This is a genomic window from Pseudomonas sp. fls2-241-R2A-110, from assembly GCF_030209165.1.
In the GTDB taxonomy this organism is placed as follows: Bacteria; Pseudomonadota; Gammaproteobacteria; order Pseudomonadales; family Pseudomonadaceae; genus Aquipseudomonas.
Map to the genome: position 1 here is coordinate 1 of NZ_JARVSN010000005.1, position 112,459 is coordinate 112,459.

Annotated in this window: 120 protein-coding genes, 1 tRNA gene, 1 pseudogene and 1 riboswitch (1 of these 123 cut by a window edge); of the genes and pseudogenes, 60 read left to right on the forward strand and 62 right to left on the reverse strand. The window is 57.7% G+C overall.

Features of this window, described 5'->3' with window-relative positions; all coding sequences use genetic code 11:
* Positions 1–46 precede the first annotated feature (46 nt).
* A pseudogene (locus QRN31_RS02370) lies at positions 47–211 on the forward strand (DUF2892 domain-containing protein); the annotation flags it as partial.
* A 94-nt stretch (positions 212–305) separates the two neighbouring features.
* Here the strand turns inward: QRN31_RS02370 and QRN31_RS02375 are convergent.
* The gene (locus QRN31_RS02375) at positions 306–1,535 is read right to left on the reverse strand and encodes a hypothetical protein (protein WP_285429970.1); all 1,230 of its coding nucleotides are present in this window, start codon (positions 1,533–1,535) and stop codon (positions 306–308) included.
* A gap of 36 nt (positions 1,536–1,571) precedes the next feature.
* Positions 1,572–2,021, reverse strand: coding sequence for a YcgN family cysteine cluster protein (locus tag QRN31_RS02380; RefSeq protein ID WP_007898698.1), 450 nt, complete (start codon positions 2,019–2,021; stop codon positions 1,572–1,574).
* Positions 2,022–2,298: 277 nt separating this feature from the next.
* On the opposite strand from QRN31_RS02380, the gene QRN31_RS02385 reads away from it, so the two are divergent.
* The gene (locus tag QRN31_RS02385; RefSeq protein ID WP_285429973.1) at positions 2,299–2,892 is read left to right on the forward strand and encodes a nitroreductase family protein; all 594 of its coding nucleotides are present in this window, start codon (positions 2,299–2,301) and stop codon (positions 2,890–2,892) included.
* 141 nt (positions 2,893–3,033) lie between these two features.
* Here QRN31_RS02385 and QRN31_RS02390 read toward each other — a convergent pair whose 3' ends face one another.
* The 6 genes from QRN31_RS02390 to QRN31_RS02415 all read right to left on the reverse strand — a co-directional run bounded on the left by QRN31_RS02390 (position 3,034) and on the right by QRN31_RS02415 (position 9,577).
* Complete coding sequence (locus QRN31_RS02390) at positions 3,034–3,966, reverse strand: D-2-hydroxyacid dehydrogenase (protein ID WP_285429975.1); 933 nt, start codon at positions 3,964–3,966, stop codon at positions 3,034–3,036.
* Between the two features lie 121 nt (positions 3,967–4,087).
* Positions 4,088–4,381, reverse strand: a complete 294-nt coding sequence (locus QRN31_RS02395) for a YcgL domain-containing protein (protein WP_007898694.1) — start codon at positions 4,379–4,381, stop codon at positions 4,088–4,090.
* Positions 4,378–5,511, reverse strand: coding sequence for a ribonuclease D (gene rnd, locus QRN31_RS02400; protein WP_222590190.1), 1,134 nt, complete (start codon positions 5,509–5,511; stop codon positions 4,378–4,380). The genes QRN31_RS02395 and rnd overlap by 4 nt, the downstream gene beginning before the upstream one ends.
* Before the next feature lie 123 nt (positions 5,512–5,634).
* Positions 5,635–6,297 (reverse strand): class I SAM-dependent methyltransferase, encoded by a 663-nt coding sequence (locus tag QRN31_RS02405; protein WP_285429978.1) that lies wholly within the window; start codon positions 6,295–6,297, stop codon positions 5,635–5,637.
* A 71-nt stretch (positions 6,298–6,368) separates the two neighbouring features.
* Entirely contained in the window at positions 6,369–8,015 is a 1,647-nt protein-coding gene (locus QRN31_RS02410; RefSeq protein ID WP_285429980.1) for a phosphoethanolamine transferase, read from the reverse strand.
* Positions 8,016–8,194: 179 nt separating this feature from the next.
* A complete protein-coding gene (locus tag QRN31_RS02415) occupies positions 8,195–9,577 on the reverse strand; it encodes a glutamine synthetase family protein (RefSeq protein ID WP_285429981.1) in 1,383 nt (460 codons plus the stop codon).
* 515 nt (positions 9,578–10,092) lie between these two features.
* Between QRN31_RS02415 and QRN31_RS02420 the strand changes: the two genes are divergently transcribed.
* Both QRN31_RS02420 and QRN31_RS02425 read left to right on the forward strand, forming a co-directional pair.
* Positions 10,093–11,277 carry a cyanate transporter gene (locus QRN31_RS02420; protein WP_285429983.1) on the forward strand — a complete coding sequence of 395 codons (1,185 nt, stop codon included), beginning with the start codon at positions 10,093–10,095 and terminating at the stop codon, positions 11,275–11,277.
* A gap of 178 nt (positions 11,278–11,455) precedes the next feature.
* Positions 11,456–12,391 (forward strand): LysR family transcriptional regulator, encoded by a 936-nt coding sequence (locus tag QRN31_RS02425; RefSeq protein ID WP_285429985.1) that lies wholly within the window; start codon positions 11,456–11,458, stop codon positions 12,389–12,391.
* A gap of 3 nt (positions 12,392–12,394) precedes the next feature.
* Here the strand turns inward: QRN31_RS02425 and QRN31_RS02430 are convergent, their stop codons facing one another.
* Complete coding sequence (locus QRN31_RS02430; RefSeq protein WP_285429987.1) at positions 12,395–12,760, reverse strand: 5-carboxymethyl-2-hydroxymuconate Delta-isomerase; 366 nt, start codon at positions 12,758–12,760, stop codon at positions 12,395–12,397.
* Between the two features lie 214 nt (positions 12,761–12,974).
* Between QRN31_RS02430 and QRN31_RS02435 the strand changes: the two genes are divergently transcribed.
* A complete protein-coding gene (locus tag QRN31_RS02435) occupies positions 12,975–13,679 on the forward strand; it encodes a ribonuclease T2 family protein (RefSeq protein ID WP_285429988.1) in 705 nt (234 codons plus the stop codon).
* A gap of 48 nt (positions 13,680–13,727) precedes the next feature.
* Here QRN31_RS02435 and QRN31_RS02440 read toward each other — a convergent pair whose 3' ends face one another.
* The 5 genes from QRN31_RS02440 to QRN31_RS02460 all read right to left on the reverse strand — a co-directional run bounded on the left by QRN31_RS02440 (position 13,728) and on the right by QRN31_RS02460 (position 18,906).
* Positions 13,728–14,648, reverse strand: a complete 921-nt coding sequence (locus QRN31_RS02440; protein ID WP_285429989.1) for a LysR substrate-binding domain-containing protein — start codon at positions 14,646–14,648, stop codon at positions 13,728–13,730.
* A gap of 72 nt (positions 14,649–14,720) precedes the next feature.
* A complete protein-coding gene (locus tag QRN31_RS02445; RefSeq protein ID WP_285429990.1) occupies positions 14,721–16,844 on the reverse strand; it encodes a DUF6311 domain-containing protein in 2,124 nt (707 codons plus the stop codon).
* Positions 16,841–17,227, reverse strand: a complete 387-nt coding sequence (locus QRN31_RS02450) for a GtrA family protein (protein ID WP_285429991.1) — start codon at positions 17,225–17,227, stop codon at positions 16,841–16,843. Before QRN31_RS02450 ends, QRN31_RS02445 begins: the two co-directional genes overlap by 4 nt.
* The gene (locus QRN31_RS02455; protein ID WP_285429992.1) at positions 17,224–17,934 is read right to left on the reverse strand and encodes a class I SAM-dependent methyltransferase; all 711 of its coding nucleotides are present in this window, start codon (positions 17,932–17,934) and stop codon (positions 17,224–17,226) included. The genes QRN31_RS02450 and QRN31_RS02455 overlap by 4 nt, the downstream gene beginning before the upstream one ends.
* A 3-nt stretch (positions 17,935–17,937) precedes the next feature.
* Positions 17,938–18,906 carry a glycosyltransferase family 2 protein gene (locus QRN31_RS02460; protein WP_285429993.1) on the reverse strand — a complete coding sequence of 323 codons (969 nt, stop codon included), beginning with the start codon at positions 18,904–18,906 and terminating at the stop codon, positions 17,938–17,940.
* Positions 18,907–19,182: 276 nt separating this feature from the next.
* On the opposite strand from QRN31_RS02460, the gene QRN31_RS02465 reads away from it, so the two are divergent.
* Entirely contained in the window at positions 19,183–19,374 is a 192-nt protein-coding gene (locus tag QRN31_RS02465; RefSeq protein WP_090181275.1) for a YegP family protein, read from the forward strand.
* Between the two features lie 154 nt (positions 19,375–19,528).
* Here the strand turns inward: QRN31_RS02465 and QRN31_RS02470 are convergent, their stop codons facing one another.
* The 15 genes from QRN31_RS02470 to QRN31_RS02540 form a co-directional block, all read right to left on the reverse strand.
* The gene (locus QRN31_RS02470) at positions 19,529–20,233 is read right to left on the reverse strand and encodes an NAD(P)H-dependent oxidoreductase (RefSeq protein ID WP_285429995.1); all 705 of its coding nucleotides are present in this window, start codon (positions 20,231–20,233) and stop codon (positions 19,529–19,531) included.
* Positions 20,234–20,242: 9 nt separating this feature from the next.
* Positions 20,243–20,473, reverse strand: coding sequence for a hypothetical protein (locus QRN31_RS02475; RefSeq protein WP_285430391.1), 231 nt, complete (start codon positions 20,471–20,473; stop codon positions 20,243–20,245).
* The gene (locus tag QRN31_RS02480) at positions 20,470–21,885 is read right to left on the reverse strand and encodes an aldehyde dehydrogenase family protein (RefSeq protein ID WP_285429997.1); all 1,416 of its coding nucleotides are present in this window, start codon (positions 21,883–21,885) and stop codon (positions 20,470–20,472) included. Before QRN31_RS02480 ends, QRN31_RS02475 begins: the two co-directional genes overlap by 4 nt.
* On the reverse strand, positions 21,878–23,068 hold the full coding sequence (locus QRN31_RS02485) for a pyridoxal phosphate-dependent aminotransferase (protein WP_285429999.1): 1,191 nt from the start codon (positions 23,066–23,068) through the stop codon (positions 21,878–21,880). The genes QRN31_RS02480 and QRN31_RS02485 overlap by 8 nt, the downstream gene beginning before the upstream one ends.
* Before the next feature lie 27 nt (positions 23,069–23,095).
* Complete coding sequence (locus tag QRN31_RS02490) at positions 23,096–24,703, reverse strand: 5-guanidino-2-oxopentanoate decarboxylase (RefSeq protein WP_285430000.1); 1,608 nt, start codon at positions 24,701–24,703, stop codon at positions 23,096–23,098.
* A gap of 10 nt (positions 24,704–24,713) precedes the next feature.
* Entirely contained in the window at positions 24,714–26,804 is a 2,091-nt protein-coding gene (locus QRN31_RS02495) for an acetate--CoA ligase family protein (protein ID WP_285430380.1), read from the reverse strand.
* A gap of 27 nt (positions 26,805–26,831) precedes the next feature.
* The gene (locus QRN31_RS02500; RefSeq protein WP_285430001.1) at positions 26,832–27,992 is read right to left on the reverse strand and encodes an acyl-CoA dehydrogenase family protein; all 1,161 of its coding nucleotides are present in this window, start codon (positions 27,990–27,992) and stop codon (positions 26,832–26,834) included.
* Positions 27,993–28,034: 42 nt separating this feature from the next.
* Positions 28,035–28,826, reverse strand: a complete 792-nt coding sequence (locus tag QRN31_RS02505) for an enoyl-CoA hydratase/isomerase family protein (RefSeq protein ID WP_285430002.1) — start codon at positions 28,824–28,826, stop codon at positions 28,035–28,037.
* Positions 28,827–29,233: 407 nt separating this feature from the next.
* On the reverse strand, positions 29,234–30,640 hold the full coding sequence (locus QRN31_RS02510; RefSeq protein WP_285430004.1) for an amino acid permease: 1,407 nt from the start codon (positions 30,638–30,640) through the stop codon (positions 29,234–29,236).
* A gap of 186 nt (positions 30,641–30,826) precedes the next feature.
* Positions 30,827–33,091, reverse strand: a complete 2,265-nt coding sequence (locus QRN31_RS02515) for an ATP-binding protein (RefSeq protein ID WP_285430005.1) — start codon at positions 33,089–33,091, stop codon at positions 30,827–30,829.
* Positions 33,088–33,861 carry a substrate-binding periplasmic protein gene (locus tag QRN31_RS02520; RefSeq protein ID WP_285430007.1) on the reverse strand — a complete coding sequence of 258 codons (774 nt, stop codon included), beginning with the start codon at positions 33,859–33,861 and terminating at the stop codon, positions 33,088–33,090. The genes QRN31_RS02515 and QRN31_RS02520 overlap by 4 nt, the downstream gene beginning before the upstream one ends.
* A 5-nt stretch (positions 33,862–33,866) precedes the next feature.
* Positions 33,867–34,583 carry a response regulator gene (locus QRN31_RS02525; protein ID WP_285430008.1) on the reverse strand — a complete coding sequence of 239 codons (717 nt, stop codon included), beginning with the start codon at positions 34,581–34,583 and terminating at the stop codon, positions 33,867–33,869.
* Positions 34,584–34,675: 92 nt separating this feature from the next.
* On the reverse strand, positions 34,676–35,323 hold the full coding sequence (locus QRN31_RS02530; protein WP_090181253.1) for a TetR family transcriptional regulator C-terminal domain-containing protein: 648 nt from the start codon (positions 35,321–35,323) through the stop codon (positions 34,676–34,678).
* A gap of 247 nt (positions 35,324–35,570) precedes the next feature.
* Complete coding sequence (locus QRN31_RS02535; RefSeq protein ID WP_285430010.1) at positions 35,571–36,350, reverse strand: class II aldolase/adducin family protein; 780 nt, start codon at positions 36,348–36,350, stop codon at positions 35,571–35,573.
* 75 nt (positions 36,351–36,425) lie between these two features.
* Entirely contained in the window at positions 36,426–37,469 is a 1,044-nt protein-coding gene (locus QRN31_RS02540) for an ABC transporter substrate-binding protein (RefSeq protein WP_285430011.1), read from the reverse strand.
* 216 nt (positions 37,470–37,685) lie between these two features.
* On the opposite strand from QRN31_RS02540, the gene QRN31_RS02545 reads away from it, so the two are divergent.
* Positions 37,686–39,647, forward strand: a complete 1,962-nt coding sequence (locus QRN31_RS02545; protein WP_285430012.1) for an oxidoreductase — start codon at positions 37,686–37,688, stop codon at positions 39,645–39,647.
* A gap of 67 nt (positions 39,648–39,714) precedes the next feature.
* Positions 39,715–40,314, forward strand: coding sequence for a cupin domain-containing protein (locus QRN31_RS02550; protein WP_285430381.1), 600 nt, complete (start codon positions 39,715–39,717; stop codon positions 40,312–40,314).
* A gap of 90 nt (positions 40,315–40,404) precedes the next feature.
* Here the strand turns inward: QRN31_RS02550 and QRN31_RS02555 are convergent, their stop codons facing one another.
* From QRN31_RS02555 to QRN31_RS02565, 3 genes are all read right to left on the reverse strand, one after another.
* Positions 40,405–40,782 carry a hypothetical protein gene (locus tag QRN31_RS02555; protein ID WP_285430014.1) on the reverse strand — a complete coding sequence of 126 codons (378 nt, stop codon included), beginning with the start codon at positions 40,780–40,782 and terminating at the stop codon, positions 40,405–40,407.
* Positions 40,775–41,074 carry a hypothetical protein gene (locus tag QRN31_RS02560; protein WP_090181246.1) on the reverse strand — a complete coding sequence of 100 codons (300 nt, stop codon included), beginning with the start codon at positions 41,072–41,074 and terminating at the stop codon, positions 40,775–40,777. The genes QRN31_RS02555 and QRN31_RS02560 overlap by 8 nt, the downstream gene beginning before the upstream one ends.
* Before the next feature lie 314 nt (positions 41,075–41,388).
* The gene (locus tag QRN31_RS02565; RefSeq protein ID WP_285430016.1) at positions 41,389–41,721 is read right to left on the reverse strand and encodes a hypothetical protein; all 333 of its coding nucleotides are present in this window, start codon (positions 41,719–41,721) and stop codon (positions 41,389–41,391) included.
* A gap of 1,087 nt (positions 41,722–42,808) precedes the next feature.
* Here QRN31_RS02565 and QRN31_RS02570 point away from each other — a divergent pair.
* From QRN31_RS02570 to QRN31_RS02580, 3 genes are read left to right on the forward strand one after another with little or no spacing between them, the layout of a single operon-like run.
* The gene (locus QRN31_RS02570; protein ID WP_285430018.1) at positions 42,809–43,678 is read left to right on the forward strand and encodes an endonuclease/exonuclease/phosphatase family protein; all 870 of its coding nucleotides are present in this window, start codon (positions 42,809–42,811) and stop codon (positions 43,676–43,678) included.
* The gene (locus QRN31_RS02575) at positions 43,675–44,127 is read left to right on the forward strand and encodes a hypothetical protein (RefSeq protein ID WP_285430020.1); all 453 of its coding nucleotides are present in this window, start codon (positions 43,675–43,677) and stop codon (positions 44,125–44,127) included. Before QRN31_RS02570 ends, QRN31_RS02575 begins: the two co-directional genes overlap by 4 nt.
* The gene (locus QRN31_RS02580) at positions 44,124–45,089 is read left to right on the forward strand and encodes a DUF2971 domain-containing protein (RefSeq protein WP_285430021.1); all 966 of its coding nucleotides are present in this window, start codon (positions 44,124–44,126) and stop codon (positions 45,087–45,089) included. The genes QRN31_RS02575 and QRN31_RS02580 overlap by 4 nt, the downstream gene beginning before the upstream one ends.
* A 538-nt stretch (positions 45,090–45,627) precedes the next feature.
* Here the strand turns inward: QRN31_RS02580 and QRN31_RS02585 are convergent.
* The gene (locus QRN31_RS02585; protein ID WP_285430022.1) at positions 45,628–46,170 is read right to left on the reverse strand and encodes a hypothetical protein; all 543 of its coding nucleotides are present in this window, start codon (positions 46,168–46,170) and stop codon (positions 45,628–45,630) included.
* 432 nt (positions 46,171–46,602) lie between these two features.
* On the opposite strand from QRN31_RS02585, the gene QRN31_RS02590 reads away from it, so the two are divergent.
* Both QRN31_RS02590 and QRN31_RS02595 read left to right on the forward strand, forming a co-directional pair.
* Positions 46,603–47,973, forward strand: coding sequence for an AAA family ATPase (locus QRN31_RS02590; protein ID WP_285430023.1), 1,371 nt, complete (start codon positions 46,603–46,605; stop codon positions 47,971–47,973).
* Positions 47,974–48,036: 63 nt separating this feature from the next.
* Positions 48,037–48,882, forward strand: a complete 846-nt coding sequence (locus QRN31_RS02595) for an abortive infection family protein (protein WP_285430024.1) — start codon at positions 48,037–48,039, stop codon at positions 48,880–48,882.
* Between the two features lie 80 nt (positions 48,883–48,962).
* On the opposite strand, the gene QRN31_RS02600 is transcribed toward QRN31_RS02595, so the two are convergent.
* Both QRN31_RS02600 and QRN31_RS02605 read right to left on the reverse strand, forming a co-directional pair.
* Positions 48,963–50,003, reverse strand: a complete 1,041-nt coding sequence (locus tag QRN31_RS02600) for a phage portal protein (RefSeq protein ID WP_285430025.1) — start codon at positions 50,001–50,003, stop codon at positions 48,963–48,965.
* Positions 50,003–51,760 carry a terminase ATPase subunit family protein gene (locus QRN31_RS02605; RefSeq protein ID WP_285430382.1) on the reverse strand — a complete coding sequence of 586 codons (1,758 nt, stop codon included), beginning with the start codon at positions 51,758–51,760 and terminating at the stop codon, positions 50,003–50,005. Before QRN31_RS02605 ends, QRN31_RS02600 begins: the two co-directional genes overlap by 1 nt.
* A 139-nt stretch (positions 51,761–51,899) precedes the next feature.
* On the opposite strand from QRN31_RS02605, the gene QRN31_RS02610 reads away from it, so the two are divergent.
* The 9 genes from QRN31_RS02610 to QRN31_RS02650 all read left to right on the forward strand — a co-directional run bounded on the left by QRN31_RS02610 (position 51,900) and on the right by QRN31_RS02650 (position 57,440).
* Complete coding sequence (locus QRN31_RS02610) at positions 51,900–52,730, forward strand: GPO family capsid scaffolding protein (protein WP_285430026.1); 831 nt, start codon at positions 51,900–51,902, stop codon at positions 52,728–52,730.
* Positions 52,731–52,760: 30 nt separating this feature from the next.
* Entirely contained in the window at positions 52,761–53,771 is a 1,011-nt protein-coding gene (locus tag QRN31_RS02615) for a phage major capsid protein, P2 family (RefSeq protein ID WP_285430028.1), read from the forward strand.
* Between the two features lie 10 nt (positions 53,772–53,781).
* A complete protein-coding gene (locus QRN31_RS02620) occupies positions 53,782–54,480 on the forward strand; it encodes a phage terminase small subunit (protein ID WP_285430029.1) in 699 nt (232 codons plus the stop codon).
* Positions 54,481–54,582: 102 nt separating this feature from the next.
* Positions 54,583–55,044: a head completion/stabilization protein gene (locus QRN31_RS02625; protein WP_285430030.1), complete on the forward strand. Its 462-nt coding sequence runs from the start codon at positions 54,583–54,585 to the stop codon at positions 55,042–55,044.
* Positions 55,044–55,256: a tail protein X gene (locus QRN31_RS02630; protein ID WP_285430031.1), complete on the forward strand. Its 213-nt coding sequence runs from the start codon at positions 55,044–55,046 to the stop codon at positions 55,254–55,256. The genes QRN31_RS02625 and QRN31_RS02630 overlap by 1 nt, the downstream gene beginning before the upstream one ends.
* 50 nt (positions 55,257–55,306) lie before the next feature.
* Positions 55,307–55,621, forward strand: coding sequence for a phage holin, lambda family (locus QRN31_RS02635; protein WP_285430032.1), 315 nt, complete (start codon positions 55,307–55,309; stop codon positions 55,619–55,621).
* Positions 55,618–56,460 (forward strand): N-acetylmuramidase domain-containing protein, encoded by an 843-nt coding sequence (locus tag QRN31_RS02640; protein ID WP_285430034.1) that lies wholly within the window; start codon positions 55,618–55,620, stop codon positions 56,458–56,460. Before QRN31_RS02635 ends, QRN31_RS02640 begins: the two co-directional genes overlap by 4 nt.
* 45 nt (positions 56,461–56,505) lie before the next feature.
* Positions 56,506–56,982, forward strand: coding sequence for a phage tail protein (locus tag QRN31_RS02645; protein ID WP_285430035.1), 477 nt, complete (start codon positions 56,506–56,508; stop codon positions 56,980–56,982).
* The gene (locus QRN31_RS02650) at positions 56,979–57,440 is read left to right on the forward strand and encodes a phage virion morphogenesis protein (protein WP_285430037.1); all 462 of its coding nucleotides are present in this window, start codon (positions 56,979–56,981) and stop codon (positions 57,438–57,440) included. The genes QRN31_RS02645 and QRN31_RS02650 overlap by 4 nt, the downstream gene beginning before the upstream one ends.
* Positions 57,441–57,531: 91 nt before the next feature.
* On the opposite strand, the gene QRN31_RS02655 is transcribed toward QRN31_RS02650, so the two are convergent.
* Positions 57,532–58,896 carry a hypothetical protein gene (locus QRN31_RS02655; RefSeq protein WP_285430039.1) on the reverse strand — a complete coding sequence of 455 codons (1,365 nt, stop codon included), beginning with the start codon at positions 58,894–58,896 and terminating at the stop codon, positions 57,532–57,534.
* A gap of 302 nt (positions 58,897–59,198) precedes the next feature.
* Between QRN31_RS02655 and QRN31_RS02660 the strand changes: the two genes are divergently transcribed.
* The 16 genes from QRN31_RS02660 to QRN31_RS02735 all read left to right on the forward strand — a co-directional run bounded on the left by QRN31_RS02660 (position 59,199) and on the right by QRN31_RS02735 (position 73,123).
* Positions 59,199–59,771, forward strand: a complete 573-nt coding sequence (locus QRN31_RS02660; protein ID WP_285430383.1) for a phage baseplate assembly protein V — start codon at positions 59,199–59,201, stop codon at positions 59,769–59,771.
* On the forward strand, positions 59,768–60,112 hold the full coding sequence (locus QRN31_RS02665) for a GPW/gp25 family protein (RefSeq protein ID WP_285430040.1): 345 nt from the start codon (positions 59,768–59,770) through the stop codon (positions 60,110–60,112). The genes QRN31_RS02660 and QRN31_RS02665 overlap by 4 nt, the downstream gene beginning before the upstream one ends.
* Positions 60,109–61,026 carry a baseplate assembly protein gene (locus tag QRN31_RS02670; RefSeq protein ID WP_285430042.1) on the forward strand — a complete coding sequence of 306 codons (918 nt, stop codon included), beginning with the start codon at positions 60,109–60,111 and terminating at the stop codon, positions 61,024–61,026. Before QRN31_RS02665 ends, QRN31_RS02670 begins: the two co-directional genes overlap by 4 nt.
* Positions 61,019–61,642, forward strand: coding sequence for a phage tail protein I (locus QRN31_RS02675; RefSeq protein ID WP_285430044.1), 624 nt, complete (start codon positions 61,019–61,021; stop codon positions 61,640–61,642). Before QRN31_RS02670 ends, QRN31_RS02675 begins: the two co-directional genes overlap by 8 nt.
* Positions 61,635–63,134, forward strand: coding sequence for a phage tail protein (locus QRN31_RS02680; RefSeq protein WP_285430046.1), 1,500 nt, complete (start codon positions 61,635–61,637; stop codon positions 63,132–63,134). Before QRN31_RS02675 ends, QRN31_RS02680 begins: the two co-directional genes overlap by 8 nt.
* Positions 63,135–63,141: 7 nt before the next feature.
* Positions 63,142–63,705 (forward strand): tail fiber assembly protein, encoded by a 564-nt coding sequence (locus tag QRN31_RS02685; protein ID WP_285430047.1) that lies wholly within the window; start codon positions 63,142–63,144, stop codon positions 63,703–63,705.
* A 105-nt stretch (positions 63,706–63,810) separates the two neighbouring features.
* The gene (locus QRN31_RS02690) at positions 63,811–64,980 is read left to right on the forward strand and encodes a phage tail sheath protein (protein ID WP_285430048.1); all 1,170 of its coding nucleotides are present in this window, start codon (positions 63,811–63,813) and stop codon (positions 64,978–64,980) included.
* A 15-nt stretch (positions 64,981–64,995) separates the two neighbouring features.
* A complete protein-coding gene (locus tag QRN31_RS02695; protein WP_285430049.1) occupies positions 64,996–65,511 on the forward strand; it encodes a phage major tail tube protein in 516 nt (171 codons plus the stop codon).
* 15 nt (positions 65,512–65,526) lie between these two features.
* Complete coding sequence (locus QRN31_RS02700) at positions 65,527–65,847, forward strand: phage tail assembly protein (RefSeq protein WP_285430050.1); 321 nt, start codon at positions 65,527–65,529, stop codon at positions 65,845–65,847.
* An 8-nt stretch (positions 65,848–65,855) separates the two neighbouring features.
* A complete protein-coding gene (locus tag QRN31_RS02705) occupies positions 65,856–65,975 on the forward strand; it encodes a GpE family phage tail protein (RefSeq protein WP_285430051.1) in 120 nt (39 codons plus the stop codon).
* The gene (locus QRN31_RS02710) at positions 65,965–68,523 is read left to right on the forward strand and encodes a phage tail tape measure protein (protein WP_285430052.1); all 2,559 of its coding nucleotides are present in this window, start codon (positions 65,965–65,967) and stop codon (positions 68,521–68,523) included. Before QRN31_RS02705 ends, QRN31_RS02710 begins: the two co-directional genes overlap by 11 nt.
* 5 nt (positions 68,524–68,528) lie before the next feature.
* The gene (locus QRN31_RS02715; RefSeq protein WP_285430053.1) at positions 68,529–68,969 is read left to right on the forward strand and encodes a phage tail protein; all 441 of its coding nucleotides are present in this window, start codon (positions 68,529–68,531) and stop codon (positions 68,967–68,969) included.
* Complete coding sequence (locus tag QRN31_RS02720; protein WP_285430054.1) at positions 68,966–70,234, forward strand: phage late control D family protein; 1,269 nt, start codon at positions 68,966–68,968, stop codon at positions 70,232–70,234. Before QRN31_RS02715 ends, QRN31_RS02720 begins: the two co-directional genes overlap by 4 nt.
* A gap of 14 nt (positions 70,235–70,248) precedes the next feature.
* Positions 70,249–70,410: a Com family DNA-binding transcriptional regulator gene (locus QRN31_RS02725; RefSeq protein ID WP_285430384.1), complete on the forward strand. Its 162-nt coding sequence runs from the start codon at positions 70,249–70,251 to the stop codon at positions 70,408–70,410.
* Positions 70,411–71,262: a DNA cytosine methyltransferase gene (locus QRN31_RS02730; protein WP_285430055.1), complete on the forward strand. Its 852-nt coding sequence runs from the start codon at positions 70,411–70,413 to the stop codon at positions 71,260–71,262.
* A gap of 880 nt (positions 71,263–72,142) precedes the next feature.
* The gene (locus QRN31_RS02735; RefSeq protein ID WP_285430056.1) at positions 72,143–73,123 is read left to right on the forward strand and encodes an HNH endonuclease signature motif containing protein; all 981 of its coding nucleotides are present in this window, start codon (positions 72,143–72,145) and stop codon (positions 73,121–73,123) included.
* Between the two features lie 36 nt (positions 73,124–73,159).
* On the opposite strand, the gene QRN31_RS02740 is transcribed toward QRN31_RS02735, so the two are convergent.
* From QRN31_RS02740 to QRN31_RS02755, 4 genes are all read right to left on the reverse strand, one after another.
* Entirely contained in the window at positions 73,160–73,456 is a 297-nt protein-coding gene (locus tag QRN31_RS02740; protein ID WP_285430057.1) for a hypothetical protein, read from the reverse strand.
* Positions 73,457–73,465: 9 nt separating this feature from the next.
* Complete coding sequence (locus QRN31_RS02745; RefSeq protein WP_285430059.1) at positions 73,466–73,717, reverse strand: hypothetical protein; 252 nt, start codon at positions 73,715–73,717, stop codon at positions 73,466–73,468.
* A 1,317-nt stretch (positions 73,718–75,034) separates the two neighbouring features.
* Positions 75,035–75,367, reverse strand: a complete 333-nt coding sequence (locus tag QRN31_RS02750) for a type II toxin-antitoxin system HicB family antitoxin (RefSeq protein ID WP_285430061.1) — start codon at positions 75,365–75,367, stop codon at positions 75,035–75,037.
* Positions 75,364–75,618, reverse strand: a complete 255-nt coding sequence (locus QRN31_RS02755) for a type II toxin-antitoxin system HicA family toxin (protein WP_285430062.1) — start codon at positions 75,616–75,618, stop codon at positions 75,364–75,366. The genes QRN31_RS02750 and QRN31_RS02755 overlap by 4 nt, the downstream gene beginning before the upstream one ends.
* Positions 75,619–76,293: 675 nt before the next feature.
* On the opposite strand from QRN31_RS02755, the gene QRN31_RS02760 reads away from it, so the two are divergent.
* Complete coding sequence (locus QRN31_RS02760; RefSeq protein WP_285430064.1) at positions 76,294–76,587, forward strand: DUF3077 domain-containing protein; 294 nt, start codon at positions 76,294–76,296, stop codon at positions 76,585–76,587.
* A gap of 105 nt (positions 76,588–76,692) precedes the next feature.
* Here QRN31_RS02760 and QRN31_RS02765 read toward each other — a convergent pair whose 3' ends face one another.
* A complete protein-coding gene (locus QRN31_RS02765) occupies positions 76,693–76,854 on the reverse strand; it encodes a hypothetical protein (protein ID WP_285430065.1) in 162 nt (53 codons plus the stop codon).
* A 98-nt stretch (positions 76,855–76,952) separates the two neighbouring features.
* Positions 76,953–77,288: a helix-turn-helix domain-containing protein gene (locus QRN31_RS02770; RefSeq protein WP_285430066.1), complete on the reverse strand. Its 336-nt coding sequence runs from the start codon at positions 77,286–77,288 to the stop codon at positions 76,953–76,955.
* A 115-nt stretch (positions 77,289–77,403) separates the two neighbouring features.
* Here QRN31_RS02770 and QRN31_RS02775 point away from each other — a divergent pair, with 115 nt between their 5' ends.
* From QRN31_RS02775 to QRN31_RS02805, 7 genes are all read left to right on the forward strand, one after another.
* The gene (locus tag QRN31_RS02775; protein WP_285430385.1) at positions 77,404–77,601 is read left to right on the forward strand and encodes a DNA-binding protein; all 198 of its coding nucleotides are present in this window, start codon (positions 77,404–77,406) and stop codon (positions 77,599–77,601) included.
* Positions 77,602–77,650: 49 nt separating this feature from the next.
* Positions 77,651–77,941, forward strand: a complete 291-nt coding sequence (locus QRN31_RS02780; protein WP_285430068.1) for an Ogr/Delta-like zinc finger protein — start codon at positions 77,651–77,653, stop codon at positions 77,939–77,941.
* Positions 77,938–78,180: a hypothetical protein gene (locus tag QRN31_RS02785; protein ID WP_285430069.1), complete on the forward strand. Its 243-nt coding sequence runs from the start codon at positions 77,938–77,940 to the stop codon at positions 78,178–78,180. Before QRN31_RS02780 ends, QRN31_RS02785 begins: the two co-directional genes overlap by 4 nt.
* A 73-nt stretch (positions 78,181–78,253) precedes the next feature.
* Positions 78,254–78,487: a hypothetical protein gene (locus QRN31_RS02790; RefSeq protein WP_285430071.1), complete on the forward strand. Its 234-nt coding sequence runs from the start codon at positions 78,254–78,256 to the stop codon at positions 78,485–78,487.
* 5 nt (positions 78,488–78,492) lie between these two features.
* Positions 78,493–81,204, forward strand: a complete 2,712-nt coding sequence (locus QRN31_RS02795; protein WP_285430073.1) for a bifunctional DNA primase/helicase — start codon at positions 78,493–78,495, stop codon at positions 81,202–81,204.
* 24 nt (positions 81,205–81,228) lie between these two features.
* Positions 81,229–81,492, forward strand: coding sequence for an excisionase family protein (gene xisR / locus QRN31_RS02800; protein WP_285430075.1), 264 nt, complete (start codon positions 81,229–81,231; stop codon positions 81,490–81,492).
* Complete coding sequence (locus QRN31_RS02805; protein ID WP_285430077.1) at positions 81,489–82,712, forward strand: Arm DNA-binding domain-containing protein; 1,224 nt, start codon at positions 81,489–81,491, stop codon at positions 82,710–82,712. Before xisR ends, QRN31_RS02805 begins: the two co-directional genes overlap by 4 nt.
* 62 nt (positions 82,713–82,774) lie before the next feature.
* Here QRN31_RS02805 and QRN31_RS02810 read toward each other — a convergent pair whose 3' ends face one another.
* From QRN31_RS02810 to dapA, 6 genes are all read right to left on the reverse strand, one after another.
* Positions 82,775–83,623 carry a DUF4062 domain-containing protein gene (locus QRN31_RS02810; RefSeq protein ID WP_285430078.1) on the reverse strand — a complete coding sequence of 283 codons (849 nt, stop codon included), beginning with the start codon at positions 83,621–83,623 and terminating at the stop codon, positions 82,775–82,777.
* Between the two features lie 192 nt (positions 83,624–83,815).
* Positions 83,816–83,905: transfer RNA gene (locus tag QRN31_RS02815), tRNA-Ser, on the reverse strand.
* An 83-nt stretch (positions 83,906–83,988) separates the two neighbouring features.
* A complete protein-coding gene (gene purC, locus QRN31_RS02820; protein WP_008034929.1) occupies positions 83,989–84,702 on the reverse strand; it encodes a phosphoribosylaminoimidazolesuccinocarboxamide synthase in 714 nt (237 codons plus the stop codon).
* A gap of 28 nt (positions 84,703–84,730) precedes the next feature.
* On the reverse strand, positions 84,731–85,489 hold the full coding sequence (locus QRN31_RS02825; protein WP_222590155.1) for an MBL fold metallo-hydrolase: 759 nt from the start codon (positions 85,487–85,489) through the stop codon (positions 84,731–84,733).
* A gap of 4 nt (positions 85,490–85,493) precedes the next feature.
* Positions 85,494–86,609, reverse strand: coding sequence for an NlpB/DapX family lipoprotein (gene bamC / locus QRN31_RS02830; protein WP_285430081.1), 1,116 nt, complete (start codon positions 86,607–86,609; stop codon positions 85,494–85,496).
* Positions 86,610–86,626: 17 nt separating this feature from the next.
* Positions 86,627–87,505 carry a 4-hydroxy-tetrahydrodipicolinate synthase gene (gene dapA / locus QRN31_RS02835; RefSeq protein WP_090181221.1) on the reverse strand — a complete coding sequence of 293 codons (879 nt, stop codon included), beginning with the start codon at positions 87,503–87,505 and terminating at the stop codon, positions 86,627–86,629.
* Between the two features lie 328 nt (positions 87,506–87,833).
* Here dapA and QRN31_RS02840 point away from each other — a divergent pair, with 328 nt between their 5' ends.
* Complete coding sequence (locus tag QRN31_RS02840; RefSeq protein WP_019692529.1) at positions 87,834–88,394, forward strand: glycine cleavage system transcriptional repressor; 561 nt, start codon at positions 87,834–87,836, stop codon at positions 88,392–88,394.
* Between the two features lie 10 nt (positions 88,395–88,404).
* A complete protein-coding gene (locus QRN31_RS02845) occupies positions 88,405–88,878 on the forward strand; it encodes a peroxiredoxin (protein WP_285430084.1) in 474 nt (157 codons plus the stop codon).
* Positions 88,879–88,960: 82 nt separating this feature from the next.
* Here the strand turns inward: QRN31_RS02845 and QRN31_RS02850 are convergent, their stop codons facing one another.
* Positions 88,961–90,031, reverse strand: a complete 1,071-nt coding sequence (locus QRN31_RS02850; RefSeq protein ID WP_285430085.1) for an AI-2E family transporter — start codon at positions 90,029–90,031, stop codon at positions 88,961–88,963.
* A gap of 30 nt (positions 90,032–90,061) precedes the next feature.
* Positions 90,062–90,301, reverse strand: coding sequence for a sulfurtransferase TusA family protein (locus QRN31_RS02855; protein ID WP_090181214.1), 240 nt, complete (start codon positions 90,299–90,301; stop codon positions 90,062–90,064).
* 98 nt (positions 90,302–90,399) lie between these two features.
* Between QRN31_RS02855 and QRN31_RS02860 the strand changes: the two genes are divergently transcribed.
* Positions 90,400–91,833 carry a M48 family metalloprotease gene (locus QRN31_RS02860; protein ID WP_222590149.1) on the forward strand — a complete coding sequence of 478 codons (1,434 nt, stop codon included), beginning with the start codon at positions 90,400–90,402 and terminating at the stop codon, positions 91,831–91,833.
* A 78-nt stretch (positions 91,834–91,911) separates the two neighbouring features.
* Here QRN31_RS02860 and QRN31_RS02865 read toward each other — a convergent pair whose 3' ends face one another.
* From QRN31_RS02865 to rpoE, 4 genes are all read right to left on the reverse strand, one after another.
* Positions 91,912–93,333, reverse strand: a complete 1,422-nt coding sequence (locus QRN31_RS02865) for a DegQ family serine endoprotease (RefSeq protein ID WP_285430087.1) — start codon at positions 93,331–93,333, stop codon at positions 91,912–91,914.
* A gap of 182 nt (positions 93,334–93,515) precedes the next feature.
* On the reverse strand, positions 93,516–94,469 hold the full coding sequence (locus QRN31_RS02870; RefSeq protein WP_285430089.1) for a MucB/RseB C-terminal domain-containing protein: 954 nt from the start codon (positions 94,467–94,469) through the stop codon (positions 93,516–93,518).
* Positions 94,470–94,477: 8 nt separating this feature from the next.
* Positions 94,478–95,065 (reverse strand): sigma-E factor negative regulatory protein, encoded by a 588-nt coding sequence (locus tag QRN31_RS02875; protein WP_285430090.1) that lies wholly within the window; start codon positions 95,063–95,065, stop codon positions 94,478–94,480.
* Between the two features lie 30 nt (positions 95,066–95,095).
* Complete coding sequence (rpoE, locus tag QRN31_RS02880) at positions 95,096–95,677, reverse strand: RNA polymerase sigma factor RpoE/AlgU (protein WP_007944079.1); 582 nt, start codon at positions 95,675–95,677, stop codon at positions 95,096–95,098.
* A 557-nt stretch (positions 95,678–96,234) separates the two neighbouring features.
* Here rpoE and nadB point away from each other — a divergent pair.
* Positions 96,235–97,851, forward strand: coding sequence for an L-aspartate oxidase (gene nadB, locus QRN31_RS02885; RefSeq protein WP_285430093.1), 1,617 nt, complete (start codon positions 96,235–96,237; stop codon positions 97,849–97,851).
* Here nadB and QRN31_RS02890 read toward each other — a convergent pair.
* Together QRN31_RS02890 and QRN31_RS02895 are read right to left on the reverse strand one after the other, a co-directional pair.
* Positions 97,820–98,272 (reverse strand): protein YgfX, encoded by a 453-nt coding sequence (locus tag QRN31_RS02890; protein ID WP_285430095.1) that lies wholly within the window; start codon positions 98,270–98,272, stop codon positions 97,820–97,822. The genes nadB and QRN31_RS02890 overlap by 32 nt on opposite strands.
* A complete protein-coding gene (locus tag QRN31_RS02895; RefSeq protein WP_007944081.1) occupies positions 98,256–98,510 on the reverse strand; it encodes an FAD assembly factor SdhE in 255 nt (84 codons plus the stop codon). The genes QRN31_RS02890 and QRN31_RS02895 overlap by 17 nt, the downstream gene beginning before the upstream one ends.
* 149 nt (positions 98,511–98,659) lie before the next feature.
* On the opposite strand from QRN31_RS02895, the gene ygfZ reads away from it, so the two are divergent.
* Entirely contained in the window at positions 98,660–99,601 is a 942-nt protein-coding gene (gene ygfZ / locus QRN31_RS02900) for a CAF17-like 4Fe-4S cluster assembly/insertion protein YgfZ (protein WP_285430096.1), read from the forward strand.
* Between the two features lie 35 nt (positions 99,602–99,636).
* Positions 99,637–100,458 carry an HDOD domain-containing protein gene (locus QRN31_RS02905; RefSeq protein WP_285430097.1) on the forward strand — a complete coding sequence of 274 codons (822 nt, stop codon included), beginning with the start codon at positions 99,637–99,639 and terminating at the stop codon, positions 100,456–100,458.
* 113 nt (positions 100,459–100,571) lie between these two features.
* Here QRN31_RS02905 and tctE read toward each other — a convergent pair whose 3' ends face one another.
* From tctE to QRN31_RS02920, 3 genes are all read right to left on the reverse strand, one after another.
* Positions 100,572–101,960 carry a two-component system sensor histidine kinase TctE gene (gene tctE / locus QRN31_RS02910; RefSeq protein WP_222590141.1) on the reverse strand — a complete coding sequence of 463 codons (1,389 nt, stop codon included), beginning with the start codon at positions 101,958–101,960 and terminating at the stop codon, positions 100,572–100,574.
* Complete coding sequence (gene tctD, locus QRN31_RS02915; protein ID WP_090181166.1) at positions 101,953–102,624, reverse strand: two-component system response regulator TctD; 672 nt, start codon at positions 102,622–102,624, stop codon at positions 101,953–101,955. The genes tctE and tctD overlap by 8 nt, the downstream gene beginning before the upstream one ends.
* A gap of 130 nt (positions 102,625–102,754) precedes the next feature.
* Entirely contained in the window at positions 102,755–103,042 is a 288-nt protein-coding gene (locus QRN31_RS02920) for a hypothetical protein (protein ID WP_285430098.1), read from the reverse strand.
* Here QRN31_RS02920 and QRN31_RS02925 point away from each other — a divergent pair.
* From QRN31_RS02925 to QRN31_RS02940, 4 genes are read left to right on the forward strand one after another with little or no spacing between them, the layout of a single operon-like run.
* Positions 103,030–104,007, forward strand: coding sequence for a Bug family tripartite tricarboxylate transporter substrate binding protein (locus QRN31_RS02925; RefSeq protein WP_208671691.1), 978 nt, complete (start codon positions 103,030–103,032; stop codon positions 104,005–104,007). The two genes, QRN31_RS02920 and QRN31_RS02925, sit on opposite strands and share 13 nt — an antisense overlap.
* Positions 104,008–104,066: 59 nt before the next feature.
* Positions 104,067–104,525, forward strand: a complete 459-nt coding sequence (locus QRN31_RS02930) for a tripartite tricarboxylate transporter TctB family protein (protein WP_010462287.1) — start codon at positions 104,067–104,069, stop codon at positions 104,523–104,525.
* A 1-nt stretch (position 104,526) separates the two neighbouring features.
* On the forward strand, positions 104,527–106,041 hold the full coding sequence (locus QRN31_RS02935) for a tripartite tricarboxylate transporter permease (RefSeq protein WP_090181158.1): 1,515 nt from the start codon (positions 104,527–104,529) through the stop codon (positions 106,039–106,041).
* A complete protein-coding gene (locus QRN31_RS02940) occupies positions 106,034–107,074 on the forward strand; it encodes an AbrB family transcriptional regulator (protein WP_285430099.1) in 1,041 nt (346 codons plus the stop codon). The genes QRN31_RS02935 and QRN31_RS02940 overlap by 8 nt, the downstream gene beginning before the upstream one ends.
* Positions 107,075–107,160: 86 nt before the next feature.
* Here QRN31_RS02940 and ung read toward each other — a convergent pair whose 3' ends face one another.
* Positions 107,161–107,853, reverse strand: coding sequence for a uracil-DNA glycosylase (ung, locus tag QRN31_RS02945; protein ID WP_285430100.1), 693 nt, complete (start codon positions 107,851–107,853; stop codon positions 107,161–107,163).
* 132 nt (positions 107,854–107,985) lie between these two features.
* Between ung and dspII the strand changes: the two genes are divergently transcribed.
* The gene (dspII, locus tag QRN31_RS02950; protein WP_285430101.1) at positions 107,986–109,095 is read left to right on the forward strand and encodes an enoyl-CoA hydratase/isomerase DspII; all 1,110 of its coding nucleotides are present in this window, start codon (positions 107,986–107,988) and stop codon (positions 109,093–109,095) included.
* Positions 109,096–109,157: 62 nt separating this feature from the next.
* On the opposite strand, the gene QRN31_RS02955 is transcribed toward dspII, so the two are convergent.
* Together QRN31_RS02955 and QRN31_RS02960 are read right to left on the reverse strand one after the other, a co-directional pair.
* Positions 109,158–109,604, reverse strand: a complete 447-nt coding sequence (locus tag QRN31_RS02955) for a hypothetical protein (protein WP_285430102.1) — start codon at positions 109,602–109,604, stop codon at positions 109,158–109,160.
* A gap of 167 nt (positions 109,605–109,771) precedes the next feature.
* Positions 109,772–110,062 (reverse strand): hypothetical protein, encoded by a 291-nt coding sequence (locus QRN31_RS02960; RefSeq protein WP_285430103.1) that lies wholly within the window; start codon positions 110,060–110,062, stop codon positions 109,772–109,774.
* Positions 110,063–110,338: 276 nt separating this feature from the next.
* Positions 110,339–110,439, forward strand: a riboswitch (guanidine-I (ykkC/yxkD leader).
* Positions 110,440–110,501: 62 nt separating this feature from the next.
* On the opposite strand from QRN31_RS02960, the gene QRN31_RS02965 reads away from it, so the two are divergent.
* The 3 genes in view from QRN31_RS02965 to QRN31_RS02975 are tightly spaced (at most 15 nt apart) and all read left to right on the forward strand, a layout consistent with a single transcriptional unit that may run on beyond the window.
* Positions 110,502–111,569 (forward strand): putative urea ABC transporter substrate-binding protein, encoded by a 1,068-nt coding sequence (locus QRN31_RS02965; protein ID WP_285430104.1) that lies wholly within the window; start codon positions 110,502–110,504, stop codon positions 111,567–111,569.
* Between the two features lie 15 nt (positions 111,570–111,584).
* Positions 111,585–112,400, forward strand: coding sequence for an ABC transporter permease (locus QRN31_RS02970; RefSeq protein ID WP_285430105.1), 816 nt, complete (start codon positions 111,585–111,587; stop codon positions 112,398–112,400).
* A protein-coding gene (locus QRN31_RS02975; protein WP_285430106.1) for an ABC transporter ATP-binding protein crosses the window boundary here: on the forward strand, positions 112,397–112,459 show its beginning. 726 nt of this gene lie beyond the right edge of the window; only the first 63 of its 789 coding nucleotides appear in the window; it begins with the start codon at positions 112,397–112,399; its stop codon lies beyond the right edge, outside the window. Before QRN31_RS02970 ends, QRN31_RS02975 begins: the two co-directional genes overlap by 4 nt.

The following is a 112,459-nucleotide window of genomic DNA, read 5'->3' on the forward strand; positions in this document are numbered from 1 at the left end:
CACCCCCCTGATCAGAAGCCAGAAGGTGTAAACCTTATTCAGGACGAGACACCTGCTGGAAAAAAGCCGTCAGGACATGAACAACGTGCGGGCAAAGATCCAGCGGGCCGGGGAAGAACTGAACCAGTTGAAGGCCAATGCCGAAGCGGCGACCAAAACCGCTACCGTGACCGCGAACGATTCGTTGAAATCGCCTAAATCCGGGGTTTGATCTGGAAGTTGTACTGAGGCTCAGGGCCCCATCGCGAGCAGACTCGCTCCCACATTGGTCTTATGTAGGAGCGAGCCTGCTCGCGATGGCGGTGTTACTGAAGTAACTCGGTATCAAGGACTTTGGAGGACTCGCCGATCACACTGTCGGCAAGCTGGACGAATGCCTTGGTGTCCACACGTCCCAGGTGCATCGCCCCGCGCAATACATCATCCAGCGAGCGCTTGTTGCGGGTTTTCAAGCGAATCTCGCGATCCAGTTCCTGCAGCAACAGCACCGCTTTCGACACCTGCGCCGGGTTAATCTGCTCGCCACGTAATGTCGTGACGTTCTGGCCGTCCCTGGCCAGTTTCTTCTGCAAACCCTCATACCGCTCATCACTCATGCCGCCGGCGCGACGCACCAGTTCGATGGCGTAATACTCGGCAAACCCTTCACTGATCCAGTCGCTGCGCTGCTGATCGTTGATCCGCCCGAACACCTGCGCCAACTCCCGCACCACAGCACTGGTGCCACTTTCGCTCACCAACGGCAGGCGTGAGTTCAGGTAGATCGATTCGTGTGCGCCCAGACTGCCGCGCCACATCGGGTCGTTGGCGCCGACGATCAGCAGCTTGGTCGGGTGGCGGGGATACACAGCCTGCACTTGCGGCCAGACAAACGTCAGCAAGGTCAGCACGTCCATGCGGCGCATACCCTGCCCCCTGGGCGAGGCCACGGTGACTTCGGTTTCCCCAAGCCGGGTGCGACGGCTGCCCAAGTGGCCGGCAAGCATCCAGCCCGTGGGCCGGTCGAACAGTCGAGAGACGTTATCCACGCGGAATTTGTTCTTGCCGACTCGCGGCCACGCGGTCTCGACGCTTTTCCAGCCGTTGGGCAATTCGAATTCAAGGCGTGAAACCAGCTCGATGCCGTCCTGCTGATCGAGTTTGGCGGGCGGCACCAGGTCGTCGCCTCGCATCAGCGCCCAGGTCGGGGTCATGCGGGTGTCGAAGCTGCCGTTCTTGCGCCCGTGGCTGATGCGCACGCGATAGCTCAGGCTGGCCTTGTCCGCGGTGGGACGCCAGACACCGCGCGTCTGTTTGCCCGGGGTGAGTTGCCATTGGCCATCGGCCTTGAAGTCGCTGTAAAGACTGCCATCGCCCAGGTCAAAATCCAGGCTGCGCACCGCGGAGCCCCGAGCCAAGGTGAGACGCACCTCAGCCTGATCGCTTTGCGGCAACAGGCGCACGTGGTAGTCCAGATCGACCTTCTTCGCCGCCCACACCGACGAACTCAGGAGCAACAGCCCAACGGTCAACGCCCGGCGCAATCCCACAGCCATACACACTCCTTCGTGACACGTTAAAACCGACAGCGCTTAACCCGCCCGGAAGATCAGATGATCTTCCCAGTCATCTTCGGCCACACTGCCTTCGGCAAGCATGCGCCCGGACTGGGAAATACGTTCGTGGTGCACCGCATCGCGATCACCGCACACCAGGTGATGCCAAAGCGGCAGGTCCTTGCCTTCGCTGACCAGGCGATAGCCGCAGGTCGGCGGCAGCCATTTGAACTCGTCAGCCTTGCCCGGCGTGAGCTGGATGCAATCAGGCACAAAGTCGCGCCGGTTTGGGTAATCGGTGCACTGACAGGTTTTCAGGTCCAGCAATTTGCAGGCGATACGTGTGTAATAGACGGAGTTATCGTCTTCATCTTCGAGCTTTTGCAGGCAGCACAGGCCACAGCCATCGCACAGCGATTCCCATTCCTCTTGATCGAGTTGATCGAGGGTTTTGCGTATCCAGAACGGTTCGACTTTGGCGGCCATGGCTCAAGCATCAATATCAGGTGGTGAAAAGGCCGCCAGTCTAGTGCCAAGGCCCCTGCGGGCCAAGCATTGGCGACTGCCGGTAGAACGGGCTTGTCAGTTTTTGCGCCGCCACGTAGCTTTGCCAGTCGCAAGGAGCCATGCCCGGATGCCATTAACGCTCAACCGCGTTGCATTCAGGTGAACTGCCGGCTCTCGACAAACCTTAACGCCCAGCTCAACTGCGCCCGCAGGTTTCAGACGACCCTCACTTTCAAACGTTGCAAGGAATCTCTTGATGAGTGCAAATCCACGCGTTGCCGACTATGCGATCCATCCTCAGTTCACCGATCGCTGGTCGCCCCGCGCCTTCACCGGCGAAACCATTCCCGAAGAAACCCTGCTGAGCTTTTTCGAAGCGGCACGCTGGGCGCCTTCGGCCTACAACTCGCAACCTTGGCGATTCCTGTACGCGCGCCGCGACACGCCAAACTGGGAGCGTTATCTGGGTCTGCTGAACGAATTCAACCGTTCCTGGGCACAACACGCCTCGGCGCTGGTGATCGTGATCTCGAAAACCACCTTCACGGCCCCGGGTGCCACCGAAGAAACCCCGGCCCTGTGGCACACCTTCGACACTGGGTCGGCATGGGGCCATCTGGCGCTGCAAGCAAGCATCAGCGGCTGGCACACCCACGGCATGGCCGGTTTCGATCAGGAACTGACCCGCAAGGAGCTGAACATCCCTGAAGGTTATGCGCTGCACGCAGCGGTTGCGGTGGGCAAACTGGGCGACAAGGCGACGCTCGCCGATTACCTGCAAGCCCGTGAAGAGCCAAGCCCGCGCCGTCCGCTGAGCGAGCTGGCGGCAGAAGGCGATTTCACCCTCTAAGTCGCCACTGCAAAACCAATGTGGGAGCGAGCTTGCTCGCGATGAGGCCGTCATGCTCAACATCAATGTTGACTGACACACCGCCATCGCGAGCAAGCTCGCTCCCACAGGGTTTGCACACTATTTGAGTGAGCGGTGGTTTCAATACCCGCGATTGAAATCCACTTCCCCGCGCAGCGCTTCACCCGCCTGATACGCCCGCAAGTTTTCCAGGAACAGATTGACCATCATCGGCGGCGACGTCGGCGCGGAACTGTGCCCGGTGAGCAACAAGCCCCAGGCGGTCCAGAATGGATGGCGCTGTGGCAGCGGCTCCTGACGGCAGACGTCGATCACCGCGCCCGCCAGGTGCCCTTCTTTCAAGGCCTCCACCAGGTCCGCATCGACCACCGCCACACCGCGCCCGACGTTGATGAACACGCCGGTCGGCTTGAACTGCTTGAACAGTGCCGCATCGTACAAGTCATGGGTATTGGGGGTGTTCGGCAGCAGGTTGATCACGTAATCGACTTCACCGACCAGACGCGGCAAATCCGCCAGCGCGCCGACTTCGACAAACGGCGCCTGCTCGCGGGCTTCGCTGGCGATGCCGTACAACTCGACGCCAAACGGCAGCAAGAACTGCGCGACGGTGCGGCCGATGTCGCCGGTGCCGACGATCAACACTTTGCGTCCCGCCAGGCTTTGCCCGTGACGGCTGTCCCACTTGCGCTCGACCTGGCTGACCAGACGCGGCAGCACTTCGCGCTCGTGGCCGAGCATGTAGGTCAGCACGTATTCGGCCATGACCTGGCCGAAAATCCCCACGGCACGCGTCAGGCGATAGTGGCGCGGCAAGCCATCGGCCAGCAACGGCGTGATGCCCGCCCAGGTCGATTGCAGCCATTGCGGCTGATGGCCCTGACGCAGCAGAGTGGCCAGCAGGTCCGGCTGGCCGAGCCAGATCGGGCAGTCGGCGGCCTGGCGGGCCAGTTCGGCGGAGTCACCGCTGGTCAGCACTTCCAGCTCAGGCGCGGCCTGACGCAGCAATTGGGCATAAACAGGGTGATCGTGTTCAGCAATCAGAACGCGCATGGTTCAAACCTTTCAAAAACAGTGCACACGGCCACCGACGGAGAATTCCCCCATCGTCCTGGCCATTGCCAAAAATTATTCCAGTTTTTCACACAGACGCTGAACAGCGCCTGTCTGCGGCTCACATCGGGTCGTTGCGTCGCAGCAACTCTTCCGGCAAGTGTTCGATGTATTCGTCTTCCGCCGGCGGCATTTGCAGGTGGTAACCCTGCTTCTCGAGGTTTTCCAGGACCACGGTGATGTCCTCGCGCGACAGTTTGCGCTCGGGGGTCAATACCAGGTCGAAAGCATGATGGGGTTTGCCGAAAGCGGCCATCAGACTTTCCGGGACGCGCTCCAGTGCATCGCTTTTGAGCACATAGAGGTACATCTCGTTTTTCTTCAGGCTTCGGTAGATGGAGCAAATACGTTTCAAGGCTGTTCTCCGGCGGTGGCCAGGCTGTCGAGCAGCGCCTGGCCCATCAATTCGCGGCGCCAGCCACGCAGCGAATCAGGCAATTGGTAGGGACCGTTGGGATAGCCGCTCTTGAGCAGCGCTTCCAGGGTTTTCTTGCGCAGCATCAGCTCCGGCGCAATGTTCAGGCGCTCTGCTTCAGCCTGGCCGATCGCTCGCAGCTGTTTGACCAGCGCGGCAGCGTCCACCGGCAACGGCTCCGGCACCGCAGGCGGCCATTGATCAGGCGACACACTGCCAGAGCGCTTGATCAGATCAAGCAGAAATTCGCCGTCCTGACGCACGGTACGCGGGTGCATGTCTTCGATTTTCGCCAACGCTGCGAGGTTGTCCGGCTGAGTGCGCGCCAACGGCCACAGCGAATGCTCACGCACGATGCGATTGCGCGGCAAATCACGGGCGCGAGCCTCACGCTCACGCCAGGCGCAGAGTTCACGCAATACGGCCAGTTGGGCGCGGGACAGCTTCCAGGCCAGCTTGGCTTCGCGATAGACCTCGTAAGGGTCGACCTCGCGGCGCAGGTTGGCGACCAGCTCAGCGCCGTCTTCCAGGACCCAGGCGTATTTGTCGTCAGAAAGCTTCGGACGAAGCTGTACGAAAACTTCCGCCAGGTGTAAGGCATCTTCGGCGGCGTAGCTGATTTGAGTGTCGGAAAGCGGACGTTGCAGCCAATCGGAACGGGTCTCGCCCTTGGGCAGGTCGATGCCGAGCACCTCTTGTACCAACCGTGAGTACCCCATGGAGAAACCGAGGTTCAAGTAAGCGGCGGCCAGTTGGGTATCGAACAGCGGCGTCGGCAGACTGCCGGTCAGGCGCAACAAGACTTCGAGGTCTTCACTGCACGCATGGACGACTTTGACCACCGCCGGGTTTTCCAGCAATGCGGCCAGAGGCTGCCAGTTGTCGATGGTCAGCGGGTCGATCAGGTAAGCGCGTACGCCATCGCCAATCTGCAGCAGGCCTGCGATCGGGTAAAAGGTGTCGACCCGCATGAATTCGGTGTCGAGGGCAACGAACGGCAGTTGCTGCCACTCGGCGCAAAACTGACCGAGGCTTTCGTTGTCGCGAATCCAGTGAATATCGATGGCCACACGGCTCTCCCTTGAAGAATGGCGCGCAGTATATATCGCCCCCGGCGATTTCCGCGCATCCACTGAACAAGAGCTTTAGCGAAAAGGCCTGCCAGACGGCAAGAAATGTCTGACAAATGGAGGCTAACCTGCCTTACGCAAAACATAGACGCGCGTCCGTGCGCAGCCCGGCAGGAAATCCTGATGGCTGAGCAAGCAGAATCCCGCACGCTTGAACTCGGCTTCGACTTCGGCCTTGCTGGCCAGATACTGGGGCTGAGCACCCGCCGCGCCTGAACGCTGGAGCTTGAAATGCGCATCGACCCGTACCGCCACAATCACCGTGTCGCGGCTGACCCGATGGAATTCCTTGAGCATGGCCAACCGATGTTCGGAGCTATCGATGTCTTGAAACAGATGCATGCAAAAAATGCAGTCGACCGCATTCTCTGGCAAGCCAATGTCGAAGGCCGAGCTTTGAAAAGTCTTGATCCGTTTGAGCAGACTCTGCGGATGGTGGGTCTGGGCGTGATTGAGCATGTCCTGCGACGGATCGGAGGCGAGGATCACGCGGTTCGCGTGCTCGGCCAACACTGGCCAGAAACGTCCGGCACCGCAAGCCACATCCAGAATCAAGCCTGGCTCGCCGGCGACCTTGAGCGCGCTGCGCACCAACTGCTCATCGCGCCAGAACGCCCAGCGACCCGCCAAGCCACGTGGTCGCGGCTGAAGACAGACGCGAGTGTGTTCCTGGTCGTAGCGCCGGGCGAACTCAAGCTCAATGGCTGATGGAGGTTGCGCAGACATGTGCAATGACTCTTGTTGGAGGAACTACAGGCCGCTGGTTAGCGGCCGGTGCGTAAAAAAGGTCGATACACTCACTTTTTAGCCAACACGCCGTCGGCCACCCCACGGCAACCCGCGAACATATCCAGCCCCTTGTCGTAGACCTTGCTGTTGACTGCCAGCAAGCCCAGCATCGAATGGAACAGGTTGTCCTGGCTCAACGGTTTGTCACGACTCTGTTGCAGGCACTGGGTGTCGACCGAGAACGACTTTTGATAGTTGTCGGAGAACCACGCCAGCATGGCTACGTGCTTCTGTTGTTCCGGCGCCAGCATGTACGGCGTGCCATGCAGGTACAGGTTGTATTCGCCAAGCGACTCGCCATGATCCGACAGGTAAAGCATTGCGGTGTCCACTTTGCCCTGGTTTTTGCGCAGTAGATCAATCAGGGTCGACAGTACGTGGTCGGTGTAGACCAGCGTGTTGTCATAGCCGTTGACGATACTGTCGCGACTGCAATTGTTCAGCGCATTACTTTCACAGACCGGCGTGAAGCGTTCGAACTCCTTCGGATAGCGCTTGAAGTATTCAGGACCGTGGCTGCCCATCTGGTGCAAGACCAGAACCGTGTCTTTATTCAGGTTATCGATGAACTGCTGCATACCTTGCAGGAGTATTTCGTCGCGGCATTCGCTGTCGGCGCACAACACCGGGTCCTTCAGATTGCTGACGTCATCAAGGGTGACCCTGTCGCACGTGCCTTTGCAGCCTGACTGATTGTCACGCCAGATCACGTCCAGACCGGCACGTTTGAGCACGTCCAACAGGCCCTCTTCATTCTTCGCCTTGCTGGCGTCGTAGTCCTTGCGGTTCATGTCCGAGAACATGCACGGCACCGAGACGGCCGTTTCCGTGCCGCAGGAGTGCACGTCGGTATAGGCAATCAGGCCGGCTTCTTTATTCAGTTTGGGTGTGGTGTCGCGGGAATAACCGAGGATGCCGAAGTTCTCGGCCCGGGCACTTTCGCCAACGACCAATACCGTCAGGGATTTACGGCCATGGGCCTGCCATGAAGCATCGCGTTGGGCATCTTCACCGATTTTCAAGAAGGGCTGTCGCGCGGAGACAACTTGCTCACGCAAATAACCGAACGAGGCACCGATGTAGTTGCTGGGCACCACCATCAGTCGCAGTTCATGGTGATTGCGAAACAGCGAGGACAAGCCTTGATAGTTGACCAGCGCGACACCTCCGATCACCGCAACCGAGGCGACAGTCACCAGCGCCTTACTCAACAGTTCACGGTGCCAGCGACGATAATTGACCGGCGTTTTCCACAATAACCATGAAGGTAAAACACCGAGCAACACAATATAGGCCAGCAACTTCAACGACAGTAAGTCACGCACTTCGGTCGCGTTGGTTTGTGCAAAGTTACGTAGCATGCCGGTGTCAATCAGCACGCCATATTGGCTCATGAAATACGCAACCCCGGCGCTGATCATGAACATCAATATCAACACCGGCTTCATCACGCGCCGGAACGCCAGCAACGTCAGCACAATGTTGAAGGCAGCCAGAACCATCGCGCCGAACGCGACGCGCATGACAAGACCCTTGCCATCGGATTCGGTGATTTCAAACAGGTGCTGCCAAAGGACTAAATTAAAGCCGGCTAGCAAGAAGGCACTGGCAATCAGTGTCACCCACTCGGGGCGCACGGGTTTGATTTTCAACATAATGATCGGCGGGTCCTGAAGAGAAGCGCCTTCGGCCAATGTGAAAAATTCATTGACCGAGGCGTCACTAACTGTAACCAGTCAACCATCAATTTTTTGTGAAAATCAAGCAATCGAATAGTTGGCTCAAGAATTCAACCCATTACTGCCTGTTTATTTGCGAAGGGTTCAGCCTTCGTTCAGGCCTGATGCAGATACCAGCGCCAGTCCTGCTCCCCTACCTCGCCCATGAACTGCCGGTATTCTGCGCGTTTCACCGCCAGGTACACGCCAAGGAATTCGTCGCCGAACGCCTCACGCGCCCAGGTCGACCCTTCCAGCGCGCGCAATGTGGTCAGCCAATCGGTCGGCAACAATTTCGTGGCCTGGGCGTATCCATTGCCCTGAACCGGTGCGCCAGGGTCGAGTTGCTCGCGAATACCGCGATGAATGCCGGCCAGGATCGCCGCGGCCGCCAGATACGGGTTGGCGTCGGCGCCACAGATGCGGTGTTCGATGTGCCGGGAGAATGCCGGCCCACCAGGCACGCGCAAACTCACGGTGCGGTTGTCCACGCCCCACGTGGCCGCGAGCGGCGCGTAACTGTTGGTCTGGAATCGACGGTAGGAATTGGCGTTCGGGCAGAACAGCAATAATGAATCGAGCAATGTGCCAAGCATGCCGCCCACCGCGTGTCTGAGCAGCGGCGTGCCGTCAGGGGCGTCGCTGGCGAACAGGTTGTTGCCCTCTTTGTCCGCGAGACTGACGTGCATGTGCATGCCGGTGCCCGCCAGATCATCGAACGGTTTGGCCATGAAGCAGGCCGTCATGCCGTGTTTGTGCGCCACGCCCTTGACCAGCCGTTTGTAGCGCACTGCTTCGTCCATCGCCTGCAGGGCGTCGGTGCGGTGTTCGAGAGTGATTTCCACCTGCCCCGGCGCGTATTCGGAAATCGCCGTGCGCGCCGGAATGCCCTGCAGTTTGCAGGCGCTGTAGAGGTCAGCCAGGAACGGCTCGATCTGCTCCAGCTCACGTAATCCGTAGACTTGAGTGCCGCGCGGCCGGCCGCCGTCGACATCCCGTGCCGGCTGCGGCCGACCGTTGCTGTCGCGCTGCTGATCCAGCAAATAAAACTCCAGCTCCGCCGCCATGACTGGGTAATAGCCGTCGGCCTGCAAGCCTTCGATCACTTTCGCCAGCAAATGTCGGGGGTCGGCAATCGTCGCGGGCAGGCCTTCCTTCGGGTGCATGCTGACCTGAACCGCCGCCGTAGGCATCAACCGCCAGGGCATGCGTGTCAGGCTGCCGCTGATCGGGTACGCCCGGCAATCGATATCGCCGACGTCCCAGACCAGGCCGGAGTTCTCGACGTCATCGCCATTGATGGTCAAGCCCAGGATGGTGCTCGGCAATGGCCGCCCGCTTTGGTAGACCGCCAACAGTTCATCCCGGTGCAACAACTTGCCCCGGGGCACGCCGTTGTTGTCGAGGATGAATAGCTCGAACATCTCGATATCCGGGTTCTGTTCGAGAAAGCTCAGGGCTTCTTGCTGGGGAGCGAAGGAATTCGTGGCACAACTCATGGGGATTCTCTTTTTCCGCGTCAGGCGAACGCGCAGGCGTCGCCGGTAAGATCCCGGCGCACAGCGCGGGACCCGTAGGAACAATCAACGGGAAAGGCAGGAATCCGGTGGACGCGCGTGACGACAGTGCCACAGCGCCCAGAAGGCTAATTCGGAGGGAAGTGCGACGGGACAACCGTCCATAGAGAGAACCGAAGAAAACAGATGAGTCGCAGCCTCACACGGCAGCTCAGGTCGTTAAATCGGGATTTGAAGAACTTTGGGTGCAGCTTGGCTAAACATTCAATTCCCAAATCACCCCAAATCCCCTGTGGGAGCGAGCCTGCTCGCGATTGCGGACTGACATTCAACATTAATGGCGACTGATACACCGTAATCGCGAGCAGGCTCGCTCCCACAGGGGAGTTGTGGCACGGCCTGGTTATTTAATTTTTAAATACATCCAAGGATTTTCTGATTTGCCGCCTTCAGGCCTCGCGCGCTTAATCGGCACCTGATTATCCAAGGTCCGATTGATGGAAAACGTTCGCGCCACTGCCCGCCCTGCCCTCTGGCTGATGGTCAGCATCATTCTCGTCGCCCTGAACCTGCGCCCCTCGATGGCTGCTGTCGGGCCGTTGCTGTCGTCCATTCGCGCAGACATCCCGTTGAGTTTCAGCCTGGCCTCGCTGCTGACGATGCTGCCGGTCATGGCGATGGGGCTGGCAATGTTCTTCGGCCTGAGGGTCAGTCAACAGCTCGGGGAACAGCGCACCGTGGTGATCTCGCTGGTGATCATTGGCCTGGCCACGGTGTCGCGACTGTTCGTCGACTCAGCTGTCGAACTGATCCTCAGCGCCATGCTCGCCGGCATTGGCATTGCACTGATCCAGGCACTGATGCCGGCGCTGATCAAATCCCGTTTCAGCGACAACGTCGCCGTGTGCATGGGGCTCTACGTGACGTCGATCATGGGTGGCGCGGCGATGGCGGCATCGTTTGCCCCGCTGGCGATGACCCGCACCGGCAGTTGGCGTGTGGGGCTGGCCATCTGGGCGGCACTGGCGGTGGTCGCGTTGCTGTTCTGGGCGGCGGGACGATCGGGAACGCCGACACGCAATGCGCCAGCGCCACGCAAGGAATCTTTCTTCGCCAATTCCCGCGCCTGGTTGCTCGCGATCTTCTTCGGCTTGGGCACTGCGTCCTACACCTGTGTGTTGGCCTGGCTGGCACCGTACTACGTTGAAAAAGGCTGGAGCGAACAAGACGCCGGTTTGTTGCTGGGCTTTTTGACGGCCATGGAAGTGGTGTCCGGGCTGATCACTCCGGCCATCGCCAACCGCAGCCGCGACCGGCGCCGGGTGCTGGTGGTGTTACTGGCGCTGATCATCGCCGGTTTCTGCGGGCTGATTCTCGGCCCGCTGCACTTGAGCTTGCTGTGGCCGTGCCTGTTGGGACTGGGCATTGGCGGACTGTTCCCGATGAGCCTGATTGTGTCGCTGGACCATCTCGACAACCCGCAACGCGCCGGCGGACTCACAGCCTTCGTACAAGGCATCGGCTACCTGATCGCCGGCCTCTCGCCCCTGATGGCCGGGATGGTCCGCGATCGACTGGGCAGCTTCGAATGGGCCTGGTGGTGCCTGACCGGCGTCATGGCGCTGATGATCCTGATAGTGTTGCGCTTCAATCCGCGACATTACGCCCGGCACATCCACTGACGCGGAATACACTATGGGACCTTCGGTAACATCGCGTAAGTCGTGTTCGGAACATTTTCTGTCCCACAACTGACTGTGAAACTTCCTACGGGGCATTCTCCTGGCACCATCGTTCCGTTAGGATCTTTCGCACAAGTTTGCGCACTGTCAGCGCAAGGAGCACAGCGAGACAGAACGGATGCTGAACAGTAACTTGCTAAGAAAGCTCGACATGCAGGACCTCATGGTGTTTGTCGCCGTGTATGAGCAAAGCAGCGTCACCAGTGTGTCAGAGGCGCTTTGCGTCAGTCAGTCCACCGTCAGTTACTGCCTGAAAAAACTGCGGACCAGTTTTGAAGACGAGTTGTTCATCAACACCCGCACGGGCATGCGCCCCACCTACAAAGCCGGCACCATGTACGCACATGTGCTGAAAATCCTCGAAAGCATCAACTTGTGCCATGCCGGCGCCCAGACGTTTGACCCGACCTTGCAACCGGTGACGTTCAACCTCTGCGCACCGGAATATTTCGAGCAGTTGATCCTGCCACGGCTGTTGAAAAGCTTTGATTTCGCCGACCTGCCGGTGATGGTCAACATGCACAAGTTCGAAACCGACATCCCGGCTGAAGAATTGCGCGAGGGTAGCCTCGACCTGGTGATTTGCTTCGGTCCCCACTTTCATCGAAGCCACAGTGACTTCAAATCCCGACAACTGCTGGAAGATGATCTGGTCTGCGTCTTCGACAAACGCGCTACGCCACTGCAGCCGCGTTTAAGCTTGCAAGCTTTTGTCGAGCGTCGGCATGTGTTCCCCACCCCGTGGACCTCCACAACCAACATGGTCGACGGCTGGCTGGCACAACAGGCGCACAAACGGCAGATTGTCGCGCGCGCCAACAGCTACAGCGCGGCACTGAAGATGATCACCGGCACCGACTTCATCCTGACCCTGCCCCGCCGTGTCCAGCAATTGCTGGCCAACGAGGCGATTTTCAATCACTGCGAAGCGCCCAACGGCTTGCCGGGATTCACCCTGGACATGCTGTGGAGCCAAGGCGCCGATCAGGACAGCGCCAATACATGGCTGCGCGAGCAAGTGATCAAGGCCTGTGCCGAGCAGGAAATGGCCTGAAACTCAGTGGCCGATGGCCGTCTTGGTGTAGGACTCTCGATCGATGTCGAGGATCTCCACGCACACCTGGACTTCAACATCGGTCGGCCATTCACACAGGTCCTGGACCACGGCCAGCAGACTTTCGGACAACTGCTTTTTGATCTGCGGCGAGCGACCGCTCAACAACGCCAGCTTCACATGCACGAATGCCCGCTCGGCCAATGCGGTCCCGACCTTGAACGTCTCGACCTTCACGGCGCGACTCTTGATGTCGAACTCCGCAGCAAACTGACCGGAACCCACCAACGTATTGTTGAGCCGGATCAACGCCAGGTCGGCATTCAGTCCGGGCAGGTTGGCGGTGTATTCCATGTGCAGGTGGGGCATGGTTTGGCTCCTGATTGAATTGCAGTACTCCAAAAGGACGACGATAACCGTACATCCAATTGGAATTCCCAAAGACCCGTAATGTACTAGGGTTTCTGGATCAGGTCTGAAATTTAGAAGTGCGCAGTTAATTGATCATGACGCTGAACCTGCAAGCGTCCTCTCAAGCAGTGAGGAGGTAACCCGAAACCTACGACATCAAGGATCGAACACGATGAAACGTCTTTACGCCTCAATGGCCCTCTCTGTTATCTCTCTCTGTGCACACGCTCTGGACCAAGGTGAAGAAAGCCTGGAGGGAGCACCTAGCGCTCAATTTGACTACCGCGCATATGCTGTCACTTGGCAACCAACGTTCTGCCTATTGAATCCAACCACTGCAGGTTGCGACAAACCAAAAAACGTCTTTAACACCCACGGTATCTGGCCCTATTACAAGAGCACCGACCAATCGGCGAATCGTCACCCTTCTTTCTGCACCAAGTCAGTCGGGTGTGATCAGGCCGGGGCCGTTTGCGAGCTCACCGACAAGGACCAGAAGCAGGCACAGGCCTACCCCGATTTTTCTGAAATGGTCACCGAGTCACCCGAAAGCCTGATGAAACATGAATGGAAAAAACATGGCACTTGCTATGGCACCAGCCAGATTCAATATTTCGAGGACTTTGTGAATTTGCGCAGCGTGGTCAAATACAATCAGGCGTTCAACCAATATCAGGGTAAATCCCTGGGTCTGGACAATTTGAAATCACTGTTTCCAGCCAATACCTCTTTTCGTTGCGCCAACCACAAGGGCAAACAATATTTATTCGAAGTGTTCTTTCTGATTGATCGTCAGGGCCAGCCTTACACCGAGGACCGAAACCTGCAAATCGGCGAAAAGTGTCAGTCAAAGGAAATCCACATTCCGATGGTTTGATCACACGCCTCTCCGTCCGAATGAATCATCGCCCTTACTTGACGAGTTTCAGAGAGGCGACTCATGGCGCTCACTCATGAACGCCTCCAGCCTCGAACGCAACCAGCGTTCGGCCGGGTCGGTATCGACGTGGCTGAGCCAGACCATCGACAGGTCCAGCGTCGGGGTCTTGAACGGAAAGGGTTCTTTGAACAACTGACCGGACGCGGCCATCGCCTCGGCGGCGTAATCCGGCAGGCTGGCGATCAGGTCGGTGCCGGCAAGCAAAGCCGGCAGCGAGCTGTATTGCGGCACCGAAAGCACGACCTGACGCGTGCGGCCAATCTCCGCCAGCCATTCATCGGCGTAGCCACTGATATTGGCCGTGTGTGACACCAATACGTGTGGCCGTGCGCAATATTCATCGAGGGTCAGCGGCGTGTCGGACGCATCGGCGCGCAAAATGTACGGCTGGATGTGCCGCAACAGCTTGCGCTTGGCATTGGCCGGCAAGCCGCGGGTCTGGCTGATACCGACGGTGATGTCGCCGGACGCCAGCAAGTCGGGAATACGCCAGTAATCGACATGCTGAACCACGAACACCACCTTGGGCGCCTCCTGGCGCAAGGCCCGTAGCAGCGGTGGCAGCAGGCCGAACTCGACGTCGTCCGACAAACCGATGCGAAAGGTCATGGTGCTGCTGGCCGGGTCGAAGTCATGGGTCAGGCTCAACGCCACCGACAATGAATCCAGCGCCGGCGACAAGTGCAGGATGATTTCCTCAGCCCGCGCCGTCGGTTCCATGCGATGACCGACCCGAATGAACAGCGGATCGTTGAACATCGTGCGCAAACGGTTGAGTGCCGCACTGATGGTCGGCTGGCCAAGAAACAGCTTCTCTGCCACCCGCGTCACATTGCGTTCTAGCATCAACGTTTCAAACACCACCATCAGGTTGATGTCAGCCTTGCGCAGTTCATTGCGATTCATTCGTTGTCCCCGGTCCCTGATACTTGGGGCAGTGTAGAAAGGCCCGAGGAAGGCGTCTACGTGCAGCCCCCCTTAATTGACCGTCAACGTCTTCAAGCCGAGCGCCAGTTGCCGAACGTCCGGACCGAGCCCGAACTGTTTTGGGCTGACGGCATCAGCGAACTGCATTTGCAGCCTCAAGACGCCCTGACTCGATACTCGCTCTTGCATCTCGGCCGTGAGGGGAATCTCGATGAGGTTGCCATCGGCCTGCTCAAGTTGGGCGGTGATGGCCGGCATGTCATTGATGCTAATGAAGACACGCTGACGCTCGTGGCCAGGGGGTAGAAACGCCGTGGCTTCCAGACGCAGCGAATGCACGGGCGCCAGAACCCGGAACATCACTTCGGCGTCCGGACTTTTCGACCAGGTGCCCCAGGGTTCGGTCTCGGACCAGCCCTTGGCCAGCAGCGCGCCACCCGGGCTGGCGTCATTGAACAGCGTTTTTTGTCCGGGCTCGATAGCGGGAACCAGCTCCAGCGGATCGATCTGCGAGGCCGCCTGCAAGCACGTGCCACACTGTTTCCACCCCGGAGCCAGCACTGTGAAGCCGTCAATCCTGGCGAAGAGGTCCTTTTGGGTATCGACGTTTCTCACCGACTGGATCAGCGCACGCTCGTCGAGCAGGTACAACGAGTCGGCGTCATACTTGCCCGACGCCATGGCCCGAGCCGTTTCCTGCTCGGATTCAATCCAGCTGGCGGTGTCCATCCGGCCAAGGTAAACGGCATTCGTCGCCAGGCCATGGGCACCGGCAAAATCGGCCACCGCCATCCACTTCGGGGACAGGTTCTGCGGAACAATCCAGCGAATCTTGCGGTAATGGGCCGCAGCGCTTTCCCAGAACGGATCGACCATGGGCGATGCCCATTTCGACGCCGGCGCCACCATCAATTGCTTGCGAACCCCTACCCAGCCGGCATGGGTGTCCAGCACTTGGATCAGCAGCGCCAGTGACAGCAGACTCAAGGCTGTGCGCGGCGTGTTGGCGCGAATCACCAGGAAAATGATGGCGATGATGATTGCGTAGTACACCGGCCAGAACATTCGTCCTGAAGCCCTGAAAATATTGGCCACCGAGATCACCCACGCTGGCAGTGGATAGGTCCATTCGAGTGAGCCGAGCGCCACATTATTCGAGATCGAGAACAGGCTCAGCCCCACCAGCGTCGCGAGCAAAATGGGTCGATGCCCCAGTCGCCGAGCAAAACCGGTGTTGCCTTGAAGCAGACCCACCAGCGCACAAATCCCCAGGGTGATCAGCCCGAGCCCCAGAAAGAGAAACCCCTCACCGTCACCGTAGCCTTGAACACCGGGTATATCTTTCAGGATGTAGGACCACTGACCAGACCAATTGCCCGGATCGAACAGTGACAGCAGGTTCATGGCGTACATGCCAAAACCATCCGAAACCGCGCCGCCGCCTACTGAAAAATAGCCCGCCTGCCAGCAACAGAAACTGACCAGTGAAAACAGCCCGATCAATTCGATGGCCGCAGACTGTAACGTCAGTTTTTTCCTGAAGTAGCCGGCTGCGAGGTCTGCGATCCAGATCGCGGCAACCATTGCCAGAAAGTACGCATGGACCAACGCAGCCACCGCCAGCAATGAGCCCCAAGCCAATCGTCGACGGCGCAATTGCGGATGCAGGCCCAGGTACAACGAGGCCAGCACCAGAAAATGCCCGCCCAGGGACAAATGGAACGGCAGGCGCATGAGCATCGGCGGAGCAAAGAGAAACAACGCGGTACTCACGGCGCGCACAGCCACATGAGAGGTCATCAGCCCCACCACTTTCCACGCGAACCAAGCCTGCAAAACGAAGCACGCCAGGAACCACAGGCCGAAATACTGGAAAGGCGTCGGTAAAATCGAGGCGAACGGTTTAAACACAAAGGCCAGCAGCGGATTGGAATCAGAAAAGATGATGCCGTTGCCCAACTCCAGTCCGTAGGAAGGGTTAAGTCCTATCGGAAAAGTCCACGGCGACTGCCGGAAAAAAACCCACCCCAGGTAATGCGTCGCCGGGTCTCCGTTGCCCAGCCACGCAATGTTCTGCGGATTGAGCGGCCGAGGTCCGATGACAATGAAAAAGGCCATGACACCGATCAACAATGGCAACAGGTTGATCGCCAGGCGTTTGACTGAGTCGGTCATCGGTACGTCCAGAAGTTATGCAATACAAAGGTGAAGGCCGGAATGGTCAGCGCCACCGCGCAAATACCCAGCAAATAATGCAAACCAGCCATTTGCGCGGCCCAGGCCACCAGCATCGCCAGGAGAAAACCGGCGCCCGATACCATCATGAAACGCAGCAACGTTCGGCCGTGCAGCCGCGCGGAAAAGCTCCAGGTGGTATTGATCAGGTAGGACACCACGGTCGCCACGGCAAATGCGACGCCATTGGCAATGGGCGGTAATGGCGCTACATAGTTGATGAACAACACGGCCACCAGCGCATGCAAAGCCGTGACGAACAACCCGGTCACGGCAAAACGCAGCCCGCGCTGGATCAAGGCGGATCTTTCGGCTGACGTCACGGCTTTTGCGCCAGGACAAACACCGTCAACCCGGCCAGGCGATTCGCGCCCATGAACGGCAGCTCGACGCTGCACAGCGTCTTCAACATCGTATTCACCAGTGGATGGTGCTGCTTGAGTTGCGAGCGCGGTGGCGACGGTTGTGCACCTTTGGGCAACAAGCGCAGGGCAGCCGCGATCGGGAACACCAGGCCGAAGTAGTAGGTGCCCTGCTTCACGGTCAAACCGGTATTGCGCACAACCGCTTCCAGTTGCGCAAGGGTATAGCGACGCTTGTGTTCGAGAAAGTCGTCGTGCCCGCTCCAGAGAAACTGAAACGCCGGCACTGTTATCAGGAAACGGCTGCCGGACGGCACCTTATCTACATAGGCCTTGAGGAGTCCGACGTCGTTATCGACATGCTCCAGCACGTCCATCAGTAACACCAGATCGGCGTCCACTGCGTCGATACTGCGACGGTAATGCACCGGTTTACCGCCGGTTGTGGCGTCGGAATCGGCGTCATAGCTGATGTCCACGCACCACGCCTCACTCGCCGATGAATGAGTCAGCAGATGCCGGGAAAAGAACCCCGAACCGGCGCCCACGTCGAGAATTCGTTTGTACGGCGTAGTGCCCAGCAACCGCATGGTCGCTGCGGCCTTGGAGGCGTAATACCAATGCTGATCGATGCTTGAACCGAGGATGTCGGTTTCCTTGAGATCCATGGTTCAGTCCTTGGGATCATAGACACGCCGTACCAGATATACCGGCCGACGTTTTGACTCGATGTAGGTTCGCCCCAGGTATTCACCCAGCACCCCGATGCCGATCAATTGCAGGCCGCCCAGAAAAGTGACGGCAACCATCAGCGAGGCATAACCCGGCAGATCAACCCCGGAGATCAGGGTGCGCAGCACAATAAAGATGGCGAACGAAAAAGAGATCAGTGAAACGAACAGCCCCAGATACGTCCAGATGCGCAGTGGCTCCGTGCTGAAACTGGTGATGCCCTCCAGGGCGAAATTCCACAAGCGCCAACCGTTGAACTTGGTCGTCCCAGCCACACGTTCTGGTCGCTCATAGTCCACGCAAGTGCTGCGAAACCCGACCCAGGCGAACAGGCCTTTCATGAATCGCCGCGACTCCGGTAACGTTTGCAAGGCATCGACCACGCAACGGTCCATCAGCCGGAAATCACCGACGTTTTCCGGCAGGTGTTGTTCGGCAATTCTGTTGTGCAGACGGTAAAACCAGTTGGCCGAGGTTTGCTTGGCCCAGGAGTCGGTCTTGCGACTCACACGGTGGCCCAGCACCACTTCATAGCCTTCGCGCCAACGGGCGATCATTTCGAGGATGACTTCGGGTGGATCTTGCAAATCGGCATCGATCGGCACCACGGCCTGGCCAGTCGCCGTCTGCAAACCGGCGGTCAAGGCCGCTTCCTTGCCGAAATTGCGACTCAGGTCGACGATACGAATGCGCGAGTCGCTCTTCTGTCGCTCCAGCAGCACCTCCAGCGTTGCATCAGTGCTGCCGTCATTGACGAACACGATCTCCAGCGCGATCAGCGCCTGATCCTTGAAGACGTCAGTGATCCGCGCGATGAATACATCAAGCGTCGCGGCTTCATTGAAGACCGGGATGACGAGCGAAAGCGCCAAAGGCCCGGTCAGTTGCGGTCCGTGCTGATGAGTCAATTGATTGCTCTTTTTTATAGTGATTTTTCTACAATCCGGGGTCGACGGCAGATGTTCGACACCGAGAGCCGAATCGTATTAAGCAGGACCGGGAGTGGTGATGCAAGGGCGAAACTGCGGGGGTTCTGGCCATTCATTCATGGCCGGTTACGCCGTAGGAAAAGCCTTCAAACTATTGGAAACACATGCCTGTTGGCCAAAAAATCCTGCTCCGCTAGGCTTGCTTCGATGCGCCACACAGGTTGTCGCAATAACCCATCGCATGGAGCGAGCAGTATGTATTTCGAGATTTACAGACAATCCAAAGGCACCCCTAGCACCGGAAAAGGCCAATGGCGCTGGCGCCTGAGGGCCGGGAATCACGAGACGATCGCCAGTGGCGAATCGTATGTGAACAAGGCCGATTGCCTGCACGTCATCGGGTTGATCAAGGGGGTTGAGTGTGAAACGCCGGTGAAAGAAATCTAAGGTTGAATTCACTGGCCCCATCGCGGGCAAGCCCGCTCCCACAGGGATCTACTGGGGCCACACAATCGTGTGTTCATTCAAGATTCCTGTGGGAGCGGGCTTGCCCGCGATAGGGCCCGAAAAAACACCATCAAACTATGGCCAAAAGCCTCCTTCAACGGGGCAACGGATACAACGCATCATCAAACTGCGCCAACCGCGGAAACTGCATCGGCTGGTCATCACTCAAGTGCTCAAGACGCTCCTGATACCCCACCAGGAAATCCTTGCGCGCTGCGTCGCTGATGTACGGCACATGCCACGCCACGAACGGTTCCAGCACATCAAAACCGACATACGCCAGCGTGCCGCGCAGAATCGGGCGCAGCATGTCTTCCAGCGGACCATGAATCGCGCCGTCACCGAACATATGCTCGCGTCCGCCCAGGGTCACCGACACCAGCGCCTTCTTGCCGCTCAATCCGCCCTGATCGTAAAAACGTTTACCGCCGTAGCAGACACCGGATACCAGCACCCGATCAATCCAGCCCTTGAGCATGGCCGGTGCAGAGAACCAGAAAATCGGAAAATTGAGGATCAACAGGTCCGCCCACAACAGTTTATCGAGCTCCTGCTGGATGTCCGGCGCCAGTGACTGGCTTTTCACCCCCAGACGTTGCTCCAGCGCGTACACCAGGTACTCCGGGTTTTCCCGCGACGAAAAATCATCGGCGCTGGCCACCGGGTTCCAGTTCATCGCATACAGGTCGCTGACCTGTACCTCATGCCCCTGGGCTTCCAGGGTCGTGACAGCCTGGTCACGCAAGGCGGCAGTAAAGGATTTCGGCTCCGGGTGGGCGTGGACAATCAGTACTTTCATGACAATTCCTTAAACGTTTACAAGTGTGGAGTTTGAAGAAGGTAACGCGCGCGATGCCAGTAACCGGTCGAGCCAGTCCGGGTCCATTTGCGGTTCGGATGAAAACAACAGCCCGGTGTAATCCTGATGCGGCGGCGTGAAAATGGCGTTGCGCGGTGAGTAATGAATGACCGGTTTAAAACCACGTAAAACACCGGGCCAAGGCCCGGTGCGCAGATCGTTTGAATCGTTTACGGTCACACCTGGATCGCCTTCACTTCAACAAACTCGTTGAGCCCTTCTTCGCCCCATTCACGGCCATTGCCCGATTGCTTGTAGCCACCGAACGGCGCCTGATAATTGAACGCCGCACCATTGAGGAAACACTGCCCGGCGCGCAGCCGGCGCCCCAACTGCAAGGCACGCTCAGGGCTGCCGGCCCACACGCCGCTGGACAAACCGAACGGTGAATCGTTGGCGATCTGGATTGCCTGCGCTTCATCGGCATAAGGAATCAGGCACAGCACCGGGCCGAAGATTTCTTCCTGAGCGATGCGCATACGGTTGTCGACGTCGGCGAACAACGTCGGGCTGACGTAGTAACCGCGTTCGTATTCGTCAGCGGTGTCGCCGCCACACACCAGGCGTGCGCCTTCCTGTTGACCGACCTGAATGTAGTCACGCACGGTGCGCCGTTGCGCTGCCGAACACATCGGCCCGAGAAAACTTTGCGGGTCCAGCGGATCGCCCATACGCAGACTGCGGGTTTCGGTGATGGCCAGTTCCACGGCCTCGACGTAACGACTGGCGGGCAACAACATGCGGGTCAGCGCGGTGCAGGTTTGGCCTGAGTTGATCATCACGTCCTGCACGCCGTAGCGCACGGCGGCGGCCAGGTCGGCGTCCTCGGCGATCAACAAAGGTGACTTGCCCCCCAGCTCCAGGCACACGCGCTTGACCGAAGGCGCCGCCGCTTGCGCCACGCGAACCCCGGCACCGGTGGAGCCGGTAAACGACACCATGTCCACGTCCGGGTGTTTGGCCAGCGCTTCGCCGACCTTCGAACCAGGCCCACTGACCAGATTGAAAACGCCGGACGGCAAGCCGATGGCCTCGATCATCCGTGCCAGCAAAAAGGCGTGCAGCGGGGTTTCCTGGCTCGGCTTGACCACCACGGTGCAGCCGGCAGCCAGCGCCGGGGCGAGCTTGCCGATCAGTTGATGCAGCGGGTAGTTCCACGGATTGATGAACGCGCAAACGCCGACCGCTTCGCGAATGATCAGCGAGTTGCCGACTTCGCGCACTTCGTCCATCAAGCCTGCCAGTTCGACGTATTGTTCAAGCCCGAGGATCGGCCCGTCGACTTGCACCGAACGGCACCATTGCACCGGCATTCCCAGTTCCGATGTGATCACCGCAGCCATCTCGTCGGCCCGCACGCGCAACTGCTCGGCAAGTGCGCGGATATAGCCGGCACGCACACTTGATGGCGTGCTCGACCAAGGACCGAAAGCACGGCGTGCGGCGGCCACCGCGTTGTCGACATCGCGCTCATCGCCCAAGGGCACCGAACCGGTCACTTCTTCAGTGGCCGGGTTGATCACCTCGGCGATGCCCTGCCCCGACGGGGTTTGCCAGCGGCCTTCGATAAACAATGTTTTGTGGTTATGCATAGACCTGAGCCTCCAGCAATTCAGTGGCGCAACGGGTGATGCGCTGGCAAGCGTCACGCAACGGCTCCTCGCCCAAGACCAGGCCCAGACGGATATGCCCGGCGGCGCTCGGACCGAACGCTTCACCGGCCAGCACGGACACGCCGTGACGGTCGAGTAAGCGGTCGGCGAACGCCTGGGCGCTGAGCCCGGTGTCGCGAATATCGACCATCACGAACATCCCGCCATCGGGTTTCAAGGCGCGCACGCCAGGGCAATCGGCCAGGCATTCACAGACCAGATCACGGCGCTGGCGATAGGCTTCGCGCATCGCCTCGAGCTCCGGCAGGTGGCTTTCGAGCGCGACCACAGCGGCGTCCTGAACAAAGTCCGGCAAACCGTAAAGCATGCACAGCGCGAGATTTTCCAGGTGCGCGGCCAAGGATGGCGGCGCAATCGACCAGCCGATCCGCCAACCGGTCATGGCGTGGGATTTCGACAGGCTGTTAAGCGTCGCGGTGCGCTCGGCCATGCCCGGCAAACTCGCCGGGCTGACGTGTTCGCCGTCGAACAGCAACTCGCTGTAGACCTCATCGGAAATCAACCAGAGGTCGTGGGCGATGCACAACTTCGACAACGCGAGCCAGGTGTCGCGCGACAAACTGGCGCCCGAAGGATTGTGTGGACTGTTCAGCGCCAGCGCCCGAGTGCGCGACGTGATGCGCGCGGCGACGTCTTCGGGCAGCACCCGGAAGCCGTTCTCGGAGCGTACCGGCACCGGAACCACCACCGCGCCGCACGCACCGAACACCGCTTCATAGGTCACGTACATCGGCTCGGCGACGAGCACTTCATCGCCTGGATTGAGCACGCACTGAGCGACGCAGAACAACGCACATTGCGCGCCAGCCAGCACCGTGACCTGATCCGCCGAGACCTGCTGGCCGCTGCGTTGGCCGTAATGCCGGGCGATGCTTTCACGCAACGCACGCTTGCCACGCACGTCGGCGTAGTGAGTGTTGCCCGCCAACAAGCTGTCGATGGCGGCCTGCACAATCGGCACTGGCGTGTCGAAATCCGGGTCGCCGACCGACAACAGCAAAATGTCTTCACCCTGTTCCTGCAGCGCCAGGGCGCGGTAATGGATGTCCCACGCGGCGGCGCCGTCACCGGCGATACGTTGAGTCAGATCGGAAAAGCGCATGGCGATACCTCAGCCGGAAATTGAAAGTCAGTGCGCGCACGCATGCTTGAGTTCGATCAGGGTCACGCCGTTGCGCTTGAAGCCGTGGCGCAAGTCGGTTTGCAACTCGGCCAGGCTTTGCGGCTGGCTCACGGTGCAACCGAAGGCGCGACCGAGGGCAGCGAAATCCGGGTTGCGCGGCAGCACGCCAATCGGCTCGATATCGAGCCCGAGCATGTCGTCGCGGATCTGCCCGAGCGCGTCGTTGTTCCACAGCAACACCACCAGCGGGCTGTCCAGCTCTTCGACGGCGGTGGCCAGTTCCTGCGCGGTGTAAAGGAAACCGCCATCGCCCACCAGCACCAGCCCCGGCCGTTGCGGCGCGCCGAACTTGGCGCCGATGCCGGCCGGCAAGCCATAACCCAACGTGCCGTAGCCGGTCGGGTGCAACCAGCTGCGCGGCGCCAGGCTGTTGAAGGCGTAGTTGCCGGTGTAGGCCAATTGAGTCATGTCGGTGCTGATGAACGCGTTGTCCGGCAGTTCGGCGGCAATTCGTTCGAGAATCGCCTGGTGGATCGACTGCAACGGGCCGTGACTGTTTTTCACCGCTTCACGCAGTTTGGCGACGGATGCGGTCGCAGCGCTGGCGTCACGAGCTGAGAAAGACAACCGCTCCAGCAGACCGGCGAGGGTTTGTTGTGCATCGCCGTGCAATGCCACTGCACAGGGATAGAAGTCGTTGAACTTGCGCGGATCGATGTCGACGCGCAGCAGCTGCGCAGTCAGCGGCAGGCGCTCACGCCAGAAATCGGTGTCGGCCATTTCAGTGCCCACGGCCAGCACCACATCGGCCTCGGCGATCAATTGCCAGCCGGGTTCCACGCACAAGGTCGAACCGGCGTTCAGCGGTGCGTCAGGCGCCAACAAGCCTTTGCCGGCAACGCTGGTGAACAGCGGCGCGGCGAGTCGGGTGCTGATTTCTTGCAAGGCGTGTTGCGCATTCAGCGCACCGCCACCGGCAATGATCATCGGCCGTTTAGCGTTTTGCAGTATTGCTGCGGCTTCATCCAGCGCGACGCTTGAAGCGGCGCCACGGCTTGGGCGATGCACCACGTCATTGCTCCAGTCGCGACTGACTTTCGCCGACAGCACGTCGAGCGGCACCGAGATGTGCACCGGGCGCGGACGCTCGCTGTCGAACACCGCGTAGGCGCGGGCGATCAATTCAGGCAAGTCGTCTGTGCTCAACGCGACCGCCGAGAACGCCGTGATCGGCGCGGTCATGGCGCGCTGATCCTGGGTTTCGTGCAGGCACCCCCAGCCCTTGCCGAGGCTGGCCGTGTGGTTGACGCTGGAAATCACCAGCATCGGAATCGAGTCGGCATACGCCTGGCCGATACCGGTCGCGGCATTGGTCACGCCGGGGCCGGTGATGATGAAGCACACGCCCGGTTTGCCACTGACGCGCGCATAGCCGTCGGCCATGAAACTCGCGCCTTGCTCGTGACGGGTCAGCACGTGGCGGATGCCGCTGCCGGGCAGGCCGCGATACAGTTCCAGCGTGTGCACGCCGGGAATACCGAACACGGTGTCGACGCCATAGTTGGCCAATAGACGCACCAGGGCCTGGCCGCCGGTCAATGTTGTGGTTTGCATGTTCACTTCCTCACTCGTGGCCGAGGCGAATCAACGCATCGACCGCAGTCGTGCCGTGGGCACCGACCAACAATGGGTTCACATCGAGTTCCAGCAATTGCCCGGCGTTCTCGCAGGCGTAATCGGCCACCGCACGGATCGCCGCGACCAGCGCGTCCAGGTCCGCCGCATCGCGGCCGCGAAAACCTTGCAGCAACGCCGCACTGCGCAGGCTCGACACGGCATTGCGAATGGCACCGTCGGTGGTCGGCAACAGCAGGCTGCGACTGTCCTTGAGCAACTCCACCAGAATCCCGCCGGCACCAATCACCAGGGCTAGGCCAAAATCGTTTTCGCGCTTGATGCCGACGATCAATTCAGCCAGGGGCGGTGTCGCCATCGGCTCCAGCAGGACCTGATCGAACGGCACCTGTGGTGCGTACGCGGCAATGCTGGCGCGCATTGTTTTCAGCGCCGCGCTCAGGGCCGCTTCATCTTTGAGATTCAACGCCACGGCGCCGGCTTCGGTTTTGTGCGGCAGTTGCGCACTCACCGCTTTGAGCACCAACGGATAACCCAGGGCGTTAGCGTCGGCCAATGCCTTGTCCGGCGTGCTCAACACGCCGTTGGGCGTCGGCAGGCCAAAGGCGCGCAAGGCTGTTTTCGAGTCCCACTCGTTGAGCAAACGACCTTCACCGACCAACGCTTGCGGACAAAGTGGCACCAGCGCCGATTCACCGAGCGCCAGCAACGCCTGGCGATTGCGTTGATAGCCAGCGATCCGGCCCCACGCGGCCAAGCCGTCTTCGACACCTTGCAGCGCCGCCACGCCTTGAGCATGCAGGCGTTCGCGAGCGTGGGCCGGCAGCAGTTCCGGGAACGCCGAGGTGACAAAACCGGTCTTGCCGTGACGGACCAGGGCGGCGCAGTAAAGCTCCAGCAGCAGGTCGCACTCCTTGCGTTCGCCGGTGTATTCCGATGGGTAATCGAGCACCAGCATCGCCGCATCCGCTTCGGTGCGCAGGGCGCTGTCGAGCATACGGTTCAGGGCCTCGCCGTCACCCCAGATTGCGGTGGTGAAATCCAGCGGATTGACCAGATTGGCGTAGCTCGGCAGCACCTGCGCGAGTTCTTCACGCTGACCTTCGTCGAGTTTGGGCAAGCTCAGTTCGTTGCGTTCGGCGTAGTCGGCGATCAGACCGGCGTCACCGCCGGAACAGGCCAGCGCGATCAGGCTGTTGCCCGACGGTAGCTTGCCGCACGCTGCCGCTTTCAGGGTTTCGACAAAACTCACCGGGCCACTGACGCGGATCACGCCCAGACGCGCGAACAGACTGTCGTACAGAGCGTCCGAACCCGACAGCGAGCTGGTGTGACTGAGCGCCAACTCGGCACCAATCTGCGACACGCCGGTTTTCAGGGCGATGATCGGGATGCCCTTTTCCAGCGCCTTGTGCGCGGCGCGGGCGAAACCCGGAACATTCTTCAAACCTTCGAGGTGCAAGCCGATGGCGGTGACGCGCGGCTCATCAAGCAACACGTCCATCAATTCGGCGATGCCCAGTTGCGCCTGGTTGCCGACCGACGCCATGTAGGCCACCGGCAGCGAGCGGTCACTCATCGACAGGTTGTAGGCAAAGTTGCCGCTCTGGGTCAGCACCGCGACGCCCTTCTCTACCGCTTTGCCGCCATGGGCCACCGGCCACAACGCGGCGCTGTGCAGGTAGTCGAGCAAGCCGTAGCAATTGGGACCGAGCAGCGCCATATGACCGGCGGCGTTGAGCAACTGCTGCTGCAAGGCCTGGCCTTCGGCGCCGGTTTCAGCGAAGCCTGAGGCGTAGCAAATGGCGCCGCCCGCGCCCTTCGCGGCCAGTTCGGCGACGCAGGTCAGGGTCAGCTCGCGGTTGGTCGCGATGAACACCGCGTCCGGACCACACGGCAACTCGGCGATGCTGCGCACACACGGCACACCTTCAAGGTTGTCGTGCTGCGGATTGACCAGCCACATCTGCCCAAGGTAGCCACCTTCGGCGCAGCGCTTGAGCGCCCGTGCCATGCTGCGGCCACCGACAAACGCGAGGTGGCGTGGCGCGAGCAGGCGTTTGAGGTTGTCACGAATCATCTGCGACATGGGTAATCTCCAGACCGGTCAGCGCAACAGCGGCCGCAGCAGTTCGCGGGAAATAATGTGGCGCTGGATCTCCGACGTGCCTTCCCAGACCCGCTCGATCCGCGCGTTGCGCCAGATACGTTCCACCGGACATTCATCCATCAGGCCCATGCCGCCAAAGATCTGCACCGCCTCATCGGCGACCTTGCCGAGCACTTCACTGGCGAACAGCTTGGCCATGCCAGCCTCGCCATCTGTCATGCTGCCCTGGTCCATTTTCCAGGCGGTGTGCAGGGTCAGCAGTTCAGCGGCGCGAATCTGCGTGACCATGTCGGCGAGCTTGAACGAGATGCCCTGATAGGTGCCGATCGGTTGGCCGAATTGCTTGCGATCCGCCGCCCATTGCAGCGACACGTCGAGCGCACGTTGCGCCTGGCCGACACAGTTGGCAGCGACCATTACGCGCCCGGCGGTGAGCCAGGCGTTGGCCACGTCCCAGCCCTTGCCGACTTCGCCCAGCACCTTATTGGCCGGCACGCGGCAGTCATCGAAGAACATCTCAAAGGTGTGGTAACCACGGTTGCTCACGCACTTGGGACCACGGCGAATGGTCATGCCTGGCGTGTCGCGGTCGACCAGGAACGAGGTCACGGCGTTGCGCTGTTTGCCGTTGTGCTCGTAGGTGTCGGTGACGGCGAAAACGATGGCGAAATCGGCGTGCCCGGCGTGGCTGATGAAGTGCTTGCTGCCATTCAGAACGAAGTCATCGCCGTCGCGCACGGCGCGGGTCTTGATCGCGTTGGCATCGGAACCGGCGCCCGGCTCGGTCAGCGCGAAGCAATCGATTTTCTCGCCCTGGATGCACGGCAACAGGTAGTCCTTGATCTGATCGCCGGTGCAGGCCATGAGGATTTTCGACGGCCGCGCGACGAACACATGCAGCGCCCATGACACCTTCGACAGCTCACGCTCGATCAGCGCCTGGGACACATAATCCAGACCACCACCGCCCACTTCTTCCGGCATGTTGAACGCATAGAAACCGGCGGCGATGGCCTTGCCGCGAATCTGCGCGGCCAGCTCCGGGGAGACTTCGTCGGCGCGGTCGACCACTTCCTCATGCGGCAGCAGTTCCTTGGCGACAAAGCTGCGTACCGCGTCCACCAACATTTCTTGTTCTTGGGTCAGTTGGAAATTCATGGGGCTACCTGTTGTTCGTTCACGGGTTGGGGAGCGGCGGGCTTATTTGCCGGCAAACTTCGCCGGGCGTTTTTCGATGGAGGCGCGTAAGGCTTCCACACCGTCTTCGCTGCGACCGCAGAGCAGACCGGCGGCGAGCTCGGCTTGCAGTTGCTCCGGCAGGCTGCGCTGGGCGCCTTCGCGCATGAGTTTTTTGGTCTGGGCGAAGGCGAATGTCGGGCCGCTGGCCAGGCGCGAGGCCAGTTCAGTCGTCACTTCGAGCAGTTGTTCATCGGCACAGACTTCGCCAACGAGGCCGGCCGCCAAGGCGCGGTCGGCGCCCCACAACTCGTCGAGAAACAGCAGGCGTTTGGCCTGTTCGGTGCCGATCAGGCGTGGCAGGTGCCAACTGGCTCCGGCGTCCGGCGAGTAGGCCATGCTGGTGTAGCCGGCCTTGAACCGCGCCGATTGCGCGGCGATGCGCAGGTCGCAGCAGAGTGTCAGGTCCATGCCGGCGCCGACGGCGGTGCCGTTGATGGCGGCGATGGTGGGTTTTTCCAGGCTGTACAAACGGCTCATCAGGGCGTGGGCGGTTTCGGTCCAGCCATAGGTTTCGAGGGCGCCACGGGCTTCGGCTTCGGCCCATTCGGCGAGGTCGGCGCCGGCGCAGAAGCTGCGGCCGCTGCCGGTGAGTACGACGACTCGAACGGCGGGATCGGTGTTGAGCTGGTCGAGCAAGGCGTGCAGGTTTTTCAGGGTCGGGATGTCCAGCGCGTTGCGCTGGGCGGTGCGATTGAGGGTGATCCAGGCCACGCCGGCTTCGACCTGGCTGAGCAGAGAGGAGTGAGTAGTCATGCGAATCCTCGAATTATTGTGTTTGGCATGAGGTGATGCGACTTGAGGCCATACTAAACGAGTGTTCAGCAAGGCGGCAATCTGTGACCGATTTGGCTGTAACAGCTTGAAATTCACTTTAAGTTATTGGTTTTAAACGGTTTATTTTTTATGAGGGGCGTTGTAGGGATGGGGCTGTTACAACTTTGAACAACTGGGGACAAGGGATTGGGATTGGGGGGCATATCCGTTTCTGCGGTAGCGGCGGTTTGAGCAAGACTCAAGCCTGGTGTCGACAGCGGAACGCAGAGCGTCCCCGGCGGCATTCCCACGCAGAGCGTGGGAACGATCACGAAAGTGCTTGGTTACTTGGTGCTCTTCCAAGTGACCCGCTCCGTTAGCCCCTCAACGGATATACACACAACCAATCAAACAGCACTCGGCGCCAAAACCACCGAACGCTTGCGATGAATCAGGAAATACGCCCCATAACACAGCGCAATAAACCCAAACCCCCAATACAACGAAGGTCGCTGCGTCTCATCCAGCGCCAAAAACACAAACAACGAACAGCACAGCGCAATGCACGTCAGGGGCAACAGCGGAAACCACGGCGCACGGTATTTCAGATCACTGAGTTTGCCGCCATCACGCAGATAAGCCTTGCGGAATTTGTACTGCGCCAGCGCAATCACAATCCAGGTCACCGTGCCCGACATCCCGCTCACCGCCATCAACACCATGAACAGCGTGTCTGCCGCAACAAAACTGGTCATCAACGACACCAACGCAAAACACAACGTGATGCTCAGCGCCCGCAGCGGCACCCCACGCTTGCTCAGCGGAGACAGACTTTTGGGCGCCATACCCGTCTTCGACATCGCCCACAGAATCCGCGTAGAGGCATACAGGCCCGAGTTACCGACGGAAAGAATCGCGGTGAGAATCACAAAGTTCATCAGGTCGGCGGCATAGGGAATGCCGACCATGTCGAACACCTGTACGAACGGACTTTCCATCAACCCGGCCTGCTGCCACGGCACAATCGCCGACAGCACCACAATCGCCAGCACATAGAAAATCAACACGCGAAACACCACGTTGCGCACTGCGCGCGGGATGCTTTTTTCTGGCTGATCAGTTTCACCGGCGGCCACGCCCATGATCTCGCACCCCTGAAAGGCATAGACCACGGTCATCATCACCGCGAACACCGCCGACAGGCCGTTGGGGAACAGTGAGTCGCCGATCAGGTTGGTCATCATCGGCGCCGGTGCGCCACTGGTCAGCGGAATCGCGCCAAAAATCACCAGCACTCCGACCACAATGAAACCGAGAATCGCCGCGACCTTGATCCCGGAGAACCAGTATTCCGCCTCACCGAAAGCACGCGTCGCCAACGCATTCAGGCCGAACAGCACCACCACGAACAGCGCCGACCAGTACCAGATCGGCACAGCCGGAAACCAGCGCACCATCAGCATGCCCGCCGCCGTGAACTCCAGCCCTACGGTGGTCGCCCAACTCATCCAGTACACCCAGCCGATCATGAAACCGGTGGCCGGCCCGATGAATTTGGTGGCGTGGGTTTGAAACGAACCGGAGACCGGCATCTGCACGGACAATTCGCCCAGGCACACCATCACCAGGTACATCAGGAAACCGGCGACCAGGTAGGCCAGAATCGCCCCCACCGGTCCGCCCTGGTTGATCGTCACGCCGGAGCCCATGAACAACCCGGTGCCGATCACGCCGCCCAGCGACAACATGAAAATGTGCCGGCTCTTGAGGGCGCGGGTCAGTTGGATGCCTTTACGTTCGGTGGATTCGCTCATGTCCGCACCCCGTCAGCAAGGTGCGCGAGGCGCGAGAAAGGATCAGCTTTACGGCAGTTCATTATTATTATCTCCAATAAGCTTCGAAGACCGCGCGGTGGCGGTTGCCTCGATTATTGGAAGACCATGTAAGGTCCGGTTGACCGTAAAGATCGAAGTTGTAAAAAGTCGTAACGAACTTGTACGTCAGGTGTGCAGCAGCTCGGCCAGCGTCTGTTGCGAACGTTGCAAATGCGCCTGAACCTGCGTCGCCAATGCCCGCACGGCCAACTCATCGTTGATCCGCGCAGCCTCTTCCAAGGCACGCAGCACATTGGCCAATGCCCGAAAACCCAATGAGTCGCTGCTGCCGGCCAGGCGATGGGCAAGGTGAGCGACTTCGGTGCAATCGTCGGCCTCGATCGCTTCCTTGAGTGCTTCGCGATGCTGCGTGATCGCGTCGCGCAACACCGCCAACAAGCCCTGAAGTTTCTGTTCCCCGAGCAAGGTGCGATGCGTGTCCAGCAACGGCCAGTCCATCGCCTCATCCGCCCTTTGTGGTGCAGGCAAAAGCGCTTGTCCGGCCAAGGCCTGGCGCAAATTATCGAGCTTCAGGGGTTTGGCGAGGATGCCATCCATCCCGGCATCCAGATAGCTGCGTACCAATGCCGGCTGCACGCTGGCGGTCAGGGCGAAAATGCGGCAGTGACGATTCGGTCCCTCGGTGGTGCGAATCCGTTTGCACAACTCGACACCGCTGATGCCCGGCAGATGCACATCGAGCAAAATCAAATCGAAGGTCTGCGCAGCGCAGTGGATCAGCGCCTGTTCGCCCTCCTCTGCAAGCCAGACCCGATGCCCGTCCACTTGCAACAAACCGCCGACCACTTCACGGTTCAGAGCCACGTCTTCAACCACCAGAACATTCAGCGCGTAATCGGGCTTACTGTGGATCGCCACGTCGGCCAAACCGGCGATACCCGGTTGCAGCGTCACCTCGAACCAGAAACAACTGCCCTGCCCGACTTCACTTTCAACACCGATCTGCCCGCCCAGTTGCTCCACCAGATGCTTGCTGATGGCTAACCCGAGACCGGTTCCGCCAAAGCGTTGCGCCACCTCGTCGCTGGCCTGGGTGAAGCGCTCGAAAATCTTTTCCTGCACCGCCTGGGCAATGCCGATGCCGTTGTCCGTCACGCTCAATCGCAGCCGTTGCCCGGCCTGCCCGGGAGCGGGCGTCAGCAACGCCACATCGACGCGAACCTCGCCGCCCTCGGTGAATTTGATCGCGTTAGCCAGCAAGTTGCTCAGCACCTGACGCAGGAATTGCTCGGCACCGTGATGCCTGACAGCAACCTGCGGATCAACTCGGCAGTGCAGCGTCGTGTCATTGCTCAGCGCGCGCGGCTCAAGCAGGGTCAGCACTTCGTCGAGCAAATGCCTGAGCGAGAAATCCACCGGTTCCGGGTGACTGACGCCCTCTTCCAGTCGAGCGAAATACAGCACTTCATTGAGAATCGACAACAACCCTTCGCCGGCCTTGTAGAGCGCATCCAGACGTTTGCCATCGCGCTCATCCAGATTCGCGCCGCGCAGCAATTGGGCCATGCCGAGAATGCCGTTGAGCGGTGTGCGCAATTCGTGGCTCATGGTCGCCAGGAAACGCGACTTGGCGAGGTTGGCCGCCTCGGCTTCGTCCTTGGCGCGCATCAGGCTGGCGGTGCGACGTTCGACCATTCGCAACAATTCGTCGCGGTTGTTCTGCAAGGCCAGTCGATCGGTTTCCCGTCGTTCAATGTCACTGAGAATCGCCCGGCGCATGTCGTCCAGGGCATGAGCCACGGTGTCGATTTCGTCTTCGTTCGCGCTGCGCCGCTTGTCCAGATGCAAGGGCTCGTGCCAATCACCGGCAGCGATGCGCCGGGCAAATTCGGCCATGACTTGCAGGTGCCGGGTGACCAAGCGGTAAAACAGCCCCGACAACGCCACCGCCAAACCGCACAGAAACACGCTCATCCACAGCAGGCTGGTCAATCCGGTGGCGTACAAACGCTGATGCACTGCGCCCAGATCGGTGCTGACCTCCAATTGCCCCAGATGCCGCAAAGGCCCGGACGGCGGTTGATAGTCCAGCTCGAAACGCTCGATGCGCAGCGGCCCGACCGGGTCGGCGTTGCCTTGCAGCAGATCGAAATCGGGGCTGATCAGGTGCACCCGCGCCACGTCGGAGAAGTCCACCAGACCGCGCAACTGCACGTTCAATTGTTCCTGGTTCAAGTCCCAGAGACTGCGCTCCAGGCTGGCCAGATAACCGGCGCGGATCAGCTCCATGCGCGAGTCGATGTCGCGCATCTCGCGCCGGTATTCGAAGTACAACTGCACGGTGCTCGCCAGCACGGTGAAGCACAGGCTGAACAACAGAATGAACAGCAGCAGACGCCGCAACAGTCCACCGGACCGGGCACGGATCATTTGGAATTGACCGGCAGGTTGATCATGTCGCGGTAGGTGACTTCGCTTTCGTTGAGCAAGCGCTCGACCTCCCCGCTGCTGACCATGCGCTGCAATTGCGCGTCGATCTCCGGCATGCGGCTGGCCAGCGGGGATTTGCGCGAAACCGCAACCCGCAGGTAATCGACACTCAAGGCATTGGGCAACGCGACAATGTCTTGCGCGCCCGGCAGGTTTTCGACGTACAACTGACCGGTGCGCCGTTCCGAGGTGATGAAATCGATGCGCCCGCGAATCAGTTTGCCGAAGTTCTGGCGGCTGTCGGAGACCCATTCGATGTTCTGTTGCTGGGCGACCAAACGGTCGAATTCGACGCCGTAACTTTCGCCGAACAACAGCCCGCCCCGGTAATTGGCCAGGTCTTGCAAACGATCAAATTTCACCGGGTGCTGACGGTTGATGAACAGCGCGACTTCTTCGCGCAGCACAGGCACCGTCGAAAAAATCATGCTCTGTTCCCGTTGCGCGGTGCTGTAGGCCAGGGCCACATCGACCCGGCCTTCGGCGACATCGAGCAGGCAACGTTTCCAGTTGCCCAGCACGACGATTTCGACGTCATAGCCCAGACGCCCAAAGAGGTTTTTCACCACGCTTGGGGCCAGGCCGCGCACTTGTTTGCCGTCGCTCCAGGAGATCGGCGGATACACCGGATAGTCGCAGTAGCGAATGTTCTCGGCGGCCGTCGCGCTGTTGGCGATCAGCGCCAGCAGCAGCGCAAACACCTGCCACATCAGACTCAGGCCGCCACGCTGGCGGTGAACAAATACCCGGCACCGTGGATGGTGATGATCAGTTGCGGCTCGGCCGGGTCGTCGTGCAGTTTGCGCCGCAACCGTCCGACCAGCACGTCGATGGAGCGATCGTTGGGCACCCATTCGCGATTACGGATCTGGTCCATCAACTGATCTCGGCTCAAGGTGTGGCCGCTGTTGCGCAGGAACACGCTGAGCAACTGATATTCGCCGTGGGTCAACAGGGTTTCGCTGCCGGTGGGGTCGATGAGCCGCCGGCGGTCGGTGTCCAGTGCCCAATCAGCGAATTGTTTGACGGGCTTGGCAACAGCCGCGACCGGTTGCGGCGTCTGCGCGTGGCGAACCCGGCGGATCAGGTTTTTCGCCCGGGACACCAGTTCGCGAGGGTTGAGCGGTTTGATCACGTAGTCATCGGCGCCGCATTCAAGGCCGACGATACGATCAATTTCATCGTTGCGCCCGGTGATCAGAATGATCCCGACCTCGGAACGCACTCGCAACTCCCGGGTCAGGGTCAGGCCGTCCTTGCCGGGCAGGCGGATATCGAGCATCACCAGATCGACGGTCTGGCTCGCCAGGAAGGTGTCGGCCAATTCGGCCGTGGCGGCGCAATGCACTTCGTAACCTTCCTGGGACAGGTAGGCGTGCAGCAGTTCGCGAATCAGCGGATCGTCATCGACGATCAATACCCGAGGAATCATCGCTAGGTGTCCCGCAAATGCCCGAAGGCGTGTTTCTTATTAGAGTGTTTTGTTGCCGTGGCGCCAGAGAGTATCGACAGCTGAACGAACGATCAACAGCCCGTCGTCTGGACGCAAAACCGTTGGCGACCGCCGGCCTGCAATCCGTCGACCCAGGCTTCGCAAATCTGAATGCCTTGCTCCGGGGTGAAGGTGCCGGGGTTGAGGCCCGATTCCAGCCACAAGCCGTCGAGCAACGCACTGAGGCTGATGGCGGCCAGATCGGCGTCGAAGTTCTCCCAGCCCTCTTCCTGTGCCAACTCGGTCAGCACCTTGCGCAAGATCCCACGGTACTCGCCGTAGGAATGTTCGTGCGCGAGGTTGATCGACTCGGCCGTGCGCACCGCGCCCCAGAATGCCAGCCAGGCATCGATCAGTTGCGGGTCGAGCAACTCGGCCGAAAACGAACCGCGAAAGAACGCTGACAATCGTTCGCGGGCCGTCGGCGCGGCCTTCTCCATCGCGTCGCGCAACAGGCTCATGACCCGCCCCGTAATCGCTCGGTAGGCCTCGGCGACCAGTTCATCCTTGCCGGAATAGTGGTGGCTGATCAACCCGACCGAAACCCCGGCCTCGGCGGAAATCTTGCGGATAGAAGCGCCCTGAAAACCATGACGCTTGAGGCACACCAGCGTCGCTTCGATCAGGTTGGCCTTGCGCAACTCCGGCTCCATGCGGGAAAAACGGGCTTCCTGACTCATGCGCGATACTCTCAGTGGATCAATCGTTAGGGACGCGGCGGTAAAGCGCGCGGGCTGAACGACTGTACAGCAAGAGCGTGGCAAGTCTCCAGCAGTTGCATACCTCATGGGACCGAGTTGCCGCCATCGCGAGCAGGCTCGCTGCCACAATTAATCCGCGGGCACTTGGTATTCGCGCCAGCAGCAAAACCCTGTGGGAGCGAGCCTGCTCGCGATGGCGCCAGCCCCACAAATGCAGGGCCACGGGTCAATCCCGATAACCCGGCGCCACCCGATCCAGCAATCGCAACAACGCGGCCCAAACCAATTGCATGGCGTCCGGGTCGCTCAACTCGCCTTCGTCCAGCGGACGGCCGGGGTCGTTGAACTGACGCTCGGTGTGTTCGCACACCTGGGCGGGCGGCAATACCAACTCACCGGCGGCTTGCGCGGCGAGCTGGATTTCGCAGGCTTTCTCCAGGTAATACATGCGCAAAAACGCCTGGCTCACAGTCTCTCCGACAGTCAGCAAACCGTGGTTGCGCAGCATCAGCACCGATTTGTCGCCAAGGTCTTGCACCAGACGTTGCTGCTCGCTCATGTCCAGCGCCACACCTTCATAGTCGTGGTAAGCGACCCGTCCGTAGAACTCCATGGAAATCTGGTTCACCGGCAGCAATCCGCATTTCAACGCGGCGACGGCACAACCGGATTTGGTGTGGGTGTGCAGCACGCACTGCGCATCTTCACGCGCACCGTGAATGGCGCTGTGAATCACAAACCCTGCCGGATTCACCGGGTACGGCGACGATTCGACGGCCCGGCCATCAAGACCGATCTTCACCAGATTGGACGCAGTGATTTCATCGAACATCAGCCCATATGGATTGATCAGGAAATGATGGTCAGGCCCCGGCAGGCGCACCGAGATATGGGTAAAGATCAGATCAGTCATGCGAAAGTGCGCGATCAATCGGTAACAGGCGGCCAGCTCCTCTCGCAGCTTTTGTTCCGTGGCGCTGCGCAAAGGGGTAGCGATCTCGTTCATTGTTTTGGTTCTCCAGGCTGATCGACCGCGCAAGGCCGTAAGGCTGGACGCTTTCAAACGTCCAGCCGTTTGCGACTACTTGCTGGCCCAGGCGTTGAAGCGTTCTTCAAGTTCTTCGCCGTGATCAACCCAGAACGCCACGTCCATCGACAGCGCACCCTTGAGGTTTTGCGGCGCAGTAGGCACCCATTGCGCCAGTTTGCTGTCCAGTCTGGCGGCGGCTTCGGTATTGGTCGGGCCATAAGGGATCTGCTCGACATACTTGACCTGGGCGTCCGGCTGATTGGCGAAGGCAATGAAGCGCTTGGCCTGATCGACGTGTTTGGAGCCCTTGATGATTGCCCAATAATCCATGCCATACAGGCTGCCCGGCCACACCACCCCGAGGTGGCTGCCATTTTGCGCGGCAGCCGCCACGCGTCCGCTGTAAGTGGAGGTCATCACCACATCCCCGGCCGTCAGCCATTGCGCCGGTTGCGCGCCAGCTTCCCACCACTGGATGTAGGGTTTGAGTTCGGTGAGTTTGGCGAAGGCGCGGTCGACACCTTGCGGCGTGCTCAACACTGAATACACGTCCTCGACCTTCACGCCGTCGGCCAGCAAGGCGAATTCCAGGTTGTACACCGCGCGTTTACGCAGCCCGCGTTTACCGGGGATTTTCTGCACATCCCAAAAATCGGCCCATGAGGTCGGGGCCTGCGCCAGTTTCTGCGTGTCATAGGCAATCGCCACGCTCCACACCAGCGCCGCCGAACCGCACGCCTGCGCTGCCTCGGGAATCAACTGCTCGGCGCGCCCCAGTGTTTTCCAGTCAAGTTTTTCGTACATGCCTTCGTCGCAACCGCGCATCAGGTCCGGGCCTTCAATCTGCACCACGTCCCAATCGGCGTTGCCGGTGTCGACCATCACTTTGATCCGGGCCATCTCACCGTTGTATTCGCTCTGGATCAGCTTGCTGTGATCCGCCGCGCTGAACGGCTGGAAAAACGCCACATCCTGGGCTTTCTGGCCGGCGCCGCCGTAACCCACCACCACCATGTCCGGTGCTGCCTGAGCGCTGCCCAGGCCCATGGCCAGGGACAGCAACAAGAAACCGTGCTTGAGCGTGTTCGATTTCATCAGTGGTTCCTCTTGCAGGTGCCATACGACTGAACGCCGACGTGGCCCTTTTTATTGTTGTGAGGTTCGCCCCAGGTACGGGCGCCAAATGAATCTACTGCGAGCCATAGTAAAAAAACAAGTTGATTTTTTACTGAAGGTAAATTTCTATAGGCAAATAATAACAACGCCGAAAACCCGGCCTTTCGGCTTCAGCCTGCCTGGAGTACCCGCACCATGCCGACCTCGTCCCCTGCTTTTGCGCACCTGTTCGAACCCTTGCAGCTACGTGGCAAACGGCTGAAAAACCGCATCATGTCCAGCGGTCACGACACCTCGATGCCCACCGACAACCTGGTCAACGAGCAACTGATCGCCTACCACACTGCGCGTGCCGAAGGCGGCGTCGGGCTGATCGTGCTGCAAGTGGCCGGTGTGCATGACAGCGCGCGGTACACCTCGCATGTGCTGATGGCCACTGACGATGCCTGCATCGAGGGCTATCGCAAGATCGCCGAGAGCTGCCACGCGCATGGAACGGTGGTGCTGTCGCAAATCTTCCATCCGGGGCGGGAGATCATGGAGTCCAGTGATGGCCTGCTGGCCGTCGCTTACTCGCCTTCGGCGGTGCCCAACGAACGCTTTCGAGTGATGCCGCGTGCGCTCGATCAAGCAATGATCGATGAGATCGTCGCCGGTTACGGTGCGGCGGCTCGACGCTTGTATCAGGCCGGAATCGACGGCGTCGAAGTGGTCGCCAGCCACGGTTACCTGCCGGCGCAATTCATCAACCCGCGGGTCAACCGTCGCTCCGATGGCTACAACGGTGAGTTGGACCAGCGCCTGCGTTTCCTGCGCGAAGTGATCGCGGCCGTGCGCGCCAACACTGATGACCAGTTCATCATCGGCCTGCGTATTTCCGCCGATGAACGCGACCCTGAAGGCCTGACCGAGGACGAATCACTGTCCGCCGTGCAATCGCTGCAAACGACGCTTGATTACGTGCACATCGTCGCCGGGACCTCGGCTTCGTTGGGCGGCGCCGTACACATCGTGCCGCCGATGGCGATCGAAGCGGCGTATCTGGCCAAGGAAGCCGGGACCTTCAAGGCCAGTCTGTCGATTCCGCTGTTCGTCACCGGGCGCATCAACCAACCGCAGGAAGCCGAACTGATTCTGGCGCGCGGTCAGGCCGATGTTTGTGGTATGACCCGTGCCCTGATCTGCGACCCGCAAATGCCCAACAAAACCGATACCGGCCACGTCGAAGATGTGCGCGCCTGTATCGCCTGCAATCAGGCGTGCATCGGCCACTTTCACAAAGGCCTGCCGATCTCCTGCATCCAGCATCCGGAAACCGGGCGCGAACTGATCTTTGGCCAGCGGCAACTGACGAAGCAACGCAAACGCATCATGGTCGCTGGCGGTGGCCCGGCGGGGATGAAAGCTGCCGCCGTCGCTGCTCAGCGCGGACATGACGTCACGCTCTACGAAGCCTGCTCGCAACTCGGTGGCCAGGTATTGCTCGCGCAGTTGTTACCTCGACGTGCTGAATTCGGTGGCGCCAGCACCAACCTGCAATGGGAAATGGAACTGGCTGGCGTGCGCGTCGTGCGCAACACCCGCGTGGACCGGGCGCTGGTCGAGCGCGAACGGCCGGACATGGTGATCGTCGCCACCGGTGCCGAACCGTATTGGCCAGCGTTCGAGCGCGGCGGTGAATTGCAGGTGGTGGACGCCTGGCAGGTATTGCGCGATGAAGTGCAGATCGGCCGTTCCGTGGTGGTGGTCGACTGGCGCTGTGACTGGATCGGACCCGGCATCGCTGAACGTCTGGTCCGCGCCGGGCACCAGGTGCAACTGGCCGTCAACGGTACCCATTGCGGGGAAAACCTGCCGTTGTACGTGCGCGATCACCTGGCTGGCGAACTGCACAAACTCGGCATCCCGATCACGCCTTACGCCCGCCTGTATGGCTGCGACGACAATACCGTCTACCTGCAGCACACTGCCAGCGGTGAACCGATGCTCTTCGAAAACATCGACACACTCGTGCTCTGCCAAGGCCATCAACCGGTCGATACGCTGGGCGCCGAGCTGCAAGGCCTGGTGGAGTTCCGGCGCATCGGCGACTGCCTCGCCCCGCGCACCGCCGAAGAAGCCATCTACGAAGGTTTGAAAGTCGCCTGGGAGCTTTGAGGCTGTTTTATACTCCGGGGCTTTACAGATCCCCGGTTTGGAGCACGCCATGAGCAACAGCAGCAAGATGCCGCCTGCCAGCAGCGCGCCCACCCAGGACAGCGCAGCGGCAGAACCGCATTTTCTCGGCACACGGATTCGTGGGTTGCGTAAACGTCGGGGCATGACTCTGGCAGAACTGGCGCAGATGAGTGAGTTGACGGCGGGCTATATCAGTCAGTTGGAACGGAATCTGGCTTATCCCTCTATTCCGGCACTGTTCAACATCGCTCGTAGTTTGGGCGTGACCATTCAGTGGTTCTTCGCCAGTGAGGGCAATACCGCGCCCGAGGACAACGGGGTGGTGGTGCGCAAAAACACGCGAATGAGCGTGCATTACGAAGACGGGATTGTGGATCAACTGCTGACACCACAACCGAATCGACAGCTGGAGATGCTGCACTCGAGGTTTCCGCCGGGGACTTACAGTCAGCAGAGTTATAGCCATGAAGGTGAAGAAGCTGGATATTTGCTGTCGGGCAGTTTTGAGTTGTGGGTGGGAGAGCGCTATTTTCAGTTGAGTGAAGGCGACAGTTTCAGCTTTTCCAGCCAGGAGCCGCATCGGTATGGGAATCCTGGTGAGGTAGACGCAGTGGTCATTTGGGTGATCACGCCGCCTTCGTTCTGAGGGGCAATCGACCTCTAGAGCCAAAGAATTCAGGTGCCAGCAAACTGCACAAAAAAACCGGCATTTCACCGGTTTTCTTTTCGCGTCCGTTTACAACCACCCAAACCCTTTTCCCATCATGGCTGCCAAGCCCAATGCAGTGGTGATCAACGCGCTGAACAGTAAGCGAAAATCCGTACGGGCCTCTTTACGGTGCTCACGAAAATCCGTACGAGCTTCTTTGCGGTGTTCACAAAAATCCGTTTGAGATTCTTTACGGTGCTCACGAAACTCCACGCGAAGGTCGCCGAGGTCCCGCCGCACGTATTCGATATGTGTCTCAAGTTGGGATACACGCGGTTCCATCGGGTTTTCTCCTGGAGGACCTGGTGGTCTTCTTCCATTATCGTCACTGCCGTTTTTTTTGCTGCCAGGGAAACGATCGGGGTAATGCTCATCAAGGTTTACCAGCACAAAAGGCTCACTCATCGCTGACCTCCAGCACACTGGTTTTACACTCGTCCTGGACGATGATATTTGCCAGAGCATTGAGCGAATGCAGACGTATAAACCCACAATGCTTGCAGTTAAGCATCACCGCCGGCGTGCCAAAACGTAAATACTCCTGGCCACGCGCCCAAGGCAATCCGACACCTGTTGCACCGGCCTGGAGTGGCAATTCCCACTCATCGTGCTCACAGAATGGGCACCCGGTATTTTTTATTCGCGCCTTGAAAATATTGGCTAACCGCCCCGTATCCAGATGAATATCCCTAGGCATTGGCTAACCTCGCGACATCCCCGGGCTGATCGCCATTCTGAAAATCTTCTTCACCGCCGTTGTACATCGCCACCTCTTCCTTGAGGGAATAAATCTTCGATTAAACGAACAACCATCAGATGGTGTGCCACGTTCGGTTATTTGCGTGACCTCGACGTCTATATCCGGGCCTTCGCTACAAATCGAATATACCCTCGATCAATCTCGGACGTATCTGCGTACGAAGTAAGAAGATTCGCACCGTTGCGTAAGCCCGGAATTCTCTCTGTAGGATCCGTCCACAACGTTTTTTTCTGAGGCTGAAAAACGTCGATTCACAGATTTTTCTGATGAGCCGGGTCGTCAGATTGCAGAGCCAGTGGGCCTTGCGGCGAAAGCCCTTCATCGCTCTCAGGTGTTGCAGGAGGTGGAGGAGTGCTGGGGAGGAAAAAGCCTACAAGCCCCAAGAGCACGATTTCAATCAGTGAAAGAACGCCAAAGGTGATGAAGCCAAAAATCAGCCCGGCAACCACAATGCTCAAAGGATGAATTTGCGCTGCGTCGGGGCTATCCAGCATGTAGAGAAAAGCCTGAATAGCGACGGCGACACAGGCCGCAACGGCTGCCATCAGCTTGATAATCAACCAAAGCCGTCGCCATCTGTTCATGGTCTGCCCCGCCATCCGGTGAATTAGCTCTTTATGCATGATAGCTAATGAGGGGGATCTGCCTGCTCTGCCCTGACCGCTCGTCGAGATGAATAACCAAACCACCAGAAACGAAAAAGCCCCGTAACTTTTCAGTTACGGGGCTTTTTCTATGTAATGGCGGAGAGATAGGGATTCGAACCCTCTGGAATGGTCTTTCAGACCGCTGGGGACCAGTAAAATAAGGACTTTTGGCGCCTTGAGGAGTCCTCTACAGGTGCTGATAGGTCCTGGTTTTGCCCTAGATTTGCCCTAAACTTGAGGGGTTGGATGCAGCAGATGACGAGTCGACTCAGCCCCCCCAGACGTACCAATGATGGATTGAGCGCACTAATCGCCACACGACAGAAAATAAAGGCCCCAGATCGCGACCAAAAAACTTCCGTACCAATTTCGTACCAGCAATCTTCGCCCATCATCAAATTCTGCCTTCCCTCCTACCCGCTGTAGGAAATTCTAAGCAGCCGTTGCCAGCTACAATCCCAAGCCCTGTTGTCACCTTCAAACATCTTTATGCATTTCCGCTCAACGTCCCCGAATCAACCCGATCCATGAAATTTTCAAGTTGCTAAGCTTCCCTTTTCGCGGAGGAACTTCGATGCCATATTCAGACTTGCCCCTTCCTTGTTGTACAAAAGCAATGAAAACCAGCGAGCCCTGGAAACCACGATTTTGGAACTCGCATGCTCGGCAGAGGCTTCCGACCATGTTCACGCCACCCTAGCGGCTATCGACCGAAATGAAGAATTCATCAAGGTGACTATCATGACGCTATGACACCGGTTGGCTGCTATTGGCCCAAAAGTGGGCAGTCTCCGGTTATCGCATGCATCATGGCACAGCAAGATGGAGCTTTTTGGTTAAGCTTACAAAGAGTGCTTGCGTTCTGTAGTGGCGCGTTCATCTGAAAAAATTAATAGACCGCTCCTAATAGGGAGTGATCGCTACCATCACAACGGATACACTAGGTAAATAGATTGAGCATCAACTGATGCTGTAGCGTTTATTCAATTGGATATTTTTGGCGCGTAGGTGATTTGTGGAGCTGATGTGCGCTTGGTGGAACTGTCGATTATCCCCACCGAAAAATGGAGCAAAAGAATATGCCATTACTGATGGCTTCACTGTTGCAGTGTGTGAATTACTGCATCGCGGTGTCGATCTCCTAGGGCTATGTGAGGTTGCGAGAAAGCACTTCAATCAGTTGGAGACTTTACTAGAACTTCACAATCTCGAACATTACAAAGTTTTAGACTTGTATACCGGAGGAAAATCAATTGACGACTTCTGTTTAATTTATAACTCAAAAAAAATCTCAGCCGCACACGCTTTAGACTCCGCAAACATAAGAGACCCACTGACTAATACCTGGCTTAAAGCAGGAGTATTTGTTCAGCTTCGTCTTATGGACTTCGAAGATCTATTTGTTGGCCTATCTCATTGGCAGAGTAGACAGACCTATCCGGAAGGAAGTGTAAATCGCCTTCGGCTTGGGCAAGCGTTACGCACTAAAGTTTCCGAACTAATGAATAAAAATCCGACCACCCCAATTATTCTTTTCGGGGATTATAACGACGAACCGTATCATGACTCCATAGTAAGCGGAATTGGCGCTAGCCGTGACACCGAGTTTGTGCGCAAGCGCCCACATTATTTTTATAATCCTTACTGGATATGCCTCGGACCTCGCGATGAGGCAGTGCCGCCAGGGTCATTCATCCACGCATCGGCTATAGAAGGAAGCGGCGGCGCGGTTTATGACCAGATACTATTTTCGTCTCATTTTTTGCGTGACTGGATGTTTAAATGTGCAGGATCAATAGTCAGCGATATATCCTCACTTGAATTAGAAATGGTTTGGAGTGACATTTCCGACCACTACCCCGTACTAAGCCATCTTGTGAGGAATGAATTATGAATTTTTTAGACTCGATCAAGTCTGGCATCGCAAAAGCCGAAGTTGCGGAGCAAAATGTAACAGCAGTTGCAACCGTTTTCAGAGAGCTTAACATGGAGCTTTCCAACTACTCAGATGGCAAAATAAAGCTCGCCAGAACTACAAGTTTAACTTCAAAACTTTCCGCCTATGTCGGTGCGGTTTCTAAAGAAAGCCCAGAAAAAGATTTCTTCAAGATGGATCTTTTGGCACTAGTTAGCATCGACTTTAAAATAATATATGACGAAGTAGCCAAATGGCGTCAACACGTTAACGGATATCCTTGCACGTTAACCTTTGAGGGGCAGGAGTATATTTGTGATAGCGTAGAGGACCTTATGGCGGCACTCCGTGAACTTCTCTCGTCCGTCAGCTTCGGGAAGGCACTTTCAAATGCAATGAAAAAAGCTAATGGTGGGGCAGCATCGTGAATACTAGCGGCGAATTGCCCACATTGACTCTTCAGGCGAGAAATGGCAACAGCCCCATCAGCCCCTTAGAGCACCGGGCAATACCTGAAGCTTTTTATAAGTACATGACTTATAGCACCGCAAATATCGTGATTAAAAATCAAACGCTTCGCTGGAGTACTCCAGCCACGCTAAATGACCCCTACGACATCCAGTTCGATCTTCGCATTAATTTTGACCGTGAAAAAATACTGCAATATTCGCTAGACAAACTATGGAAAGTTTTTAGTGGTGAACTCACCGGTCATCCAGATAACCAAATGTCAGTCACAATGAATATCCTGAGGGGACATCTTCAAGGTATACCAAAAAAACATTTTATAAAAAAAATGGAAAAAGGCATAAAAAACGTATTTGCAACCTTTGACAAAAACATCCACCAAACATTCCAAGTCACAAGGGAGAGTCTTTCCACTACCAAAATACTATGTTTAACAGACTCACCTACCAACCAACTTATGTGGGCGTATTACGCTGACAGCAATAGAGGCGTGGCATTACGATTCCAAGATGAGCTAGGGGAAGACAGCCCATATCAAATGGCGAAACAAATGTCGTACTTGCCTGATATTCCGATGCTATTTGATGAAAACGAACTATCGGATTTCTTGGCTGGATTAGTTACTTTCGATCAGGCCCGACGAATCAACGCGTTAATTTATACCAAGTCAGATGCATGGAAGCATGAGAATGAGTGGAGAATTTTTGCAGGGGATGGCCGCAACAAGTTTGCTCCATATGAAGATAAGAAGTTTGGTGCTAGAGAACTTACAGGTGCAGTATTTGGTTGCCGCATGCCATCTGAACAGAAAACCGCCTTATCATTAACTATCAAGCACCTCTATCCACATGCAGAAATTTTTCAGGCAGTCCCTGCTGATCACTCCTTCCAGCTTGAACTTCACCCCTTCAATGAAGTATGAGTACAGCAAAGCTATCCCCCCAATCGTTATCAGCTTCCCAAGCTGATAACGAGGGTTCGATTCCCTTCACCCGCTCCACTGTTTTCAAGGCCTCCAGCGGTACATGTACATGACTGCAATCGGTTGGGGGCCGTTTTGGGGGCCGTTTGTGTGTTGGTGCGTCAGAGTGAGCTCGTCACGCGCACCACGCCCGCAGGCATATAGAGACCGCCAGTTTTCGAGAAAGCCCTCGGAAACGAGTAAGATTAGTAACCCCTTCCTGATATCCGCTGTAAGCCCCTGATTTCATTGGGTTTCAAAGACCTTGAGAAAGGTAATATTCAAGTAATATAGAAGTAAGATAATTACTCTTTAGTAAGGTAATCTTTTCTTTTACAGAACCCCTTATAAATCAATCGCTTACGCCTACATTACCTTTCTCATTACTCCAAATTACCTTCCGAAGTAATCCAGCAAAGCCAATAAATACGGGGCTTTCAGTGATGCCGTCATCCTATCGTTACTCCATTACCTTTTTCCGATAGCTTTCCCGAAATCATCAACGTCCCCCCTCTCTACGAAGCAAATGCTCCCGAAGCACCACGGCACCAGCCATCAATCTTTCAACTCGGGACTTCTCCCAAAGATTTCCGAACAGCTGTTTCGCTACACGCGATTCAGCTTCCTGCGACTCAGCCGGCTCCTGCAAAGCAATGAACCAAATTCGAAAAATCATTGCCTCGGTAGATAAATCTTCTAGCAGACTTGAGTTCATGACAGCCCAGAAGGCCAAGGCGTCGGTGTCTTCCGGATCAAATTCGAAGATCTCATCAGGATCACTTTTCGCGTGTTTAAACCAGTTTTGCGCCTTACGCATGATTGAGAAATATTCTGTGGGAGAAAGACCAATTGCCCCCTGCACGAGCTTATCCCAGGACTCATCCGGAAAACGCTTCTCGACCAAATCGCTAAGGATCAGCGAGGCAGCCCCCACCAGGGTGTGCACAGCTATCGGATCGTCATTCGCAAACAGCATTCGTATCGCGATGTTCAACTGCCGTTGAGCCACTTCTATTTTTGAAACGCTCAGATGTCCGGACATTTTTTGCACTCGATGATTGATGAATACCGCGAAAAATCTAGATCACACCAATCCTAAGCAAATCTCCCCCTCCGCAGGGATTCGCAGGGTTTTCGTCATCCGAAAGCGCGCCTGGAGCGCCCAGCCGTGGCCGTTTTCGACCAGGTGCAGAAGTGCAGAAAAAAAGACTCATTTAGCCCGCAGGAGAGGTGGGGGGACGACGGCGCGCGCCAAGCAAGCAAGCAAGCAAGCAAGCAAGCACATGCTATTGACAAGAAGGAGGACGGTAAACACTCGCACCTATCATGCGTCGATGGTCGATAGAAACGGTCGAAAGGGTATACTGTGACTGCTCGTCCGCTGAACCTGGGCAATATCTGGTGATAAGACAAACAGCCGAAGGTCGTGTTGTGTTATTGATACCAATGACTATCAGTGAAAGGAATCGTGGCGATGATTGAAGGATACTCGGAAGAAGAATTCGGGGCAGAAATTCACAAGCATGTTCGTCCCTCAAAACCAATTGACACGATAGAACTTCTAAAAGGTCGCCAGAGTGAGCTTGATGAAATAAGGCGAGCTCTATTTGCTGACGGCAGGCACATTTTTATATATGGAGACAGGGGCATTGGAAAGTCGTCTCTCGCCCAAACGGCAGCTTTCCAATATCAAACCTCAGACGCTTCAATAATTCAGATCGGGTGTACTAAAACGAGCACTTTCCTGGACACAATGGAAAGTATTGCCCGACGACTAATTGATTCTTTAGATGCCACCGAAATACAAGCCAAGGGTGGCATCAACTTAAAAATTATAAATCTTGAACTAACCTATAAAACAACAAACAAGCCTGAAACCCCAAAAATAACAACCATGGATCAAGCGCTTGATGTAATTTCCGACATTCGCGAAATACACTCCGACAAACCAATTATCGTAATTGATGAATTTGACGCCATAATAAATCAAGAAGAACGCTTCAAATTCGCGGAATTTTTAAAAAAAATGGGTGACTCTGGAATATATGTCCCTATGATTTTTAGCGGAATTGCCACTTCATTAGACGACCTTTTAGGCGGACATCTTTCCAGCATCAGACAACTTAAACCCATAGCATTAAGCCCTATCTCCTGGGATTCAAGATGGGATATCTTGGTCGAAGCACTTGAGGCCTTTAATATCAATTTTGACGAAGAGATAAAATATCGCGTCGCTGGAATCAGTGATGGATTCCCCTACTACGTCCACCTTATAACCGAACATTTACTTTGGGCCGTATTTGACGATCAAGACACCAATCATACTGCAAACTCAAAACACTATATTAGAGCGCTAGAAAATGCGGTCAAGTCTGTACAAGAGCAAATAAGAAAGCCATATGACAAAGCTACTATTAGACACAGTCAAGATTTCCACCACATAATTTGGGCGGCTGCCGACTCTGCAAATCTGCATCGAAACATCGATTCAATGTATGCATCATATGAAAGAATACTTAGAGATTTGAGTCGGGCGGAACATTCAGAGAAAATACCACCAATCGACCGCAAAAAATTTTCTCAGCGGCTCAGCACCCTAACAAAAGAATCCCATGGTAGCGTTCTCCGAAAAATGAGTGAAAGCAGGAACGGCTGGTATCAATTTTCAGAGAACATGCTCCGTGGATTCGTTCGTTTGTTAGCAGAGACACATGGCGTGCAGTTGTGGTTAGAAGAAGCAAAGGTACCTAAACAGTTGATTCACCCTCGACCGCAAACACTTGGCGGCTCTGCTAGACACCAATCTTCGGTTCCTTACGGCATCGGTTTAAAAGATGACGAATAAATCAAAGTACGAATACTACTGCAGTATCATTTATAATAACCGCCGACCACCAGGAGACATTCAATGCCGTTAGAGATGGCTGCTGAACTTCGCTTCCCTATGGGTGCCTCCACGCCACTAGACAATATGGTGGTTGCTGAGCTTGTCAACTTAGCGAAAAGAATAACCTCCCAAGGTGAAAAGCAATACATAATAGAAAAATTCAAGGAGAATTTTTCAAAAGTTAGCGGAAGTTCTTATTCTAAAAGCTCCAACCTCTCATGGGCAGAAAGCGATTTAGAGCAAAAAGCATCAGAAGCTGCAAGTGACGCTCCAGGTTTTATTTCAGCCTTTTGTGACACATGTGAAAACTTACAACAACACGGTATACATACGCCCACTCACGCACACGTAAATTTGATACTGGAAAAATACGAAATCCCTTTCAGAATTTCAGACAATATACTTTTTGCAAGTTCAAATTACCTCACCCCACCTACTCCTGCTGTTTCAGCAGTGACGCTAGTCGAACGAGCTTTGTCAGATGCAAAAGCGCTAATCAACAATACGAATGCTTCTAGCGCAGTAGACAGAGCGCACACTGCACTTCATGGCTACTTATTATTCTTATGTGAAGAGAGAGGTCTAAACTTACCTGAAGACACAACATCTTCTAAAGCTTTTAAACTGCTTCGAGAGCACCACCCTGCACTTACTCCGGGCGGCCCTCGTGCGTCGGAAGTAACGAGAGTGCTTCAGTCGTTCGCGGCGTCAATCGACGCATTTTCAACCATACGAAACAAAGCCAGCCTTGCTCATGTGAATGAATTATTAGACGAGCCAGAAGCGACTTTTATAATCAATTCGATTTATTCAGTTTTTCGCTACATTCAAGACCGCCTTCAACGACATACCAACAGTAATATCTAGACATCCAAACACTTCAATCCAAACGAAAACTGAAAAGCATCGGCTATTATTTAAATACCGAGAAAATTTACAACATGACTTCATTCGCTGGATATAGATTGATCTGCCAATATGATCTGATACGGCTTGAAGCAGATAATCTCCTCCCCCATCCAATCGTTGAGCTGTAGCATTCGCGTCTGAATAGGCTCTAGCTCATTGGTTGCAAAGATTTGCGCCGCCTCTCTAATCGAACCGAACCCCCCTGCATTCTGCGGAACGATGCCCACTAGCTGCGGAGGAATCCGCAGACTCGCCAACACATCATCCCGCGTCTGATTCTTGATCGAATTAAACTCATCCTTAGCCGCCACCTCACTCACCGGGATCAACTGAATCCCATCCTTCTTCCCCGTCGGCGAATACACAAACAAATTCCGAAAATTCCCCGGTCCCTTCGACTCCTTCAACGCCTTACGCAGTGCATCAATATCCGCCTCGGTCTGCGCCGCGTCCGTCATGTACAAGATGAAGCCAGCGTGACTGCCGTTTTCGTAATACTTACGCCGAAACAACGTGGCCGACTCATTCAACAACGCCGACTGCAACGCACTGATCCACTCCGGCAACCCATAAATCTCTTGGTGCAGATCCGCCTCACGTAGGTGAAAAATACTGCCAGGCTCAAACGCATGCTCATCCTTCCAACATCTCACTTGGTAGAACTGGCCCTGCGGTCCGGCCCGCATGTACTTCGCCAGCGGCGGCACCAGTTGCCAAGTGCCACCCAATACCGAACGACGACGCTCCAGATACCCATTGCCCAGGCATAAAAAATCCAGAGCAAACTGCTCAAACGCAGCCCGCGACAACATCGGATGCGGAATAAAAGTCTTGCTCAACAAATTGCGCTTGAACATCAACCCAGAATGCAAATGCACACTCGCCCCCACCGACCGAGCCAGCCCATCCAGCGACAACGGCGGCTCATACCACCGCCCGTTAAACCAGCACTCCAGATAGTCGAACACCTCCCGACCACCCAACACCGGCATCGGCTCGCCGAACGAAAACACCTGAGTTCCCGCACCAGTGGCGGATGTGGCAGCGTGCAACGTCTGGTCAGCCAGTTGTTCAGTCATCAATAAATCTCCATCCGCCCAGTATTGGCAGCCGTCTGCCCCTCAAGCGGTTCGTTATGCAAAGCATGAAAGAGCGCCCACGCCAGATCGGCGTGGCCGGTAGTGTCGTTGCGCCCAGCGGTATAGGTGTACTGACGCCCACCAGCCGTAACCGTCTTACGAATCGCCATCAGCGACTGCGCCATATCCGTCCAACCCGCATCAAACTCCAGCCGCCCCTTGTGAATCACGTCGTAGGCCTTAAGCACCAACCGCGTTTTCACCTCAGGCGAATAGCTGAAAGTGGTCACAGCCGGAAAGAACTGCCGCACCAACTGCGCCACCCCACTCCCCAGCCCGGTGACATCGATACCGATGTACGTCACCCAATACCGATCACAAACGCTCTTGATAAAAGCCGCCTGCGCAGCGAAATCCATCCCTCGAAACTGATGCCGCTCAAGCACCCGAAACTTCCCACCCGGCACCAACGGCGGCGCAACCACCACCAGCCCCGAACAGTCGCCCGTCTCGGCCGGGTCGTAACCCACCCACACCTGCCGGTCACCAAACGGCCGCATGGCAAACGGTTTGTAGTCCTCAGCCCACTCAACCCAACTATCGACCATGCACGACTGCAACAACGCGAGCGGGAAGATGCTCGCGCCGTCGTCGACAAACTCGCACATCAACAGATTGGCGTAGGCTTCGGGGCTGTATTCGCGGCGCAGCTCTTCGATGTCAAATAGATCACAGCCGCCCCGCTCCGCATCAAGGATCGTAACGATCTGCCGCCACAACCGGTCCTCACAAAACCGCCCCTGCTGGAGCGAACCGTGAGACACATCCACCTTCGTATGCTGCGCCGACGGCTTGCCCTTGTTGAACCGCTCACCAGTCCAGAAGGTGTACGCCTCGTGCGCCATGCTGGAAGGCGTCGAGAAGTAGGTCTTACGCCACTTCTTGTGCATCGCCATGCCCGAGGCGACCTTGTTCAGCTCCTCGAACTTGAACGTCCAGAAGAACTCATCAAAGAAGAAATTGCCGTGATAACCCTGGGCGGTACGCGCATTGGTCCCGAGGAAAAACAACTCGGCACCGTTGGGCAGGACAATCGGGTCACCAGTCATATCAACCCCAATCACCTCCCGGGCAAACGCCAGAATGTAGCCCCGGAACAGGTAAGCCTGGTTCTTCGAAGCTGACAGAAAAATCTGATTCCGCCCCGTGTCCAAGGCATCAATAAACGCCTCACGGGCAAAGTAGTACGTCGCGCCAATCTGGCGACTCTTGAGAATGACGCGGGTTCGCTGATTGCCTGCTCGATACCAATCCTTCTGATAGTCGAAACAGCCATCGATAAAGGCTTCACGCAGCAGCTCGATCTGGTCTTCGCTGATGTCGTTTTTCGGGGTTTTCTTCTTCGGCCCTTCGTTGCGCTTGGCCAGCTTCGGATTGAGGTCGGTTTCAGTACCACCGCCTTGGAAGCGCTGGATGCGTGCCTGCCGTTCCAGCTGCCGGTGCAGCAAATCAATCTCTTTGAAGTCGCCGCCGCTCTTACCGTCCTTGAGGATCAGTTGCACCAACCGCGCCTCCAACGCCCCGCCAATGCGCTCGACGTTGTCCGCCCGGTCCCACGCATCGCGGGCTTTCCAACTGTGCAGCGTTTTTTCCTTTTCCCCCGTAGCCTCGGCGATCTCGCAGACACGCCACCCCATCCAGTACAGAAACTTGGATTGGCGTCGCGGATCGATGGGCAACAGCGCGGTCGTATTCATGGCAGCGATGCTGCCGCCCCAGCTCGCCACTCAATAGCGCCGCCCCTTGTACCCTCCCCGCCTACAGTCCCGCCTCATTGCCGCCACCCGCGCGCGTCCCGAACATGCCCCTCATTGCAACGCACTGAGAACTCCCGGCATGAAAAAATTTCGCAGCAACTGGTTCCGCGTCGCCGTCGAGGGCGCGACCTCGGACAAACGCACCATCAAACGCGACTGGCTGGAACAGGCCGCCAAGAACTTCAACCCGTCCACCTACGGCGCCCGAATCTGGCTGGAGCATTTCCGCAGCCTGCTACCCGACAGCCCATTCAAGGCCTACGGCGACGTCCTCGCGGTAAAGACCGAAGAAATCGACATCAACGGTCAGAAGAAACTTGCTCTGTTCGCCCAGGTCGAGCCCACCGCCGAACTGATCGCCATGAATAAGGCCAAGCAGAAGATCTATACCTCGATTGAAATCGACGACAGCTTCGCCGACACCGGAGAGGCCTACATCGTGGGTCTGGCCGTGACCGACTCCCCGGCCAGCCTCGGCACCGATGTCCTCGCGTTCTCGGCGCAGAAGCCCGACGTCAGCCCCTTCAAGGATCGCCACTACTCCGCGACCTCAATGTTCACCGAGGCCGTAGAAGCCGAGCTGAAATTCGAAGAGTTTGAAGAAAAACCCAGCCTCGGCGCACAGCTCTTCAGCAAGGTGCAAACCCTGCTCAAAGGCAAACAGGCCAAGGACGACACCGAGTTCGCCCAACTCGGCCAAGCTGTCGAAACCATCGCCGAACACGTCAAAGACCTGCCCGACCAACTGGCCGCCGAGAAGCAGTTCTCGGCAGGTTTGAAAACCCAACTCGATCAACTGAGCAAAGACTTCACCGAGTTGAAAACCAAACTCGCAACCACCCAAGACCCCAACCAGAAGACACGCCCTCCGGTCACCGGCGGCGGCAACCAGCTCATGACCGACTGCTGAACCCAGCCCGAGTCACCAAGGACGACCTCCATGCGCAACGACACCCGCAACCTCTTCAACGCCTACCTCGGCCAGTTGACCAAACTGCACGGCGTACCCGACGTCACCACCAAATTCGCCACCTCGCCCAGCGTCACCCAGACGCTGGAAACCCGCATGCAGGAATCCAGTCAGTTCCTCAGCGCGATCAACATCTACGGCGTCACCGAGCAGATGGGTGAAAAGATCGGCATGGGCATCGGCGGACCGAACGCCGGCACCACCGACACCACCCAGAAGGACCGTGAAACCAGCGACATCACCACCCTCGATGATCGTGGCTACTTCTGCTCGCAAACCAATTTCGACACCCACCTGCGCTACAGCAAGCTGGATGCCTGGGCAAAATTCCCTGACTTCCAGGCGCGCATCCGCGACGCAATTCTCAAGCGCCAGGCACTGGACCGCATCCTGATCGGCTGGAACGGCACCAGCCGCGCCCCCACATCGAACCCGGCGACCCACCCACTGCGCCAGGATGTCAACATCGGCTGGCTGCAAAAGATGCGCACCGAAAACGCTGCTCGCGTCATGAAGGAAATCAAAGAAGGCACAGACAAGATCGCCATCGGGGCCGGCAAGGACTTCACCAACCTCGACGCGCTGGTGTTCAGCATGGTCGAAGAGTTCATCGCGCCCTGGTATCAGGAAGACCCTGACCTGGTGGTGATCTGCGGTCGCCAACTGCTCGCCGACAAGTACTTCCCAATCATCAACAAAGACAACGCCCCAACCGAGATGCTGGCCGCCGACATCGTCACCAGTCAGAAGCGCTTGGGTAACTTACCGGCGGTGCGAGTGCCTTACTTCCCAGCGCGTGGGCTGTTGGTGACCAAGCTCGAAAACCTGTCGATCTACTGGCAGGAAGGCAGCCGTCGTCGCACCGTCCTCGACAACGCCAAACGCGACCGCATCGAAAACTACGAGTCGGTCAACGACGCCTACGTCATCGAGGACCTGGAATGCGCAGCCCTCGCTGAAAACATCGAAATCGCATCGTAGGCCGACGACCATGACCAACCCCTGCCGTCATCACTTCCTACGCGTCACGGCCGCCATTGAGGCGGCCGCCGTCGAGCCCAACCAAACCATGGCCGGCGCCACCGCCTACGAACATCAGCTCAATCAGCTGCTGCAGGATCGCCTGCGCCTTAAACAGATCCAGTCGAATCAGGGCAAAGCCGAACTCAAACGCCAGTTGCTGCCCGACTACGTGCCCTATGTGCAAGGCGTCCTGGAAGCTGGCCTGGGGGCCCAGGACGAAGTGATGACCACCGTCATGGTCTGGCGTTTCGATGCCGGCGACTTTAACGGCGGCCTCGACATCGCCCAATACGTGCTGAAACACAAGATGGTCATGCCCGATCGCTTCGCCCGCACGCTCGGCTGCCTGGTCGCCGAAGACATCGCCACCGCGGCATTAAGCGCCCAGAAGATCAACGAACCGTTCGACCTGGCCACCCTGCATCGCGCCGCCGAACTGACCGACGCCGAAGATATGCCCGATCAAGCCCGCGCCAAGCTGTTTCTCGCCATGGGCCGCGCCACTCTGGAAGGCATTTCCGAAGAACAGCCCGGCCAACCCGGTCAAGTACAGGCTGGCATCGACCTGCTGAAAACAGCCATCGAACGGCACGACGCCTGCGGTGGCAAAAAGGATCTGGAGCGGGCCGATCGTCTGCTCAACAAACTCGCCGCCACCCGCGGCTAACCGAGCGTCCCCACGCACCCCGCCGGCTCGGGGCGGATCGGCCAGGCCATTACCTGAACGTGAATCCCCGACCACCGGCGACCTATCACAGAGTGCAGAACCATGAGCGGATTCGTAGCGACCGGCAAAGCCCCTGCCGGCCACATCAACACCGACGTTTTCTGGCCATCGATCAATCTGGACGATGTGCGCGGTACGCTGAGGATCGACGCCAGCGTCACCGCGATCCGACTGGAAACCGCGACCATCTCCGCCGCGATCAGCGTTAACCGCGAGTTCGCCGAGTGGCGCCGAACCAAACAGGCCGAGGGCTACCCCACCCTCGCCGATGTCCCGGCCGATCAGGTCGAAGGCGTGTCGCACTACATCCACCTGTACCGGCGGGCGATCTACGCCGCGACCGGTGCAGAAATTTGCGAGCGCTACCGCTCCTACGACAGCACCAACAGCGGCCACCAGAACGCAGACGACCTTACCCCGAGCATCGACGAACTGCGCCGCGACCAGCGCTGGGCCGTTCGCGACTTCCTCGGCCTCGGCCGCACCACCGTGGAGTTGATCTGATGACCGTTACCGTTCGCGCCCAACAAGGCGACACCGTCGACGCCCTCTGCTGGCGGCATTACGGTCGGACCGCTGGCGTGACCGAGGCGGTACTTGACGCCAATCCCGGACTGGCCGACCACGGTCCGACATTGCCCCAAGGTCTGGCCGTGCAAATGCCCGAAACACAAACCGCCGCCCCGCAACGGCAGATGGTGAACCTGTGGGACTGACCCATTGGCACCGTGCCCTTGACCTCACCCTGAACCATGGAAGGAACCACATGCCTGAACGCCCCGACACTTGGGCCTGGCTCGGCGCCTGGCTCGAAGAACACTGGCCAACGCTTTACGCCGGCCTCCTCGCTTTGATAATCGCCGCCCTTCGAATCATGTATGGCGGTGGCACGCTACGCCGCATAGTCATCGAAGCCCCGCTCTGCGGCGCCTTGGCAATGGCAGCCAGCCATGGCCTTCCGTTGCTCGGTGTTTCCGCATCCTCCGCACCTTTTTTCGGCGGTATTATCGGCCTGCTCGGCGTGGAAGGAACCCGCGCCGCAGCAAGGAAATTTTTCATTCGCAAGGAAGCCTCACGATGATCCCATTACGTCACGGCGACCGCTCGCAAGCGGTACGCCATCTACAAACCACCCTGAACAATAACGGCGCCCGCTTGATCGTTGACGGGCACTACGGCGACACCACCGAAGCGGCCGTGCGGGCCTATCAGTTGCGCATCGGTCTGGTGGCCGATGGCATCGCCGGCTACAAAACGCAGAGCGCGCTCGCTGGCAATGACTGCCAGCAACTGCTGAAAAATGCCGACCTGGTCAACGCCGCGCAACGGCTCGATGTGCCGCTGGCAGCTATCTACGCGGTCAACGAAATCGAGTCGAAAGGCCGAGGTTTTTTCGACATCGGTAAACCAGTGATCCTGTTCGAACGGCACATCATGTACCGCCGGCTTTCGACAGTTCGTCACGAAGGCGATAACCACGCTGACCTCAAACGCCGCGCCGATCAACTCGCCGCCGCCCACCCGGCCATCGTCAATCCGCAGGCCGGTGGCTACGTCGGTGGCATCGCCGAACATCAGCGGCTGGGTAGCGCTCGCGTGCTTAGCGACATTGCCGCCTTGGAGTCGGCGTCATGGGGCGCCTTCCAGATCATGGGCCTTCACTGGGAACGCCTGGGATTCGCCAGGGTGCAGGATTTCGTTGTAGCGATGAGCGCAGATGAATCGAAGCAGTTTGATGCGTTCGTGCGCTTCATCGAAACCGATCCGGCTTTGTACAAGGCACTGAAGACGCGCAAATGGGCCGAGTTCGCCAGGCTCTACAACGGACCGGACTATCAGCGAAACCTGTACGACATCAAGCTCCAACGCGCCTATGAGCGGCATGAGAGCTGCGGTTGTGGTCAGTTGGTGGCCGCATGATCCGCCCTCTCACCGTTCACCTACGCATCAACCACGCGGGACGCCATGAATAAGCCCGATAGCCTGCGCACTCACCTGCTGGCCACCATTACCGAACTCAAGCACAACCCTGACCGGTTGCTGATGTTCATCGACAACGGCAAGGTTCGCTGCACCGCTGCAGCGAGCCTGTCGTTCGAATACAGCTTCGATCTACAGATCATCCTCACCGACTTCGCCGGACACCCCGATAGCGTGATGTTGCCCCTGCTGGGCTGGCTGAGTGTGCATCAGTCTGAATTGCTGGAAAACTTGAACAAATCCGCCGATGGCATCCAGTTTGAGGCGGATATTCTCGATAACAGCAAAGTAGATATGAGTTTGACGTTACCGCTGACTGAGCGTGTGGTGGTGGGTAAGAACGGCGAAGGCAACACCACAATTCGCCATCCGGGTGAACCACAGCGAGTCGCCATATTCCTCGACAAAAACTGGATACCCGCCGCCGCTAGCAACAGTAGAGAATGGGTTGTGCCTACATGACCAATCAGCTGGAAGCGTTGGAATACTGGGCAGCGGGCCTGCTCAAGCAACTTGAACCGGAATCGCGCAATAGACTGGCCCAAAACCTTGGCAGGGCTTTACGGAAAAGTCAGCAACATCGAATCATTGCCCAGCGCAGTCCAGGCGGCTGCAAATACGCGCCACGCAAACAACGCATTCTGCGCGGGAAACAGGGTCGGGTGAAACAGAAGCGAAAGATGTTTCAGAAGCTGCGTACTGCGACGTTTCTGAGGGTTCAAGGTGACGGAAACGTCATCAGCGTCGGTTTTATAGGCCGTATCGCTCTTATTGCCAAGGTGCACCAGTTCGGTTTGAAAGATCGGGCCGAACGTGGCGCCATAAGCGTGGACTATGCTCAGCGAGAAATGCTCGGTTTTACAGAGATTGACGTTGACCTAATCCGTAACGGCTTACTTTTCCAATATAGATTATATTAAGCCACAATCGAAGCTGCTAGTGGATTTTAACAAAATCGCAAAGTACCCTGATACAGTTAAAACCTGATACCAGCAGCAACGATAAAAACAGCTACAGGCAAGCCTCCGAAAACCTATCCACCCATTCTTGCCCTCGAACTAGCTCATCATATGACTTATCCAAATCTAAAGCTGCAAGGCTATTTGTAGCAGAGGAAAATATCGTTGTGACTGTATTGTCCTTCAACAAAACAGGAGGTAAATTTAGATTGTCAAAATCGAGATCCACACGAGCATAGTCAATTTTCCTGAAATTTTCATAAGTTGCATGAGCGATGGTACGCACACTTTCTATACCTGAGAGACTTAAACTATCAGCAAGAGTAGCAGCTTCAGTCGCCCCCTCAGAAATAACTAACTCCAGAGGAATACCTAGTTTTTCTAGCGCAACTAAAACTCCTTCCATTGTGTCAGAATGACTGGCGTACCTCATTCGAGGGAGTGCTCTACACAACAAATAAAACAAAACACCAAGATCTCCACATCTAACCCCCTCAATCAGCCGCAGTTCAAACTCATGATGAGGCGGGATTCTTAGCAATGCCGAAATGTTGCACTTGCTAATTATCGCTTCCAGACAAGATTTCGGCATATTTAAAACTATACGAGTAAGGACACCGCAAATACCAAATCCCGTCATAGCATCTTCAAACCCAAGATAGTGCGATAAAACATGCAAGCAAACCGAATACTCTGTTAATTTTTTATTGTACAAGTCCGTCATGACTTTTTGACCGCAAAGACTATTCTCGACGGTTCGAAAATCCTCTTCAGCGCTATCTAGCAGGCGGCCTTGCATAATTAATTCTTGAGCCATTGCAGAAGCTTCAAGAATCGAAATTGTTGAAATCGGAGATCTGGTAATTGATTGATCGGCCGCGTTGAAAAATCGCGAAAACAACACAGGTCGACTCGAAGATCTACCATCACTCGCAAAGACCTTACCTATTGTAATCACTGGTTTCCATGGTCGAGTTTCAAGCACGTCGTCTTCTATAGTCGTGTAGTATTTAGGAAGGTGTATGGAGCGAGCATGATCATAAAACCTCCTCGCCAAGTAAAAATCTTCTTCTTTCCCGCCCCTAACGTTATCAGCCAGGTAAGCATCACTCAAAAGTTTTAAATGCCGAAGCCCCCACAATGTCGACGTCGAATCAATAAAATGAGTATATTCATGTGCGGCAAGAGGCAAAACCTTGGAAAGAGCTGAATACTGCAGATGATTAATAATTTTTTCAGAACCTCTAGATTTCACGCACCCAATCTCACCCCTTACCTTTTCTACAGCATCGAAATCCGCTTTAACAAGAGAACTCAGTTCGACTAGCGAAGTAAAGAAATCGTAAGTACCAAGCGTATCAATCTCAGAAAATAAATTCCATTTTTTGTGCGTCTTAGCAAAATCAGATACCGGCACTATCGAAACTCCCGAGCAATTCTTATAAATATGCATATGAAATTTTGCTACTGCAATCGAATGGTAAAACCTTCGCTGGACAAGATTAGCGGAAACATGGCCACTTGCCACGAAAATTATCAAACGCCACCGAGGGTGCGCTAAAAAAGCCCACGAATTAACTTCGCACAGCAGCATGAAAGAATGGCTTCGAGGCAAAAGCACAAAAACCAACAAGAAATTGCAAATGCTTTCTATGTAATTTTTCACCATACAAGCGCAGTTAGATGCATTCAAGTGTGGTCGCCACCATCATCAGCGCCATGAACGACCTAGCCACCCTCGCCCGCTTGATCGAAAACCTCATCCGCTTCGGCACTATTGCCGCCGTCCAGATGAAGCCCCCGCGCGCACGAGTCAAAACCGGCGCGTTGATCACTGGCTGGCTCCCCTGGATAGCCCCGCGAGCCGGTGCCGACCGGGAGTGGAGCCCGCCGACTGTGAACGAACATATCATCCTTTTCAGCCCCTCCGGCCAGCTCGGCAACGGCATCGTCCTCACCGGTCTCTTCAGCGACCACTTTCCCGCCAACGGCGACCGCGAAGGCCTGCACCGTCGCACCTACCGCGACGGAACCGTGATCGAGTACGACAGCATCACCCACCATCTGAACGTCACCCTGGCCGAAGGTGGTACCACCAACCTGACCTGCAAAGGTGGCATTCACATCGTCGGCCCAATCACCCATGAGGGCGACTACACCCAGACCGGCAACCAAACCATCACCGGCAAAATCACCGCCTCAGTGGACGTAGTCGCGGCCAACATCAGCCTGGTCAAACACCCCCACGGCGGCGTCATATCTGGCAGTGGCATCACAGGACAGCCGCAATGAACCGAGAAACCGGCGCCGCCATCAACCTTGTCGAACACATCACCCAGTCCATCACCGACATCCTCACCACCCGCCTAGGCACCCGAATCATGCGCCGCGAGTACGGCAGCTTGCTGCCCGAGCTAGTAGATCAACCATTCAACGACTTCACCCGCTTGCAGGCCTACGCCGCCACCGTCATGGCCCTGATGCGCTGGGAACCGCGCATCAGCCTCAGCCGCGTGCAATTTCACGGCGCCACGTTCGCAGGCCAGTCAACCCTGGAGCTTGAGGGCAGCATCGTCGATACCAACGAGCCGTTGAGCCTAAGCGTTCCTCTGCAGCTGGGGGGCAGCGCATGAATACCTTCGTCGCCATCGACCTAAGCCAGCTCCCGGCACCGCATGTCGTCGAACAAATCGATTACGAGCAGATCCTCGCCGAGCGCAAAGCCTATGCCATCGGTCTCTGGCCAGCAGAAGAACAAGCCGAAATCGCCGCACGCCTGAACATGGAATCGGAGCCACTGACCAAACTGCTCGAGGAGAACGCCTACCGAGAAATGATCTGGCGGCAGCGGGTCAATGAGGCATCGGTGGCCAACATGCTGGCCTTGGCCAAGGGCGCCGATCTGGAAAACCTGGCAGCCAACTACAACGTCAAGCGGTTGGTCATTCAGGTCGCCAATCCCTCAGCCACACCGCCGCGGCCAAAGCTGATGGAAAGCGACGACAGCCTGCGCGAACGCGCCCAAATGGCTTGGGAAGGTCTCAGCACAGCAGGCCCGCGCAACAGCTACATCTTCCACGCACGTTCCGCCGACGGTCGCGTGGCCGACGCGACCGCAGAAAGCCCGAAACCCGCCGAAGCCATCATCACTGTGCAATCGGCCCTGGGCAATGGCCACGCTTCGGCGGATCTGCTGGCCGCCGTTAAAGCCTACCTCAGCGACGATGACCGCCGCCCGTTAGGGGATCGCCTGACTGTGCAGAGCGCACAGATCATCAACTATCAGATCAGCGCCGAGCTTTACCTTCTGACATCGGGCCCTGAATCAGAGCTGATCCTGAAAGCGGCCAAGGAACGGCTACTGAAATTTGTGCACCAACGCCGTCGATTGGGCCTGGAGGTTTCCGAATCCATCCTCCACGCCTCGCTGCACGTCGAGGGTGTACGAAAGGTTGTGCTGGAAGACTGGGACGACATTGTCGCCACTCCTTACCAGGCGCCCTATTGCACCGACGTTGCCCTGGCACTGGGGCTTGATGATGACTGACCTGTCCCTGCTCCCTCGCAACGCCACACCACTGGAACACCAAGCCGCCCAAGCCCTGGCCCAGATCCAGCGCGTCCCCATCCCGCTGCGCCAGCTCCACAACCCAGACCTTTGCCCGTTGCCCTTGCTGCCCTACCTGGCCTGGGCCTTCTCGGTAGACCGCTGGGACAGCCAATGGCCCGAATCGGCCAAGCGTTCGGCCATCCGCTCCGCCTACTACATCCACTCCCGCAAAGGCACCCTCGGCTCGCTGCGCCGAATCGTCGAACCACTGGGCTTTGTGATCGAAGTCGTGGAGTGGTGGCAGACGATCCCACTCGGCCCGAGCGCTACCTTCGCCCTGAACATCAGCGTGTCCGAAACCGGCATCACCGATCAGATGTACCAGGAACTGACCTGGCTCATCGACGACGCCAAACCTCTCACGCGCCACCTGATCAGCCTCGACATCATTCTGGAAACTCGCGTCGACTCCCATGCGGCAATTGCCATCGATGACGGCGACGAAATCGACGTCTATCCATGGGTCAACCCGGACATCGACGTGTTCATTCAGGGCTACCACGGCGCTCGCATTTACACCCTCGACGAACTGGACGTGTACCTTCATGGTTGATAAGAACACCCTTTTCGGCGGCATGCTCACCACCCTCGGAGCCGCCAAGAAAACCAACTGCGACGCCCTCGGCATCCCGTGGGAGCCGAGTTACATGCTGATCGGTGATGCCAACGGCAGCGACTCCGTGCCGGATCCGTCACAGACACGGCTGATCAATCAGGTGTACCGAGCGCCGCTGAATCAACTGCGCGTCTCCCCCAATGACCCGAACGTGTTGATTGCCGAAGTGGTGTTACCCCCCGAAGTCGGCGGCTGGTGGATGCGTGAGCTGGCCCTTGAGGATAGGGACGGTGTGTTTTGCGCGGTGGCGAATCTGGCACCCAGCTACAAACCGCTGCTGGCTCAGGGCACGGGGCGAAACCAGGTGGTGCGGATGCACATCATCACCAACGGCACCGCCAACATTCAGCTCAAAATCGATCCGTCCGTGGTCCTGGCCACCCGCGACTACGTGGATCGGTCGGTCAATGCGGGCGCAGCCTTCACCACGGTGTCGTCATCCAGAGCGTTAAAGCCCGCAGAAATGGGCTTCGTCTTGATCGACGCCAGCGCGGGGGCTTTGAACATCCAGCTGCCGCCGGCCGATGCCACCGTGGGCACGCGCGATCTGCTTGTTCACCGCAAAGACAACAGCAGCAATCGTCTGGTCATCAAGACGAAAGGCAAAGACACACTGAGATTTCATACGCACTTGAACCCGGCGGGCTATCCCTTTCTGGTGCTTATGGGTGCTGGCGATTGGTGGCATCTGCGCAGCGACGGGGCTGGGAGTTGGTGGCCGGTTGGGCGCTTTGATAACACGCCGCTGGGTCGCCCGGTCTTCGAAACCACCACCGTATTCAGTCCCGGCGGGTACGGTGCCTTGAATGGACAACTGCTCAAACGAACTGAATGGCCTTGGCTATGGGATCACGCCCAACAATCGGGAATGCTCAACCCGGAACGTCAGCGGCACATGGAGGGCGGATGGACCAGCGGCGATGACAAATCGACGTTTCGTGCACCTGAAGCTCGAGGCGAATTTTTCCGGGTATTGGACGAAGGCCGACAAGTCGATAAATCGACGATTTCGGGCGCTGCCAAATCCGGTAGCGCCGTTATTACCGACGTCAGAGGAAGGTCGCTCATAGCCATTGGCATGACGCTGGAGGGCAGCGATGTTCCGAGGGGCACCACCATCGTATCCATCAATGCCAATGAGATCGTCGTTTCGAATGCATTACAACAAGATGGCGATGGAGAGTGGAACGTTATCGGGCGAGTAGCGGGCTCATGGTCCCCCGACACTTTCGAACGTCACACTCACGGCATCTCGTATGGGGCTGGTACGGGTAGCCACGACACGCTCACGCCTGAAAATCTCCCCCGAACCGGACAGCATTCCTATGTGCTGGGAAGAAACACGTCACCTCCCTACATCGCTCGGGCCGGCAACGCAGAAACCCGCCCCCGCAACATCGCCTACCCCGGCCGTCTCAAAATGATTTGAGGTCTTGATGATTACCTACCTGATTGACGAAGCAGGCGCCCTTTCTGGCCCGGTCACCTTCCCGGCCATTCCGGGTTTCGGTCCACAACTACCCGGCAATGCGGTGCAAGTCCCAAAGGTACTTGCACCACCCGATTCAGGCAAAACCTGGGCGTTGATTGATGGAGCAGCTCAACAAATGCTCGACCTGCGAGGCACCGCTTTTCGCACCGCAGACGGCACGCAACAATCATGGCAACAGTTGGGAGAACTGCCCGAAAAACTGACCACTCAGCCGTGGCCGGGCGAACATTTCAAATGGCACGATGGGCAATGGACACTCGACCAATCAGCTCAACTCGCCGCGCAAAGCGCTCAAGTCCTGGACCATCGAGATCACTTGCTGCGTGACGCCCAACTGCGCATCGCGCCGCTTCAGTACGCGGAGAAACTGGGCACCGCCACGCCTGAGGAACAGGCATCCCTCCTGAACTGGATGGGCTACAGCGTCGAGCTCAACCGCATCGAGCAGCAGGACCAATTCCCCAGCACGATTGCATGGCCGACGCAGCCTCAACAGCAGCGCCGGTAAACACATGCGTTGTACTCAAACCGCCTACAACCCTCAACACGCGACGAATTGACCTGCGCGCGGCAGCCTGTGCACTGACTTAACCCTCACCGCACAGGCCGCACCATGTCCGACTACCTACACGGCGTGCGAGTCATCGAACTCAACGATGGCTCACGCCCGATCCGCACCATTCCCACCGCCGTGATCGGCATGGTGTGCACCGCCGACGATGCCGACGCGACGGTCTTCCCGTTTGATACCCCTGTCCTGATCACCAGCATCCAGACCGCCATCGGCAAAGCCGGTGTCAAAGGCACCCTCGCGGCCAGCCTCCAAGCCATCGCCGACCAGACCAAACCCTACGTCATCGTGGTGCGCGTGAAGGAAGGCCAGGACGAAGCCGAAACCACCAGCGCCCTGATCGGCACCACCACCGAGCTGGGCAAATACACCGGAATGAAAGCCCTGCTCGCTGCAAAATCACGGCTCGGCCTGGTGCCGCGCATTCTCGGTATCCCAGGCATGGACACCCTGCCCGTGGCCACCGCACTCGCGGGCATCGCTCAACAGCTACGGGCCTTCAGCTACGTCAGTGCCTGGGGCTGCAACACCAAGGAAGAAGCGGTCGCCTATCGCAAGAATTTCGGCGCCCGGGAAGTCATGGTCATCTGGCCCGAATTCCTCAGCTGGGACACCGTCACCAACAAAACCGTCAACGCCACCGCCACCGCTCGCGCCCTCGGTCTACGTGCCAAGATCGATCAGCAAACCGGCTGGCACAAAACCCTCTCCAACATCGCCGTCAACGGCGTGACCGGCATCAACGCCGACGTGTTCTGGGACCTGCAAAACCCCGCCACCGACGCCAACTACCTCAACGGCCACGAAGTCACCACGCTGATCAACGAGGGAGGCATGCGCTTCTGGGGCAGTCGCACCTGCAGCGACGATCCGCTGTTCGCTTTCGAGAGCTACACCCGCACCGCACAAGTGCTGGCCGACACCATGGCGGGCACGCAGATGTGGGCCATGGACAAGCCGCTGCACGCCTCTCTGGTGCGCGACATGATCGAAGGCGTCAACGCCGAGTTTCGCAGCAAGGTCTCCGCCGGCTATTTGATGGGGGGAAGTTGCTGGTACCCCGAAGGCATCAACACCAAAGACACGCTCAAGGCCGGCAAGCTCTGGCTCGATTACGACTACACCCCGGTTCCGCCGCTGGAAGACCTCACCCTGCGTCAGCGCATCACCGATCGCTACCTCATCAACTTCGCCAGCCAGATCAATCGCTAACCGGAGAGCTGCGCCATGGCCATGCCGCGCAAACTGAAAAACCTCAACCTGTTCAACGATGCCAACAGCTACGTCGGCGTCGTGAAGTCGGTCGTCCTGCCGCCGCTGGGTCGCAAGATGGAAGCCTATCGCGGCGGCGGTATGAACGGCCCGGTCAAAGCAGACCTGGGCTTCTCCGACGACGGCATCCAGTTCGAATGGAAGACCGGCGGCCTGGATCTGATTTCCCTGCGCCAGTTCGGTGCCGTCAATGCGTCGGGCGTTGCGCTGCGGTTCGCCGGGTCGTTCCAGCAGGACGACACCGGCGACGTCAGCGCCGTGGAAGTCGTGCTGCGCGGCCGTCACGAAACCATCGAAATGGGCGACCACGAACCCGGCGAAGACACCGAACACAGCGTCACCACCACCTGCAGCTACTACAAGCTGATCGTCGACAGCGAAGACATCATCGAAATCGACCTGCTCAACTTCATCGAGAAGGTCAATGGCGTCGACCTGCTCGAAAAACAACGCGCCGCTCTTGGCCTCTAACCCTTGGAAAACTTTATGCAGACCGTTGAAATCCAAACCCTCGCCGACGACAACACCGTCTCCCTCGACGCGCCCATCAAACGCGGCAAAACCAACATCGACGTCATCACATTGCGCAAACCCTCATCAGGTGAACTGCGCGGCGTGCACCTGGTGGAGTTGCTGAACATGGACGTGGCCACCCTAATGAAGATCCTGCCGCGCATCACTTCCCCCGGCATCACCGCACCGGAAGCCGCCGCAATGGACCCGGCTGACCTGCTCGCCTGTGGCAGCAAGATTTCCGGTTTTTTGTTGCAGAAATCGGCGAAGACGGACGCCTTCCTCGTTGCGTAGAGGACGCCATGGCTGACCTCGCGGTGGTCTTTCACTGGGCACCGGCTGATATGAATCAGCTGGGCCTGCAAGAGCTGATGGAATGGCGCGAGCGCGCCAGGGTGCGGAGCATCGCCGATGGCGAATGACTTAAAACTTCGGGTGCTGCTCAGCGCCATCGACAAGGCGACTCGCCCACTCAAGGCCATCAACCACGGCAGCATCGGCGCCGCCCGGGCGCTCAAAGAAGCGCGCGACAGCCTCAAGGCACTCAACGCGCAACAAAAAGACATCAGCGCCTGGCGCGCACAACGTGCGGCCGCCGAGCACACCGAACAAGCCCTCGGCGCCGCGCGGGACAAGGTCAAGGCACTCAGTCAGCAGTTCTCGGCCACGGGCGCACCCACTAAAGCCATGTCCAAGGACTTTCGCGCGGCTATACGCGAGGCGCAGAAGCTTAAGCAGCAACATCAACTCAACAGCGAGCAGCTGCAGAACCTGCGGGGTCGATTGAACGCTGCCGGCGTCAGCACCAAGAACCTCGGTGACCATGAGCGCCAATTGCGAGACCAGGTCCGCTCAACCAACCACAGCATTAGCGAACAAACCAAACGTCTCGCGGCCCTTGGCGCTCAACAGCGACGGCTGGCAGCAGCTCGCACGACCTTTGATCACTCCAAAAACCTCGCCCGCGACATGGCGGGCAAAGGTGCCGCCGCCACCGCTGGCGGAAGTGCGACCTTGTATGTCGGCGCAAAGCTGCTCGCGCCAGGCATCGACTTCGACGCCAGCATGAGCAAAGTGCAGGCGATCTCCCGGCTTGATAGGAACTCAGAAGCGCTCGGGGCATTGCGCAACCAGGCGCGCGAACTGGGCGGCAAAACACAGTTCACCGCCGGCCAGGCGGCGGACGCTCAAGGCTTTCTGGGCATGGCCGGCTTCGATCCTGCAGCGATCAAAGCCGCCATGCCGGGGATGCTCGACCTCGCGGCCGCTGGCGGCGCCGATCTGGCGCAGACCGCCGACATCGCTTCAAATATCCTGTCCGGACTCGGCATGAGCGCCGGCCAAATGGGCAAACTGGGTGATGTGTTGGTAGGGACCTTTACGCGCTCCAACACCAACCTGCAGATGCTCGGCGACACCATGAAGTACGCCGCGCCCATGGCGAAAACCTACGGAGTCGAGCTGGAGGTGGCCGCCGCCATGGCCGGCAAGCTGGGTGATGCCGGTCTGCAAGGCAGCATGGGCGGCACCGCACTCAGTTCCATCATGAACCGCTTGGCCGCCCCGCCCAAGGCCGCGGAAAAAGCCTTGGAACAACTAAAAATCGCCACCGCCGACGCCCACGGCAATTTGCGCAACCTGCCGGACATTCTCAAAGAGATCTACGACAAAACCCGAGACCTGGGCACCGCCTCAAAAGGCGGACTGTTCAAAGCCATCGCCGGTGAAGAAGCGGTCAAAGGCATGGCCCAACTGGTGGAGCAAGCAGGCACCGGTGAGCTGCAAAAGTTGATCGGGAACCTGCGTCAAAGCCAGGGCGAAGCGTCGCAAACAGCCAGCGTTATGGCCGACAACCTCAAGGGTGATTTGAAGACTTTAAGCAGTGCCTGGGAAGATCTCGGTATCGAGCTTCAAACCCAGCAGGATGGGCCATTGCGCGGGCTGATACAGTCCGTCACTGAGGTCATTCGAGGCATCAAAAGCTGGGCCAACGAAAACCCCAACCTCGCCGCCGGGCTGGTGAAAACCATCGCCATCATCGCCGCCCTGGCCATCGCCCTCGGCGGGTTGTTGATGGCCGCGGCCAGCGTCCTGCTGCCGTTTGCGGCGTTGCGCTTGATGTTCGCGTTGATGGGCCTTCGACTGCCCGGGTTGCTCAGCCTGTTGTGGAAACTCGGCCGATTCGTGTTGCCCTTCGTTGGCAAAGCGCTGCTCATGCTTGGGCGTGCATTGATGCTCAACCCCATCGGGTTAGCGATCACCGCCATCGCCGGGGCGGCTTACCTGATTTACGAAAACTGGGACGCGGTGAAGGCTTACTTCACCGACGCGTGGAAGGAAATCAAAGCCGGGTTCAACGGCGGCACGAGCGGCATCCTCAAGACCCTGGCCAACTTCAGCCCCATCGGATTGCTCTACCGTGCCTTCTCGGCAGTGATGAAATACCTGGGCATCGAACTGCCCAGCCGCTTTACCGAGTTCGGCGGGATGATCATCGACGGTCTGGTCAAAGGGCTGAAAGCCGGCTTCGGCAAACTCAAAGACGTCATGGGCGAGATCAGCGATTCGACCATTGGCTGGTTCAAGGAAAAGCTCGGTATCCAGAGCCCGTCGCGGGTGTTCGCCGAACTGGGTGGTTTCACCATGGCGGGCCTCGCCCAAGGATTGGAGCGTAGCCAGCATGAGCCTATCGGTGCGATGACCGTGGTCAGCAATCGACTCACGGCCACGACCCGGGCCATCACGCTCGCGCAGAACACTAGACCGTCTTCATTGACCGTTGATAACGGAGCACCACTCAAACCTGCCCAGCGACCGGCCTATGACAGTCACGACACCTACGAAATAACCATCCACTCGACACCCGGCATGGACCCGCTGGCGATTGGTCGCGCCGTGCGCGCTGAGCTGACCCGCGTCCAGTACGAGAAAGATGCCCGTCAACGCAGCCGCCTGGCCGACCTGGAGTAGTCCCCATGATGCTTGCCCTGGGCATGTTCGTCTTCAGCCTTTCCACTGCGGCTTATCAAACACTGCAACGCCAGACCGAATGGCGCCACGTCAGCAACTCACGCGTCGGCGCAGCCCCGGCTCGGCAATTTGTTGGGCGTGGTGACGACGCCATCACCCTCCCCGGCGTCATCCTCCCGGAGCTGGCCGGCAGCGCGCTCAGCCTGGATGCCTTGCGCCTAATGGCCAACACCGGCAAGGCGTGGCCCATGGTGGAAGGTAGCGGCCGCATCTACGGCCTGTGGGTGATCGACAGCTTGAACGAAACCAAAACGGTGTTTTTTCGCGACGGCACACCGCGCCGGATCGAATTTAGTCTCAGCCTCAAGCGAATCGACGACGACCGCATTGACCTGATTGGCGCCGGGACCAGCGTGGGCGTCAGCATCATGAGGAGCTTGCTGTGATTGATGCTGCGCTCTCACGGGTGACCGGTTTCCTAAATGACGCCGTCGAGCGCTACCAGCGCAACGCTAGTTATCCCGTCCCGGCGATCCGCATCACCGTCGATGAAAAGGACATCGCCCCTGCAATCATCCCTCGGCTGATAAGCCTCGATCTGATGGACAACCGAGGGATCGAGGCCGACCAGTTGACCCTCAGCCTCAGCGACCACGACGGCCTACTGGCGATTCCGCCCAAAGGCGCGATCATTCGGCTCTGGCTCGGCTGGAGTGATATCGGCCTTGTGGACAAAGGCACCTACACAGTCGATGAAATCGAACACAGCGGCGCCCCGGACGTGCTGAGCATCCGCGCACGATCGGCGGACTTTCGTAAAAGCCTGAAGACCAAACGCGAACGCAGCTGGAGTAACACCACGCTCGGCGACCTTCTTAGCGACATCGCCTTGGGCAACGGTCTGACCGCAACCATCGCCGCCGCCCTCACTGGCTTGCCCATTCTGCAGCTCGACCAGGCTAACGAATCCGACGCCAACCTGATCAGCCGAATCGGTGAGGAATTCGACGCGGTGGTCACCATCAAGGCCGGTTGCCTTTTATGTCTGCCATCTGGTGGCGGCAAGACCGCCAGCGGCGCCGAGCTGCCGCACATCACCCTCACCCGCGCCGACGGTGACCAGCACCGTTACCTGCAAGCCGACCGCGACACCTACGACGGCGTGCGCGCCTATTTCTATGACGTGAACAGCGCCAGGAAAGAGGCAGCCCTTGCCGGCGGCGGCGAACACCTCAAGGAACTGCGCCACACCTACAGCGACCGCCATTCCGCCCTGCGCGCGGCCCGGGCCGAGTTCAATCGCCTCCAACGTGGTAGCGCCACGCTCAGCTACACGCTGGCACTGGGGCGGCCGGATCTCATTCCCGAACTGACTTATACGCTCCAGGGCGTGAAGGACGAGATCGATGAAATCATCTGGTACGGCGGGAACGTGCAGCACACCCTCAGCGCAGACAACGGCTACACCGTCAGCCTGGCGCTGGAGAGCAAGCTGCCGGATGACAGCGTCGAGAGCCTGGTCGATGTGAATAAGGGGGACTTTACCGGTGTCATTGCCCACTACCGCCATAGGAAGACCGGCAAGGAAAAGACAGTGATGGCTGGAGATCAAAGTAAGCCGAAACGGATGTCATGGCTGTACGCCTCTGAGAAAGCGGCGAAACGGGCGGTTGATCGGCAGTGGACGCGGATACAGGCAGATAAAACATGAGCAAGGACGATCTCATGCAGGACATACGTTGCGGCCAGTGCCGCCGCAAACTCGCCGCCGCCAGCGGCTTTATTGAATTACAGATCAAGTGCCCGCGTTGCCGGACACTCAACCACTTGAAGGCCCCGAGCCTCCCCCCCAGCGTGCCGCGAGCATCCAGAACAACGAGTTCATGAATGCAGCGACCCACCATTGGAAGCCTGTTCGCAGGCATAGGAGGCTTTGATGTCGGATTTGAAAACGCCGGTTACCGCAGCGCCTGGCAAGTTGAGCTCAACCCCATCAACCGGGCTGTGCTTGCCGATCGATTTCCCCATGCACGCCAATTTGAAGACGTGCGTGATTGCGGCGCCCACAACCTGTCCCCTGTCGATGTCATCACCGCCGGTTTCCCTTGCCAGGACATCAGCATCGCTGGTGCCCGAGAAAGCAACAGAGACAGCCGCGGACTACGCGGCGAACGCAGCGGATTGTTTTGGGAAGTCATACGAATCCTCAAAGAAACTCAACCTCGCTGGGTGGTCCTTGAGAACGTCGTTAACCTGCTCGCTGTCAACGATAGCCAAGACTTTGAAACAGTCATCCGGGCCCTTGCGGACTGCGGGTATGTGGGATTTTGGCGAGTGCTTAATGCTCAATATTTCGGAGTCCCCCAGCAACGTCGTCGAATATTCCTGGTCGCAGGTTATCGACAAATGCCCCCCTTCGAGTTCCTGGCTGACGCCGCGCCAGTGGACGCAATACCTCCAGCGTCTCAATCGATCCAGTGGCCACGCCCCGCGGATGCCTGGGCTGCCAATACTCTATTGGCCAGCAAGGCCGGCTCCCAGATCTCTCTGGGCTGTACCACTCTCGTCGCTCACGCGAACGGATGGGATCAGATGGCTGAGCGGCAGCGAACGGCTGAGGATGATGGGTTTTGCCTCGGACTGGATGCGGCCAACCTTGCAGAGGCTTTCGGTGCGGGAAACGCCGTTGTTACGCAGGTCGCGGAGTGGGTTGGGCGGGGATTGATAAGGGCGGGGTAATGGGCTGAGAGCGGTCAAAACGCTTCGGCTTGTCAATATATGGTTAATTAATTGCGCGTGCACTTTGTTGAGAGGGAAGTTTATGTACTTATGTACTTACGTACCTTTGTACTTATGTACCTCGCCTGCCATTTCGGAAATGGCTGCGTTGCAGTTTAGTTATCTAAAGTCGACCACTACCGTTCGTCGGATACCCTGTGGCGTTTGCGTCACCACAATAACTTGTTGCCGTTAGTGCCGACAAGGCCCCGAAAAATAGCCCGACCCTAGTAAATCCGCCAGTTGCCGGAAAATCCCGATACAGCCCGAACTGATTTGATGCAGAGCCGGGCTCTGAAACGAGAAAGCCCGCACAGGGTGCGGGCTTCAGGCAGACGTTTTCAGGTTGATTCGTTACCGAAAACCTGTGGTAGCATCTTGCTCAACCACTTACAGACATACTTCTTTGTTGCTGGCACTTCGAAGGGTATGGCTACGTGACGCACTCGTCAACCCGGTTAGGTTGTCAATATATGGCATAAGTTACGTGAGTTGTATTCACGCAATCGGCGCGACAAAAAAGTAATCAATGTAAATACAATGTTTACACGTATTACAGAGTACGTCACTGAGCTGAGTGGGAGGTGCTGTGAGTTCTTAAATAGAATCGCAGCTTTTAGCTTTCCTTTGGAGTTTGAGCGAATGAAGAAATTCATTGGTCGATATCTTCCTGAAGAACTGATTCGAGCGTTGCAGGCCGCATATTGGTCGATCCGCCTGATCAGGATTCTTCAACAGGTGTAACGCACGACTGCAGGGGCCATTGGCCCCTGCTTTCGTTTCGGTACCCATACGGCTTTACGGGATTCAGTGCGCCAGTTGCCAATAGGAGAACATCACGTTGACACGTCCCTTCCGTACAGAGGAAAGCATCCACGCCGAAAGAATCACCCGGGATGCGGTTGCCCCCTTCCTCGCAGCCTGTGGTTTTCAAGACATCGATGAAAGCCGGCACGTTTCGGGCTCAGCTATCACCCAGCTTATCTCGGCAAGCATGCCTCAAGGCCAACGGGTGAGAATGCGGGTTCGGTTATGCTGGCGAAGACGAAGTGTCGAGGACTTGAGGTTCTCCGCAGCCCAGCTACGTGCACGATTGATTGATGATAACTGGGACACGACCCTTCAAAAAATAATGCAACGCGATCTGGAGCAAGGGGTAACGCACAACCTAATCCTGCAGCGAGACGGCGCTGTCATCGTCTACGCGGCGCTAATACCCAGCAATGATCTGAAAGGCATCTTCGACGCTCAGGCTAAAGTGAGCCAAGAGTTGATCGACAGCGGCCAGATGAAAAACATCAAGAAGAATCACGCCAAAAACGGAAACAGTCCGACTGTCTATCTCATGGATCAACGAACGTCAGGGGCACACCAAGTCGCTGACGTACTTTGGAAATGGCCGGGCGTAGTCGACCTGGTGAAGCTACCTATGCTGACGTCTTTGATTGATGAGGACGCCATGGACGACTGCCCCCCGCTGATCGATTACTCCATGCTCGGCACAGACGCGCCAGTGCAACGCCCTGTGCTTCGTGCTGAATACCCCCGTGATCGAAGAGTCAGGGCAGCCGTACTAAAACGAACCCATTCCTGCGAACGGCATGGATGTATGAGTCACCGCACCTACAACGGCTTTCTCGACGTTCATCATATTCTGGGAGTAAAGATGGGCGATCGCGTCTGGAACTGTGTGGCGCTCTGCCCGAACTGCCACCGCGACGCTCACTTCTCACCGGAAACAGATAGCATCAACTTAGAGCTGCTGCGGTATGCCGAGCAGTTCAAACCCATCGATGCAGAAGGAGCGCTCAACGATGAGTGACCGATTCTCGACCCAAATGGAACGCCTCCTACATACCTACCCAATCCGACACCACCAAGACTGTGCGTAGGCACAACCTTCGATGTACTCAATGCCACTAAGCACAAAACCAGTAACAGCCATACCTGCAAGCGTTGCATCGAGTAAGGGCGGCAAGGGATCAGGATCAAGTGGCATGCCCACGTCTACACGGGCGACGTTCGTGGCCCGCCCCAACTCCTTGCAGACCGATGAGTTCACCATGACATTTCCTTTGATCGGGGGGTAACGGCGCCGTGCCTTAGCATCGAGCGCGATGCCGCGAGATCTCATCGGGGTCACCAGTAGGTGCATATAGAGGCCCTATTCGTCGCTATCGATGTCGAGCATTGATTCGACGGCAAAGGCCAGCGCCGCGTCTGCCAGCTCGAGTAGATCGCAGAGGTCGCCGTTATCAATCAGTTTTTTGTCGTGTAGCGCATGAGCTTCAGTCAGTAAGGCTTTGTGATGAGCGCCTGGCTGGGCGAGTAGCGCGGCCTTGTCTGCAAGCATGGCTTGCCAGTGGGAAAAATCATTTCGGGCGGCGGGGACTGCCGTTGTGGTTGAGGTTTTCATCAAGTCGGACTCCGAGCCAAATACTGTACGCATAACCAGTATATTCAGAATCTTAGGATGTCACCTACAGATGCCGACGAAGCGTCCTACAGACATCAGAAAGCAATGCAGGATAAATCCTACTTATGACAGTTTTTATAAAGCAAAAAAAAGCCCGTCTCAGCCGAAACTGAAACGGGCTTCCCCCGCATTAACGACCGTTACTTCAGGTCGTCAAAGTGGTCTCGCAGGAACTCGTAAAAGCGAAACGCTTGAAACGATCTCCATACGAGGCTCAGCGTACGCAGCAAAAGCTTCATACGTTTTGGCCTCCAGGTTGGGGGCCAAACCTCCAGCGCACTTACCGGATCACACGAGCCTTCGGACATACACGCTAATGTTGTCCATGAGGCGGCCGGTTGAGTCCCCCCCGAACTAACATCCGGCACGGGTGCAAAACCGTGTCAGAGGGCGTGAAACTGTTATGTAACCGGCCAAACCTCACAGCCGCATTAGCATGTGAGCGCCGGCATATTAACCTAGAAACTTCAGCGCAGCGGCTGGTCTTTGACGTTCCAAGGCAAAGGGAGGATGTGTTTTTGTAAAACGTTATTTCTGTCAGGTTATTTCTATCGCTTAGAACACCGAAATTCTCTAGTGATGCCTTCATATGACGTGAATCAATCGATGGAAAATAACGTTGCAAGGATAAGCAAAGCTTAATACTATGCCCCCACGCTAATGTTGTCCGTGAGACGTACCAAGCTACAGCCGCAAGCTGAGGCTTACGAAAGAACCGCCCCGCAAAGGCGGTTTTTTTTCGCCTGTCGTTTAGTCGCTGGTCATGCGCTCTGCGCTTCGGACGGTACGAGCCGCCCTATGGCTTCAAATCTTCCAGTGGCGCGATCCTCAGAAGGCAACAAACGTTGCAAGGAAGGGCGAAGATTCATAAGATGGATGCACGCTAGTGTTGCCCGTGAGATGCACCAAGCCTCAGGCGCAAGCTGTGGCTTACGAAAGAACCGCCCCGCAAAGGCGGTTTTTTTTTCGCCAGGCGTTTAGATTTTAGTCGTGTGCGCTTCTCTTCGGGCTGTGCCGAATCGCTGCACAGTGGATCGAACCGCGAGCATCAAATAAAGCGCTCCACGCACTCCAGAGCCGCCAGTCGCGAAAGGAAAAACGTTGTAAGGCCGGGGAAGAATCAATAATATGGTTTTACGCCAATGTTTCCCGTGAGACGTACCAAGCTCCAGCCGCAAGCTGAGGCTTACAAAAGAACCGCCCCGCAAGGGCGGTTTTTTTTCGCCTGTCGTTTGGTCTTGTTCATGTACATGAGGCTTAGGCATGCGCCTCACGATCTAGGACATCAGCCACCCACTGATTGATACTCTTGTGGGCGAGCTGCGCTTTTACGGCGACAGTCGCGTGGAGTGCCGGCGCTAAACGCAGGCTGAGCTTGCCCGAATAAGGCTTCTGCGGCTCACGGCCAAGCTTGGCACATGTGTCCAGGTAATCAGTGACGGCCTCTTCAAATGCATCTCGAAGCTCACGTACTGACTCGCCATGAAACCCAACGACGTCTTTGATACCCGCGATGTGGCCCACAAACAGACCGTCTTCGTCGCTGTATTCAATTCGGGCGGCATAGCCCTGATAATTCATTACGTTCATGGGATGACTCCTGCTTGTTCAAGAAAAGCCCGGGCATCACGAACCTGGTAGGGCTTTGCTTCTTTGTCTGGGTGGGGTCGGTGAAAAGTGGCGACCACATCGTTCAGTTCAAAACGAACCCGGGACCCATTGCCTTCAATGGTTCTGGCGCCAGCGGCACCGAACAGGGACTCAATGCGGGCCCACTCCAGGGTGGCTGGGGTCGGCCTCGCAAACACTGCTTTCAGGGTACTGAGCTGTTTGTTATTCATGGTATTATATCATGATACCGTACAGGGCTAAGCAATCGCGGATTACACCGCCGATGCATGAAGTGAATCATCCGACACGCACTCAATAAAAACGCCGGTTATCCAGATATGGGTAACCGGCGTTTTTTTTGGGGACTCATCGCAAAACCGAAAATTGAGAATTTCCGGCGGGCGACTTAGTGAATAAACTGGCGCCCTGAGCGGTCTTTGCTTGCCAGATGTTCAGGTTTTGTGTTGCACGGTTATCAGAATATCTGGGTGACTCTCGTTGAAGTTGTAGGCAAAATCCGAGACTTGCGTGAGAGGGTACGCTTGCTGGGTGTTTTGGCAGACTACCGTCTTGTAAGCCTTATATTCGGCGGGATACTCTCCAGTCGTCGCTGCAAAATCAGCGACCAGGTGTAGGAACCTGAAATGAATTAAGGCGTCACAGCGCCAATAAGTATTGCAGGCGCTTTTTTGTGTCCGCAATAGCGTTCTATGGCGGCTGTGCGCGGGACACCTTCGGGTGTGCCGGGTGCCTTGATTCCCGGTATTCCTACCCTGCGTACGGTCGCCACCTCATCCCGTAGGAAGGATGGTAGCGACTCCTCAAATCAAGGAGCTGCAAATGCAAAACAATGGATACCTTTCTAGCTATACATCCCACGACCACCTCATCAACGGAGGTGGCAAATGACCGAGCCATTAGAAGCTAAAACCATCGGCCTCACCCCCTGCATCTATTGCGTGGACAATCCGTTGTTCCATGTCAGCGCCGGCGTTCCTGTCGACGCAGCCTTGGCCATGGCATCCGATCTGCTGTTCCTGGCCAAAGCGCTTTCAAAAGATGCGGCTTACGACAGAGAATCCGACCGTTTTTCGTGGGCCGCGCACTATTTGACGGCTCTGGGGAAAGCGGTGATTGATGATGTGGTCAAAGCCGTTACGCCGCGACCTGTCAGAGCGGCCATGAAAGTCGCCAAATAGTAGTAACGAGTCGCGCATAAAAAACCCGGCGAATAGCCGGGTTCTTTTAAGAGTACTTGGTGCAGTCAAACACTATTGAACTGGCTCCCCTAATTCCTACATCGGTCAGAGCGCCGCCAGCGTCTGCGCGAAATGCAGGATATAGCCCTGATCAGCCTCAGACATCTCTCTGTACGATGTAAGAAGATTCGACTCATCTTGTGTTAGCTCAGAATTTTCGCTGGTGTTATCCCCGCGAATGTTCTCTTTATTATCCTGATCCAACATGCACACTACTCCGTTAAGTGATTGCAGGCGCAACGTTACTTAGGAGCGTGAAAAATCAAAATCGAAATCCGTCGTAACGAATGTTAAATATCGACGAGTTATTTCTTGGCGTTGGAAAGGCAGGTGACTTCGGACATGGCGCCGACAATGCGATGCACAGCTTTTTGGTCATAATCGGACAGCGTTCTGAATTGCTGGATCAAGCGTTCTTCGGCCTCGTTGAGTCCTTCGACAGCGCGCAGCAAACGCCCGCCAGTCAAGACGTACAGCACGTCAACACCGGCCGCGGCCACGGCAGAGAGGTAGACAGAATCAGCGTTTCGCTCGCCTTTTTCGTAACTGCCCTGGGTATTGCGGGTGATGCCACCCAGTTGCGCAAAGGCTTCTTGATTAAGGCCCAGTCGCGTCCTTTCTTCACGTAGGCGCTCACCCACGGCAACGTCCAAGTGTTCTGTAGATGCACAACTTTTCAAGCTTTCACCCTTTACAGGCCAAAATGTTTGGGCATAATGGCGAAAAATTCAACCCGGATGCCCACGAATGGACACTATGCCCGCCCCTTTAACCACCGAGCAAGCCCGAGCAGCACTTGATCGAAAAGGAATCAGCCTCGCTGAGTTCTCTCGCCAACATGCACTGAGCAGCAACTTGGTCAGCGACCTGTTAAATGGGCGAAAAAAGGGACGCCGCGGGCAGGCACATCGAGCCGCCGTATTGCTGGGCATCAAAGAAGGCACCATCGATTAATAAGGCGGACGCTCTACCCCGTTGTTAGAACAGCGCAAGGATGCATTTAGTGAGCACTTACAAACTGGTTTGCCCTCATTGCCACTCCCGAATGCGGATACGCACCAGCGAAGGGACCCATATTTTTCTACGCGTCGCTTATCTGCAATGCACCAATGAAGCCTGTGGCTGGTCGGTTCGCGCCGAGTTCGAAATGACTCATGAGATGAGCCCCAGCGGGATGGCCAACCCAACCGTGAAGCTTCCACTGGCAGACACGGCCCTGCGTCGTGAAGCCATGAAACAAACCAACGATCAGCTCGAACTGCTGCCGAACCAAGGACCGGAGACCGCACCATGACGCTTACCCAAGATTCTTTTCAGGATTACCGCACCAGCATGCAGGAAGCCGCTCGCGCTTATTTGCTGCGTCACCAGGCGCACTACCTGTCCGACTCCGATCGGCTCTTCGAAAGCTGCGTACGCCATTTGATTGTGGCCCTTGAAGTGCCCACCAGTACCGCGACAAAGCTGGTGCATCTGGCCTGGAGTGAAATCCAGGACAGCCCACAACCACGCGCAACGCAAAGCACGCTGTAACCCCCACCAAACAAACCTCACACCTATGCCCCGATGGGTAAGGGTGACCTGCGCCCGGAATTTGAAGTGGACCATGGAAATTAACGTCGCCATCACCGCAAAGCTGCCCCGTGAGCAGGCCGAAGTCCTGCTTAAAACGCTGCGCACCCAGTACTCAGCGCAGTTCAACGAGTACTGGTATGACGACCGCTTTCGCCTGATCCCCGAGGGTTTGCGACACGGCTCGCTGCTCGCCGCCTTCCCGATTATGGCGGCGCAAAAACGCCTGATTGGTGCCCTCAAACACAGCCTCGGCGAAGCGAAGTAAACGCCATGAACATGAAGCACGAACTACGCGCCGACATCCTCCAGCGGCTTCTGTCCGATTACGGCCTCAAACACAAGGCCGGAAAATACATGCGCGAAGGCGAATGCCCGGCCTGCAGGAAGAAAGAGCTGTACGCCTTCCACGACGCCCCGTGGATGATCCGTTGCGGCCGGGGCAAGTGCGGCCAGACCTGGCATGTGAAGGAAATCTACGAGGATCTGTTCGACGATTGGAGCAAGCGTGCGCCCTCCTCCGACCAGTTCCCTACCGCGACTGCTCGAGCCTATCTGGAGTTTGCGCGTGGCTTTCGCCTCGATCTGATTCAGGGCTGGTTTACTCAGGACACGTATTTTTCCGACACATTGAATGCCGGCAGTGCGACGGTGCGCTTCGCTCTCGACAAGGGCGGTTATTGGGAACGGCTGATTGATCGGCCGCACCGCTTCGGCAAGATGAAAGCACGGTTTAAACCGGGTGATAGTCCGCGTGGCGTGTGGTGGTACCCGCCTTGTGTGGAGCTGCTGGAAGTCAAAGAGCTGTGGATCGTCGAGGGTATTTTCGATGCCATTGCTCTGGTGCATAACGGCATTGCAGCGGTATCGGCGATGTCGTCCGGCGCCTACCCCGAAGACTCGTTGAAAGAGCTGTCACGACAACGCGGCGGCAAGCTACCCAAATTGATTTGGGCGCTGGACAACGAACCCGGCGCGCACAAATACACCAAGCGTTGGGTGCGTCAGGCTCGCGCCTTGGGCTATGAATGCGAAGCCGCGCAAATTCCTCAACCGGATAGCCGCAAGGTTGATTGGAATGACCTGCACCAGCGCTGGGCTTTCATCGATGACGAAACACTACGTGCCGAGCAGATCAAAAAAGACCTGGCTACCGCTCGCTACCATGGCTCTCTGCTGATCGCTGAAAGCGCATCAGAGAAAGGTGTGCTGATGTACGACTGGCGCGAGCGCCATGAATTTCACTTCGGCTTCGACAGTCGTTTGTACTGGTTCAAGATGGACCTGGAGAAGTTCAGCAAGGCCATGCTGATGCTGGAGGCTTCCGACCGCCATGAAGATCAACTACTCAACGAAGTGCAACGCCGTCAAAAGGCTTTACGGCAATGCGGCGGCGTAGTGGAAATTGCCAACTGTTATCCGCAGGCACTGTATTTCCAACGCAACGAAGTGACCGACGAATCCTGGTACTACTTCCGTGTTGATTTCCCTCACGACAGCGGCAGCGTCAAAAACACCTTCACCGGTGGCCAGGTTGCCGCCGCCAGCGAGTTCAAGAAACGCCTGCTCAGCATGGCCGCCGGCGCGGTGTTCACCGGCAGCGGCAAGCAGCTCGACAAGATCATGAAGGATCAACTCTTCAGCCTGAAAACCGTGGCGACCATCGATTTTGTCGGCTACAGCAAACAGCACCGCTGTTACGTGTTCGGCGACCTCGCGGTGCGCAACGGCATCATCAGCGTGGTCAACAAAGAGGACTTTTTCGAGTTCGACAAGCTGCGGCTCAAGACGCTGCAAAAGTCGATCACCATGCACATTCAGCGCGACAGCAAACAATACCGCGCCGACTGGTTACCGATGCTGTGGCTGTGCTTTGGCGCCAAGGGCATTGTCGCCCTGGCGTTCTGGTTCGGTTCACTGTTCGCCGAGCAGATCCGGGCGCAGTACAAGTCCTTCCCCTTCCATGAGCTCACGGGAGAAGCCGGTGCAGGCAAAACTACGCTTCTGAACTTTCTGTGGAAATTACTGGGGCGGGAACACGAAGGGTTTGACCCGTCAAAATCTACCCGGGCTGGACGTCAGCGCGCCATGGGCCAAATCTCCAACATGCCGGTCGTGTTTATCGAAGGCGATCGGAATGAGCCGGACAAGGTCCACGCCAAGAGCTTCGACTGGGACGAACTGAAGGATTTCTTCGGCGGCGGCACACTCGGCACCAAAGGCATGAAAACCAGCGGCAACGAGACCTACGAACCGCCGTTTCGAGGGACCGTCGCCATCAGCCAGAACGCTGCAGTCAGTGCGTCCGAGGCGATCTTGACGCGGATTATCAAGTCGCACTTCACACGCCCAGAAGTGACCACAGAGAGCCGTGCAGCCGCTGACAACTTGAACCTGATGCCGGTAGAACAGTTGAGTCACTTTTTGCTGATGGCCGTGCGGGCTGAACCACAGGTAATGGCGAAGTTCGCCGAGCGTGTGACGGTGCATGAACAACGCCTGCGCAAGATTAAAGAAATCCGCGTTGAGCGGATCATCAAAAATCACAGCCAGATGATGGCCTTGGTGGATTGCCTGTGCCTGGTCTGCCCGCTGGATGAAAACCAGGTGGTCACCACTCACCAGCAACTGACCACCATGGCCCTGGAGCGGCAATCCGCGATCAGCGCTGACCATCCCATGGTGGCGGAATTCTGGGAGGTCTTCGACTACCTGGAAAGCCTGGGTGAAGGGCCTCAGGTCAATCACAGCAATGACCCACAACTTATAGCGATCAATCTGAATGAATTCGCCGAGCTGGCCAGCGAACATCGGCAGAGCCTGGCCGACCTGAAAACGCTCAGGTCACTGCTGACCGCCAGCCGTAGCCGTAAATGGCTTGAGAGCAATAAAGCGACGTACAGCGCCGTTCGTGCTTCGCAGGTCGCCAAAAACCCACTGGCTAGCCGTTCGATGACGGTGAAGTGCTGGATATTTAAAGCATAACGAAACAATGCAGGGAGCAACCCAATGAAAAACACCGCGACATGTTCAGTAGCTATCAATGAAGTTGCCGAAATCCTTCCCGGCGACAAATACCGAATCTACATCAGCTCTGGCGCGTGGTTTCGTCAGGACTTGCTGTATCCAGTCTTCGGGCTCAGCACCGAGGCCGTTCGCAAGTACCGCTCTAAAGGCATTTGGCTGGAGGGCAAACACTGGCGCTGGGACCCGGCCAACGTAATCGTCTACAACCGCGCGGCGATTGAACGGTGGATGGAGGGACAACCATGACCGACAAATTACCGACCGGCGTTGAGATGAATGGCAAGCAGCTGCGGATCTGGTTCACCTTAAATGGCCAGCGCTGCCGCGAGCCACTGGACGGCATCGCCAAGGTCAACAAGGCCTCAATTGCTTATGCCGACAACAAGCGCCGAACGATCATGACGGAAATCAAAGAGGGGCGGTTCGATTACGCGGCCCACTTTCCCAATTCCCCGCGCGCCGTGATGTTTTCGGGGACGGGGGGACCGGCAACTAAACGCACAGTCCAAGAAGGCATCGATCGATGGCTTGAAGTCCAGCGAGCGCAAAAAGCCTCTAGTACTGTCATCAACTACGTGAGCAAGGCCGTTCACGTCGCAAAGAAATTCGGTAAACGCCGTATCGTCGATATCAGCAAGAGTGACATCGCGCTGTTTCAGGCGCAGTTGCTTAAACAGGGGTTGGCCCCAAAAACGGTGAACGACATTTTCACGGTTGTTCGCGGGGTCTGGGCTGATGCCTTCGGCGATGGGATCTTGAAAGCCAATCCTCTGGACCGGATTAATAACGTTGGCTCAGATTCGGACTCCGAACATGCAGACCCCTTTAGCCGAGATGAAATCGAGTTGATCGGTAAAGGGGACCCCGCACGATCACCGGACACCCGAATGATCGTTTTCAATTGCTGGACCGGATTATCGCTCTCGGAACTCATCGCGCTGGCTGCGGAGGACGTAGACCTGGTTGCCGGCGTGGTGCATGTCCGCCGGGCATCGGTTGTCGGGGAGTTCAAGGTGCCCAAGGAGCGCACCAGATTGCGCGTAGTGGAGCTGATTGATCCGGCCCTTGATTTGATGAGGGAAATTGTTGCTGCGGCTAAGGAGGCGCCTTGCGAGGAGATCAAGGTGATTCAGCGGGACAACATCAGCATCAAGAAGCAGGAGGTGCAGTTTCTATTTCGCAGCTCCACAAGCGGGTTGCTATGGAATGGGAGGATGCTGAGTATCTGGTTTACTGAGCATTTGAAAAAGGCTGGGGTGAGGCATCGAGGGGCGAACCAGTGTCGGCATACTTTTGCTAGTCAGATGCTGTCGAGTTATGTGCCGGTGGAGTGGGTGGCTCGGCAGCTTGGGCATGCGGATACGACGATGGTTAGGAAGCACTATGGGCGGTGGATTCCTAACGATACTAAGAGCATGGCGGGTATCGTATCTAAGATGCTCGGTTTTCGGGAAAACAGAGAATAGTTACACCCTCACTATCTTGAGGTGTGCTCGAACTACACCTCAAGATAGCTAAGGTGCTTGTTTCAAAAGCCCGCTTTATCTACGACTTCGTAGCCCGCCGCGGTGATTTCAAAAAAACCCCCATTTTTCCCTGTCTCGATCATCAACCCTGCCGTCTGAAGCTGCCGCAAAGCCGCCTCCCATTTAACCAGCTCTCTTCGATCACTACCTTGGTAGAGGGTTTCACCATTGGACTGGAGGGCGGAACCGCTGATATCTCGTACATACATAACAACACCGTACGAATCCTGGCTCGCCACCTTCAGCAAAGTCTTAGCATCAGGAGATAATAATGGAGCTTCTGAACTCATATCCTCAGACACGACCAATCGATTAATGCCCTCTATCTGTGGAGGCTTGAACATTTCTTGAGAATTCAATTTTTGCTGTAACTGTCTGGAGAATTTGCCTCTGAACTCATCGAGACTATCGAAGGATTCGTACAAGCCTCGGCTCCGACAGGTAGATTGAAACCTTTTAAGAACCTGACGTTGCTCAAAATCGACATCATCCATCGCTGCCGGTTTCCTCGAAAAGTACAACATTGCCAGGCGCCCAGCTGCTATATGCCTTTCAATTTCCTCAACAGTGCCACTCGCAAATTCCGTGGTCGGAGTTCCAGCTCGGTTCCAGAAAATACCGACTAAAAGATCGCAGCTATGAAGCACTTGCTTATTGATGATCTTCTGGGGCTCGTCCCCCATCTCAGGTGAGGAATGGGTTTCCCACCCAACAGGCATGAGCACGACTTTTCTTGCTTCAGAGTGGATTACATTCCATTCGTGGATGACCTCTCGAAAAGCGTCCCTTTCATCGACGACGTCCCCAGGTGAAGCGACCATCACATTGAAAACCTTAGCGTCGTAACTCATTCTTTTTTTCCCCCCTCTCCCATAGCACAGTAACTTGGAGGGTATCAGATTGAGGTTTTTCTTAAGGCTCTGAGGGAGTATTGGACGGGCTACTACGTTGGTGATGCCCTAAATTTGCCCTAAACCAAACGCCAGAAACGAAAAAGCCCCCGTAATCTTCAACGATTACGGGGGCTTAGTCTTATTCAATAATGGCGGAGAGATAGGGATTCGAACCCTAGGTACCGGTGAAGGTACAACGGATTTCGAATCCGTCCCATTCGGCCACTCTGGCATCTCTCCAACGGCGCGCATCATAACAACACTTTTGCCGGAAGCGAACCCCCTAAGCGAAATTTTTCCGTGCTATCAGATGCTTGCGTCGATTAAAGCGGTACGCCGAGACGATTGGCGACTTCTTCGTAGGCTTCGATGACATCACCGAGGCCCTGACGGAAGCGGTCCTTGTCCATTTTCTTGCCGGTAGCCTTGTCCCACAGACGGCAGCCGTCCGGGCTGAATTCGTCGCCCAGGACGATGGAGCCGTCGGAGAACACGCCGAATTCCAGTTTGAAGTCGACCAGCAGCAGGCCGGCGTCGTCGAACAGTTTGCTCAGGACTTCGTTGACCTTGAGCGACAGTTCTTTCATGCGAACCAGTTGCTCGGCGGTGCCCCAACCGAAGGCCACGACATGGGATTCGTTGATGAACGGGTCGCCCTTGGCGTCGTCCTTCAGGAACAGTTCGAAGGTGTAAGGGTTGAGCTTCATGCCTTCTTCGACGCCCAGACGCTTGACCAGGCTGCCAGCGGCATAGTTACGCACGACGCACTCGACCGGGATCATGTCGAGTTTTTTCACCAGGCATTCGTTGTCGCCCAACAGTTTGTCGAACTGGGTCGGTACGCCGGCCGCTTCGAGTTTCTGCATGATGAAGGCGTTGAACTTGTTGTTCACCATGCCTTTGCGGTCGAGCTGCTCGATGCGCTTGCCGTCGAACGCCGAGGTGTCGTTGCGAAACAGCAGGATCAAGCGGTCAGCGTCGTCGGTCTTGAAAACCGATTTGGCTTTGCCGCGGTAGAGTTCTTCACGTTTTTCCATGATGGGCTCCGCTTGCTAAGTAGGTGGGCTAGGCGATGTGTCGCCAGTCGAGCCCTGAATCTTGATCGGCCAATTGCAGCCAGTCCGGGTCGCACCCGAGGGTGTCGACAAAACATTGCCGGGCCAGCTGCGGCAGGTTGTTCTTGCTGCTCAGATGGGCCAGGACCAGGTGTTGCAGGCCTTGCCAGCCCAACTCGGCCACCAGGAATGCCGCCTGATGGTTGTTCAAATGTCCCAGTTCACCGCCCACCCGTTGCTTCAAAAAGTACGGGTAGTGACCACGAGCGAGCATGTCACGGCAATGGTTGGACTCGATCATCAACGCATCGAGGTCCCGATAGCCGTCCAGCACCTTGTCGCAATACGAGCCCAGGTCAGTCAGCAGGCCGAAGCGCCGCTCACCGTCACTGAAGACGTACTGCGTCGGCTCCTGAGCATCGTGGGCCACGGCAATGACCCCAATACTCAGTGCTCCGATCTGCAGTTGCTCGCCGCCAGCCAGAAGGCCAGCCGGTTCGATCGGTTTGCGCATCCCGCGCAGGGTACCGCGACTGAGGTAGACAGGCAGATTGTAGCGCCGAGACAGCAAACCCACGCCATGCACGTGGTCGGCATGTTCGTGGGTCACGAGTATCGCGCTCAGCTGAGCCGGGTTCACACCCAATCGCAGCAGGCGTTTTTCGGTTTCCCGCAGGGAGAAACCACAATCGACCAGTACATACGTGTCAGCGCTGGCTATCAGCGTGCCGTTCCCTTGGCTACCGCTGCCGAGAACGGCAAAACGCATGTGATCAGCCCAGGTTGTCCTGAATCACGCTCAACACTTTGCGCGCCACTTCTGCCGGCGCCACGGTGTTGATGTTTTTCTCGACGGTGACCTGTACGTTCTCGCCCACTTTGCTCAGACGAACCTGATAACGCTCGGCACGGGCTTCAACTTCTTCCTTGCTCGGCGCACTGCCGAACAGGCCGCTCAAGAAGCCAGGCTTCTCGTCTTTCTTCTCGGCTTTTTCGGAAAGGTTGATGTAGTACAGGCCCAGGCTGCGGTTGATGTCTTCAACGCGCCATTCGCCTTGTTCCAACGCACGACCGACGCTTGACCAGGCACGGTCCAGGTCATTACCCACGTTGAGTACTGGGTTGCCGCTGCCGTCTTCGCTCAGGCTGACACGGCTTGGCGTATCGAAATCACGCGAAGCCAGCATCGAAACAGAACCGCCCTTCTCAGAAGTGCGGCTCATGCTCGCGAGCATGTCGTCGACCAGTGCTGCGTCCAGGCCAGTGTTGACCGAACGGTTGGTGAAGGCCACATCGGCGGAGCTGCCGGCAGGACGCTCGGCGCTGACCACATAGACTTCACTGGTGTTGCGTTGCACGCCCGGCTCGATACGCACTCGAATGCGGGTTTGGCTGTCGGTGGCGACGCCGGCTGCGCTCAGGCGTTTGGCCATCGCTGCAGACAGTTCGTCGGAATGTTGCCAGGTGGTGGTGAATTCACCGGTTTGCGGACGCTGTTCGTCCAGACGGAAACCGTTGTCCTGGAAGAATTGCACGGCCACTGGCCAGACTTCAGCGGGTGGATTCTGGGCAACGATCCAGCGCGAATCACCGGTCTTTTGCAGGGAATACCCGGTAGCGTCGGCCCCGGCCGACAACGGCTGCGGACGCGGCACGACGTATTCGCCCTTGACGGTGTCATCAGCGACGTTACGCGGAATAGGCAGCAGCGGGTCCAGACGTTTGGCGGTGCTGACGTCCGGCGGCAATTGCATGGGTGCAGTCTGTTGCGCTTCCAGGTAATCGCTACCACGGTCACGGAAATAACCTTCCGGGCCCCAGACCCATCCACAGCCACTGGTGCTGGAGATAATCAAGGCAAGTGCGGAAAGTCCGGCCAATCGCTTCATGCGTAGTGCTTCCTCAATTAAACCAGTACGCCGGACTGGCGCATGGCCTGCCGCAGCGGTTCGTGACAGGCAGCGCTGAGCCAGGTGAGCGGCAGACGGATACCGTCCGGCATCAAGCCCATTTCATGCAGAGCCCATTTCACGGGGATAGGGTTGGATTCGATAAACAGGGTTTTATTGAGCGGCATCAGCTTTTCGTGAATCGCGCGGGCCGTAACGGCATCGCCTTTCAGGGCAGCGTTGCACAGGTCGGCCATGTCGCGCGGGGCAACGTTGGCGGTCACCGAGATGTTGCCTTTGCCGCCGAGCAGAATCAGTTCGACTGCGGTGGCGTCGTCACCAGACAGAACCAGGAAGTCTTTGCTGACACCATCGATGATGGCTTTGGCACGGCTCAGGTCGCCGGTGGCTTCCTTGATGCCGATGATGTTTTTCACGGTAGACAGGCGGATCACGGTTTCAGTCAGCATGTCGCACGCCGTGCGGCCCGGCACGTTGTACAGGATCTGCGGAATGTCGACGGCTTCGGCGATGGCCTTGAAGTGCTGGTACAAGCCTTCCTGGGTCGGCTTGTTGTAATACGGAGTGACCAGCAGGCAAGCGTCGGCGCCGGCGGTCTTCGCATTGGTGGTCAGCTCGATGGCTTCGCGAGTCGAGTTGGCGCCGGTACCGGCGATCACCGGAATGCGCCCTGCAACCTGCTTCACCACGTAACGAATCACTTCGATGTGTTCGTTCACGTCAAGGGTGGCCGATTCACCTGTGGTGCCGACCGCCACGATGGCGTGGGTGCCGTTTTGCAGGTGAAAGTCCACCAGTTTGCTCAGGCTGTCCCAGTCGAGACGACCTTGTGCATCCATGGGTGTGACCAGTGCCACCATACTGCCCGCAATCATGCAACCGCTCCTGCCGGAAAAAGAGAGCCGTAATGGTACTGGCGCCAAGATGCTTGTACAAGCGAAGTACTGCGCTGCTGCCATTCCCCTTGGCGCTGCTTTTCGCTACCCTTCAGACTTTGATCGGTACTGATAAGCTCGTACGCCGGGTTCCAGCCTTCATTTTCGGCATCACAAGCCCCGATCCAGCGTTGCCACCCCTCGTTCCTGCCACTCTGGAGCAGGTTGCAACCTTCCGGCTCGGGTTTTCTGAATTCGCATCCGCAGGCTCGTCCCCGGTAAAAAAGCCCATTAAGGTATCGACCGCTCATCGCTTTAGGAATGCTGCATGTCCACCCCCACAGTTCGCGAACAATTCCTTGTCATCAGTGCCCTCGGCGCCAACCCCATGGAGCTGACTAACGTCCTGTGCCGCGCCAGCCATGAAAATCGCTGCGCCGTGGTCACCTCTCGCCTGACCCGTCATGGCGAGTGCAGCGCGTTGGTCCTTGAGATCTCCGGCAGCTGGGACGCCCTGGCGCGCCTGGAAGGCAGCCTGTCGAGCCTTGCCAAAAAGCACGCCTTCACCGTTAACGTGGTGCGCAGTGCAGCCCTGGAGAACCGTCCACAGGCCTTGCCATACGTTGCTTACGTCAGCTCAGCCTATCGCTCGGACATTATCAACGAGCTGTGCCAGTTCTTCATGGACCACAACGTCGAACTGGAAAACCTGACGTGCGACACGTACCAGGCGCCGCAAACCGGCGGCACCATGCTCAATGCCACGTTTACCGTGACCTTGCCTGCTGGCGTACAGATCAGCTGGCTGCGCGATCAGTTCCTGGATTTCGCCGACGCGCTGAACCTCGACGCCCTGATCGAACCGTGGCGCCCACAAAACCCAATGTAAGGAAGCTTTCATGGCCGTTGCCATCGACCAACCGGTTGCCGACTTCGAAGCACCCGCCACCAGCGGGCAGACCATCAGCCTCGCAAGCCTCAAGGGCAAGCAAGTGGTGATCTACTTTTATCCGAAGGACAGTACGCCGGGCTGCACGACTCAGGGGCAAGGCTTTCGCGATCAACTTGAAGCCTTTAAGGCGGCCAACACCGAAGTATTCGGTGTGTCGCGTGACAGCCTCAAATCCCACGAAAACTTCAAGGCCAAGCAGGCGTTCACCTTCGAGCTGATCAGCGACAAGGAAGAAGCGCTGTGCCAGTTGTTCGATGTGATCAAGCTGAAGAAGCTGTATGGCAAGGAATACATGGGCGTTGATCGCAGCACTTTCCTGATCGACAAGGATGGCGTGCTGCGCCAGGAATGGCGTGGCGTCAAGGTCCCAGGGCATGTGGATGCTGTTTTGGCTGCGGCGCAGGCACTGAACAAGGCCTGATCCATCTGTTGCCTGTTATTACGCCTTCGCGGGCAAGCCCGCGAAGAAACGCTCAGCCTCAATGAAGAATCAGGGCTGAGCGTTAAAGCAGCGGCGCCACTATCGGCTCCTTGCGCGGCCACGCATCGAGCACAGCCTTGAACAGCGTCGCCAGGGGAATCGCAAAGAATACCCCCCAGAAGCCCCACAACCCGCCAAACAACAGTACTGCGCAGATGATCGCCACCGGGTGCAGGTTGACCGCCTCCGAGAACAGCAGCGGCACCAGCACGTTGCCGTCCAGGGTCTGAATGACTCCGTAGACCGCCATCAAATAGATGAACTGATCACTCCAGCCCCACTGGAACAACGCGATCAGCATCACCGGAACCGTCACCACTACCGCCCCGACATACGGCACCACCACCGACACGCCCACCAGCAATGCCAGCAGCGCCGCGTAGTTGAGCCCCATAACGACGAAGCCGATGTAAGTCACACCACCGCAAATGACAATCTCGATGACCTTGCCGCGAATGTAGTTGGCGATTTGCCGGTTCATCTCATGGGCAACCCGTGTGATCAGCGTGCGCTCACGCGGCAGGTAACCAAGCACCCACTGGCCGATCATCTCCCGGTCCTTGAGGAAGAAGAACACCAGGATCGGTACCAGAACCAGGTAGATCATGATGTTCACCAGCAGCGGCAGACTCGACAGCGAAAAGGTCAGCGCCCACTGTCCAAACTTGCCGATCTCGCCCCGCGCCAATTCGATGGCCTGCAACACCTGCTCATCGGACACCAGATGCGGATAACGCTCAGGCAGCAGCAACAGTAGCGATTGCCACTTGGCGAGCATGCCGGGCAGTTCATTGAACAGCGTGATCAGTTGATGCCAAAGCAACGGCACCACGACAACGATGAAGACCAGCAAAACGCCCATGAACAATGCAAAGACCAGCCCGACCGCGACAGCGCCCGGAACGCGCAGACGCTCGAGCGTGAGGACCAGGCCTTGCATCAGATACGCCAGCACCATCCCGGCCAGCACCGGTGCGAGCATGCCACCCAACGTGAGGACGGCGCTAAATGCCAGAAACAGCAGAACCGCCAGCACCACGGCTTCTTCGTCGGAAAAGTAGCGCTGGATCCAGTCGCGTAACACCTTGAACATCAATAATCCTTAGAAATGAACGCAGCAGGTTCAGGCCTTTTTCAACCAATAGCGGTAAATACCCGCCTCATCTTCTTCGCGAAGCAGCGTATGACCGGCCAATCGGGCAAAGGTGCGAAAGTCGCGCTGGGAGCCGGCATCTGTCGCGGTGACCTTGAGCACAGCGCCACTGGCCAGCCGATTAAGCTCCAGCTTGGCCTTGAGCAAGGGCAAGGGGCAATTGAGGCCACTGGCGTCCAGTTCGGCGTCATGGGCTACAGCATCGGTCATTGCGTCACTCCGGGTCAGGTGGTCGAGTTGCCTAGAATATCTGGTCCCAAGCCAAGTGTCCGGCTACAGTAAGCTCTTTGTCGACTAAGGCTTTGTGCATGACTTTTTTGCGCCCTACCCTGCTGACGCTCGCTTGCCTGCTCGCCTCACCGGGCTTCGCTGACGACTTGCCGTCACTCGGCGACGCCAGTTCTGCCATCGTCTCGCCGCAACAGGAATACCAACTGGGCCGCGCATGGCTGGCGCTGTTGCGCAGCCAGGTCAAGCAGCTCAACGATCCGCAGCTCAAGGATTACGTCGAATCCAGTGTTTACCGACTGGTTGAGACCAGCCAGGTCAATGACCGGCGCCTGGAGTTCATCCTGATCAACAGCCCACAGCTCAACGCCTTTGCGGCGCCGGGCGGGATCGTCGGGGTCAACGGCGGACTGTTCCTCAATGCGCAGACCGAGGGCGAATACGCGTCGGTACTGGCCCACGAATTGGCTCACTTGTCACAACGCCATTTTGCCCGTGGCGTTGAAGCGCAACAGCGCATGCAAGTACCGATGATGGCGGCCCTGCTGGCCGGTATCGTGATTGCGGCGGCCGGCGCTGGTGACGCGGGGATCGCGGCGATTGCCGGTACTCAGGCAGCAGCCATTCAGGAACAGCGACGTTTCTCGCGCCAGAACGAACAGGAAGCCGACCGCATTGGTATCCTCAACCTGGAAAAGGCCGGTTACGACCCACGGTCGATGCCGACCATGTTCGAGCGGTTGATGCGCCAATATCGCTTCGATGCCAAACCACCGGAATTTCTGCTGACTCACCCGGTAACCGAATCGCGTATCGCCGACACCCGCAACCGGGCCGAACAAGCTAAACCGGGCGGTATCGAAGATACGATGCGGTATCAGCTGATTCGTGCACGCGTCCAACTGATCTATGAAGAAACCCCGGGACTGGGCGCCAAACGTTTCCGCGCGCAACTCGATGAGAACCCGAGCAGCGACGTCGCGCGGTATGGTTTGGCGATTGCCCAGATCAAAGGCGGCCAGCTCAATGAAGCACGGGAGAACCTCAAGCTGCTGTTGGCCAAGTCGCCGAACGAGATCATCTACAACCTGGCACAGGTCGATCTGGACATCACCAACAACCGCCTGCCCGATGCACAGACGCGGGTCGACCGGATGCTCACCCAGTACCCCGGCAACTATCCGTTGAACCAAGTGCGCGTGGATCTGTTGCTGAAACAGAACCGCACCGCCGACGCTGAAAAGGCACTTGAAGGCCTGCTCAAGTCGCGTCCGGACGATCCAGATGTCTGGTATCAGGTGGCCGAGACTCGCGGCCTGTCGGGCAATATCATTGGCCTGCATCAGGCGCGTGCGGAGTACTTTGCCCTGGTTGGGGATTACCGTCAGGCCATCCAGCAACTGGATTTCGCCAAACGCAAGGCGGGTACCAACTTCCCGTTGTCTTCGCGCATCGATGCGCGCCAACGCGAGTTGATGGAGCAGGAGCGCATGATCAAGGACATGATGGGCTGAAGCTCACAGGGAACCTGAATTACGCGCACAAAAAAACCGCCTCTTTCGAGGCGGTTTCTTATTCAGCCATCTACCGGTTTATTCAGCCAGTTTGAAGGTGATGAAGCTGGCACGACCTTGACGCAGAACACGCATTGAAACCGAGCGGTTCTTCGGCAGCGCCTTGGCAATTTCAGTGAACTGCTTGCTGTCACTGATGGCCTGGTTGTTCAGGTGAGTGATGATATCGCCAGGTTGCAAGCCGATCAGTTCAGCTGGACCGTCTTGAACCTCCTTGATAACTACCCCACCCTTGAGGTCATAGGTCTTCTTCTGCTCAGCGGTCAAATCGCCGACGGCAACACCCAGACGATTGCTGCTGGCTTCTGCACCGGATTTAAGCGGTGAATCCAGCTCCGCGCCTTCATCAGGGATCGCCCCCACTGTCAGTTCGACATTTTTGCGTTTGCCATCACGGATCACTTCGAGATTGGCCTTGGCGCCTTCTTTCAGTGCACCGACCAGATGCGGCAGATCAGCAGACATGATGATCGGCTGACCATTCATGCTCAAGATCACGTCGCCCACCTGCAGACCACCTTTAGCTGCCGGGCCGTCGTCCTGGATCTGAGCCACCAGCGCACCGGCCGGTTTCTCAAGACCGAAAGACTCGGCCAGATCCTTGCTCACTTCCTGAATTACCACACCCAGCCAGCCTCGGCTGACTTTACCACCAGCTTTCAGCTGGTTCGAAACGTCCATCGCGACATCGATGGGAATCGCGAACGACACGCCCATGAAGCCACCGGAGCGGGTGTAGATCTGCGAGTTGATCCCGACCACTTCACCGGCGAGGTTGAACAGCGGGCCACCGGAGTTACCCGGGTTGATCGGCACGTCGGTCTGGATGAACGGTACATAGTTCTCGTTCGGCAGGCTGCGACCGATGGCGCTGACGATGCCTTGGGTTACCGTGTGATCGAAGCCGAACGGCGAGCCGATGGCAACAACCCACTGGCCGGCTTTCAGGTCTTGGGATTTGCCGAGTTTCAGTACCGGCAGGTTTTTGCCTTCGATCTTCAGTAATGCCACGTCGGAACGCGGATCGGTGCCGATCAGCTTGGCCTTCAACTCACTGCGATCGGCAAGGCGAACGAGAATTTCGTCAGCGTCAGCGATCACATGGTTGTTGGTCAGGATGTAGCCATCAGGCGAGATGATGAACCCCGAGCCCAGGGACTGCGCCTCACGGCGATCACCGCGAGGTGAGCGCGGCTGCGGCATGCCCCGTTCGAAGAACTCACGCAGTGCGGGCGGCAAGCCTTCAAGATCAGGCATCTGGCCAGAAACTTTGCGATCTGGCAGTTTTTGCGTGGTACTGATGTTTACCACCGCAGGCGAGGCCTGCTCGACCAGTTGAGTGAAGTCAGGCAATTCGACTGCTTGAGCAGTGACCGCCTGACCGAGCACCAGCACGGTGGCAAAAATGGAGAGATAAGACTTCAAGCGTGGTATCGACATACGGCTCCCGTTACGACGAGCATGGTTAAGCGATATGGAGCAAGGAACACCGGGAAAGATACGCCGGTATTTTTGTTCCGGGAACAACAAAACAAGGCCAGAGCCGTGAGGCTCTGACCTATAGAAAAATTCAGGTTTTTTTGCAAATTGAAATGCTCACCAAACATTTCGGTATCAGCTCACTACTTTGCTGCAGTGGCATCGGTACGCATGGACAGCGCAATCCGTTCAGCAGTTCCTATTGGAATCTCGCCGACTACTGTCACCATTATCTCGCCTTGAGGAGTCGTCAAGCGTCGCGATACAGCAACGGTTGGTCCTAGCTGTGTGCGAGTGTCGGTGACGGTTGCACCGTTCAACGGCTCAAGGAACACCGAGAAGCGTGCCAGACCATCGTCATACATCAGACTGTTGACCTGGGTCTTGGTCTCAGGATCCTTGCGAGCGTTGCTGCTGGTCAATTCGAAACCTGGCGGTAGCCAATCCGAATGCCAGACTTGCGCAACCTTGGCGGCAGAAGCCTTGTCGCTATCGAGGGCGATAGCTTTACAGTCGGGGCCCGGCTGCAATTCACTTTCTGGCGGTACATCGGTGTCCAGTTGCGTGAACTGGAATCGCTCCAGCAGTTGCCCTTTCTCATTAAGCAGCAATGACTTGAGGGGCAGGCCGGTTTCTTTATCCAGATGCAGTTCAAAACCGTATCGATGCTGATCACGGGGTACCAGTGAAACGATCACTGCCGCCCGCCCAGCCACACGCGACTTGCCGATCACGGCAAGGTCGTACCAATTCTTCAGCTTTTGTGGATCGAGTGAACGAGCAGCGGAGCTGGGAGAGTCCCCAAGCCCTGCAATCAGGTTGCCGCTGACACATTGAGTATGCCCATCAATGCGCACGACTTCCTGCGCTGAGCCGTCGAGCTGGAGTAAACGCTCTCGGACCTTGCCATCCTGGACGCGGTGCCAGATGTTATGGGTAGAAAAACTACCGTTACGCTCGTAAACAAAAGTGCCGTGAAAGCTTTGCTGTTGCTCGGCTTGGCCCAGGCGTGTCAACCAGTCCTGGGCTTCATCAGCATGGGCTGGAACAACAAACCAGCCACCGAGCAGAAGCGAAAGTAGAGGTATGGCGCGCATGATCCTCCTTAACGGTTTTCCAGGCTCGCTGCACGAGCGTAAGGCAGAGCGCTTTCAGTACCTTTCAGTGCAGCCTGTTGAGCATGTTGGCGCAAGTAGCCTGGCAGACGCTGATCGTGCCAACCTGGCTGGCCTTGCAATACGCCGTTGGCCATAGGGCCAGTGGCATCCGAACTCTCATTGTAGCCTGCTAATACAGCTGGGCCTTTAACTTGAGGAGCGACCAGGCTTTGTTGACTGGAATGCTGTGCCAACTCAACACCAGCGATCTCGTCCTGGTTATACAGACGAACACCTGCCAGTACGGCAACGGTCACCGAAGCAGCAACGGCCAGTCGACCCAGGCTGCGCCATGGACCGCGAGATGCTTTTGCCGGTACGGCTTCGTCAGCCAACGCAGCAGAAACTGCCGCAGCGATGTCCAAGCGTGGAAGCAGCAAATCCTTGTGCATAACTGCCCGAGCGATTTGATAACGAGCCCAGGTTTCACGGGTTTCGACATCGTCAAAGGCATTCAACACCCGACGCAATTCCAGTTCGTCCGCTTCGTTATCCATCACTGCGGACAGCGATTCCTGCAGGGCTTCACGACTCATGGCGTTCCTCTCTTGGCTATCGCCGCTGTCTCAGTTTTCCTGCAACAACGGCTGCAGGGCTTTATCGATGGCCTCCCGAGCGCGGAAAATCCGGGAGCGCACGGTACCCACCGGACATTGCATGACGGCTGCAATGTCCTCGTAACTCAGACCATCGAATTCACGTAAAGTTAACGCCGTACGTAAATCTTCTGGCAGTTGCTGGATGGTTCGATGGACGGTGCCTTCGATCTCATCCCGCAGCAACGCACGCTCTGGTGACTCGAGATCCTTGAGGCCATGATCGCCATCGTAGAACTCTGCATCTTCGGAGCTGACATCGCTATCCGGCGGCCGACGGCCGCGTGAAACCAGATAGTTCTTCGCCGTGTTGATGGCGATGCGGTAAAGCCACGTATAAAACGCGCTATCTCCGCGAAAATTTCCAAGTGCGCGGTAGGCCTTGATAAAAGCTTCCTGTGCCACATCTTGGGCTTCATGGGTGTCGTGCACGAAACGCACGATCAACCCGAGAATTTTGTGCTGATATTTCAGCACTAGCAGATCGAAAGCTCGCTTGTCGCCGCGCTGAACGCGCTCGACGAGCTGCTGATCCTCTTCCTGGGTTAGCATGAACACTCCTCGATAAGCTCGGAGGAGGCTTGCATAACTAAACGACCAGGCTTGCAAACATAGACTCGGGCTTTTCGCAAAAGTTCTCCCCCTCCAAGCAAGTTTCCTGCGGGCTCTGATTTGGCACGCACGAAAAGCGCAGCTCGGCATGACCCGGCTGCGCGAATAATCTTGTCATCGGTCCGCCAGGAAGGACCAAACCGCACGTCCCATCCTGAAGCCGACACTGTCCTTCTTTTCAGGCACCGTCTATTGATCTTGAGCCTTCCGCAAAAGTTCCAAATATTTATAGCCGGGCCAATTCGACATTGTGCAACCGTGAATAGAAAAAGAATGTTAAATCGCTGATACAGTCGCGTTGTCGCCAAACCGGTGGAAAAACCATCCGACGAAGCGTCAGATATTTTCCGTCACAGTAGTTTCACAATGCCATATGCGCTCGGGTATTGTGCCGCTCCCCCCCTCTATATACTAGTGGGCTGTGTGGCTGCCTCGACTCGCCGTTCCAGGAGTCTTGCGCCAACCCCGACCCGGGTCGCTTTGAGCGGAATCCTGAAATGAGCCAACAGTTTCAACATGATGTTCTGGTTATTGGCAGCGGCGCTGCCGGTTTGAGCCTTGCGCTGACTTTACCCGGTCATTTGCGTATCGCCGTACTCAGCAAAGGCGACCTCGCCAATGGCTCGACGTTTTGGGCCCAGGGCGGTGTCGCCGCCGTTCTGGATGACACCGATACTGTCGAATCCCACGTCGACGACACCCTCAATGCCGGCGGAGGCCTCTGCCACGAAGACGCCGTGCGCTTTACCGTCGAGCACAGTAAAGAGGCGATTCAATGGTTGATCGACCAAGGCGTACCCTTTACCCGCGATGAACAATCGGGCACCGAAGACGGTGGATTCGAGTTTCACCTGACTCGCGAAGGCGGTCACAGTCATCGGCGCATCATTCATGCCGCCGATGCCACGGGCGCGGCGATATTCAGAACCTTGCTCGCCCAGGCCAGACTGAGGCCGAATATCGAGTTGCTGGAACAGCGGGTCGCCATTGACCTGATCACCGAAAAACGCCTGGGCCTTGAAGGTGATCGGTGCCTGGGCGCTTATGTGTTGAATCGCAGCACCGGCGAAGTCGATACCTACGGCGCCCGTTTCGTGATCCTGGCCTCCGGTGGCGCGGCCAAGGTCTACCTCTATACCAGCAACCCTGACGGCGCCTGCGGTGATGGCATCGCCATGGCCTGGCGTTCGGGGTGCCGGGTGGCAAACCTGGAGTTCAACCAGTTCCATCCGACCTGCCTCTATCACCCGCAAGCCAAGAGCTTCCTGATCACCGAAGCCCTGCGCGGTGAAGGTGCTCACCTGAAGCTGCCTAATGGCGAACGTTTCATGCAGCGCTTCGACCCGCGCGCCGAACTGGCGCCACGTGACATCGTCGCCCGCGCCATCGACCATGAAATGAAGCGCCTGGGGGTCGACTGCGTCTACCTGGACATCAGCCACAAGCCCGAAGCATTCATCAAGTCGCACTTCCCGACGGTGTATGAACGCTGCCTCGAGTTTTCCATCGACATCACCAAGCAACCGATCCCGGTAGTTCCGGCGGCGCACTATACCTGCGGCGGCGTGATGGTCGACCAGAACGGTCGCACCGACGTGCCCGGCCTGTATGCCATTGGCGAAACCAGTTTCACCGGCCTGCACGGCGCCAACCGCATGGCCAGCAATTCACTGCTGGAGTGCTTCGTTTACGCCCGCTCGGCGGCGGCGGACATTCTTGAGCAACTGCCGCAAGTTTCGGCTTCTATCGCCCTCCCCGTCTGGGATGCGAGCCAGGTGACCGACTCCGACGAAGACGTGATCATTGCGCACAACTGGGACGAATTGCGGCGGTTCATGTGGGACTACGTCGGCATCGTGCGCACCAACAAGCGCCTGCAGCGTGCGCAGCACCGGGTGCGATTGTTGCTGGACGAGATTGACGAGTTCTACAGCAACTATAAGGTCAGTCGCGATTTGATCGAGTTACGCAACCTGGCCCAAGTCGCCGAGCTCATGATCCAGTCAGCGATGGAGCGCAAGGAAAGCCGTGGCCTGCATTACACCCTCGACTACCCGAATATGCTGCCCGTCGCCCTGGACACTATTCTGGTGCCGCCCACCTACGTCGACTGAACTTGAGTCGAACCCGCAGGCGGCGATGGACATCCGCCGCCTGCGAATCGTGGGGGACGCAGAGTGATCTGACGCGGCGCTCGCCTCGCAGACGAAACCGCAGGACCACCATCAATGGCAATGCCAGGCTGTCCGGGCGCAATTGCACGGACTGCCAGCCCTGCGCCTGATTCCACAATTGCCAGCCATCGGCATCACGACGCAAACCGCGAAACGCCTGTGGATGTGTCAGCAGGATCTGTCGCGGCAGCAGCCAAACGCCATGCGCCAGGCACAGCGCAACGGCAGGCAAACTGGCCCAGAAGGGTATCGAAAGTAGAAACAGCGAACCCAACGCGAACAGCTGGGCCAAGACATAAGCCGCCAGCAATTGCCGTGAGGCATGCCAGCGGCATTCGAACGCGTTACTTGGGCTGGACACGATCCAAGATCATGCGAACCATGCGCTGAAGCTCCGGATCTTCGGACTCGGCGCGTTCCATGAACCAGCCGAACATGTCCTGATCTTCGCATTCGAGCAGCTTGCGGTAGCAATCGCGATCGACGTCATTGAGGTGCGGGTAGACCTCTTTCACGAACGGCACCAGCAACACGTCAAGCTCGAGCATGCCGCGGCGGCTATGCCAGTAGAGGCGATTCAGTTCAACATCTTCGACCATGGAGCGCTCCTCAAATAGGCGGCAAGTATACAGCCCCGGGCACGCTCGAACAGCCGGCTTTGGTCGGGCATGTTCAAGCCTTTGTGAACTACCCATTTCAAGAGCGCCCCCTTATGATGTCCCCCAGACTCTTTACCCTGCGATGACCCATGGCCGATTCTGCTTTTTTCTGCACCCTGTCTCATGAAGGCGTTCTTGCCGTCCGCGGCGCGGATGCGAGCAAATTCCTGCAAGGCCAACTGACCTGCAACCTCAATTACCTGAGCGACACCCAAGCCAGTCTTGGCGCTCGCTGCACGCAAAAAGGGCGCATGCAGTCCAGTTTCCGCATCCTGCTCGAAGTCGACGGCGTGCTGATGGCCATGGCCACCGAACTGCTGGAGCCGCAGCTCGCGGACCTGAAAAAGTACGCCGTATTCTCCAAGTCCAAGCTGACGGATGAAAGCGCTGCCTGGGTCCGCTTCGGCCTTGAGCATGCCAACGCCGCGTTGATCAGCCTGGGACTTGAGCTGCCGGTCGACACCGACAGTGTCGTACGCAACGACGGCCTGATCGCCATTCGCGTCTCGCCGGAACGCGCCGAGTTGTGGGTTGCCGCCGATCAAGCGGATACGATCAAGGGCAAGTTGTCCGCGCAACTGGCCGAAGGCAATCTGAATCAATGGCTGCTGGGCCAGATCCGCGCAGGGATCGGCCAGGTCATGCCGAGTACCCGTGAGCTGTTCATCCCGCAGATGCTCAACCTGCAAGCCGTCGGTGGCGTCAGCTTCAAGAAAGGCTGCTACACCGGTCAGGAAATCGTTGCGCGCATGCAGTACTTGGGCAAACTCAAGCGCCGCTTGTATCGTCTGACACTGGATGCCAGCGAATTGCCCGAGCCTGGCACCCCACTATTTTCCCCGACCCACGGTAGTTCCATCGGCGAAGTGGTGCTGGCCGCCACCGCGGGGCAAAACATTGAACTTCTGGCAGTGCTGCAAGCCGAAGCAGCAGAAGGTGGCGATATCCATCTGGGCGCGCTCGAAGGGCCCGCCCTGAACCTGCTCGACCTGCCTTATCAACTGGATCGCGATCGCGAAATCCAGCGCTAACTGCAGCACTTGTTGCAACACCCTAGAGAAAATAGATGAGCGAGCTGGCGGATAAGGTCCAACAGGATTTGGTTGAGGCCATCGATAACGATGACCTGGTTCTGCCAACTTTACCGGAAGTGGCCCTGCAGATTCGCAAGGCTGCTGAAGACCCGGAAGTCAGTGTCAGTACCCTGAGCAAAGTGATCGGTCGCGATACGGCGCTGTCTGCGCGCCTGATCAAAGTGGTCAATAGCCCACTGCTGCGCGCGACTCAAGAAGTGACTGACCTGCACACGGCAATCACGCGCCTGGGCGTTAACTACAGCAGCAATCTGGCAATCGGCCTGGTGATGGAGCAGATTTTCCATGCCCGATCCGAAGTCGTAGAGCAAAAAATGCGCGATGTCTGGCGCAAAAGCCTGGAAATCGCCGGTGTCAGCTATGCGCTGTGCCGTCGCTACACCCAACTCAAACCTGATCAGGCGGCCCTCGGCGGGCTGGTGCATCAGATCGGCGTATTGCCGATCCTGACCTACGCCGAAGACCATTATGAATTACTGTCGGACTCGGTCAGCCTTAACCATGTGATTGACCAGATTCATCCGCTGATCGGCGACAAACTGCTCAGGGTCTGGGAATTTCCGGAAATGTTGGTGAAGTTGCCGGGTTTGTATCTGGATTTCAAACGCGAGTCCGAACGGATCGATTACGTCGATCTGGTTCAAGTTGCGAGCCTCTATTGCCATAAAGACACCGACCATCCCATCGCTCGCATCGATGCGTTCAGCGTGCCAGCCTTCAAGAAATTGGGGATCGATCCGCAGAACGAGTCGGTGTGCCGGAGCCTTGAAGAGTCGCGGTCGATGTTTTACTAGACGGGACTGCGGCGTTTCAATCGCTAGCAGGCTCGCTCCCACAGGGGACCTTCGGCGTTAATCGATCCCGTGTAGGAGCGAGCCTGCTCGCGATGGGGCCATAACCGGCGCCATCACTCTCCCGCAATAAAACTCACCCGCACCTTCAAACCCGTCGATTCGCCATCGTGCAGACTGATCTGCGCCAGGTGTGCGCGACAAATCTCACCAACAATCGCCAACCCCAGCCCCGAGCCGGCGACCTGCTGATTTCGCCGGTAAAAGCGCTCGAACACTCGATCCCGCTCATCAATGGGAATGCCTGGCCCGTCATCCTCGACCTCCAGCACAGCGGGTGCCGTGACCCGCAGAATCACATTTCCACCCGGCGGTGTATGCGCCAGCGCATTGTCCACCAGATTGCTCAGCAGTTCGTTCAACAGCGTCGGCTCCCCGCGTAACCACACCGGTTCGTCCGCCTCCAGCGCCAGGGCCACGCCGCGCGCATGAGCCAAGGGCGCCATCGCCATGCCCAGCTCTCGAGCCAACTGACTCAGGTCCAGCAATTGCGCCCCGCCCTCGGCGATCGCCCGAGCACCGTTTTCCACCCGTGCCAGCGAGAGCAATTGATTGGCCAGATGCGTCAGACGGTCAGTGCCTTGGGCCGCAGTTTCCAGGGTGTTGCGCCAGGTATCGGGTTCGTTCGAGCGCAGACCCAGCTCAAGTCGCGCTTTCAGAGCGGCCAACGGCGTGCGCAACTCATGGGCGGCATCGGCGATAAACTGCGCCTGTCGCTCGAATTGCCCACGCAGGCGCTCGGTAAAATGATTGAGGGCCCGCACCAGCGGCCATAACTCGTGTTGCACTTCCACCAGTGGCAGCGGGCGCAGATCGTCCGGTTGGCGCTCTTCCACCGCCGTGCGCAAGCGTTCCAGTGGACGCAACGCCGCACTGACCGCAAACCACACCATCAATAAAGCACCGATGGCCAACATGCCCAGGCGCAGCAACGTGTCAGCAGCCAGACTACGGGCCATCGCCACCCTCGCCTCGTCGGTTTCTGCCACACGGATTTCAGCCATGCCATTCATGTTCGGCTCGCTCACCGGCTTGAGCAAACTCACCACGCGCACGTTCTGCCCCTGATACTTGGCGTTGTAGAAACGCGCCAGTGCGGGATAGTCATCGGTGCGCGGGGTTCCCGGCGGCGGTGGCGGCAGGTTTTCGTAGCCGGAAATCAGCTTCTGATTGATGTCGTTGACCAGGTAAAAAATCCGCCCGGCGCTGTCGTAAGCGAAGGTATCGAGGGCCACGTAAGGCACGTCGGCACTGAGGCTGCCGTCGCGCTGGGACACACCGGCGGCAATGGTCCTTGCGGACGCCAGCAACGTGCGGTCATAGGCGGTGTCCGCCGCTTCGCGACCATTCCAGTACGCACTCAAACCACTGGCCAGCATTAACACCACCAACAACAGCGCCAGGTTCCACAACAACCGCCAGCGCAGGCTGCTGGGCTTATGCATCACGGCTTTCCAGCAAATAGCCGAGGCCGCGGAACGTCACGATGGCGACCGGCTGGCCGTCGAGTTTCTTGCGCAGGCGGTGGACGTAGATTTCGATCGCATCGGGACTGGCTTCTTCATCCAGACCAAACACCTGGGAGGCCAGTTGCTCTTTGCTCATCACACGACCAGGCCGGGCGATCAATGCTTCGAGCACGGCCTGCTCGCGCGAGGTCAGGGTCAGCAGTTCTTCGCCGAGGGTGAAGCGTCGCGTGTCCAAGTCGTACGCCAGCACGCCACAACGTTGTTGACGTTCGCCACCCAGCACGCTGCGTCGCAACAAGGCTTTGACCCGCGCTTCGAGTTCCGTCAGCTCAAACGGTTTGGCCAGGTAATCGTCGGCGCCCAGATTCAAGCCGTGCACCCGATCCTTGACGTCGCTGCGAGCGGTCAGCATCAGTACCGGCAGGTTCTTGCCCCTAGCCCGCAGGCGCGCCAGCACTTCGAAACCATCCATGCGCGGCAGGCCGACATCAAGGATCGCCATGGCGTATTCCTCGCTGCCCAAGGCCAGGTCGGCCGCCACACCGTCGTGCAGCACATCCACGGTCAGCCCGGTGCTCTTGAGCGCCTGGGCGACACTTTCGGCGAGCTGCAGATGGTCTTCGACGAGCAGAACACGCATGGATCTTTACCTCATTCAGGGATGTTCGACGCCATTCTTTGGCGCGGAGTTTACAGCCGCATCCGCTGCTGTGAAGCCGCAAAACGGTGAAAGTCCACTGAAAGGTTAGCGAAAGGTTGGGCCGTTAGAGTCAGCCCACGGAGGGTTTCGACTGCAGACCGTCCAATCGTAGTTTGAAAACGTGCCTGAAACGTAGCTCCCGAAAAACGCCTTGAAGCGTTTTCGCCAATAAGAACAATAAACCGAGGTACTGCACCATGCCGCGCATCGCGCTTGAGACCTGTCCGCCCCACCCTTCCTCTCGAATCCCATCGTTGACGCTTGCCAGCGCCATTGCCGGCTGCACGACGCGAAACCGCCGCATCTGAAACATCCCCAAAAACAAAAACTCCCGTGGAGACAACAATGAATCGATCACTGCGCCGTTTCGCCCTCGCCGCCAGCTGCATGCTGTTCGCCGGCCAACTGATGGCCGAGCCAAAACGTCCTGAATGTATCGCTCCGGCCTCGCCAGGCGGCGGTTTCGACCTCACTTGCAAACTGGCGCAAAGCGCGCTGGTGAACGAAAAGCTGCTGACCAAACCGATGCGCGTGACCTACATGCCCGGCGGTGTCGGCGCGGTGGCATACAACGCGGTGGTTGCACAGCGCCCGGCAGACGCCGGCACGCTGGTGGCGTGGTCCAGCGGTTCGCTGCTGAACCTGGCCCAGGGCAAGTTCGGTCGTTTCGATGAAACCAACGTGCGCTGGCTAGCCGCCGTCGGCACCAGCTATGGCGCCATCGCGGTGAAAAGCGATTCGCCCTACAAGAACCTGGACGATCTGGTTCAGGCGCTGAAGAAAGATCCGAGCAAAGTGGTGATCGGTTCCGGCGGCACCGTCGGCAGCCAGGACTGGATGCAAACCGCACTGATCGCCAAGGCCGCCGGGATCAATCCGCGTGACCTGCGTTACGTCGCCCTCGAAGGCGGCGGTGAAATCGCCACCGCCCTGCTCGGTGGTCACATCCAGGTCGGCAGCACCGACATCTCCGACTCCATGCCGCACATCCAGAGCGGCGACATGCGCCTGCTGGCCGTGTTCGCCGAAAAACGCCTGGACGAGCCGGAAATGAAAGACATTCCGACCGCCAAGGAACAAGGCTACGACATCGTCTGGCCAGTGGTTCGCGGCTTCTACCTCGGGCCAAAGGTCAGCGATGAAGACTACGCCTGGTGGAAAAACGCTTTTGACAAGCTGCTGGCGTCCGAAGACTTTGCCAAGCTGCGCGATCAGCGCGAGCTCTTCCCGTTCGCCATGACCGGCCCGGAGCTGGACACCTACGTGAAGAAGCAGGTCGCGGACTACAAAGTGCTGGCCAAAGAGTTCGGCCTGATTCAGTGATCGTCTCTGTCTAGCGGCTGCGGCCCCCTTCCTGCGGGGTCGTGGCACAGGAGTTCACCATGCTCTTACAACGCATTTTTGCTTCGGTGCTGTTATTGGCCTGTGTTGGCCTGGCGCTGATGGCATGGCCGTACCAGGCCGCTTTTTCCTACGAACCGGTGGGCCCTCGCGCGTTTCCGCTGTTGATGCTGGGCCTGATGGGGCTCGGCTTGCTGTACATGGTGTTTCGGCCAACGCCGATCATCCACAGCGACGACGACCCGAAGCTTGATCGTGAAACGCTGATCAAGATCGGCATCTGCGTGGTGCTGTTGCTGGTATTCGCCGGCACCTTCGAACCCCTTGGTTTCATCGTCGCCAGCATCCTGATCGGCGTTCCCATGGCTCGCCTGTACGGCGGCCGCTGGCTGCCGAGCGCAGTGATCATCAGCCTGATGGCCATCGGTCTTTACCTGCTGTTCGACAAGTTGATGGACGTGCCTCTGCCCTTGGGCGTACTCGACGTTCTGGAGAACTGATATGGATACTCTTGGCTATTTGGGTCAGGGCTTCGGCGTCGCGCTGACCCCGTACAACCTGGTGACCGCGCTCTGCGGCACCCTGATCGGCACCGTTGTCGGCCTGTTGCCGGGCCTGGGCCCGATCAATGGCGTGGCGTTGTTGATCCCGATCGCGTTCGCCCTGGGCTTGCCACCGGAGTCGGCATTGATCCTGTTGGCGGCGGTATACCTGGGCTGCGAATACGGCGGTCGTATCAGCTCGATCCTGCTGAACATCCCCGGCGAAGCTTCCACCGTCATGACCACCCTGGACGGTTACCCAATGGCCCGCAAAGGCCTGGCCGGCGTGGCTTTGTCGCTGTCGGCGTGGAGCTCGTTCATCGGTGCGTTCATCGCCACGTGCGGCATGGTGCTGTTCGCGCCGTTGCTGGCGAAATGGGCGATTGCCTTCGGCCCGGCGGAATATTTCGTGCTGATGGTATTTGCGATTGTCTGTCTCGGCGGCATGGCCGGGGACCGACCGTTGAAAACCTTTATCGCAGCGCTGATCGGTCTGTTCCTGTCGAGCGTGGGGATCGATGCCAACAGTGGCGTCTACCGTTTCACTGGCGACAACATCCATTTGACTGACGGCATTCAGTTCGTGGTGCTGGTTCTGGGCCTGTTCTCCATCAGCGAAATTCTCCTGCTGCTGGAAAAGACCCATCGCGGCCAGGAAGCGGTGAAAGCCACCGGGCGCATGATGTTCAACTTCAAGGAAGCTTCGGCGGTGTTCGTGGTGAACATCCGTTGCGGCTTGCTGGGCTTCATCATGGGCGTGCTGCCGGGTGCGGGCGCGACCCTCGCCAGCGCCGTGGCCTACATGACCGAGAAGCGTATCGCCGGCGCCAAGGGCACTTTCGGCCAAGGTGACATGCGCGGCCTCGCCGCCCCGGAAACCGCCATCGGCGGTGCAGCCTGCGGTGCACTGGTACCGATGCTGACCCTCGGCGTTCCTGGTTCGGGTACCACGGCGGTGATGATCGGCGCGCTGTCGCTGTACAACATCACCCCCGGCCCGCTGCTGTTCCAGCAACAACCCGACATCGTCTGGGGCCTGATCGCCTCGTTGTTCGTCGCCAACGTCATGCTGGTGATCCTCAACATCCCGATGATCCGCATTTTCACCCGCATCCTCGCCGTGCCGAACTGGGCGCTGGTGCCGGTGATCGCGATCATTACCGGGATCGGCGTCTACGCGGTGCACGCCACCACCTTCGACCTGTTCCTGATGATCGGTATCGGTATCTTCGGTTACATCCTGCGCAAGCTGGACTTCCCGTTGTCGCCGGTCCTGCTGGGTTTCATCCTCGGCGGCTTGATGGAACAGAACCTGCGTCGTGCCCTGTCGATCTCCAACGGTGCGCTGGAAATCCTTTGGTCGAGCCCGATCACGTTCGGTGTCTGGGTGCTGACGGCGATCATGCTGTTGATGCCGATTCTGCGGATCTGGCGCAAACGTTCGGTTGCTCGTCGCGCTATCGCCGATGTCTGATCGAACACCTTTCAACGCCTGGTGGGGTACGCCGCTGGTCGGCGCGCTGGGCGGTTACCTGGCCAGCCTCGTCGGCTGGCCGTTGCCATGGATGGTCGGCTCATTGCTGGCGATCATCCTGGTGCGTTGTCTGACACCCTGGCAATTGGCGGAAATCCCTGGCGGCCGCAAGTGCGGCCAGTGGATCGTCGGTATCGGCATCGGCCTGCATTTCACCCCGGTCGTAATGGAGCAGGTGCTGAGTCACTTCGGCCTGATCTTCTGCGGTGCGTTGATCACCAGCCTGTCCGCCGTGGTTGGGGTCTGGTTGATGCGGCGCACTGGTGAAGATCGCGCCACTGCCTTCTTTTCCAGCATGCCGGGTGGCTCCGGGGAGATGGTCAACCTCGGCGCGCGTAATGGCGCGGTGCTTAGCCGGGTTGCGGCAGGACAAAGTCTGCGGGTATTGGTCGTGGTGCTGTGTGTGCCGGCGGCGTTCAAGTATTTGTTGGGCTACGGTGCACCGGTCTTGCATCCCACCGAGGTCAACTGGTGGCTGCTGGCCCTGCTGTTCCCGGCTGGCGCGTTGGCGGCCTGGATCTGGGAACGTCTGCGCCAACCCAATCCCTGGCTGTTCGGGCCGTTGCTGGTAAGTGCGGCTGTGAGCATTGGCTGGGATTTGCACATCGGCTTGCCCAATGGTGGCAGCCAGATCGGCCAATGGCTGATCGGCAGCGGGTTGGGTTGCCACTTCAATCGGCAGTTTTTCCGGCGCGCACCTTCGTTCATGGGGCGGACATTGATTGGCACGGTGCTGACGATGTTGATCGCCACAGCGGCGGCACTGGGTTTGAGTGCGCTGACCCATCTGGATCTGCGTTCGCTGACCCTGGGCATGATGCCCGGCGGGATTGCGGAGATGAGCCTGACGGCAGAAACCCTGCAATTGTCCGTCCCGCTGGTAACGGCGATGCAGGTGATGCGGCTGTTGTTTGTGTTGTTCCTGGCGGAGCCATTGTTCAGGTATTGGAACCGCGAGCCCGATTCAGACTGATAGACCACGTCGCCGCCATCGCGAGCAGGCTCGCTCCCACAGGGTTCGCATGCTCCTTGTGGGAGCGAGCTTGCTCGCGATGCTTTTCAGACTGGAGGCAACCGCCACTCGATCGGCGTTTCGCCATTCTGCTCAAGAAACTTGTTGGTCCGGCTGAAATGCCCGCAACCGAGGAAGCCGCGATAGGCAGACAGCGGTGACGGATGCACCGACGTCAGCACCAGATGCTTGGTGGCATCGATGAGTTTCTGCTTGCTCTGGGCATGCGCGCCCCACAGCAAAAAAACCAGATGCGGCTGATGCTCGCTGACCACTTCGATAATCCGGTCGGTGAAGTGCTGCCAGCCCTTTCCGGCATGGGCATTGGCGTTGGCACGCTCCACGGTCATGGTGGTGTTGATCATCAGCACGCCCTGGTCAGCCCAGCTTTGCAGGCAACCATGGTTGGGAATGTCGATGTTCAGGTCGCGTTTCAACTCTTTATAGATGTTCACCAGCGAGGGCGGCGCCGGAACGCCCGGTTGCACCGAGAAGCACAATCCATGGGCCTGGCCCGGGCCGTGGTATGGGTCCTGGCCAAGAATGACGACTTTGACCTTGTCCAGCGGCGTCGAGTTGAGCGCATTGAAAATCATCGGCCCGGGTGGGTAGATTTCTTTGCCCGCCTCGCGCTCCTGCTGCAGGAAATTACGCAACTCTGCCATGTAAGGCTGGTCGAATTCGGCACGCAGCGCTTCCTTCCAGCTCGGTTCGAGTTTGATACGGTCGTCAGCAGTCATGGTTACATCCGGCAAAAACAATGGGGCGAACCCTAGGAAAGCTGACCATGCTTGTCAATTGATCTGACGCAGATCCGCCACTTTCCTGTACAGCGATCATACTGAACGCTTAATTTCCCTATCGAGGTCACGATGAATCTGCACTTCGAAGAACTCACCGGCACCGACGGCGCCCGCATCGGCATCGCCAGCCTGGATGCCGAAAAGTCCCTCAACGCGCTTTCCTTGCCGATGATCAACGCCCTGCGCGATCAAATGGACGCCTGGGCCAAAGATCCGCAAGTTGTCTGCGTCCTGCTACGCGGCAACGGCGCCAAGGCTTTCTGCGCGGGCGGCGAAGTACGCAGCCTGGTGGATGCCTGTCGCGCGCATCCGGGGGAAGTCCCGCCGTTGGCTGCGCAATTTTTTGCGGCGGAATATCGCCTGGACTTCAATCTGCACACCTATCCCAAGCCGCTGATCTGCTGGGGGCATGGCTATGTGCTGGGCGGCGGTATGGGGTTGCTGCAAGGCGCGAGCATCCGCATTGTCACGCCGAGCAGTCGCCTGGCGATGCCTGAGATCAGTATCGGCCTTTATCCGGATGTCGGCGCCAGTTGGTTTCTGTCACGACTGCCCGGCAAGCTCGGTTTGTTTCTGGGTTTGACCGGCGCTCATATGAATGGTCGTGATGCGATCGATCTGGACCTGGCCGACCGTTTCCTGCTCGATGAACAGCAACCAGAATTGATCGAAGGCTTGCTGCAACTGAACTGGCAGGAACAGATACCGATGCAGCTCAACAGTCTGCTCAAGGCCTTGCAACAGGAAGCCGTCGCACAAATGCCAGAAGCGCAATGGTTGCCGCGACGCCAGCAAATCGACGAACTGCTGGACGTTGCCGATGTGCGCTGCGCCTGGAAAGCCATCAGCCATCTGCGTGACAGCACGGACCTGCTGTTCAGCCGCGCCGCGAAAACCATGAGTGAAGGCGCGCCCCTGACCGCTCATCTGGTGTGGGAACAGATCGCCCGTGCCCGCCATATGTCGCTGGCGCAGGTTTTCCAGATGGAATACACGATCAGCCTCAACTGCTGCCGACATCCGGAGTTCAGCGAAGGGGTTCGAGCGCGATTGATCGACAAAGACCAGAAACCGCATTGGCACTGGCAGGACATCAATGTGCCTGAGGCGGTCGTGGAGGCGCACTTTCACAAGGTTTGGGAAGGTCGGCATCCGTTGGCGGACCTTTCCGAGTACTGAAGTTCGGGCACAAAAAAAAGCGGCGCATGATGCGCCGCTTTTCTAGAGGTTTTCGTCAAGAGTTACCAGCGACCACCTCGGTCACCTCGGTCACCTCGGTCACCATGATCGCCGCGACCCTCATGGTCGCCTCGTCCACCGTGATTGCGTCCACCCTCGCCACGGTAGTCGTTGTTCCAGCCGCCACGGTTACCGCCGTCCCAACCGTGATTCTGATGGGCCCGGTAGTCGCCTCGTTGCGACTGGTAATAGCGGGGGGCCGGTTGATAAACCCGAGGCTGGTAGTAATACCGTGGGGTTGGCTGGTAATACCGGGCCGGTGGCGCGTAGTAACGACGGGGCTGGGTGTAGTAGCCGTCGCCACCGGAATAATAGGCCGGCGCCGGTGAGGTGTAGACCTCGGAACTATAGTAGCTGGCTCCTCCATCGGAATAGGGTACGCACGCACCAAGAGACAATCCCAATACAGCCATCAGAAGAATTCGTTTGACCCGTTTTCGACAGAGCATGGCGGCCTCCTGGACCGCGAGTGAGCCGTACCAGCGACGCTGGTAGGCGACAGTCAATTATTCGGTGACTGTCGAAAGATCAGACATCGAATTCGAAATCTGGTGCGTTTCTGAAACACATTGAAACAAGTAGCCGATGAAAGGTTTTTCACCTATTCACAGGCTGATTAATGGTGACCACCGTGGTATCCACCGCCGTAATGACGTGGCCCGTACCCGCGCCAGTAGTAATAGCGATAGCCGCCGTAAAAGCGCGGGCCGTAGTAATAACGGGGGCCGTAATAGTAGTAATAGGGCGAATAGCCAGGGTAGTAATAGGGCCAGTAGCCGGGGTAGTAATAGGGCCAGTAGCCGGGGTAGTAATAAGGCGCGGAATACACATCGTAGCCGCCAGCGTCGTAATAGCAGCCGGCCAACCCCAGACCGAGAACCATACCCAACAACAGTCGACGAAACATCGCGGCCTCCTGAAAGACCCTCAACCGGAACTCGCCGGCTGATACCACTTTTGACTGGCGATGCCGGGCCGAGTGCCGAGCGGCGCAGACCTTCGGATCAGTGGCCTGCCCGGTCCATTGCGGTGCGTCCACGCACCATCACAAAGCACCCTCCCCGCCCTCTTGACCGCGCCAATCGCTTAGCCCCGCACGCTAGAGCGCTTTAGCCGACTTGGCACGGCTCTCGCTTTAGTAAACCCGTGCAGGAGTCATCACAGGTTCGCGGCACCACAATTTGCAATGGCTGACTAGGGTTCCGGCTCGCTTATGCGAGTGGCTGGTCCGAGAGTTGGCGACCTCCAGTTGAGGTTACACGGCGGGACAAAAGCCCGGGAGACAAGCCACCGTTCGCGGTGCCGCGTTGACTCCTGCCCGCCTTTGATCAACTGGAGAATCACCCATGCTCAAGCTTCGTTTACCCGCCCTGCTCGCCGCTGCTTTCGCAGCCATCGTGAGCGTCTCGTCCCAAGCCGCACAGAAAGACCACTTCAGCGTCTGCTGGACTATCTACGCCGGTTGGATGCCCTGGGAATACGCGGGCAGCCAAGGCATCGTCGATAAATGGGCGAAAAAGTACGGCATCAAAATCGATGTGGTGCAGCTCAACGATTACGTCGAATCCATCAACCAGTACACCGCCGGCCAGTTCGACGGCTGCACCATGACCAACATGGATGCACTGACCATTCCTGCCGCCGGCGGCGTCGACAGCACCGCGCTGATCGTCAGCGACTTCTCAAACGGCAACGACGGCATCGTGCTCAAGGGCGATGGCAAGAAAGTCACAGACCTCAAGGGCATGAACGTCAATCTGGTCGAACTGTCGGTTTCCCACTACTTGCTGGCTCGCGCGCTGGATTCGGTCGATCTCACCGAGAAAGACCTGAAAGTGGTCAACACCTCCGACGCCGACATCTCGGCCGCCTTCAACACCGATCAGGTGAAAGCCGTCACCACCTGGAACCCGATGCTCTCGGACATCAAGGCCAAGCCTGCGGTGACCGAAGTGTTCAACTCCAGCCAGATTCCCGGCGAGATCATGGACATGATGGTGGTCAACAGCGCCACCCTCAAAGACAACCCGGCCCTGGGCAAAGCGCTGACCGGCGCCTGGTTTGAAGTGGTCGAGTTGATGAACGAGAAAAACGCCGCCAGCAAAGCCGCCCTAGAACACATGGCCAAAGCGTCCGGCACCGACCTGGCCGGTTTCCAGGCGCAACTCGATACCACCAAGTTGTTCGCAACGCCCAAGGAAGCCCTGACGTTCTCCACCAGCAAGCAACTGCCGGAAACAATGCGCAAGGTCGCAGAGTTCTCCTTCCAGCACGGTTTGCTCGGTGAAGGCGCCAAGGACACCAGCGCGGTGGGCATGGCCTTCGCCAATGGCGTGACCAGCGGCGACAAGAGCAACCTCAAGCTGCGCTTCGACCCGACCTACGTGCAGATGGCGGCCGACGCCAAGCTGTAAACAGGAGGACTGGCCATGCGCCTGATCAATCGCCACCCGGATCGCCCGAGTCGCTTGCTGTTGGTGATCCTGCCGTTCGCCCTGGTGCTGTTCGCCTACTTTATGGGCTCGGCCGAGCGGCTGACGGACAACCCCAACGACAAACTGTTGCCAAGCGCCGTGCAAATGACCGACGCGGTCCAACGCCTGGCGTTCACCGCCGACACCCGCACCGGCGAATACGTACTGTGGCAGGACACCGCATCCAGCCTGCGGCGGCTGGCCATCGGCCTGGGTATCAGTGCGCTGGCCGGTCTGTGCCTGGGCATTGCCGCCGGCACCTTGCCGCTGTTTGGCGCACCGTTGTCGCCACTGCTGACGGTGCTGTCGATGGTGCCGCCGCTGGCGATCCTGCCGATTCTGTTCATCGTGTTCGGGCTGGGGGAATTGTCGAAAGTGATGCTGATCGTGATCGGTATCACCCCGTGCCTGGCGCGGGACCTGGAACAGCGCGCCCGGGAAATTCCGCTCGAGTTGCTGATCAAGGCGCAGACCCTCGGCGCCTCGACCTGGACGTTGATGCTGCGCGTGGTGCTGCCACAGCTGTTGCCTCGCCTGTTGATCTCGCTGCGGTTGATGCTGGGCTCGGCGTGGTTGTTCCTGATCGCCGCCGAAGCCATCGCCTCCACCGACGGCCTCGGCTACCGGATCTTCCTGGTGCGCCGCTACCTGGCAATGGACGTGATCTTGCCGTACGTGGTCTGGATCACCCTGCTCGCCTGGCTGATGGATTGGGGGCTCAAGCGCCTGACTCAACGTGCGTTCCCTTGGTACGAAGGAGCGCGGTCATGAGCTTCATCACAGTCAAAAACGTCTGGCAGCAATACGCCGATCAGGTGGTGCTTGAAGGG

Coding starts and splice junctions, on each gene's coding strand:
- QRN31_RS02375 (WP_285429970.1), bottom strand. CDS start 1,535: ATGGCTGTGGGATTGCGCCGGGCGTTGACCGTTGGGCTGTTGCTCCTG.
- QRN31_RS02380 (WP_007898698.1), bottom strand. CDS start 2,021: ATGGCCGCCAAAGTCGAACCGTTCTGGATACGCAAAACCCTCGATCAA.
- QRN31_RS02385 (WP_285429973.1), top strand. CDS start 2,299: ATGAGTGCAAATCCACGCGTTGCCGACTATGCGATCCATCCTCAGTTC.
- QRN31_RS02390 (WP_285429975.1), bottom strand. CDS start 3,966: ATGCGCGTTCTGATTGCTGAACACGATCACCCTGTTTATGCCCAATTG.
- QRN31_RS02405 (WP_285429978.1), bottom strand. CDS start 6,297: ATGTCTGCGCAACCTCCATCAGCCATTGAGCTTGAGTTCGCCCGGCGC.
- QRN31_RS02410 (WP_285429980.1), bottom strand. CDS start 8,015: ATGTTGAAAATCAAACCCGTGCGCCCCGAGTGGGTGACACTGATTGCC.
- QRN31_RS02415 (WP_285429981.1), bottom strand. CDS start 9,577: ATGAGTTGTGCCACGAATTCCTTCGCTCCCCAGCAAGAAGCCCTGAGC.
- QRN31_RS02420 (WP_285429983.1), top strand. CDS start 10,093: ATGGAAAACGTTCGCGCCACTGCCCGCCCTGCCCTCTGGCTGATGGTC.
- QRN31_RS02425 (WP_285429985.1), top strand. CDS start 11,456: ATGCTGAACAGTAACTTGCTAAGAAAGCTCGACATGCAGGACCTCATG.
- QRN31_RS02430 (WP_285429987.1), bottom strand. CDS start 12,760: ATGCCCCACCTGCACATGGAATACACCGCCAACCTGCCCGGACTGAAT.
- QRN31_RS02435 (WP_285429988.1), top strand. CDS start 12,975: ATGAAACGTCTTTACGCCTCAATGGCCCTCTCTGTTATCTCTCTCTGT.
- QRN31_RS02440 (WP_285429989.1), bottom strand. CDS start 14,648: ATGAATCGCAATGAACTGCGCAAGGCTGACATCAACCTGATGGTGGTG.
- QRN31_RS02445 (WP_285429990.1), bottom strand. CDS start 16,844: ATGACCGACTCAGTCAAACGCCTGGCGATCAACCTGTTGCCATTGTTG.
- QRN31_RS02455 (WP_285429992.1), bottom strand. CDS start 17,934: ATGGATCTCAAGGAAACCGACATCCTCGGTTCAAGCATCGATCAGCAT.
- QRN31_RS02465 (WP_090181275.1), top strand. CDS start 19,183: ATGTATTTCGAGATTTACAGACAATCCAAAGGCACCCCTAGCACCGGA.
- QRN31_RS02470 (WP_285429995.1), bottom strand. CDS start 20,233: ATGAAAGTACTGATTGTCCACGCCCACCCGGAGCCGAAATCCTTTACT.
- QRN31_RS02480 (WP_285429997.1), bottom strand. CDS start 21,885: ATGCATAACCACAAAACATTGTTTATCGAAGGCCGCTGGCAAACCCCG.
- QRN31_RS02485 (WP_285429999.1), bottom strand. CDS start 23,068: ATGCGCTTTTCCGATCTGACTCAACGTATCGCCGGTGACGGCGCCGCC.
- QRN31_RS02490 (WP_285430000.1), bottom strand. CDS start 24,703: ATGCAAACCACAACATTGACCGGCGGCCAGGCCCTGGTGCGTCTATTG.
- QRN31_RS02495 (WP_285430380.1), bottom strand. CDS start 26,804: ATGATTCGTGACAACCTCAAACGCCTGCTCGCGCCACGCCACCTCGCG.
- QRN31_RS02500 (WP_285430001.1), bottom strand. CDS start 27,992: ATGAATTTCCAACTGACCCAAGAACAAGAAATGTTGGTGGACGCGGTA.
- QRN31_RS02505 (WP_285430002.1), bottom strand. CDS start 28,826: ATGACTACTCACTCCTCTCTGCTCAGCCAGGTCGAAGCCGGCGTGGCC.
- QRN31_RS02510 (WP_285430004.1), bottom strand. CDS start 30,640: ATGAGCGAATCCACCGAACGTAAAGGCATCCAACTGACCCGCGCCCTC.
- QRN31_RS02515 (WP_285430005.1), bottom strand. CDS start 33,091: ATGATCCGTGCCCGGTCCGGTGGACTGTTGCGGCGTCTGCTGCTGTTC.
- QRN31_RS02520 (WP_285430007.1), bottom strand. CDS start 33,861: ATGTGGCAGGTGTTTGCGCTGCTGCTGGCGCTGATCGCCAACAGCGCG.
- QRN31_RS02525 (WP_285430008.1), bottom strand. CDS start 34,583: ATGATTCCTCGGGTATTGATCGTCGATGACGATCCGCTGATTCGCGAA.
- QRN31_RS02530 (WP_090181253.1), bottom strand. CDS start 35,323: ATGAGTCAGGAAGCCCGTTTTTCCCGCATGGAGCCGGAGTTGCGCAAG.
- QRN31_RS02535 (WP_285430010.1), bottom strand. CDS start 36,350: ATGAACGAGATCGCTACCCCTTTGCGCAGCGCCACGGAACAAAAGCTG.
- QRN31_RS02540 (WP_285430011.1), bottom strand. CDS start 37,469: ATGAAATCGAACACGCTCAAGCACGGTTTCTTGTTGCTGTCCCTGGCC.
- QRN31_RS02545 (WP_285430012.1), top strand. CDS start 37,686: ATGCCGACCTCGTCCCCTGCTTTTGCGCACCTGTTCGAACCCTTGCAG.
- QRN31_RS02550 (WP_285430381.1), top strand. CDS start 39,715: ATGCCGCCTGCCAGCAGCGCGCCCACCCAGGACAGCGCAGCGGCAGAA.
- QRN31_RS02555 (WP_285430014.1), bottom strand. CDS start 40,782: ATGAGTGAGCCTTTTGTGCTGGTAAACCTTGATGAGCATTACCCCGAT.
- QRN31_RS02560 (WP_090181246.1), bottom strand. CDS start 41,074: ATGCCTAGGGATATTCATCTGGATACGGGGCGGTTAGCCAATATTTTC.
- QRN31_RS02565 (WP_285430016.1), bottom strand. CDS start 41,721: ATGAACAGATGGCGACGGCTTTGGTTGATTATCAAGCTGATGGCAGCC.
- QRN31_RS02570 (WP_285430018.1), top strand. CDS start 42,809: ATGTGCGCTTGGTGGAACTGTCGATTATCCCCACCGAAAAATGGAGCA.
- QRN31_RS02575 (WP_285430020.1), top strand. CDS start 43,675: ATGAATTTTTTAGACTCGATCAAGTCTGGCATCGCAAAAGCCGAAGTT.
- QRN31_RS02585 (WP_285430022.1), bottom strand. CDS start 46,170: ATGTCCGGACATCTGAGCGTTTCAAAAATAGAAGTGGCTCAACGGCAG.
- QRN31_RS02590 (WP_285430023.1), top strand. CDS start 46,603: ATGATTGAAGGATACTCGGAAGAAGAATTCGGGGCAGAAATTCACAAG.
- QRN31_RS02595 (WP_285430024.1), top strand. CDS start 48,037: ATGCCGTTAGAGATGGCTGCTGAACTTCGCTTCCCTATGGGTGCCTCC.
- QRN31_RS02600 (WP_285430025.1), bottom strand. CDS start 50,003: ATGACTGAACAACTGGCTGACCAGACGTTGCACGCTGCCACATCCGCC.
- QRN31_RS02605 (WP_285430382.1), bottom strand. CDS start 51,760: ATGAATACGACCGCGCTGTTGCCCATCGATCCGCGACGCCAATCCAAG.
- QRN31_RS02610 (WP_285430026.1), top strand. CDS start 51,900: ATGAAAAAATTTCGCAGCAACTGGTTCCGCGTCGCCGTCGAGGGCGCG.
- QRN31_RS02615 (WP_285430028.1), top strand. CDS start 52,761: ATGCGCAACGACACCCGCAACCTCTTCAACGCCTACCTCGGCCAGTTG.
- QRN31_RS02620 (WP_285430029.1), top strand. CDS start 53,782: ATGACCAACCCCTGCCGTCATCACTTCCTACGCGTCACGGCCGCCATT.
- QRN31_RS02625 (WP_285430030.1), top strand. CDS start 54,583: ATGAGCGGATTCGTAGCGACCGGCAAAGCCCCTGCCGGCCACATCAAC.
- QRN31_RS02630 (WP_285430031.1), top strand. CDS start 55,044: ATGACCGTTACCGTTCGCGCCCAACAAGGCGACACCGTCGACGCCCTC.
- QRN31_RS02635 (WP_285430032.1), top strand. CDS start 55,307: ATGCCTGAACGCCCCGACACTTGGGCCTGGCTCGGCGCCTGGCTCGAA.
- QRN31_RS02640 (WP_285430034.1), top strand. CDS start 55,618: ATGATCCCATTACGTCACGGCGACCGCTCGCAAGCGGTACGCCATCTA.
- QRN31_RS02645 (WP_285430035.1), top strand. CDS start 56,506: ATGAATAAGCCCGATAGCCTGCGCACTCACCTGCTGGCCACCATTACC.
- QRN31_RS02650 (WP_285430037.1), top strand. CDS start 56,979: ATGACCAATCAGCTGGAAGCGTTGGAATACTGGGCAGCGGGCCTGCTC.
- QRN31_RS02660 (WP_285430383.1), top strand. CDS start 59,199: ATGAACGACCTAGCCACCCTCGCCCGCTTGATCGAAAACCTCATCCGC.
- QRN31_RS02665 (WP_285430040.1), top strand. CDS start 59,768: ATGAACCGAGAAACCGGCGCCGCCATCAACCTTGTCGAACACATCACC.
- QRN31_RS02670 (WP_285430042.1), top strand. CDS start 60,109: ATGAATACCTTCGTCGCCATCGACCTAAGCCAGCTCCCGGCACCGCAT.
- QRN31_RS02675 (WP_285430044.1), top strand. CDS start 61,019: ATGACTGACCTGTCCCTGCTCCCTCGCAACGCCACACCACTGGAACAC.
- QRN31_RS02680 (WP_285430046.1), top strand. CDS start 61,635: ATGGTTGATAAGAACACCCTTTTCGGCGGCATGCTCACCACCCTCGGA.
- QRN31_RS02685 (WP_285430047.1), top strand. CDS start 63,142: ATGATTACCTACCTGATTGACGAAGCAGGCGCCCTTTCTGGCCCGGTC.
- QRN31_RS02690 (WP_285430048.1), top strand. CDS start 63,811: ATGTCCGACTACCTACACGGCGTGCGAGTCATCGAACTCAACGATGGC.
- QRN31_RS02695 (WP_285430049.1), top strand. CDS start 64,996: ATGGCCATGCCGCGCAAACTGAAAAACCTCAACCTGTTCAACGATGCC.
- QRN31_RS02700 (WP_285430050.1), top strand. CDS start 65,527: ATGCAGACCGTTGAAATCCAAACCCTCGCCGACGACAACACCGTCTCC.
- QRN31_RS02705 (WP_285430051.1), top strand. CDS start 65,856: ATGGCTGACCTCGCGGTGGTCTTTCACTGGGCACCGGCTGATATGAAT.
- QRN31_RS02710 (WP_285430052.1), top strand. CDS start 65,965: ATGGCGAATGACTTAAAACTTCGGGTGCTGCTCAGCGCCATCGACAAG.
- QRN31_RS02715 (WP_285430053.1), top strand. CDS start 68,529: ATGATGCTTGCCCTGGGCATGTTCGTCTTCAGCCTTTCCACTGCGGCT.
- QRN31_RS02725 (WP_285430384.1), top strand. CDS start 70,249: ATGCAGGACATACGTTGCGGCCAGTGCCGCCGCAAACTCGCCGCCGCC.
- QRN31_RS02730 (WP_285430055.1), top strand. CDS start 70,411: ATGCAGCGACCCACCATTGGAAGCCTGTTCGCAGGCATAGGAGGCTTT.
- QRN31_RS02740 (WP_285430057.1), bottom strand. CDS start 73,456: ATGCACCTACTGGTGACCCCGATGAGATCTCGCGGCATCGCGCTCGAT.
- QRN31_RS02745 (WP_285430059.1), bottom strand. CDS start 73,717: ATGAAAACCTCAACCACAACGGCAGTCCCCGCCGCCCGAAATGATTTT.
- QRN31_RS02750 (WP_285430061.1), bottom strand. CDS start 75,367: ATGAACGTAATGAATTATCAGGGCTATGCCGCCCGAATTGAATACAGC.
- QRN31_RS02755 (WP_285430062.1), bottom strand. CDS start 75,618: ATGAATAACAAACAGCTCAGTACCCTGAAAGCAGTGTTTGCGAGGCCG.
- QRN31_RS02760 (WP_285430064.1), top strand. CDS start 76,294: ATGACCGAGCCATTAGAAGCTAAAACCATCGGCCTCACCCCCTGCATC.
- QRN31_RS02765 (WP_285430065.1), bottom strand. CDS start 76,854: ATGTTGGATCAGGATAATAAAGAGAACATTCGCGGGGATAACACCAGC.
- QRN31_RS02775 (WP_285430385.1), top strand. CDS start 77,404: ATGCCCGCCCCTTTAACCACCGAGCAAGCCCGAGCAGCACTTGATCGA.
- QRN31_RS02785 (WP_285430069.1), top strand. CDS start 77,938: ATGACGCTTACCCAAGATTCTTTTCAGGATTACCGCACCAGCATGCAG.
- QRN31_RS02790 (WP_285430071.1), top strand. CDS start 78,254: ATGGAAATTAACGTCGCCATCACCGCAAAGCTGCCCCGTGAGCAGGCC.
- QRN31_RS02795 (WP_285430073.1), top strand. CDS start 78,493: ATGAACATGAAGCACGAACTACGCGCCGACATCCTCCAGCGGCTTCTG.
- xisR (WP_285430075.1), top strand. CDS start 81,229: ATGAAAAACACCGCGACATGTTCAGTAGCTATCAATGAAGTTGCCGAA.
- QRN31_RS02805 (WP_285430077.1), top strand. CDS start 81,489: ATGACCGACAAATTACCGACCGGCGTTGAGATGAATGGCAAGCAGCTG.
- QRN31_RS02810 (WP_285430078.1), bottom strand. CDS start 83,623: ATGAGTTACGACGCTAAGGTTTTCAATGTGATGGTCGCTTCACCTGGG.
- purC (WP_008034929.1), bottom strand. CDS start 84,702: ATGGAAAAACGTGAAGAACTCTACCGCGGCAAAGCCAAATCGGTTTTC.
- QRN31_RS02825 (WP_222590155.1), bottom strand. CDS start 85,489: ATGCGTTTTGCCGTTCTCGGCAGCGGTAGCCAAGGGAACGGCACGCTG.
- bamC (WP_285430081.1), bottom strand. CDS start 86,609: ATGAAGCGATTGGCCGGACTTTCCGCACTTGCCTTGATTATCTCCAGC.
- dapA (WP_090181221.1), bottom strand. CDS start 87,505: ATGATTGCGGGCAGTATGGTGGCACTGGTCACACCCATGGATGCACAA.
- QRN31_RS02840 (WP_019692529.1), top strand. CDS start 87,834: ATGTCCACCCCCACAGTTCGCGAACAATTCCTTGTCATCAGTGCCCTC.
- QRN31_RS02845 (WP_285430084.1), top strand. CDS start 88,405: ATGGCCGTTGCCATCGACCAACCGGTTGCCGACTTCGAAGCACCCGCC.
- QRN31_RS02850 (WP_285430085.1), bottom strand. CDS start 90,031: ATGTTCAAGGTGTTACGCGACTGGATCCAGCGCTACTTTTCCGACGAA.
- QRN31_RS02855 (WP_090181214.1), bottom strand. CDS start 90,301: ATGACCGATGCTGTAGCCCATGACGCCGAACTGGACGCCAGTGGCCTC.
- QRN31_RS02860 (WP_222590149.1), top strand. CDS start 90,400: ATGACTTTTTTGCGCCCTACCCTGCTGACGCTCGCTTGCCTGCTCGCC.
- QRN31_RS02865 (WP_285430087.1), bottom strand. CDS start 93,333: ATGTCGATACCACGCTTGAAGTCTTATCTCTCCATTTTTGCCACCGTG.
- QRN31_RS02870 (WP_285430089.1), bottom strand. CDS start 94,469: ATGCGCGCCATACCTCTACTTTCGCTTCTGCTCGGTGGCTGGTTTGTT.
- QRN31_RS02875 (WP_285430090.1), bottom strand. CDS start 95,065: ATGAGTCGTGAAGCCCTGCAGGAATCGCTGTCCGCAGTGATGGATAAC.
- rpoE (WP_007944079.1), bottom strand. CDS start 95,677: ATGCTAACCCAGGAAGAGGATCAGCAGCTCGTCGAGCGCGTTCAGCGC.
- nadB (WP_285430093.1), top strand. CDS start 96,235: ATGAGCCAACAGTTTCAACATGATGTTCTGGTTATTGGCAGCGGCGCT.
- QRN31_RS02895 (WP_007944081.1), bottom strand. CDS start 98,510: ATGGTCGAAGATGTTGAACTGAATCGCCTCTACTGGCATAGCCGCCGC.
- ygfZ (WP_285430096.1), top strand. CDS start 98,660: ATGGCCGATTCTGCTTTTTTCTGCACCCTGTCTCATGAAGGCGTTCTT.
- QRN31_RS02905 (WP_285430097.1), top strand. CDS start 99,637: ATGAGCGAGCTGGCGGATAAGGTCCAACAGGATTTGGTTGAGGCCATC.
- tctE (WP_222590141.1), bottom strand. CDS start 101,960: ATGCATAAGCCCAGCAGCCTGCGCTGGCGGTTGTTGTGGAACCTGGCG.
- tctD (WP_090181166.1), bottom strand. CDS start 102,624: ATGCGTGTTCTGCTCGTCGAAGACCATCTGCAGCTCGCCGAAAGTGTC.
- QRN31_RS02925 (WP_208671691.1), top strand. CDS start 103,030: ATGAATCGATCACTGCGCCGTTTCGCCCTCGCCGCCAGCTGCATGCTG.
- QRN31_RS02930 (WP_010462287.1), top strand. CDS start 104,067: ATGCTCTTACAACGCATTTTTGCTTCGGTGCTGTTATTGGCCTGTGTT.
- QRN31_RS02935 (WP_090181158.1), top strand. CDS start 104,527: ATGGATACTCTTGGCTATTTGGGTCAGGGCTTCGGCGTCGCGCTGACC.
- QRN31_RS02940 (WP_285430099.1), top strand. CDS start 106,034: ATGTCTGATCGAACACCTTTCAACGCCTGGTGGGGTACGCCGCTGGTC.
- ung (WP_285430100.1), bottom strand. CDS start 107,853: ATGACTGCTGACGACCGTATCAAACTCGAACCGAGCTGGAAGGAAGCG.
- dspII (WP_285430101.1), top strand. CDS start 107,986: ATGAATCTGCACTTCGAAGAACTCACCGGCACCGACGGCGCCCGCATC.
- QRN31_RS02955 (WP_285430102.1), bottom strand. CDS start 109,604: ATGCTCTGTCGAAAACGGGTCAAACGAATTCTTCTGATGGCTGTATTG.
- QRN31_RS02960 (WP_285430103.1), bottom strand. CDS start 110,062: ATGTTTCGTCGACTGTTGTTGGGTATGGTTCTCGGTCTGGGGTTGGCC.
- QRN31_RS02965 (WP_285430104.1), top strand. CDS start 110,502: ATGCTCAAGCTTCGTTTACCCGCCCTGCTCGCCGCTGCTTTCGCAGCC.
- QRN31_RS02970 (WP_285430105.1), top strand. CDS start 111,585: ATGCGCCTGATCAATCGCCACCCGGATCGCCCGAGTCGCTTGCTGTTG.